The 115,343-nt window shown below is 66.8% G+C and carries 86 protein-coding genes, 3 other RNA genes and 4 pseudogenes (1 of these 93 only partly in view); 69 read left to right on the top strand and 24 right to left on the bottom strand.

The features are described 5' to 3' along the window. The 3 genes from FHY19_RS16310 to FHY19_RS16300 form a co-directional block, all read left to right on the top strand. A protein-coding gene (locus tag FHY19_RS16310) for a porin (protein ID WP_259157768.1) crosses the window boundary here: on the top strand, window positions 1-1,223 show its 3' portion. 169 nt of this gene lie to the left of the window's left edge; only the last 1,223 of its 1,392 coding nucleotides appear in the window; the start codon falls outside the window, past its left edge; its stop codon occupies window positions 1,221-1,223. 70 nt (window positions 1,224-1,293) lie between these two features. Beyond that, window positions 1,294-1,611 carry a DUF485 domain-containing protein gene (locus FHY19_RS16305; protein WP_101364961.1) on the top strand — a complete coding sequence of 106 codons (318 nt, stop codon included), beginning with the start codon at window positions 1,294-1,296 and terminating at the stop codon, window positions 1,609-1,611. After that, window positions 1,608-3,335 carry a cation acetate symporter gene (locus tag FHY19_RS16300; protein WP_259157763.1) on the top strand — a complete coding sequence of 576 codons (1,728 nt, stop codon included), beginning with the start codon at window positions 1,608-1,610 and terminating at the stop codon, window positions 3,333-3,335. Before FHY19_RS16305 ends, FHY19_RS16300 begins: the two co-directional genes overlap by 4 nt. A gap of 64 nt (window positions 3,336-3,399) precedes the next feature. Here FHY19_RS16300 and FHY19_RS16295 read toward each other — a convergent pair. Further along, a non-coding RNA gene (locus tag FHY19_RS16295) (sX9 sRNA) lies at window positions 3,400-3,473 on the bottom strand. Window positions 3,474-4,112: 639 nt separating this feature from the next. On the opposite strand from FHY19_RS16295, the gene FHY19_RS16290 reads away from it, so the two are divergent. The 4 genes from FHY19_RS16290 to FHY19_RS16275 all read left to right on the top strand — a co-directional run bounded on the left by FHY19_RS16290 (window position 4,113) and on the right by FHY19_RS16275 (window position 7,044). Beyond that, window positions 4,113-5,120 carry a glycerophosphodiester phosphodiesterase family protein gene (locus tag FHY19_RS16290; RefSeq protein WP_259158445.1) on the top strand — a complete coding sequence of 336 codons (1,008 nt, stop codon included), beginning with the start codon at window positions 4,113-4,115 and terminating at the stop codon, window positions 5,118-5,120. Window positions 5,121-5,181: 61 nt separating this feature from the next. Further along, a non-coding RNA gene (locus FHY19_RS16285) (sX9 sRNA) lies at window positions 5,182-5,257 on the top strand. Window positions 5,258-5,347: 90 nt separating this feature from the next. Continuing rightward, window positions 5,348-6,238 carry a peptidyl-prolyl cis-trans isomerase gene (locus FHY19_RS16280; protein WP_259167242.1) on the top strand — a complete coding sequence of 297 codons (891 nt, stop codon included), beginning with the start codon at window positions 5,348-5,350 and terminating at the stop codon, window positions 6,236-6,238. 92 nt (window positions 6,239-6,330) lie between these two features. Then, window positions 6,331-7,044, top strand: coding sequence for a hypothetical protein (locus FHY19_RS16275; RefSeq protein WP_326521145.1), 714 nt, complete (start codon window positions 6,331-6,333; stop codon window positions 7,042-7,044). Window positions 7,045-7,138: 94 nt separating this feature from the next. Here FHY19_RS16275 and FHY19_RS16270 read toward each other — a convergent pair whose 3' ends face one another. Beyond that, the gene (locus tag FHY19_RS16270) at window positions 7,139-8,284 is read right to left on the bottom strand and encodes an ROK family transcriptional regulator (RefSeq protein ID WP_259167239.1); all 1,146 of its coding nucleotides are present in this window, start codon (window positions 8,282-8,284) and stop codon (window positions 7,139-7,141) included. A gap of 106 nt (window positions 8,285-8,390) precedes the next feature. On the opposite strand from FHY19_RS16270, the gene FHY19_RS16265 reads away from it, so the two are divergent. From FHY19_RS16265 to FHY19_RS16250, 4 genes are read left to right on the top strand one after another with little or no spacing between them, the layout of a single operon-like run. Continuing rightward, a complete protein-coding gene (locus FHY19_RS16265; protein ID WP_259167236.1) occupies window positions 8,391-11,066 on the top strand; it encodes a TonB-dependent receptor in 2,676 nt (891 codons plus the stop codon). Beyond that, window positions 11,056-12,312: a phosphodiester glycosidase family protein gene (locus FHY19_RS16260; RefSeq protein ID WP_259167234.1), complete on the top strand. Its 1,257-nt coding sequence runs from the start codon at window positions 11,056-11,058 to the stop codon at window positions 12,310-12,312. The genes FHY19_RS16265 and FHY19_RS16260 overlap by 11 nt, the downstream gene beginning before the upstream one ends. A 52-nt stretch (window positions 12,313-12,364) precedes the next feature. Next, a complete protein-coding gene (gene xth, locus FHY19_RS16255; RefSeq protein ID WP_259167233.1) occupies window positions 12,365-13,144 on the top strand; it encodes an exodeoxyribonuclease III in 780 nt (259 codons plus the stop codon). Beyond that, a complete protein-coding gene (locus FHY19_RS16250) occupies window positions 13,141-13,578 on the top strand; it encodes a GFA family protein (protein WP_259167231.1) in 438 nt (145 codons plus the stop codon). The genes xth and FHY19_RS16250 overlap by 4 nt, the downstream gene beginning before the upstream one ends. Before the next feature lie 194 nt (window positions 13,579-13,772). Here FHY19_RS16250 and FHY19_RS16245 read toward each other — a convergent pair whose 3' ends face one another. Further along, on the bottom strand, window positions 13,773-14,024 hold the full coding sequence (locus FHY19_RS16245; protein ID WP_259167228.1) for a GlsB/YeaQ/YmgE family stress response membrane protein: 252 nt from the start codon (window positions 14,022-14,024) through the stop codon (window positions 13,773-13,775). 126 nt (window positions 14,025-14,150) lie between these two features. Here FHY19_RS16245 and FHY19_RS16240 point away from each other — a divergent pair, with 126 nt between their 5' ends. Further along, window positions 14,151-14,747, top strand: a complete 597-nt coding sequence (locus tag FHY19_RS16240) for a 4'-phosphopantetheinyl transferase superfamily protein (protein WP_259167226.1) — start codon at window positions 14,151-14,153, stop codon at window positions 14,745-14,747. Here FHY19_RS16240 and FHY19_RS16235 read toward each other — a convergent pair. Continuing rightward, window positions 14,726-16,318, bottom strand: a complete 1,593-nt coding sequence (locus FHY19_RS16235; RefSeq protein WP_259167225.1) for an alkaline phosphatase D family protein — start codon at window positions 16,316-16,318, stop codon at window positions 14,726-14,728. The genes FHY19_RS16240 and FHY19_RS16235 overlap by 22 nt on opposite strands. 391 nt (window positions 16,319-16,709) lie before the next feature. On the opposite strand from FHY19_RS16235, the gene rsmG reads away from it, so the two are divergent. The 5 genes from rsmG to FHY19_RS16210 all read left to right on the top strand — a co-directional run bounded on the left by rsmG (window position 16,710) and on the right by FHY19_RS16210 (window position 23,307). Next, a complete protein-coding gene (gene rsmG / locus FHY19_RS16230) occupies window positions 16,710-17,348 on the top strand; it encodes a 16S rRNA (guanine(527)-N(7))-methyltransferase RsmG (RefSeq protein WP_259167224.1) in 639 nt (212 codons plus the stop codon). Between the two features lie 369 nt (window positions 17,349-17,717). Continuing rightward, window positions 17,718-19,526, top strand: a complete 1,809-nt coding sequence (locus tag FHY19_RS16225) for a DUF885 family protein (protein WP_259167223.1) — start codon at window positions 17,718-17,720, stop codon at window positions 19,524-19,526. Window positions 19,527-20,144: 618 nt separating this feature from the next. Next, window positions 20,145-20,528 (top strand): hypothetical protein, encoded by a 384-nt coding sequence (locus FHY19_RS16220; protein ID WP_259157689.1) that lies wholly within the window; start codon window positions 20,145-20,147, stop codon window positions 20,526-20,528. Between the two features lie 56 nt (window positions 20,529-20,584). After that, window positions 20,585-21,850, top strand: coding sequence for a TolC family protein (locus FHY19_RS16215; protein WP_259167222.1), 1,266 nt, complete (start codon window positions 20,585-20,587; stop codon window positions 21,848-21,850). A 185-nt stretch (window positions 21,851-22,035) separates the two neighbouring features. Then, on the top strand, window positions 22,036-23,307 hold the full coding sequence (locus tag FHY19_RS16210; protein ID WP_259167221.1) for an efflux RND transporter periplasmic adaptor subunit: 1,272 nt from the start codon (window positions 22,036-22,038) through the stop codon (window positions 23,305-23,307). Between the two features lie 292 nt (window positions 23,308-23,599). Here FHY19_RS16210 and FHY19_RS16205 read toward each other — a convergent pair whose 3' ends face one another. Further along, window positions 23,600-23,821 (bottom strand): hypothetical protein, encoded by a 222-nt coding sequence (locus tag FHY19_RS16205; protein ID WP_259167374.1) that lies wholly within the window; start codon window positions 23,819-23,821, stop codon window positions 23,600-23,602. A gap of 137 nt (window positions 23,822-23,958) precedes the next feature. Between FHY19_RS16205 and FHY19_RS16200 the strand changes: the two genes are divergently transcribed. The 4 genes from FHY19_RS16200 to rpmG all read left to right on the top strand — a co-directional run bounded on the left by FHY19_RS16200 (window position 23,959) and on the right by rpmG (window position 28,493). Further along, window positions 23,959-27,174: a CusA/CzcA family heavy metal efflux RND transporter gene (locus FHY19_RS16200; protein WP_259167220.1), complete on the top strand. Its 3,216-nt coding sequence runs from the start codon at window positions 23,959-23,961 to the stop codon at window positions 27,172-27,174. Continuing rightward, a complete protein-coding gene (locus tag FHY19_RS16195; RefSeq protein ID WP_259167219.1) occupies window positions 27,171-27,818 on the top strand; it encodes a cation transporter in 648 nt (215 codons plus the stop codon). Before FHY19_RS16200 ends, FHY19_RS16195 begins: the two co-directional genes overlap by 4 nt. 257 nt (window positions 27,819-28,075) lie before the next feature. Continuing rightward, the gene (gene rpmB, locus FHY19_RS16190; RefSeq protein ID WP_002809459.1) at window positions 28,076-28,312 is read left to right on the top strand and encodes a 50S ribosomal protein L28; all 237 of its coding nucleotides are present in this window, start codon (window positions 28,076-28,078) and stop codon (window positions 28,310-28,312) included. Between the two features lie 13 nt (window positions 28,313-28,325). Next, the gene (gene rpmG / locus FHY19_RS16185; RefSeq protein WP_002809462.1) at window positions 28,326-28,493 is read left to right on the top strand and encodes a 50S ribosomal protein L33; all 168 of its coding nucleotides are present in this window, start codon (window positions 28,326-28,328) and stop codon (window positions 28,491-28,493) included. A 351-nt stretch (window positions 28,494-28,844) separates the two neighbouring features. Here rpmG and FHY19_RS16180 read toward each other — a convergent pair whose 3' ends face one another. From FHY19_RS16180 to FHY19_RS16170, 3 genes are all read right to left on the bottom strand, one after another. Continuing rightward, the gene (locus FHY19_RS16180) at window positions 28,845-29,867 is read right to left on the bottom strand and encodes an amidohydrolase family protein (protein ID WP_259167218.1); all 1,023 of its coding nucleotides are present in this window, start codon (window positions 29,865-29,867) and stop codon (window positions 28,845-28,847) included. 543 nt (window positions 29,868-30,410) lie between these two features. Then, a complete protein-coding gene (locus tag FHY19_RS16175) occupies window positions 30,411-31,466 on the bottom strand; it encodes a 4-oxalomesaconate tautomerase (protein ID WP_259167217.1) in 1,056 nt (351 codons plus the stop codon). Further along, window positions 31,459-32,130, bottom strand: a complete 672-nt coding sequence (locus FHY19_RS16170; RefSeq protein WP_259167216.1) for a 4-carboxy-4-hydroxy-2-oxoadipate aldolase/oxaloacetate decarboxylase — start codon at window positions 32,128-32,130, stop codon at window positions 31,459-31,461. The genes FHY19_RS16175 and FHY19_RS16170 overlap by 8 nt, the downstream gene beginning before the upstream one ends. 101 nt (window positions 32,131-32,231) lie before the next feature. Here FHY19_RS16170 and FHY19_RS16165 point away from each other — a divergent pair, with 101 nt between their 5' ends. Both FHY19_RS16165 and cls read left to right on the top strand, forming a co-directional pair. Next, window positions 32,232-33,542, top strand: coding sequence for a LysR family transcriptional regulator (locus FHY19_RS16165; RefSeq protein ID WP_259167214.1), 1,311 nt, complete (start codon window positions 32,232-32,234; stop codon window positions 33,540-33,542). A gap of 10 nt (window positions 33,543-33,552) precedes the next feature. Further along, the gene (gene cls / locus FHY19_RS16160; RefSeq protein WP_259167358.1) at window positions 33,553-34,971 is read left to right on the top strand and encodes a cardiolipin synthase; all 1,419 of its coding nucleotides are present in this window, start codon (window positions 33,553-33,555) and stop codon (window positions 34,969-34,971) included. Window positions 34,972-34,981: 10 nt separating this feature from the next. Here cls and FHY19_RS16155 read toward each other — a convergent pair whose 3' ends face one another. After that, a complete protein-coding gene (locus FHY19_RS16155; protein ID WP_259167213.1) occupies window positions 34,982-35,377 on the bottom strand; it encodes a VOC family protein in 396 nt (131 codons plus the stop codon). A 166-nt stretch (window positions 35,378-35,543) separates the two neighbouring features. Here FHY19_RS16155 and FHY19_RS16150 point away from each other — a divergent pair, with 166 nt between their 5' ends. After that, the gene (locus FHY19_RS16150; RefSeq protein WP_259167212.1) at window positions 35,544-36,938 is read left to right on the top strand and encodes an FAD-dependent oxidoreductase; all 1,395 of its coding nucleotides are present in this window, start codon (window positions 35,544-35,546) and stop codon (window positions 36,936-36,938) included. Between the two features lie 620 nt (window positions 36,939-37,558). Then, window positions 37,559-39,745, top strand: a complete 2,187-nt coding sequence (gene uvrD, locus FHY19_RS16145) for a DNA helicase II (protein WP_259157476.1) — start codon at window positions 37,559-37,561, stop codon at window positions 39,743-39,745. A gap of 177 nt (window positions 39,746-39,922) precedes the next feature. On the opposite strand, the gene FHY19_RS16140 is transcribed toward uvrD, so the two are convergent. Further along, complete coding sequence (locus FHY19_RS16140) at window positions 39,923-40,147, bottom strand: hypothetical protein (RefSeq protein WP_259167357.1); 225 nt, start codon at window positions 40,145-40,147, stop codon at window positions 39,923-39,925. A gap of 444 nt (window positions 40,148-40,591) precedes the next feature. Between FHY19_RS16140 and FHY19_RS16135 the strand changes: the two genes are divergently transcribed. Both FHY19_RS16135 and FHY19_RS16130 read left to right on the top strand, forming a co-directional pair. Beyond that, window positions 40,592-41,173 (top strand): sugar O-acetyltransferase, encoded by a 582-nt coding sequence (locus FHY19_RS16135; protein ID WP_259167355.1) that lies wholly within the window; start codon window positions 40,592-40,594, stop codon window positions 41,171-41,173. A 188-nt stretch (window positions 41,174-41,361) separates the two neighbouring features. Then, entirely contained in the window at window positions 41,362-41,808 is a 447-nt protein-coding gene (locus FHY19_RS16130; protein ID WP_259157464.1) for a universal stress protein, read from the top strand. 729 nt (window positions 41,809-42,537) lie between these two features. Here FHY19_RS16130 and tagK read toward each other — a convergent pair. Continuing rightward, window positions 42,538-43,196: pseudogene (gene tagK / locus FHY19_RS16125) on the bottom strand (transcriptional regulator TagK). Between the two features lie 290 nt (window positions 43,197-43,486). Here tagK and tssB point away from each other — a divergent pair. From tssB to FHY19_RS16080, 9 genes are all read left to right on the top strand, one after another. Beyond that, a complete protein-coding gene (tssB, locus tag FHY19_RS16120) occupies window positions 43,487-43,996 on the top strand; it encodes a type VI secretion system contractile sheath small subunit (RefSeq protein ID WP_008572540.1) in 510 nt (169 codons plus the stop codon). 4 nt (window positions 43,997-44,000) lie between these two features. Then, on the top strand, window positions 44,001-45,494 hold the full coding sequence (gene tssC / locus FHY19_RS16115; RefSeq protein WP_259167211.1) for a type VI secretion system contractile sheath large subunit: 1,494 nt from the start codon (window positions 44,001-44,003) through the stop codon (window positions 45,492-45,494). An 83-nt stretch (window positions 45,495-45,577) separates the two neighbouring features. Continuing rightward, entirely contained in the window at window positions 45,578-46,081 is a 504-nt protein-coding gene (locus FHY19_RS16110; RefSeq protein WP_259167210.1) for a type VI secretion system tube protein Hcp, read from the top strand. 208 nt (window positions 46,082-46,289) lie between these two features. Next, on the top strand, window positions 46,290-47,084 hold the full coding sequence (locus FHY19_RS16105; RefSeq protein WP_259167209.1) for a type VI secretion system accessory protein TagJ: 795 nt from the start codon (window positions 46,290-46,292) through the stop codon (window positions 47,082-47,084). Between the two features lie 5 nt (window positions 47,085-47,089). Beyond that, window positions 47,090-47,593: a type VI secretion system baseplate subunit TssE gene (gene tssE, locus FHY19_RS16100; protein ID WP_259157432.1), complete on the top strand. Its 504-nt coding sequence runs from the start codon at window positions 47,090-47,092 to the stop codon at window positions 47,591-47,593. Between the two features lie 4 nt (window positions 47,594-47,597). Next, window positions 47,598-49,481 carry a type VI secretion system baseplate subunit TssF gene (tssF, locus tag FHY19_RS16095; protein ID WP_259167207.1) on the top strand — a complete coding sequence of 628 codons (1,884 nt, stop codon included), beginning with the start codon at window positions 47,598-47,600 and terminating at the stop codon, window positions 49,479-49,481. Beyond that, entirely contained in the window at window positions 49,445-50,485 is a 1,041-nt protein-coding gene (tssG, locus tag FHY19_RS16090) for a type VI secretion system baseplate subunit TssG (protein ID WP_259167205.1), read from the top strand. The genes tssF and tssG overlap by 37 nt, the downstream gene beginning before the upstream one ends. Window positions 50,486-50,552: 67 nt before the next feature. Continuing rightward, window positions 50,553-53,339, top strand: coding sequence for a type VI secretion system ATPase TssH (gene tssH / locus FHY19_RS16085; protein WP_259167203.1), 2,787 nt, complete (start codon window positions 50,553-50,555; stop codon window positions 53,337-53,339). After that, window positions 53,326-54,342: a LirA/MavJ family T4SS effector gene (locus tag FHY19_RS16080; protein WP_259167202.1), complete on the top strand. Its 1,017-nt coding sequence runs from the start codon at window positions 53,326-53,328 to the stop codon at window positions 54,340-54,342. The genes tssH and FHY19_RS16080 overlap by 14 nt, the downstream gene beginning before the upstream one ends. Window positions 54,343-54,447: 105 nt before the next feature. Here FHY19_RS16080 and FHY19_RS16075 read toward each other — a convergent pair. The 3 genes and pseudogenes from FHY19_RS16075 to FHY19_RS16065 form a co-directional block, all read right to left on the bottom strand. After that, window positions 54,448-55,528 (bottom strand): annotated as a pseudogene (locus tag FHY19_RS16075) (IS4 family transposase); the annotation flags it as partial. Continuing rightward, window positions 55,524-56,000, bottom strand: a pseudogene (locus tag FHY19_RS16070) (IS5 family transposase); the annotation flags it as partial. The pseudogenes FHY19_RS16075 and FHY19_RS16070, both read right to left, overlap by 5 nt. Before the next feature lie 88 nt (window positions 56,001-56,088). After that, the gene (locus FHY19_RS16065; protein WP_259167200.1) at window positions 56,089-57,609 is read right to left on the bottom strand and encodes a serine hydrolase domain-containing protein; all 1,521 of its coding nucleotides are present in this window, start codon (window positions 57,607-57,609) and stop codon (window positions 56,089-56,091) included. A 617-nt stretch (window positions 57,610-58,226) separates the two neighbouring features. Between FHY19_RS16065 and FHY19_RS16060 the strand changes: the two genes are divergently transcribed. The 4 genes from FHY19_RS16060 to FHY19_RS16045 all read left to right on the top strand — a co-directional run bounded on the left by FHY19_RS16060 (window position 58,227) and on the right by FHY19_RS16045 (window position 61,284). Next, entirely contained in the window at window positions 58,227-58,625 is a 399-nt protein-coding gene (locus FHY19_RS16060; protein ID WP_259167198.1) for a DUF4124 domain-containing protein, read from the top strand. A gap of 52 nt (window positions 58,626-58,677) precedes the next feature. Then, a complete protein-coding gene (locus FHY19_RS16055) occupies window positions 58,678-59,337 on the top strand; it encodes a type II CAAX endopeptidase family protein (protein ID WP_259167197.1) in 660 nt (219 codons plus the stop codon). Window positions 59,338-59,397: 60 nt separating this feature from the next. Beyond that, complete coding sequence (locus tag FHY19_RS16050) at window positions 59,398-60,132, top strand: hypothetical protein (RefSeq protein ID WP_259167195.1); 735 nt, start codon at window positions 59,398-59,400, stop codon at window positions 60,130-60,132. Between the two features lie 429 nt (window positions 60,133-60,561). Further along, window positions 60,562-61,284 (top strand): ThuA domain-containing protein, encoded by a 723-nt coding sequence (locus FHY19_RS16045; RefSeq protein WP_259167193.1) that lies wholly within the window; start codon window positions 60,562-60,564, stop codon window positions 61,282-61,284. 121 nt (window positions 61,285-61,405) lie between these two features. On the opposite strand, the gene FHY19_RS16040 is transcribed toward FHY19_RS16045, so the two are convergent. Continuing rightward, window positions 61,406-61,481, bottom strand: a non-coding RNA gene (locus FHY19_RS16040) — sX9 sRNA. A gap of 134 nt (window positions 61,482-61,615) precedes the next feature. Here FHY19_RS16040 and ecfK point away from each other — a divergent pair. From ecfK to tagH, 7 genes are all read left to right on the top strand, one after another. Then, window positions 61,616-62,155 (top strand): ECF-type sigma factor EcfK, encoded by a 540-nt coding sequence (ecfK, locus tag FHY19_RS16035; RefSeq protein WP_064508453.1) that lies wholly within the window; start codon window positions 61,616-61,618, stop codon window positions 62,153-62,155. Next, a complete protein-coding gene (locus FHY19_RS16030) occupies window positions 62,134-64,644 on the top strand; it encodes a serine/threonine-protein kinase (protein WP_259167354.1) in 2,511 nt (836 codons plus the stop codon). Before ecfK ends, FHY19_RS16030 begins: the two co-directional genes overlap by 22 nt. A gap of 110 nt (window positions 64,645-64,754) precedes the next feature. Beyond that, window positions 64,755-65,000: a PAAR domain-containing protein gene (locus tag FHY19_RS16025; RefSeq protein ID WP_259158431.1), complete on the top strand. Its 246-nt coding sequence runs from the start codon at window positions 64,755-64,757 to the stop codon at window positions 64,998-65,000. A 382-nt stretch (window positions 65,001-65,382) separates the two neighbouring features. Beyond that, window positions 65,383-66,669, top strand: a complete 1,287-nt coding sequence (locus FHY19_RS16020) for a tetratricopeptide repeat protein (protein WP_259167352.1) — start codon at window positions 65,383-65,385, stop codon at window positions 66,667-66,669. Between the two features lie 139 nt (window positions 66,670-66,808). Continuing rightward, window positions 66,809-68,773 carry a type VI secretion system tip protein VgrG gene (gene tssI, locus FHY19_RS16015; protein WP_259167192.1) on the top strand — a complete coding sequence of 655 codons (1,965 nt, stop codon included), beginning with the start codon at window positions 66,809-66,811 and terminating at the stop codon, window positions 68,771-68,773. After that, window positions 68,770-69,318 carry a hypothetical protein gene (locus FHY19_RS16010; protein ID WP_259157411.1) on the top strand — a complete coding sequence of 183 codons (549 nt, stop codon included), beginning with the start codon at window positions 68,770-68,772 and terminating at the stop codon, window positions 69,316-69,318. Before tssI ends, FHY19_RS16010 begins: the two co-directional genes overlap by 4 nt. A gap of 322 nt (window positions 69,319-69,640) precedes the next feature. After that, window positions 69,641-70,945, top strand: coding sequence for a type VI secretion system-associated FHA domain protein TagH (gene tagH / locus FHY19_RS16005; protein WP_259167190.1), 1,305 nt, complete (start codon window positions 69,641-69,643; stop codon window positions 70,943-70,945). Window positions 70,946-71,013: 68 nt separating this feature from the next. Here the strand turns inward: tagH and FHY19_RS16000 are convergent, their stop codons facing one another. Further along, window positions 71,014-71,895 carry a LysR family transcriptional regulator gene (locus tag FHY19_RS16000; RefSeq protein WP_259167351.1) on the bottom strand — a complete coding sequence of 294 codons (882 nt, stop codon included), beginning with the start codon at window positions 71,893-71,895 and terminating at the stop codon, window positions 71,014-71,016. A 253-nt stretch (window positions 71,896-72,148) separates the two neighbouring features. On the opposite strand from FHY19_RS16000, the gene FHY19_RS15995 reads away from it, so the two are divergent. After that, complete coding sequence (locus FHY19_RS15995; protein WP_259167189.1) at window positions 72,149-73,039, top strand: aldo/keto reductase family oxidoreductase; 891 nt, start codon at window positions 72,149-72,151, stop codon at window positions 73,037-73,039. 252 nt (window positions 73,040-73,291) lie between these two features. Here the strand turns inward: FHY19_RS15995 and FHY19_RS15990 are convergent, their stop codons facing one another. After that, a complete protein-coding gene (locus tag FHY19_RS15990; RefSeq protein WP_259167187.1) occupies window positions 73,292-74,149 on the bottom strand; it encodes a hypothetical protein in 858 nt (285 codons plus the stop codon). Window positions 74,150-74,433: 284 nt separating this feature from the next. On the opposite strand from FHY19_RS15990, the gene tssK reads away from it, so the two are divergent. From tssK to tssA, 10 genes and pseudogenes are all read left to right on the top strand, one after another. Then, window positions 74,434-75,768, top strand: coding sequence for a type VI secretion system baseplate subunit TssK (gene tssK, locus FHY19_RS15985; RefSeq protein WP_259167350.1), 1,335 nt, complete (start codon window positions 74,434-74,436; stop codon window positions 75,766-75,768). Beyond that, window positions 75,750-77,023 (top strand): annotated as a pseudogene (gene icmH, locus FHY19_RS15980) (type IVB secretion system protein IcmH/DotU). Before tssK ends, icmH begins: the two are co-directional and overlap by 19 nt. Further along, a complete protein-coding gene (gene tssM, locus FHY19_RS15975) occupies window positions 77,020-80,550 on the top strand; it encodes a type VI secretion system membrane subunit TssM (RefSeq protein ID WP_259167183.1) in 3,531 nt (1,176 codons plus the stop codon). Before icmH ends, tssM begins: the two are co-directional and overlap by 4 nt. Further along, window positions 80,547-81,122, top strand: a complete 576-nt coding sequence (tagF, locus tag FHY19_RS15970) for a type VI secretion system-associated protein TagF (RefSeq protein WP_259167182.1) — start codon at window positions 80,547-80,549, stop codon at window positions 81,120-81,122. The genes tssM and tagF overlap by 4 nt, the downstream gene beginning before the upstream one ends. Next, the gene (locus FHY19_RS15965; RefSeq protein ID WP_259167179.1) at window positions 81,119-81,835 is read left to right on the top strand and encodes a PP2C family serine/threonine-protein phosphatase; all 717 of its coding nucleotides are present in this window, start codon (window positions 81,119-81,121) and stop codon (window positions 81,833-81,835) included. The genes tagF and FHY19_RS15965 overlap by 4 nt, the downstream gene beginning before the upstream one ends. Before the next feature lie 4 nt (window positions 81,836-81,839). Beyond that, the gene (locus FHY19_RS15960) at window positions 81,840-85,535 is read left to right on the top strand and encodes a bifunctional serine/threonine-protein kinase/formylglycine-generating enzyme family protein (protein ID WP_259167177.1); all 3,696 of its coding nucleotides are present in this window, start codon (window positions 81,840-81,842) and stop codon (window positions 85,533-85,535) included. After that, window positions 85,532-85,969 carry a hypothetical protein gene (locus tag FHY19_RS15955; protein WP_259167176.1) on the top strand — a complete coding sequence of 146 codons (438 nt, stop codon included), beginning with the start codon at window positions 85,532-85,534 and terminating at the stop codon, window positions 85,967-85,969. The genes FHY19_RS15960 and FHY19_RS15955 overlap by 4 nt, the downstream gene beginning before the upstream one ends. Next, window positions 85,966-87,645: a ShlB/FhaC/HecB family hemolysin secretion/activation protein gene (locus FHY19_RS15950; RefSeq protein WP_259167175.1), complete on the top strand. Its 1,680-nt coding sequence runs from the start codon at window positions 85,966-85,968 to the stop codon at window positions 87,643-87,645. The genes FHY19_RS15955 and FHY19_RS15950 overlap by 4 nt, the downstream gene beginning before the upstream one ends. 11 nt (window positions 87,646-87,656) lie before the next feature. Continuing rightward, window positions 87,657-95,252 carry a filamentous hemagglutinin N-terminal domain-containing protein gene (locus tag FHY19_RS15945; protein ID WP_259167174.1) on the top strand — a complete coding sequence of 2,532 codons (7,596 nt, stop codon included), beginning with the start codon at window positions 87,657-87,659 and terminating at the stop codon, window positions 95,250-95,252. Between the two features lie 47 nt (window positions 95,253-95,299). Beyond that, entirely contained in the window at window positions 95,300-96,343 is a 1,044-nt protein-coding gene (gene tssA, locus FHY19_RS15940; RefSeq protein ID WP_259167173.1) for a type VI secretion system protein TssA, read from the top strand. Window positions 96,344-96,635: 292 nt separating this feature from the next. Here tssA and FHY19_RS15935 read toward each other — a convergent pair whose 3' ends face one another. After that, complete coding sequence (locus tag FHY19_RS15935) at window positions 96,636-96,926, bottom strand: DUF2782 domain-containing protein (RefSeq protein ID WP_046962397.1); 291 nt, start codon at window positions 96,924-96,926, stop codon at window positions 96,636-96,638. A gap of 76 nt (window positions 96,927-97,002) precedes the next feature. Here FHY19_RS15935 and polA point away from each other — a divergent pair, with 76 nt between their 5' ends. Beyond that, window positions 97,003-99,783, top strand: a complete 2,781-nt coding sequence (gene polA, locus FHY19_RS15930) for a DNA polymerase I (RefSeq protein ID WP_259167172.1) — start codon at window positions 97,003-97,005, stop codon at window positions 99,781-99,783. A 552-nt stretch (window positions 99,784-100,335) separates the two neighbouring features. Here polA and hemF read toward each other — a convergent pair. Further along, a complete protein-coding gene (gene hemF, locus FHY19_RS15925; RefSeq protein WP_259157385.1) occupies window positions 100,336-101,235 on the bottom strand; it encodes an oxygen-dependent coproporphyrinogen oxidase in 900 nt (299 codons plus the stop codon). 317 nt (window positions 101,236-101,552) lie between these two features. On the opposite strand from hemF, the gene FHY19_RS15920 reads away from it, so the two are divergent. Next, window positions 101,553-101,714 carry a hypothetical protein gene (locus FHY19_RS15920; protein WP_259167171.1) on the top strand — a complete coding sequence of 54 codons (162 nt, stop codon included), beginning with the start codon at window positions 101,553-101,555 and terminating at the stop codon, window positions 101,712-101,714. A 164-nt stretch (window positions 101,715-101,878) separates the two neighbouring features. Here the strand turns inward: FHY19_RS15920 and FHY19_RS15915 are convergent, their stop codons facing one another. The 3 genes from FHY19_RS15915 to FHY19_RS15905 all read right to left on the bottom strand — a co-directional run bounded on the left by FHY19_RS15915 (window position 101,879) and on the right by FHY19_RS15905 (window position 105,924). Continuing rightward, window positions 101,879-102,454 (bottom strand): hypothetical protein, encoded by a 576-nt coding sequence (locus FHY19_RS15915; RefSeq protein WP_259167170.1) that lies wholly within the window; start codon window positions 102,452-102,454, stop codon window positions 101,879-101,881. Beyond that, window positions 102,451-103,167, bottom strand: coding sequence for a hypothetical protein (locus tag FHY19_RS15910; RefSeq protein WP_259167168.1), 717 nt, complete (start codon window positions 103,165-103,167; stop codon window positions 102,451-102,453). Before FHY19_RS15910 ends, FHY19_RS15915 begins: the two co-directional genes overlap by 4 nt. A 390-nt stretch (window positions 103,168-103,557) precedes the next feature. Then, window positions 103,558-105,924 (bottom strand): prolyl oligopeptidase family serine peptidase, encoded by a 2,367-nt coding sequence (locus tag FHY19_RS15905; protein WP_259167349.1) that lies wholly within the window; start codon window positions 105,922-105,924, stop codon window positions 103,558-103,560. A 366-nt stretch (window positions 105,925-106,290) separates the two neighbouring features. Between FHY19_RS15905 and FHY19_RS15900 the strand changes: the two genes are divergently transcribed. Then, window positions 106,291-107,634: an AMP-binding protein gene (locus FHY19_RS15900; RefSeq protein WP_259167167.1), complete on the top strand. Its 1,344-nt coding sequence runs from the start codon at window positions 106,291-106,293 to the stop codon at window positions 107,632-107,634. A gap of 33 nt (window positions 107,635-107,667) precedes the next feature. Further along, window positions 107,668-108,663: a hypothetical protein gene (locus FHY19_RS15895; RefSeq protein WP_259167166.1), complete on the top strand. Its 996-nt coding sequence runs from the start codon at window positions 107,668-107,670 to the stop codon at window positions 108,661-108,663. Window position 108,664: 1 nt separating this feature from the next. Here the strand turns inward: FHY19_RS15895 and FHY19_RS15890 are convergent, their stop codons facing one another. Together FHY19_RS15890 and FHY19_RS15885 are read right to left on the bottom strand one after the other, a co-directional pair. Then, window positions 108,665-109,672, bottom strand: coding sequence for a pteridine-dependent deoxygenase (locus FHY19_RS15890; protein WP_259167165.1), 1,008 nt, complete (start codon window positions 109,670-109,672; stop codon window positions 108,665-108,667). Then, window positions 109,669-111,051, bottom strand: coding sequence for an FAD-dependent oxidoreductase (locus FHY19_RS15885; RefSeq protein ID WP_259167164.1), 1,383 nt, complete (start codon window positions 111,049-111,051; stop codon window positions 109,669-109,671). The genes FHY19_RS15890 and FHY19_RS15885 overlap by 4 nt, the downstream gene beginning before the upstream one ends. A gap of 293 nt (window positions 111,052-111,344) precedes the next feature. Here FHY19_RS15885 and xanC point away from each other — a divergent pair, with 293 nt between their 5' ends. From xanC to FHY19_RS15850, 7 genes are all read left to right on the top strand, one after another. Then, on the top strand, window positions 111,345-111,614 hold the full coding sequence (gene xanC / locus FHY19_RS15880; RefSeq protein WP_011260626.1) for a xanthomonadin biosynthesis acyl carrier protein XanC: 270 nt from the start codon (window positions 111,345-111,347) through the stop codon (window positions 111,612-111,614). Window positions 111,615-111,651: 37 nt separating this feature from the next. Continuing rightward, window positions 111,652-112,335 carry a ketosynthase gene (locus tag FHY19_RS15875; RefSeq protein ID WP_259167348.1) on the top strand — a complete coding sequence of 228 codons (684 nt, stop codon included), beginning with the start codon at window positions 111,652-111,654 and terminating at the stop codon, window positions 112,333-112,335. Between the two features lie 52 nt (window positions 112,336-112,387). Then, window positions 112,388-113,137 carry a lysophospholipid acyltransferase family protein gene (locus FHY19_RS15870; protein ID WP_046962408.1) on the top strand — a complete coding sequence of 250 codons (750 nt, stop codon included), beginning with the start codon at window positions 112,388-112,390 and terminating at the stop codon, window positions 113,135-113,137. A 71-nt stretch (window positions 113,138-113,208) separates the two neighbouring features. Further along, window positions 113,209-113,436 carry a hypothetical protein gene (locus FHY19_RS15865; RefSeq protein WP_259167163.1) on the top strand — a complete coding sequence of 76 codons (228 nt, stop codon included), beginning with the start codon at window positions 113,209-113,211 and terminating at the stop codon, window positions 113,434-113,436. Next, window positions 113,433-114,407: an acyltransferase gene (locus tag FHY19_RS15860; RefSeq protein ID WP_046962410.1), complete on the top strand. Its 975-nt coding sequence runs from the start codon at window positions 113,433-113,435 to the stop codon at window positions 114,405-114,407. Before FHY19_RS15865 ends, FHY19_RS15860 begins: the two co-directional genes overlap by 4 nt. Continuing rightward, window positions 114,331-114,978 carry a LolA-related protein gene (locus FHY19_RS15855; RefSeq protein ID WP_326521144.1) on the top strand — a complete coding sequence of 216 codons (648 nt, stop codon included), beginning with the start codon at window positions 114,331-114,333 and terminating at the stop codon, window positions 114,976-114,978. Before FHY19_RS15860 ends, FHY19_RS15855 begins: the two co-directional genes overlap by 77 nt. Window positions 114,979-115,108: 130 nt before the next feature. After that, complete coding sequence (locus tag FHY19_RS15850; protein WP_259167162.1) at window positions 115,109-115,333, top strand: hypothetical protein; 225 nt, start codon at window positions 115,109-115,111, stop codon at window positions 115,331-115,333. Window positions 115,334-115,343: the final 10 nt, after the last annotated feature.

Raw genomic sequence — 115,343 nt, 5'->3', positions numbered from 1 at the left:
AACAGCAGGGCCAGATCGCCCAGACGCAGACCCAGGTCACCGAGGTGCGCACCTTGCAGGCGCAAACGCCAGCCGCCGCGCCCGCACCTGTGGTCCCGGCCGGCAAGCGGCCGATCCAGGTCACCAGCATCACACCGAACGCAGCGGCGGGGACAACGTTCCGTTACGGTGGTTTCATCAAGGCCGACTTCATGACCACCCGCACCAGCGACGGCGCATTGCCTGAAGGTGCGGTGGGGCGTTACCTGTACATTCCGACGCAGACGCCTGTCGGGGGGCAGGCGTCGAGCACCGACACCGACTTCCACGCCAAGTTCTCGCGCTTCAACCTGGGCGTGGACACGGTGACCGAAAACGGCGACAAGCTCACCGGCTTCATCGAACTGGATTTCTTCGGCAACGCGCTCGCCAACCAGGTCAACAATCTGTACGGCGGCACCTTGCGGCATGCCTACATGAGCTGGAACAACTGGCTGGCCGGCCAGACCTGGTCCAACTTCATCGATTCCACGATCCTGCCGGAGGCCGCCGACATCGTCGGGCCGACCGACGGCGCGCTGTTCAGCCGTCAGACCCAGATCCGCTACACCCGCGGTGCCTTCAGCGTGTCGGCAGAAAATCCCGAAACGCTGACCACGCCCTACCAGGGCGGCAACACCATCCTGGCCTCGGACCACGGCGCGATGCCGGATCTGACTGCGCGCTACAACTGGAAGGGCACCTGGGGCACGTTCGGTCTGTCGGCGATCGCACGTCAGTACCGTACCCGCAGCGCGCTGACCAACGACACCGACTTCGGCGGCGCCATCGCCGGCGGCGGCCGCTGGATCATCAACGCCAACAACGATCTGCGCTATCAGCTCAGCTACGGCGAAGGTCTTGGCCGTTATCTGGGCCTGGGCAACGGCTCGGACGTGGAGATCGACATCGACGGCAACATCCAGACCGTCAGCACGATCGCCGGCTGGGTGGCCTGGCGCCACGACTACAACGCCAAGCTGCGCAGCACCATCATGTATTCGCGCGTGAATTACGACCACGACATCGCCAATACCGGCGGGCTGGCGAGCAAGTCGCAGCAGAGCATCCGCGCCAACGTCTTTTATTCGCCGCTGCCCAAGGTCGATGTGGGTGCCGAGCTGATGTACGGCCGTCGCGAAGCGGAGAACGGCGATTCAGGCGACATCTCGCGCCTGCAATTCACCACCAAGTACAGCTTCTAAGCTTCACCCCCGCCGGCGGCCCGCCACGCAAGTGGGCGGGCCGTGCCGCCCGCACTCCAGGAGACAGACCATGACCGTCTCGAATGACGCATTGATCGCCAAGATCGATGCCAATCCGAAGTACCACGCGCTCAAACGCCAACGCAATACGCTGGGCTGGACGCTGACCGTGCTGATGTTGCTCGCCTATTACGGCTACATCGGCCTGATCGCCTTCGACAAGGAATTCCTCGCCAAACCGATCGGCGCCGGGGTGACCTCGATCGGCATTCCGATCGCGATCGGGGTGATGGTGTTCACCATCGTCATCACCGCCATCTACGTGCGTCGCGCCAACAGCGCCTACGACCAGCTGACCGCGCAGATCCTCGAGGAAGCCCGCAAATGAGCAAGACTTCGCGCCTTCTCCTGATTCTGGCCGGCCTGCTGCCGGCAGGCCTCGCACTGGCCGCTGGCGGCGACATGGGCCAGGTCGACAAGCAGCCCACCAACTGGGTGGCGATCGGCATGTTCGGCTTCTTCGTGCTGGGCACCTTGTGGATCACCAAGTGGGCGGCGGCCAAGACCAAGTCGGCCGCTGACTTCTACACCGCCGGTGGCGGTATCACCGGTTTCCAGAACGGCCTGGCGATCGCTGGCGACTTCATGTCGGCGGCCTCGTTCCTGGGCATCACCGCGGCGGTGATGGCCAACGGCTACGACGGCCTGATTTATGCGATCGGCTTTCTGGTCGGTTGGCCGATCCTGACCTTCCTGATGGCCGAACGGCTGCGCAACCTCGGCAAGTACACCTTTGCCGACGTGGCCGGCTACCGCTTCGCGCCGACCGCCATCCGCAGCTTCGCCGCTTCCGGCACATTGGTGGTGGTGCTGTTCTATCTGATCGCACAGATGGTCGGTGCCGGTGCGTTGATCAAGCTGCTGTTCGGCCTGGACTACTGGGTCGCGGTGACCCTGGTCGGCGTGCTGATGATGATCTACGTGCTGTTCGGCGGCATGACCGCCACCACCTGGGTGCAGATCATCAAGGCGGTGCTGCTGCTGACCGGCGTGACCTTCATGGCGGTGGCGATCATGTGGCACTTCAACTTCAGCTTCGAGGCGCTGTTTGCCGAGGGCGTGCGGGTGAAGACGGCGATTGCGGCCAACGGCGGTGCATCGCAGGAAGACGCGGCCAAGGCCGGCCTGTCGATCATGGGCCCTGGCGGCTTTGTGAAGGACCCGATCTCGGCGATCTCCTTCGGCATGGCGCTGATGTTCGGCACCGCCGGCCTGCCGCACATCCTGATGCGCTTCTTCACCGTTCCCGATGCCAAGCAGGCGCGCAAGTCGGTGCTGTGGGCCACCACCTGGATCGGCTACTTCTACATCCTGATCTTCATCATCGGCTTCGGTGCGATCGCACTGGTGCTGACCAACCCGCAGTTTGCGGACGTCACCACCGGCACCATCCACGGCGGCAAGGGCGCGGCCAACATGGCGGCGGTGCTGGTCGGCAATGCGGTCGGCGGCAACGTGTTCATGGGCTTCATCTCGGCGGTGGCCTTCGCCACCATCCTGGCAGTGGTCGCGGGCCTGACCCTGTCCGGCGCCTCGGCGGTGTCGCACGACCTGTACGCCACGGTGATCAAGAAGGGCAATCCGGCGCCGGGTTCGGAGCTGAAGGTCTCGCGCGCCACCACCCTGGTGCTGGGCGTGATCGCCGTGCTGCTGGGCATCGTGTTCGAGAAGCAGAACGTGGCCTTCATGGTCTCGCTGGCCTTCGCCATTGCGGCCTCGGCCAACTTCCCGGTGCTGATCCTGTCGTTGTTGTGGAAGAACTGCACCACCCGCGGTGCGGTGACCGGCGGCTTCCTGGGGCTGGTCTCCTCGCTGGTGCTCACCATCCTGTCGCCGTCGGTCTGGGTGGACACGCTGGGTAACGCGGCCGGGTCGGCGCCGTTCCCGTACACCTCGCCGGCGCTGTTCTCGATGACCATTGGCTTTGTGGGCATCTGGCTGTTCTCGATCCTGGATCACAGCCCGCAGGCGGCCAACGAACGCGCAGCGTTCAAGGCCCAGCAGATCCGCGCCGAAACCGGCCTGGGTGCCAGCGGTGCGTCGGGTCACTGACGTGCAGTCACCGAGCAGTCGCGGAACGCCGGCCTAGTGCCGGCGTTCCGCGTTTTGGGCAAGCGGCTTACAAAACGTAGCGAGCAGTGCTCAGGTGGGTGGTAACGGCGCGGCAACCGCAGTGTAGGAGTGGTACATGCTCGCACCTAGCACCGGCCGCGTCCTCCCGGCAGTGAGCGCGGTAGTTTTGTGCCTCGCTCCAAGGCTCAGAGCGGGCAGCGTCTGTGCCTGTGCTGCCACGTATCTACGCTCATCCGCCAACACGAGGGCCGGGACCTTTACCGGTCGACCGTGCGCGCAGCGCGGATACCGGCCGTGATCCAGCGTCGGAAGGACCCTGGCGCAAGGCGACATCAGAGTTTGGTGTGCAGGTGTCCGACGCGCTGCGCGCGCAGGAGCGCCAGCGCCGCGCACTTGCGCGCCAACAACACTATCCCCGGCGCCTGCTTCGTTTTTCACGCTACGCCTGCGCAACTACGAAGAACGGCAACATCAGCGAAGAAATTAAGTCATCGAGAGTGACTAAATTGGCCCGGAAGCCGAACGCTGATCACGCCCGGCTTGGCCTCTCCCCCGGTATCGACCGGCCGGCGAGTGCGCTGCAAGCGAGTTCGCCGATTGCGTCGACCCCTCGGCTCTCGTCCATCCCTTGCCCTTCCTGCAACTACGAACCGGGACACAGAGACCATGCCTACCCTCCTCGCTCCACATCCGCTGGCCCGCGCCTGCCGCCTGTTCGGCGCATTGGCCCTGCTGGCTGCACTACCGCAGCTGGCGATGGCCGCCTGCAACGACAGCTCCGACATCAAGATGCAACGCATCCTGTTCAATTCTTCCAACACCGTTGTGCTGGCGCACCGTGGCTTGTGGGGCAAATACGCCGGCATCGCCGACATGCCGGAAAACTCGCGCGGCTCGCTGCAGATTGCCAACGACCAATGCATGGACGGTGTGGAGCTGGACGTCAAGCTCACCAGCGATGGCGTGCCGGTCCTGCTGCACGACTACAACCTGGGCCGCACCACCACCGTGTGGCAGCAACATCCCGGCGTGAAGTACGACCCGATCACCAATCAGGGCGTCAACCCGTCGGTCCTGGTCACCCCGTGGTCGCAGGTCAGCCAGTTGTTCCTGCTGACGCCTGATCGGCGTACCACCACCGGCTATCACGTACCGCGTGTGGATGAACTGTTCGCCTACTACAAGCAACACAACCTGCGTACGCCGATGGTGTTCGACATCAAGGACGCGGCCACGGTACGCGCAGTGCGCAAGGCCGCCGAGAGCCAGTTCGGTGTGGCATCGGGCAGCTATGTCGCCGCCAAGGTCAATGCAACGCTGTACACCAGCCGGGATGCCTACCGTGCCGATGGCAGCGGCATGGTCGGCATTCCGGTGTTCACCACCAACATGCTGGGCAAGATCAATGTGCGCCAGACCATCTCGGCATGGATGAACGACGGTCATCAGACGATGGAGATCAACGTCAAGCAACTCGGCGGCCTGCTGCAGAGCGATGCCGATTTCATTCGCGAGCGTGGGTATCGCGTGGGCGTGTTCCAGGCGATTCCGGACGGCCCGTCTGCCGGCAAGTTCTATCAAAACAGCGGCGCCTGCTGCTACGCGCTGTCGGATCTGTATTTCTCCTACGGCGGTGGCCGCGACACGGCCGACAATCGCGGCAATCTGGATTTCATCGTGCGCGACGAGGCCTTTGGCCTGATCACCAGCGACGACCCGAAAGCGGCCATCGCCTACCTGCGTGCGCGCGGCAAGCACGACTAAGAGCAACTGACAAAACTACTGCGCAGCCGCCAGGCGGGCGCGGCCGGTGCTCGGAATCCTCATGTACCACTCGTACACTCCGGTTCCTCCGCGTCGCCCACGCCCACCTGACGGCTGCTCGCTACGTTTCGTTAGCCGCTCTCAGCAGCTGTTGCCGGCCCGTGCGGGCCGGCAGTCCCGGCGGCGGCACCTGCCGCCGCCGGTTCATGCCATGACGGAGATTGCCCATGTTTTCCACACCGCATTGTTTCAGGCTGCTTTGGTTGAGCCTTGCCTGCTGCACACCGCTGGCGCAGGCCGCCACGGCCGATGCACTGCTGCACACTGGCGCGGCTTCCGCAAAAGTGCTGCAGATTGGACACCAGACTTTCAGTGCGCCGGAGTATCGCGCGCTGGCCCTGGCCGACCTGCCGCAGAACGCCAATCCGGCCGTTGCGGCCGACCCGAATTTCGTTCGCGAATTCGCCGACCGGCTGCTGCTGATGGAGCAGGCGCGCCAGGCGCATCTGCAAGACGACCCGGTGGTGGCCGCGCACATCCGGCAGGCCACCGATGCCATTCTTGCCGAGGCAATGCGGCGGCGCGCACGCGATGCCGCGTCCATCGACGCGACGCAGGTGCAGGCCCAGTTCGATGCGCATCCGCACGATTACGACGAAGTCCGCCTCAGCCATCTGTTCGTGGCCTTGCAGCCCGAAGGCGATGCCCGACGTGGCACACCGTTGACCGATGCACAGGCGCTGGCACGCGCACAGCGGCTCAAGCGGCAGCTGGATGCCGGCACGCCCTTCGAAGAGCTGGCGATGCGCGAATCCGACGACGGCAGCACCGCGGCCGAGGGTGGCCAGTTGTCATCGATCTTCCTGCGCAACGTGGCCGATGTCTTTGTTGCGCCCGTGCAGGGGCTGGGCGTGGGGCAGGTTTCGGCCCCTGTCCGCGGGCTGGACGGATATCACCTGATCCGCGTGGATGCGCGCATACCCGCCACGCTGGAGACAGCGCGCGGGCAGATCGAAGTGCAATTGCGCGACCAGGCCGCCACCGCTGCGCTGGAACGTCTGCGCCAGGCCAATCCGTTGCAGTTCGATCGCGCCGCGCTGGAAGCGGCGCTGCGTTGATGCCGGCGCCGGCGCTGAACGTCGGTGCGCGGCCATGCCATCGGCCCCGGTCGCGCTGGCCGCTGGCGGGCGCGGTATGCGCGGCAGGGGCAATGGCGGTTGCCGGGGCGTGGAGCCTGCACACGCTTGCCGCGCCGCACCTGCAGAGCGGCGTCGCTGCGAGTCATGGGCTGCATGCGGGGGGGGCATCGTCGCAGCCGCCTGCGCGCATCGATCAGGGCCTGTTCGACAGCGCCATGCAACAGCTGGCCTGTCGCCAGCAGGGTGAGCAACGGGCAGCGCAGATCGCGCACGGCGGTGCGCGCCTGCCGCCGGTGGAGGGTCGTCGCTGCGTCGCCGGCACGCAGCTGCAGATCGAGGCACTGCTGCGCACGGCCGCAACGCACGGCGATGCCGACGCGCAACGCTATCTGCTTGCGCAGCGCGCGACCGAGCTGCTGCAACGTGCGGTGGCCGCCGCACCCGCCGGCGTGCCCGCGCAACTGTCGGCGAGCGACGAACAGGAGGTGGCAGCGCTTGTGGCCGAGTTGGAAACGCTGGCGCTGGCAGGCCATCGCGACGCCATCGAGACATTGGCGCAGGTAGTGGAATCGCCGCTGCTGCATGCACCCGACCCGGTGTATGCCGCTGCGTGGCGGCTGGCCGCGCGCCAACCGCCAGGCCGCGCGCTGGATGCTGCGGCACCGTTGCAGGCAGATGAAGAATTGCTGGAGTCGATGACCCAACAGCAGCAGCAACAGGCACGTGCGCTGGCGGTGGAATTGTTCGGCTATTGCTGCCGCACACGCGCTGCGGCAGCTCGGTGATGCAGGGCATCCAGGCCAATTGCCGCTATCGCGCGTGCGCCCGGCGACCAGGCAACGTACCCGCTGGCGCCCGCAGCCACGGCATGGCCGCCACTCAACGGAAGTAGCGCGCCTTCAACGGCAGCGTCGCCGCCCCGATCGCGCAGGCATCGGCCGGCGCTTCGGCCGGCAGCAGCGCCGGCAGCGGGCGGCCCTGGCCGCGACGCGGCTGGTTGTCGATCTGCACCGCGGCGATCAGGCGCTGCGCCAGATCGGCCGGCAGGCGACCGCCGAACACGATGGCCTCCGGGTCGCACACCGCGGTGATCGCCGAGACGATCAGCGATACGCCCGGCGCGCTGCGTGCGATCCAGCGCTCGATCGCCGGCCAGGTGGGGTCGTAGGCGGCCAGCAGCGCGCGTATATCCGGCAGCGCGATCCCGTCGTCGGCCAGCAGTTCGCGCAGCAGTTCCAGCGTTGCGCGTTCGAGGTTCTGCGCAGGCAGCATGCCGGCGAACTCGCCGGCATTGCCGCGCGCGCCGCGCAGCACCTGGCCGTCGACCACCAGCCCGCCGCCGAAGCCGTAGCTGAGGTAGAGGTAGGCGAAGTCGCGGTATCGCCGGCCCGCGCCGAGCATCGCCTCGCCGGCCGCAGCCACGCTGCCGTCATTGTCCATCCACACCGGCTGCGCAAAGGCCTCGGCCAGCCACGGACACAGCGCGATCTGGCCCAAGGCGCGCAGCGGCTCGGGCGGATTGATGAAGCTGTCCACGCCGGTAAAGAACCCGCTCACCGCCACACCGATCCCCAGGCGCGGGCCTGCCGTGTCGACACGCGCCAGCACCGCGGCATCGGCGGCCTGGAGCTGGGCCAGCACGCCGTACAAGGTGGTATCGGTCAGCGCCACGTCGGTGGCGGCCAGGACCGCACCGGAAAAATCCATCAGCGCCAGGCTCAGCGCGTCGGTGGCGATGGAGATGCCCAGGGTGTGGCCGTGGCCCGGGTTCAACGACACCGCTACGCCCGGCTTGCCGCGCCCGGCACGGGCGATGCTGCTGCCCATCTGCACCATGCCGCGCGTTTGCAGGCCTTCGATCAGGCGCACCGCCGTCTGCACGGTCAGCCCGGTGCCGCGGCTCAGGTCGGCGCGGGTCAGCACCCCGGCCAGCCGCAGGCGGTCGAGCATGTCGCGCTCGTTGAGGCTCAAGCCGGGCAGGGCTGGCGCGTGCGGAGGCAGCGCAAAAGCGACGGTGGAAGGCATGGCACGCGGTGTCACGGGGGAGCGGCTAGCTTACCTGCGCCTGCCTGAAATAATTAATTCACAGTAAGTTATTAAATTGTCGAGCTCATCCTCGACCGGCCGCCCCATGTCCCGCTTCAGCACCCACCCGTGCCCCCGTCTTTGTCTGCTGGCCCTGTGTATCGGCACCAGCCTCAATGCCCGTGCCGTCGAGCCGCTGCCGGCGGCGTCGGCTCCCGCCAGCGAGGCACCGGTACAGCTGGACACCGTGCAGGTTTCCGGCCAGCACCTGTCGATCCGCCAGGCCATCGGCGCCAAGCGCGAAGCGGCGGTGGTCTCCGATGGCGTGGCTGCCGACGATATCGGCTCGATCCCGGACTTCGGCCTGGGCGAAGCGCTGCAGCGGGTGCCGGGCGTGTCGATGGTTGTCAACAACGGCCGCGGCGAAGCGCAGTTCATGAGCCTGCGCGGCTTCAACCCCGACTACAACACGGTGCTGATCGACGGCGTGGCGCTGCCATCCACCGAAACCAGCCGCCGCGTGCAGTCGCTGGATGTGATCCCCGCATCGCTGGCGCAGCAGGTGGACATCTACAAGACCTTCAACGCCGACATGGACAGCAATGCCATCGGCGGCATCGCGTCGCTGCGTACGCGCAGCGCGTTCGATCACGACGGCCCGTTCGCCAGCGTGCGCGCGAACCTGGCCGACTGGGAAAACCACCGGCAACTGCAGGGCAGCGGCCCGTCCGGGCAGGTGCAGGGCAGTGTCAGCGACACCTTCGGGCCGGACGATCGCTTCGGCGTGGTGCTGTCGGCCGATTACTTCCGCCGCGATTCGGCGTCGTTGAACACCGCCATCGACAGCTACAGCTACTACGCCAACGGCGCACGGCAGACCCTGACTCCCACGCTCGACACCGACGGCATGGCGATCGCGCCGGACCGGTTCCGCCCGCTCAGCTACGACAAGGTGCGTCAGCGCCGCAGCGTGTTCGGCAAGCTGGAGTACGACGATGGCGATGCGCTGAAACTGGCGTTGAGCGCCGGCTCCTTCGAACACGACAACGACGAACAACGTCGCTCGCAGTGGATCAACCGGGTCGGCAATGCGGCGGTGGCCGATGCCGACGCCGGCCGCTACGCGCAGGGCAGCGCACAGACCGATGCCAACCGCTTCGACCAGACCCGCACGCTGCGCTACGCGCAGGCCAGCGGCAGCTTCCGCCTCCATCAGCAGGGCCACCTCGATGTGTTGTTCAACCGTGCCACCGGCAAGTATCGACAAGACACGCGCGAAGATGTCTTCACCGCGTCCGCGTCCGCACGGCTGGGATTCGGCTACGCGCTGGGCGACCACACGCGCCCGACCATCGCCCTGGTCGACCCCGGCTATTACGGCAATCCGGCCAATTACCTGCAGTCGTACTTCCTGACCCGGGTGGAAAAGAGCAGCACCGACACCACCACCGTCAAGGTCGACTACAGCCAGAACGCCGATGCCGATGCGCAGGGGTGGGGGCTGCGCGCCGGCCTGCAGTACCGCGATCTGCAACAGCGTTACAACCTGGATGAAGTACGCCGCAATCCGGTGGGGCGGGTGAGCCTGGCGACCGTGGGCAGCGACGATGCACGCATCTGCCCGTACGCCGATTTCAGCTGCCTGCTGCTGGTCGATCCGGCGCGGGTGGCCGCGTTTGCGGACGCCTCTCCAGGCGCTTACGTGCTGGCAGGCACCAACGCGCGCAACAGTGCGATCAGCGATTTCCGCATCGACGAACGCAATGGCGCGGCCTACCTGATGGGCACCTGGCATGGCGAGCGCACGCAGGCCACGTTCGGCCTGCGCAACGAGTATCTGCAACGCGAGGTGCTCAGCGCAGTGCCGCAGCCGCTGAGCAGCACCACCAATTATCTGCAGCAATCGGACGCCAGCGACCGCCGCTTCCTGTTGCCATCGGCCAACCTTGCCTGGGACATCACCCCGGCGCTGAAGCTGCGCATGGCCGGCAGCCGCAGCATCGGCCTACCCACCTACGGCGATATCGGCCAGAACAGCAGTCCGGTGGTGGACACCACCGGCTTGACCATCAACCGCAGCATCGCCAACCCGCAGCTGCGCCCACGCCGCGCCGACAATCTGGACCTGTCGCTGGAGTGGTATCCGGATCAGGATGCGCAGCTGTCGATGGCGCTGTTCCACAAGCGCATCGACGACGAGATCGTGCGCGTCACCAGCACCGATCTGCAGCGCGATCCAGGCGGGCTGGTCGGCACCTATCAGGTCACCACCACCCAGGCGATCAATACCGGTGCGGCCAGCGTGCGCGGCGTCGAGTTCACCGCCATCGATACGCGCTTCGATTTTCTGCCCGGCGCCTGGTCGCATCTTGGCGCGATGGCCAATCTGACCCTGCTCGATCCGCGCACCGCCGACGTGCAGATGAGCGATGGCAGCCTGCGCGCGCTGCCCGGCCTGATGGAATCGCCCAAACGCAGCGCCAATGCCTCGCTGCTGTATGACATCGGCCGCTTCAGTGCGCGCGTCAGCGCCAACTACACCGGCCTGCAGTTGCTGTCGGCGGCCACGGACAACCGCGTCAACGACCGCTATTACGACGCCATCACCAGCTACGACGCGCAGCTGGCGTGGCGCTTCACCAACAAGCTGCGCATGACCCTGCAGGGCCGCAATCTCAGCAATGCGCGGCTGACCCGCGTCATCGGCGCCGATCAGCAACTGATGCGCGAGCAACTGGATAACGGCCGCGCGTACTACCTGGGAGTGGACTATGCGTTCTGATCGACGTCTTGCGTCGGCGCTGCTTGCCTGCCTGATGGCAGCATCCATCGGCAATGCGTGCGGCCGGCAAGCCACCACGCCCGCAGCAACGCCGCCGTTCGTAGCGATGGAGACCATCGTCAGCGGCGATTGCTGGGGCCAGTGGCCCGACGATGTGCTGGCGGCAGTCAGCCGCTGCAAACCGGCCGAGCACAATCGCATTGCCCTGCAGGTCATCGACGATGCCGAGGGCCCGGCACGGGTCGGCAGCGACGCGCAGCCCTGCACCGGCGCGCGCTGCGCGGATCTGGCGCAGCTGCTGCAGTCGGCACCGGCGCAAGCCCTGCTGTTGCGCACGCCGCCGGCCCGCATCGCTGCGGTGCTGGCCGCGCTGGACCACGCGCAGGCGCGTGCCCGCGCGGCCATCGAGCCGCTGGTGCAGGCGGTGCCTGCGCCAGCCGCGCCGGTCACGCTGGCGCCCGGCGTGCGCTACTGGCGCCAGCGCGTGGATGGGCCGCAGCCGGTGATGCTGCACATCGCACGGATCGACCTGACCACGCCGGGCCTGCAGCTGGTCGGCACGCACGGCGACCGCAGCGGCGGTGGCGAATTTCTCGCCACCCCCACCACCGCCTTCGTGCGCGATGGCGGGCTGGCGCTGGCGATCAATGCCGACTACTTCCTGCCGTTCGATGGCGGGCATCTGTTCGACAAGGCCTTCGTGCCGGAAGTCGGGCAGGGCGTGACCGCCGAAGGCCTGGCGATCGACGACGGCCATCTCGATTCGGCCGCCGCCACCGGCGATGCGCGCGTGGATGCCGCTTTCTGCGTGAGTACGCGCAACGCGGTGCATATCGTGCGCGGCAGTTGCCCGGCCGGCACACGCGTCGGTGTGGGCGCCGGCCCGCTGCTGTTGCTCGATGGCAGGCGCCAACCGCGCGAAGCCAGCCGTGCCGACTACTACGACGGCCCCGAACCGCGTAGCGCGCTGGGCCTGGACCGTGCCGGCAAGACCTTGTGGATGGTGGTGGCCGACGGCCGCCAGCCCGGCTACAGCGACGGCATGACCCTGGACGCACTGACCGCCGTGCTGCAGCAACTCGGCGCCCACGCGGCCATCAACCTGGACGGCGGCGGCTCCAGCACCCTGGCCGCCCGTGTCGACGGCCGCGTGCGCACGCTCAACCGCCCCATCCACACCGGCATTCCGGGACGCGAACGCCCGGTGGCCAACCAGTTGGGGGTGCGGATCGCGGGACAGCCCTGAGGCGTCGGCAGATGGCGCGGTACCATTGGCGGTTTGGACCACGGCCTCCGCCATGAAGATCGCCTCCTGGAACGTCAACTCACTCAACGTGCGGCTGCCGCACCTGCAACAGTGGCTCGCCGACTTCGCGCCGGACGTGGTGGGCATCCAGGAAACTAAGCTGGAGGACCACAAGTTCCCGGATGCGGCGCTGGCCGCGCTCGGTTATCGCAGCGTGTTCTGCGGTCAGAAGACCTACAACGGCGTGGCGATCCTGTCGCGCGCGCCGGCGCTGGACGTGCAGATGGGCATCCCGGGGTTCGATGACGTGCAACAACGCGTCATCGCCGCCACCGTCGATGGCGTGCGCATCGTCAACCTGTACGTGGTGAACGGCCAGGACGTGGGCACCGACAAATACGCCTACAAATTGCGCTGGCTGGATGCGGTGCACGAGTGGATCGCGCAGGAGCTGCAGCGCTATCCGCAGCTGGTGGTCCTGGGCGACTTCAACATCGCCCCGGATGCGCGCGATGTGCACGACCCGGTGGTGTGGAACGAGACCCACATCCTCACCTCCGCCGCCGAGCGCGCCGCGCTGGAAAGACTGCTGGCGCTGGGCCTGCACGATGCGTTCCGACTGCATCACGATCAGGCCGAGCAGTTCAGCTGGTGGGATTACCGCCAGGCCGCGTACCGCCGCAACCTGGGGCTGCGCATCGACCTGACCCTGGTGTCGGACGCCTTGCGCGCACGCGCAATCAGGTCAGGCATCGACCGCGAACCCCGCACCTGGGAACGCCCCAGCGACCACGCCCCGGCCTGGGTGGAACTGGCGGAGGTTGGCGCATGAGCGAGCGTCATCTGCGTCGCAGCACCCACAAGATCGGCGATGTGACGCTGGGGCCGGTGCACCGCCTGAGTTGCCATTGCGGCGCCGTCCAGATCGACCTGGACCTGCCGCACGGCCTGCTCGATCCACGCCGCTGCGACTGTTCGATGTGCCGCCGCCGTGGCGCCATCGTCGCCTCGGTCACGCTCGATGGCCTGCACGTGCTGCAGGGCGAAGACGTGCTGCGCCTGTATCAGTTCAACACCCACGCCGCCGCGCATTATTTCTGCGGCGTCTGCGGTATCTACACCCATCACCGCCGCCGCTCCAATCCCAACGAGTACGGCTACAACGTCGGCTGCCTGGAAGGCGTCAACCCCTACGCACTGAACATCGCGGTGCCGGTGGAAGACGGCGTCAACCACCCGGCTGACCGTATGGCTGCCGGCAGCTGAAACGACAATGCCCGGGCAAGCCCGGGCATTGCAGCAACCGCGATGGTGCGATGTAGCGCAACCAGCAACATCAGTGAGCAACCGTCAGCTCAGAGTTGCCCGACCGGAATCGACGTGGAGGACGCGTCCGTTACGTTTCTTACGCGCCGTCCGTACGTCCCTGACGAGCGCGCGAACCGCATGGTCAGGTGCGCTCAGCGCACACGGCCTCGGGTAAACAGGTTGACGATGGCCAGCAGGATGACTGCACCAATCAACGACCACACGAACGTCATCACCGTGATCGCCTGGTTGATGCCGCCGCCCAGGAACCAGCCGGCAATCATGGCACCGACGATGCCGACCACCACATTGAGAATGATGCCCTGCTGTGCATCGCGACGCATGATGATGCTGGCCAGCCAACCCACGATGCCGCCGATGATCAACCAGATGATGATGCCCATGGTGCCAATCTCCTCGTTCGCTTGCACCGGGAGCGGTGCATGCGCGCCATTGGACGCAGCGGGCCGTGAAGCAGCTGTCGAGCGCGATATGCGCCCGGTCCAAGCGTTGGGGTTGGTGTGCACGGCGTGACAGTGCATGCCGATTGGCAGCACGGCCCGGTGCAGCTCTGGCTGCGTCCGCATCGGCCGGGTGAGCGTGGCGAACCGCAGGCGCGGCAGCTGCTTGGCCCGGCCCTGGCGATCGACCCGGCCGAGGTGCCGCTGCTGCGCGATGCGCGCGGTCGCCCCGGCCTGCAACCGGCGCTGCCCGACTGGGATACCGGCTGGAGCCACAGTGGCGAGTATCTGCTGGTCGGGCTGGGTCGTGGCGTGCGGCTGGGGGTGGATCTGGAACGCATCCGTGCACGACCGCGCCTGCTGGATATCGCGCAGCGCTTCTTTCATCCGGACGAGCTTGCATTGCTGGCGGCGCTGGAGGCCGACGCACAACAGGCGCTGTTTTTCCGCCTGTGGTGCGCCAAGGAGGCCTTGCTCAAGGCCTACGGGCATGGCCTGTCGTTCGGTCTGCATCGGCTGGCGTATGCGCTGGCGCCAGATGGCGCATTGCGCCTGCAGTGGTGCGACCCCGAGCTGGGCGATGCAGCGCACTGGCAGCTGCACGAATGGTGGGCCGCGCCGGACTGCCGTGCCGCGCTGGCGTTCTATCCCCGGCCCGCCGCGTGAGGCGCCGTGCCATACGGCAGGATCGGCTGACGGAACTGCGCCACGCCATCGAGATCGCGCAAGGTCACCGTCAACACGCCGCTGGCGCCGTCGATCTCCACCTCGCCGAAGAACTGATACCCGGCCAACGGTGAGGTGTTCGGCGCGGGCGGCGCCTTCTGGAACACCACCGTCGGCCCGAAGGTGGCATCCAGCGCATTCGGCCCGAAGCTGCCGGCATTGAGTGGCCCGCCGACGAATTCCCAGAACGGCTCGAACTGCTGAAACGCGGCGCGGTCCGGGTGGTAGTAATGCGCGGCGCAATAATGCACATCGGCGGTCAGCCACACCGTGTTGCGGATGCGCGCGCGGCTGATGAAACGCAGCAGCGCGGCGATCTCCTGCTCGCGTCCGCGCGGTGCGCCGTCATCGCCGTTGGCGATCGCTTCCCAGCGCGGGCGCCCGTTGCCCTCTTCGCCATCGGGCACCTGCAAGCCGATCGGCATGTCGGCGGCAATCACTTTCCACTGCGCGCGTGAGCCGGCCAGCGCGCGCTGCAACCAGGCCAGCTGCTCGGCGCCGAGAAATGCGGTCTCCGCGCTCGGCGTGGGTTGCAGATTGTCGCTGTTGGCGCCGCGATAACTGCGCATGTCCAGCACGAACACATCCAGCAGCGGGCCATAGCCGATCTTGCGATAGATGCGCCCATTGCCGTCGGCGCGCACTCCGCGCATCGGTGCGTATTCTAAAAACGCCTTGCGTGCGCGTGCGGCCAGCACCTGGATGTCGCGCACCTGATAGCGCGCATCCAATTGCTTGCCGGGCGACCAGTTGTTGGTGGTTTCGTGGTCGTCCCATTGCCACAGTTGCGGTACCTCGGCATTGAAGCGGCGCACATGCTCGTCGAGCAGGTTGTAGCGGTAGTTGCCGCGAAATTCGTCCAGCGTTTCGGCTACCTTGCTCTTGGCCGCAGTGGTGAGATTGCGCCAGCGTTTGCCGTCTTCCACGGTGAGCTCGGCCGGGATCGGGCTGTCGGCATAGATGGTGTCGCCGCTATGCAGGAAGAAATCCGGGTTGCGTGCGCGCATCGCGCTGTAGATGCGCATGCCGCCGATATCGGGATTGATGCCGAAGCCCTGGCCCACGGTGTCACCACTCCAGACAAAACGCACATCGCGTCGGGTCTGCGGTGCGCTGCGCAGATGGCCATGCACCGGCGCGCTCAGGACACCGCTGTCGGCGTCCTCCAGGCGCACCCGGTAGAAGATGTCCTGGTCGCGCGGCAATCCGTCCAGGTCCACGCGCGCGGTGAAATCATGGGCGGGCACGGCCATCGGGCCATCTACGCGACGCGCCTGGCGCAGGCTCGGCCGCGTATCCCATTCCACCCGCATCCGCGCCGGGCGGTCCGCGCGAGCCCACAGCAACGCGCCGCCGTCGCGCACATCGCCGCTCTGCACGCCATCGGTGATGATCGGCCGCCCGGAAGGCGCGGCCAGACTGCGTGCAGACCAGCCGCCGGCCGCCGGCAGCAATAGCCCGGCGCCCAAACCTTGCAGCACGCGGCGGCGCGCGGGATCGGAAGCGGTCATGAGGGGGCCTTCACGCAGTGGGGGAGCCTGCAGATGTAGCGCCGCTGTCTTACCGCTGCGTGTCCGACACCGGCACGGCTCCAGGGCGCGTGACCGGGATCACGCCGATGCCGGCCAGGGCTGCGCCGTATCGCCGGACACGCCGTGCGGCACGCCTGCGATGCGACGCCGTGTCGGGGCCGTCAATCGCAGGCCGGCTGCGTCGATGCACGCCCGGTTTGCTTCAGATCGTTCCTGCGAGCATCGACGCTTCCCGCTTCCCGCTTCCCGCTTCCCGCTTCCCGCTTCCCGCTTCCCGCTTCCCAATCCCGAATCCCCAATCCCCAATCCCCAATCCCCAATCCCCAATCCCCAATCCCGCCATGCCATCGCCAACTGCGATAATCGCGCCATGAACGATGCCGCACTTGCCCCCGATGTCTCCGCCGCGCTGGCGCATGGCCTGCAGGCCCAATCCCTGGAGGCGGATTTCGCCGCGCCGCTGCTGCGCTATCTCGCACTGCTGGTGCGCTGGAACAAGACCTACAACCTCACCGCCGTGCGCGACCCGCGCGAGATGGTCACCCGCCATCTGCTCGATTCGCTGGCCATGCAGCCCTACATCGCCAGCGGCACGCTGGCCGATCTGGGCACCGGCCCCGGCCTGCCCGGCATCCCGCTGGCGATCACCCGCCCGCAGCTGCAGGTGACCCTGGTGGAAAGCAACGGCAAGAAGGCCCGGTTCATGCGCGAGGCCTTGCGTCACCTGGCGCTGCGCAATGCGCGCGTGGCCGAGTCGCGCGCCGAGGCGCTGGACGAGCCGGCTGCCTACGACCACCTCACTGCCCGCGCACTGGATACGTTGGCCGGCATCATCGCCGTCGGTGGTCACCTGCTGCGCCCGGGCGGCAGCCTGCTGGCGATGAAGGGCGTCTACCCGCACGAGGAGATCGCCGCGCTCCCGGCCGGCTGGACGCTGCGCGAGGTGCACCCGTTGCAGGTGCCCGGCCTGGAGGGCGAGCGGCATCTGGTGGTGGTGCGCAAGGCCTGAGCCATTCGGCCTTCAGCTGCCCTCACCCCAACCCTCTCCCGCAGGCGGGAGAGGGAGCGAGCAGCGTCCCCGACAAGCTCAGCGCCTGCCTTCGCTGGATAAGCACACCAGCCCCTTTCCCCGCCCTTGACGAGCACACCAGCTCCCTTCCCCCGCCCTTGACTAGCACACCAGCTCCCTTCCCCCGCCCTTGACGAGCACACCAGCTCCCTTCCCCCGCTTGCGGGGGAAGGTGCCCGCAGGGCGGATGGGGGCAGCGCCGACACTAGCCATGCCCCTGCGCCAGCCCGCGCTGGGACTTCCGGCCCATGGCAGCTCACGTGCGGGCTGCCATGATCGGGCGTTCGCTCCAGATCAGGCTTTCCGCACGTGACCTCTCCGCTTGCCACCGCCCTCGCACTCGCCCTGTTGGGCACCTCGTTCGCCGCCACGACCCAGGCTGCCACGCCGCCGGCTCCGGCCACACTGACCGCCGAAGCACCCGCCGACGCGCGCTTCCGCGCGATCTACGAGAAAGAGTGGGCATGGCGCCAGGCCGAGACCGGCCAGGCCGATGAAGACACCGATACCACCGGCGACAACACCAAGCTGCCGGATGTCGGCGTGGCCGCGCAGCAGGCGCGCCTGGCGGTGTGGGAGGGGGTGCTCAAGCAGCTCGACGGCATCGATCCGAAGCAGCTCTCGCCCGCCAACCGGATCAACCTTGCGATCTATCGCCCGCAGGTGGAAAACCTTGCCGCCGAAGTGCGCCTGCGCCTGTACGAGATGCCGTTCAATTCCGACAGTTCGTTCTGGTCCAACCTGGGCTTCATGGCGCAGCGGCCGATGAAGACCGCCGCCGAGTACCGCGCCTACATCGCGCGCCTGAACGATGTGCCGCGCTATTTCGATCAGCAGATCGCCAACATGCGCACCGGGCTGGCACGCGGTTTCAGCGTGCCGCGCGCGGTGCTGGACGGGCGCGATGTTTCCATCGCCACCGTCGCCGAGGTGAAGGACCCCACCGAGTCGACGTTCTACGCGCCGTTCAAGCAACTGCCGGCGCAGATCCCGGCTGCCGAGCAGGCGCAGCTACGCGCGCAGGCCAAGGCTGCGGTAAGCGGCGCGGTGCTTCCGGCCTACGCCAAACTGCTCACCTTCTTCCGCACCGACTACATGCCCAAGGCGCGCACCACGCTGGCGGCCGAAGCGCTGCCCGACGGCAAGGCGTTCTATCGCCAGCAGATCCGCGAATACACCACGCTGGAATTGACGCCCGAGCAGATCCACCAGATCGGCCTGGACGAGGTGGCGCGGATCCAGACCCAGATGAACGCCATCATCCAGCAGGTGGGTTTCAAGGGCAGCTTCGCGCAGTTCCTCGCCTTCCTGCGCACCGACCCGCAGTTCTATGCCAAGACCCCGCAGGAACTGCTCGATCGCGCCGCGTGGATTTCCAAGCGGGTGGACGGGCAGGTCGGCAGGTTCATCGGCACGCTGCCGCGCGGGCGCTTCACCATCAAACCGGTGCCGGCCGATATCGCCCCGTTCTGGACCGCCGGGCGCGGTGGCGCCACGACCTATTGGGTCAATACCTACAACCTGCCGTCGCGGCCGTTGTACAACCTGCCGGCGCTGACCTTGCACGAGTCCTCGCCCGGTCATTCCTTGCAGGGCTCGCTGGCGCTTGAGCAGGGCGAGCAGCCGGCGTTCCGGCGCGAAAACTACATCTCCGCCTATGGCGAAGGCTGGGCGCTGTACACCGAAAAACTCGGCCAGGAAATGGGCATCTACGAGACCCCGTACGAGGAATTCGGCCGGCTCACCTACGAGATGTGGCGCGCCTGCCGGCTGGTGATCGACACCGGCGTGCACCACGACGGCTGGACCCGCGAACAGGCGCTGGCCTATCTGCGCGACCGCACCGCGCTCAGCGAGCACGAAGTCACTACCGAAGTGGACCGCTACATCTCCTGGCCCGGCCAGGCGCTGAGCTACAAGCTGGGCGAGATCACCATCGTCAAGCTGCGCACCGAGGCCGAACGCGAGCTGGGCGATCGTTTCGACATCAAGGCCTTCCATGACGTGGTGTTGAAGCAGGGCTCGGTCACCTTGCCGGTGCTGGAACAACAGGTGCGCGCCTTTATCGCCGAGAGCAAGGCGCGCCCGGTCAAGGCCAAGGCCGCCGCCGCGCTCTGACCGATGCGTGCGATACGGTCCCGGTGCAGCTAACGCCGCCGGGATCGATCGCCCCTGCGGCGGACCGGACGCACCGCTTCGGGGCGATCCCCATCCTCCTGGTGGCTGTGAATTGGTCGGTAAGGCGTCGCGGCCAAGGCCGCTCCTACCGGGCAGCAGGACCGGCGACCCCGCTGTTGTAGGAGCGGCCCTGGCCGCGATGCCGTCCCGATGTCCTCACCGCCGCAACGCATGATCGCCCGTTCGGCGGACCGGACGCGCCGCCTCGAGGGCCCATCCGCATCCTTCCGGTTACCGTGAACCGGTGCGAGCCGCGTCGCGGCCAAGGCCGCTCCTACGAGGCAGCAGGATCGGCGGCCACGCTGTCGTAGGAGCGGCCCTGGCCGCGATGCCGTCCCGACGTCCTCACCGCCGCAAGCCCTGATCGGCCATTGGGACACCAGATGCCCGGCGTCGGTGGTTCATCCGCATCCTTCCGGTTGCCGTGAACTGGTCGGGACCGTCTCGCGGCCAGGTCCGTCCCTGCCAGGGCCGCCGGTGAGCGCCTTGCGCCCCGGATCGGGCACGGCGCTCGGGATGCGATTGTGTAACTGCCCTGGCCCCGATACGCTGCCGGCCATGCTGCTGCGCCGCGCCCGCTTGTTGCACCCTCTGCTGCGCCTGATGGCGCTGGCAGTGCTTGCGTTGGGCGTGCTGGTCGCACCGGTGGCCTGTGCGCTGGGCGATGTGCATGCGCTGGCGCACGACCAGGCGCATCTGGACGACAGCGCGCCGCACGGCCACGACGGCGCCGACGAAGACGATGCCGGCGAGCGCGATGGTGCCGGCCTGCTGCACGCGCTGATGCACAGCGGGTATTGCCACGGGCATAGCCCGGCGATGCTGCCAGCAATGGCCTGGGGGCCCTTGCCGATGCGCACACACGCGCACCCGGTTGCGCTGACCACCGACTACCGCTCGCACCTGATCGAGACCTTGTTGCGTCCCCCGATCGCGGCCTGATGCCTTGCCGGCGGCTGCCGGCCTGTCCATCGATCCCGATTCGCGGAGACACCCTCATGTGGTTGCGACTGGCGGCATTTGCCGCCCTCGCGGTCGTGCCGTGCGCCATGGCGCAGGACGTACCGCCCCAAACTGTGCTGACCCTGGACGACGCCATTGCGCGCGTCGCCGCCCAGCATCCCGATCTGCGTCTGGCCGACGGCCAGCAGGCCGTGCTCGCTGCCGAGGCGCAGCGCGACGCGTTGCGCCCGCCGCTACGCGTTGGCGCGGAGATCGAAAACGTGTTCGGCAGCGGGCCGACCCGCGCGCTGGACCAGGCCGAACTCACCGTCACCCTGGCCAGCGTGCTGGAACGCGGCGGCAAGCTGGATGCGCGCCGCACGCTGGCGCAGGCACGCATCGATGCGCTGGCCCCGCAACGCGCCCTTGCGCGGCTGGATGTGCTGGCCGACGTGGCGCGGCGCTATCTGGCCATCAGCGCCGCCCGCCAGCGCCAGACCATCGCGCTGGAAACGCTGGCGCAGCGCCAACGCACCGTGTCCGCCGCCCGCCAGCGGTTGCAGGCCGGCGCATCGCCCGAGTCGGTCCTGCTCACTGCACGCGCCCTGCAGTCGCGTGCGGAACTGGATCGCGACCGTGCGCAGCTGGAAGTGGCGGCGGCACGTCGGCAACTGGCGCTGCTGTGGGGCGCGCGCAGCATCGAGGCCGACCAGATCAGCGGCGATGCCCTGCAACTGCCGGCCATCCCCGAGTTCGAGGTACTGGCGCAATTACTCGACAGCACGCCGGAGCTGGCGCGCCTGAACAACGAGCAGCGCCTGCGCGATGCGCGGTTGCAGCTGGCCCGCAGCCAGGCCAGCCCGGATCTGGACTGGCAGGTCGGTGTGCGCCGGCTCGAAGGCAACAACGCCAACGCCTTGGTCGGCAGTGTGTCGCTTGCGCTGGGCAGCGCCGGTCGTGCGCAGCCCGAGATCCGCGCCGCGCAGGCCGAGCTGTCGCTACTGGACATCGAACGCCAATCGCAGGCCTTGCAGCTGTACGCCACCTTGGCCGACGCGCATGGGCGTTACCGCGCCGGCCAGCTGGAGGTGGCGCGCATGCGCGATGAAGTGCTGCCTGCGCTGGCACGTGCCGATGCCGCCGCAGAACGCGCCTATCGCGCCGGTGCCACCAGTTATCTGGATTGGGCGCAGCTGCAGGCGCAGCGCAGCGATGCACGGCAGCAGCAACTCGCTGCCGCAGTGGAAGCGCAGACCGCATTGATCGAGATCCAGCGGCTGACCGGCCAACCGTTTGTGGTCACGGCGGAGACGACTCCATGACCACGACCATCCGGCTGTTCGCGCGGTTGCACGCCATCTTGTCCACCTCTGCGGATCCAACCTGCATCGCCGCTGCCGCCCGCTTGCGCACCGCTGCGTGCACGCGGCCGTATCGCACGCAGCGGCTCCCCTCATTTGCTGTATCGCTTGGCGCAGTGCGCCGGCATTCCAAAGGATTTCCTTCGATGAAGCCTTCTATCCTTGCGCTACTGCTGCTGGCGCTGCTACTCGGCGCTTGCGGCCGCGCCGATGACCACGATCAGGGCCATGCAGGCAGCGAGGCCGGCCATGCCGAAGAGGGCGGCGGCGCCGAACACGCCGACGAGGCCAAAGGCAAACACGGCGGCCGGCTGCTCAGCCAGGACGGCGACAGCGTGGAGCTTGCGATCGCCGAAGACGGCCGCCCGCCGACATTCCAGGCCTGGCTCTATCGCGACGGCAAACCGATACCGGCCAGCGCCGGCAGCGTGCAGGTCAGGACCACGCGGCTGGGTGGAAAGGTCGACACCTATCCGCTGCGCGCGCAGGCCGACGGCAGCCTGCTGGCCGCCAGCGAAGTGGGCGAGCCGCATTCGTTCGACGTGGAAGTGCGTGCCAGCGTGCAGGGCAAGACGCATCGCTGGACTTATTCCAGCTATGAAGGCCGCACCACGATTGCCGCCAGGATTGCGCAGGACGCCGGCATCCGCGTGGCGCCGGTGGGCGCCGGCAGCATCGCCGATCAGCATGAAGTGCAAGGTCTGCTGACGCCGGCAGAAGGGGCGCAGGCGCAGGCGACCGCGCGCTTTCCCGGGCCGGTGCGCAGCCTGCGCGCCAATGTCGGCGATCAGGTACGTGCCGGCCAGGTGCTGGCCACGGTGGAGAGCAATCTCAGCCTGACCACCTACTCGGTCACCGCACCGATCAGCGGCACCGTGCTGGCGCGTAACGCCAGCCTGGGCAGCAACGCGGGCGAGGGCCAATCGCTGTTCGAGATCGCGGATCTGTCGAGCCTGTGGGTGGACCTGCACATCTTTGGCGCCGACGCGGGGCATATCGCCGCCGGCGCGCCGGTGACGGTGACGCGCATCAGCGATGGCGTGGTGGCGCAAACCACGCTGGAGCGCGTTTTGCCGGGCACGGCCACGGCCAGTCAGAGCACCGTGGCACGTGCGGTGTTGCGCAATACCGACGGGTCGTGGCGGCCAGGGTCGGCAGTGAAGGCGCGGGTGACGGTGGCCCAGCAGCCGGCAACGATGGTGGTGCCGGTGGGGGCGTTGCAGCAGTTTCGCGATTGGGAGGTGGTGTTCGTGCGCGTGGGCGATGTGTACGAAGCGCGGCCGGTGACCCTGGGCGCGCGCGATGCGCAACAGGTGCAGGTGGTGTCGGGTTTGGCGGTGGGCGATACGGTGGTGGTGGAGCAGAGCTATCTGGTCAAGGCCGACATCGAAAAGTCGGGGGCATCGCATGATCATTGAGCGCGCTGGTGTGGGCGGCATCGCGTCGTCGAGTGGGGGCGTTTGGTGGGCGAAGGGTGACGCGCCACGTCCAAGGCATTCGCGCCCTTCCATGCTCGAGCAAAGACCTTTGCGCGCTGTCGGACTAGGGCAAAGGCTTTCACGCCCTGGCGGGCGCGAGTCACTTTTTCTTTGCTTGTGCAAAGAAAAAGTAACCAAAAAGAAAGCACACCCCGTCCTCGCGCCCTCCGCGCCTGCGGCGCTGCGGGTTCGCAAGTCCGGCAGAAATTTTTGTAAGGGACATCCATGTCCCTTACAAAAACGTCGCGCATCCATGCGCGCCTCCCTGCGGGTTGTATCTGCCGGCCTTGCCGCTGCGGTATGGGGCCCCGAAAGCAGACAACAGCAACAGCAACAGCAACAACAGCAACAGCAACAGCAACAACAGCAACAACAGCAACAACAGCAACAGCAACAACAACAGCAACAACAACAGCAACAACAACAGCAACAACAACAGCAACAGCAACAGCAACAGCGCTGGTGTGCGGGTGGGTGTTTGGTTGGAGTGTTGCGGCGTGTCGCGATAGGGCGGCGGCGCTGTCTGTCCGTGTCACGACGAGGGGGGCGGCCGGCGCACTGTATTGCCATGTCTGCAGGGAGGGGCCTGTCATGCTGACCAACATCATCCGGTTTGCGATCGCGCAGCGCTGGTTGATGCTGGCGTTGACGGGGGTGTTGATTGCGATCGGGGCATGGAGTTTTTCGCGCTTGCCGATCGATGCGACGCCGGACATCACCAATGTGCAGGTGCAGGTCAATACGGCTGCGCCGGGGTATTCGCCGTTGGAATCGGAGCAGCGGGTGACGTTCCCGCTGGAGACCGTGCTGGCGGGATTGCCGGGGCTGGAGTCCACGCGCTCGTTGTCGCGCTACGGCTTGTCGCAGGTGACCGCCGTGTTTGCCGATGGCACCGATCTGTACTTTGCGCGGCAGCAGGTGGCCGAGCGTTTGCAGCAGGTCAAATCACAGCTGCCGGCCGAGCTGGAGCCGCAGCTGGGGCCGATCGCCACTGGCCTGGGCGAGATCTTCATGTACACCGTAGAGGCCAAGCCCAACGCGCGCAAACCCGATGGCACCGCGTGGACGGCCACCGACCTGCGCACCCTGCAGGATTGGGTGGTGCGGCCGCAGTTGCGCAATGTGCCCGGCGTGACCGAGGTCAATACCATCGGCGGCTACGCGCGGCAGATCCATATCACGCCCGATCCGGCGCGCCTGGTCGCACTGGGTTTCACGCTGGACGATGTCGCGCGCGCAGTGGAGGCGAACAATCGCAACATCGGTGCCGGCTATATCGAACGCAATGGACAGCAGTTCCTGGTGCGGGTGCCGGGGCAGGTGGATGACATCGCGCAGATCGGCGCGATCGTGCTGGATCGGCGCGAAGGTGTGCCGATCCGGGTGCGCGATGTGGCGCAGGTGGGCGAGGGCCGCGAGTTGCGCACCGGTGCTGCCACCCAGGACGGCAGCGAAGTGGTGCTGGGCACGGTGTTCATGCTGGTCGGCGCCAATAGCCGCACCGTGTCGCAGGCGGCTGCCGAGCGTTTGAAAGTGGCCAATGCCAGCTTGCCCGCCGGCGTGCAGGCGGTGCCGGTGTACGACCGCACCGCGCTGGTGGACCGCACCATCGTCACCGTTGCCAAGAACCTGATCGAAGGCGCCTTGCTGGTGATCGTGGTGTTGTTCCTGCTGCTGGGCAATGTGCGTGCGGCCCTGATCACCGCGGCGGTGATTCCGTTGGCAATGTTGTTCACGCTCACCGGCATGGTGCGCGGTGGCGTGTCCGGCAACCTGATGAGCCTGGGCGCGCTGGATTTCGGCCTGATCGTCGATGGCGCGGTGATCATCGTGGAGAACTGCCTGCGCCGCTTCGGGCAAGCACAACTGCGCCTGGGGCGCGTGCTCGAGCGCGATGAGCGTTTCGAACTGACTGCCGACGCCACTGCAGAGGTGATCCGCCCCAGCCTGTTCGGCCTGGGCATCATCACCGCGGTGTATCTGCCGGTATTCGCGCTCACCGGCATCGAAGGCAAGATGTTCCATCCGATGGCCATCACCGTGGTGCTGGCGCTGAGCGGTGCGATGTTGCTGTCGCTCACTTTTGTCCCGGCAGCGATCGCCTTGCTGCTCGGCGGCAAGGTGGCCGAGCACGAGAACCGCGCCATGCGCTGGGCGCGCGGCGTGTATGCGCCGTTGCTCGATCGCGCGCTGCGGCACGGCCGCTGGGTCGGTATTGCGGCGCTGGTCACGGTGGCGCTGTGTGCGCTGCTGTCCACGCGGCTGGGCAGCGAGTTCATTCCGAACCTGGATGAAGGCGATATTGCGCTGCATGCCTTGCGCATTCCCGGCACCAGCCTGGAACAGGCCATCACCATGCAATCCACCCTGGAAAAACGCATCAAGCAGTTTCCGGAAGTGGCGCATGTGTTCGGCAAGCTCGGCACCGCCGAAGTGGCCACCGACCCGATGCCGCCATCGGTGGCCGATACGTTCCTGATCATGCATCCGCGCGCGCAATGGCCGGATCCGCGCAAGCCCAAGGCGCAGTTGGTAGCCGAGATCGAAGCGGCGGTGAAGCAGTTGCCTGGCAACAACTACGAGTTCACCCAGCCGATCCAGATGCGCATGAACGAGCTGATTTCCGGCGTGCGCGCGGACGTGGCGATCAAGGTCTACGGCGACGATCTGCAGACCCTGGTGAAGCTGGGGCAGCGCGTGCAGGAGATCGCCAGCAGCGTGCCCGGGGCGGCCGATGTCAGCCTGGAACAGGCCACCGGCCTGCCGATGCTGGCCGTGGTGCCCGACCGCGCTGCACTGGCTGGCTACGGGCTCAATCCCGGCGTGGTACAGGACACCGTGGCCGCCGCGGTGGGTGGGCAGGCCGCCGGGCAATTGTTCGAAGGCGACCGCCGGTTCGACATCGTGGTACGGCTACCGGAGGGCCTGCGTCAGGACCCGGCCGCATTGGCGGATTTGCCGATCCCGTTGCGCGGCGATGGCGAGCGTGGCGATGCCGACGAATCCAGCCGCGCGGCTGGCTGGCGTAGCGGCGAGCCGACCACCGTGCCGTTGCGTGAGGTTGCCAGGATTGAAACCGTCCTCGGCCCGAACCAGATCAACCGCGAAGACGGCAAGCGCCGCATCGTGATCACCGCCAATGTGCGCGATCGCGACCTGGGCAGTTTCGTGGCCGAGGTGCAGCAACGTGTGCAGGCCGAGGTGGCGCTGCCTACCGGCTACTGGATCGGGTATGGCGGCACCTTCGAGCAACTGATCTCCGCCGGCCAGCGCCTGGCCTGGGTGGTGCCGGGCACCTTGTTGCTGATCTTCGCGCTGTTGTACTGGTCGTTCGGTTCGTTGCGCGATGCGGTGGTGGTGTTCAGCGGCGTGCCGTTGGCGTTGACCGGCGGGGTCGTGGCGTTGGCCATGCGCGGGTTGGCGTTATCGATCTCGGCCGGTGTCGGCTTCATCGCGTTGTCGGGCGTGGCGGTGCTCAACGGCCTGGTGATGATCGCCTTCGTGCGCAGTTTGCGTGCGCAGGGCATGCCGCTGGAGCAGGCCTTGCGTGAGGGCGCATTGAGTCGCCTGCGGCCGGTCTTGATGACCGCACTGGTGGCTGCGCTCGGCTTCGTGCCGATGGCCTTCAACGTCGGCGCCGGTGCGGAAGTGCAGCGCCCGCTGGCGACGGTGGTGATCGGCGGCATCGTCTCGTCCACCTTGCTGACCTTGCTGGTGCTGCCGGTGCTGTACCGCTGGTTGCACCGTGCGCGGTCGCAGCCCGCCACATCGGTTGAGGCGGCACGGCCGCAGGCAGGCACGCCATGAGCGGGTCCTGCTGCGGCTGCGGCAAGACGCTGGAGGTGGCGGCGATGCAGGCCCGTCAACGGCGCGTGCTGTGGTGGGTGCTGGCGATCAATGCCGGCAGCTTCGCGCTGATGCTGGCCGGCGCGCTGCACAGTGGCGCCGCGGCGCTGCTGTCCGGCAGCCTGGATAACCTGGGCGATGCGTTGACCTATGCGTTGAGCCTGGCGGTGGTGGGCGCCAGCCTGGCGGCCAAGGCGCGGGTGGCCTTGCTCAAGGCCGGGCTGATACTGCTGGCCGCGCTCGCGGTGGCGGCCGAGATCGGCTGGAAGCTGGCCCACCCGCAGCTGCCGCTGTTCCAGAGCATGGGGCTGGTGGCGGCGCTGAACTTCGCCGCCAACCTGCTGTGCCTGCGCCTGCTGTGGCCGTACCGCAGCGGCGACATCAACCTGGCCTCGGCCTGGGCCTGCTCGCGCAACGATGTCTACGAGGGCGTCGCGGTGCTGGCTGCCAGTGCGGGGGTCTGGGCGTTCGGTCGCGGCTGGCCCGATCTGGTGATCGCGGTGGCATTGCTGCTGCTGTTCCTGCGCTCGGCGTGGCAGGTGGCGCGCGGCGCATTGGCGGAGCTGCGTCGGGTCGCGGTGATGGCGCAGGCCGGCGACGGCTGACCCATTGCTACGGTCGGGCGAGGCACAATGGCGGCGCCAGCGGCGGCGCGCTGTAAGTGCTTGCGGCACATGGGAAAGCCGTGCATAATGCGCGGCTCGCTGTGCCCGGATCGCTCCGGATGGCGGCACCCAGCGCGATGGGGTTGCCGGCCGGTTCCAGCGTAAGTTCTTGATTCCCAACGTTGCGTGGCAGCTTGACGCTGTCGGGGCCGCCGCTCCCCAGGCTATGGGTGGCAATTCATTTATCGAGGTGCGTAATGTCCCGCGTATGCCAAGTGTCCGGCAAGCGTGTGCAGACGGGTAACAACGTCTCCCACGCAAACAACAGAACCCGTCGTCGCTTCCTGCCCAACCTGCATGAGCGCCGCTTCTGGGTCGCCAGCGAAAACCGCTGGGTGAAGCTCCGTGTCTCCGCGCATGCATTGCGCACCATCGACAAGAACGGGATCGATGCCGTTCTGAAAGAGCTGCGTGCGCGCGGCGAAAAGGTCTGAGGAGTAAGCAGTCATGGCAAAAGGCAAGCGTGACAAGATTCGTATGATTTCCTCGGCCGCTACCGGCCACTTCTACACCACGGACAAGAACAAGAAAAACACTCCGGGGAAGATGGAAATGATGAAGTACGACCCGGTCGTGCGTAAGCACGTGATGTACAAGGAAGGCAAGATCAAGTAATCCATCGATTACGCGATCTGCTTCTAAGCAAACACCCGCCGAAAGGCGGGTGTTTGCGTTTGTGGAGTGTTGCGGGGTTTGATCGCAACAATGGTTTGAATACGCACACTTCCTGGGCCACTCCACCTCCGCCCCTGCGGGGCACCTTCTCCCGATGGGAGAAGGGAGCGAGACGTCGTTTTTCCGATTGCGCACACCGTTAGTAGTTTGCAGTTCGAGGTGAAGCAGTCGGTGTTTTACTTCTGAAGGCGCGTGGCGACGCGTTAAACGTCGCAGGCGGTGACCGCTCTCCGAGGCGCCCCTCATCCGCCCCTGCGGGGCACCTTCTCCCGATGGGAGAAGGGAGCACCGCTACAGTCCACGCGCACGCAGCTGTGCGTCCAGGCGCGGGTACACCCGCCGCGCGTTGCCTTCGAACACCTTGCGTTTGTCGGCATCGGAGATCGCCAATGCGTCGATGTAACGCTTGGTGTCGTCGAAGTAGTGACCTGTCTGCGGGTCGATACCGCGCACCGCGCCGACCATTTCCGAGCCGAACAGGATGTTGTCGATGTCGATGACTTCGAACAGCAGGTCGATGCCGGGCTGGTGGTACACGCAGGTGTCGAAAAAGACATTGCGCATCACGTGCGTGGATAACGGCGGTTTGCCCAACATGTCGGCCAGGCCGCGGAAGCGGCCCCAGTGATACGGAACGGCGCCACCACCGTGCGGGATGATGAAGCGCAGCTGCGGAAAATCAGCGAACAGGTCGCCTTCCAGAAACTGCATGAACGCGGTGGTGTCGGCATTGAGGTAGTGCGCGCCGGTGGCGTGGAAATTGGCATTGCAACTGCCCGAGACGTGCACCATTGCCGGCACATCCAGCTCGACCATTTTTTCGAAGAACGGGTACCAGGCGCGATCGGTCAAAGGCAGGCCGGTCCAGTGGCCGCCGGACGGATCGGGATTGAGGTTGCAGCCGACAAACCCGAGCTCGGTGACGCACCGTTCCAGCTCCTTGATCGACTGTGCGATCGACACGCCCGGCGACTGCGGTAGCTGACACACGCCGATAAAGGTGTGCGGATACAGCTGCACCACCCGCCCGATCAGGTCATTGCAATGCCGCGTCCACACCTGGCTCACCGCTTCATCGCCGATGTGGTGCGCCATGGTGCTGGCACGTGGCGAGAAGATCGTCATGTCCGCACCGCGCTCGCGCAGCAGGCGCAATTGATGCTGTTCGACGCTTTCGCGAAGTTGATCGTCGGAAATGTGCGGATAGGCCGGCACCGGCAGGCTTGCGTCGTTGTAATGGGCAATCTGCGCCTTGCGAAACGCATCGTGTGCAGCCGGTGCGGTGGTGTAGTGGCCGTGGCAGTCGATGATCATGGCAATGCTCGTTGAAGTGCGAATCGGAACCGGCGCACGCAGCCTGGCGAACGCATGCAGCGCGCGGTGGCGGTCGACGCTGTGCATGCGCAGCCGCCAGTCGAGTGTGGTCGCTGAGCCTGTGCGTCATCGTCATCGTCATCCACATCGACGAGCGCAGCTCCGGAACGTATTTCGGGCGGTGTGCGACGGTCTGACGACGACGCGTCAGGCTGCGCGTGCCGCGGGTGCAGCCTGACCTGTCTCACCCTGCACCCCATGCAGCGCGGCGCGCCCACCACGCAGGAGCGCACCCGGGCGCGACCGGCACCCGATCCGCGCTGCCTATGCAGCAAAACCACCCGACATGAGCCGGACAGGCAAGACGTTGCCGCGATGCGGGGGGGCATTGCGCCGAGACACGATCCGCAGCGCGCGCGTGCATCGCGGTGCGGGCGACGCCGGCAGCGCACCGACGATCGCGCGCTTGCAGGGCGCGCACCACAACGCGCCTGCTCAGGCGGGGTTGAAGTCGCTAAGCTCGCCCGATGCTGGCAACGATGCTCACCCAAACACCACCCCATCGAACAACTTGCGTGCAGTCCTGACGACTGCGGCGCGTACCACCGCGCCGTGTGCATCGCGTTCGATGACGCAGCCAGTCGTCCCGCTGGGGTGCTCGACCTCCAGCTGCTGGATGCTGCCGCCCGGCAGCAGCGCCAGTGCATGCGCGGGCGACTCAGGCAGCAGGCAGGCCGTGGCGACGGTGACGGCGCCGAGCACGCCGATCGAGGCATGGCAGCGGTGCGGGATGAACGAGCGCACGCTGATCGCGCCACCGTTGCGCGGCGCGGCCACCAGCATCATCTTCGGCACGGTCGCGGCGCTGACATCGCCCAGCTGCATCAGGGGGCCGGCCTGCAGGCGAATGGACTCCAGCCGCGCCTTGAGAACCTCGTGTGCATCCAGCGTGGCGCGATCTTCATACCCGCTGATCCCGAGATCGCCGGCGCGCATCACCACGCATGGCATGCCGTTGTCGATCAGCGTTACCGCCACGCCATCGAGCGTGTCCACGGCGTGCCCGCTCGGCAACAGCGTGCCGCAGGAAGCGCCTGCAATCCCGGCGAATGCCAAGGCAATGGGCGCGGCCGTGCCCGGCACGCCGTCGATGCGCGCGTCGCCCGCATAAGTGACCCGGCCACCGGGCGTGCGTACGGTGGCCGTTGCCAGGGTGCCGGTGTTGCGCATGAAGATGCGCACGTCGGTCTGCCCGTCGCGAGTAGGCAGCAGGCCGCGTTCCAGCGCGAACGGGGCCACCCCGGCCAGCATGTTGCCGCAGTTCTGCGCATCGCTGACCTGCGCCTGCTCGACCGCCACTTGCAAGAACAGGTAGTCCACATCGGCATCGGCGCGTGTGGAGCGCGACACCACCGCCACCTTGGAGGTGAGCGGGTCGGCGCCGCCCATGCCGTCGATCTGACGCAGGTCCGGCGAGCCGTAGGCGCGCAGCAGGAATGCATCGCGTGCGGCGGTGTCGACGGGCAAGTCGTCGGCCAGGAAAAAGCCGCCCTTGGAGGTGCCGCCGCGCATCCACATCGCGCGCACCTGCTCAGACATAGCGCAGGCCCTTGGCGGCCAGACGCTCGCGCATGGCGTAGATATCCAGGCCCAGTTCGCCGCGCGCCAGGCGCTCGCGCTTGATCAGTTCGCGCGCTTCGCGGGCCTGCGCTTCGGCCAGTACTTCGGCCGCCGTGGCACGCGGCACCACGCACACGCCATCGTCGTCGGCCACCACGACATCGCCTGGCTGGACAAGCTGTCCGGCGCAGACCAGCGGTACGTTGACCGAGCCCAGCGTCTCCTTGATGGTGCCCTGCGCGCAGACGGCGCGGCTCCAGGCCGGGAATTGCATGGCGGTGAGGTCGCGCACGTCGCGTACGCCGGCATCGATGATCAGCCCGCGGCAGCCGCGCGCCTGCGCCGAGGTGGCCAGCAGATCGCCGAAGTAGCCGTCGCAGCAGTCGCTGGTAGGCGCCACCACCAGCACGTCGCCGGGCTGCAGTTGCTCGATGGCGACGTGCATCATCCAGTTGTCGCCCGGGGGAACCGAGACGGTGACGGCGGTGCCGGCGACGCGGCAGCCGGCGTAGATCGGGCGCAACCGGTGATGCAACAGGCCGCTGCGGCCCTGCGCCTCGTGCACCGTGGCCACGCCGGCCTGGGCCAGGCCTTCCACGAGGGCGATCGGGGTGCGCGCAACCTGGGTGACGACCTGGCTCATCCATCCATCCTCGTTAGTGCTGCGCGGAGTCTGAGCGGCAAGAGTCAACCAGCTCAACATTCATTTGAGGTATGCGTATTGGTTTTGCTTATAGTTAGAGCATGCCGCCGATGCCCGAACCGAACCTGCGCCATCTGTATGCCCTGGTCGTGGTGCACCGGCTTGGCAGCATCAGTGCGGCCGCGCCGCAGGTGAATCTGTCGCAGCCGGCCCTGACCCAGGCGGTGGCCCGCCTGGAACAGCAACTGGGCGTGCGGCTGTTCGAGCGGCAGCCTGGCGGCATGGCCGCCACCGAGGCCACCCAGTTGGTGGTGCCGCGGATCGCGCGCGCGCTGGCGCATCTGGACCGTGGCATCCGGGTGGCGCGACGTGCGCTGCGGTTGCCGGCGCGGCCCGGTCTGGAGCGGCGGGTGTCGCTGGGACAGCTGCAGGCGCTGGTGGCGGTGGACGTGGCAGGCAGCTATTCGCTGGCGGGGGTGCAACTGGGCGTGTCGCAGCCGGCGGTCTACCGCGCAGTGCAGGCACTGGCCGATGTGATCGAGGTGCCGCTGACCATGCGCCGCGGCAAGGCGATGCAGCCCACGCCGGTGGCGGAGCGGCTGCTGCGGCAGGTGCGGCTGGCGCTGGCGGAGGTGCGCGCCGCGCTCGACGAAGTGGCCGCCCTGCGCTCGCACGATGCCGGGCGGGTGGTGGTGGGAGTGATGCCGCTGGCGCGGGCGATCCTGCTGCCCCAGGCGCTGGCGCGGTTTGCGCGTGCGCACCCGGCCGCCAGCATCAGCGTGGTCGAAGCCCCGTATGCGCAGTTGCTGGCGCATCTGCGCGAGGGCGGGCTGGACCTGCTGATCGGTGCGCTACGCGACCCGTTGCCGGTGCGCGACGTGCTGCAGGAGCCGCTGTTCGACGACGAGCCGGTGATCGTGGCGCGCAGCGGGCACCCGTTGGCCGGCAAGGCGTACGCCTTTGCGCAGCTGCTCGACTACCCATGGGTGATGGCCGCAGCGGGCACGCCGGTGCGTGAGCGCTGGGAGCGCATGTTCCGCGATCGGCAGCTGCAGCCGCCGCCGCTACGCATCGAATGCGGTGCGGAGCTCACCGTGCGCGGGCTGCTGCTGGAAGACGACTGGCTGACCCTGATGTCGCGCGACCAGTTCCTGTTCGAGCGCCGCGCCGGCCTGTTGCGCGAGATCGGCAGCGCCGGGCCGCGCTTGCGTCGGCAGATCGGCATGACCACGCGCAGCGACTGGCACCCCACGCGTGCGCAGACCGCCTTCGTGCAGACGCTGCGGCAGGTGTGCGCCGAGCGCACGCATCCTGGGTCGGCAGATGCCGGCCCGTTTCGCCATTGCATCCAGCCGGCGGGCACTGCGCCGTTGCGTTTACCCGCAGCCGGGTCAGAATCGGCTTCCTCATGAACATGGAGCGCTGATGCCCGACTGGTCGCAAGGTACCTGGCTGCTGGCACTGGACTGGGCGATCCGCCTGGCCGCGCTGCTATGGATTCCCAGCCGCACCACGCCAGGCGCGGCGCGCAGCTGGTTGTTGCTGATCGGGTTTGTGCCGGTGGCCGGCCTGCCGCTGTATCTGCTGCTCGGCCAACCGTGGGTGTCGCGGCTGCGCGTGGAGCGACAGGCCACCGCTTCGCAGGTGATCCGCGAACAGCAGCTTCCCTTGCATGCGTTGCGCTGGACGCCGCAGGCCGATACCAGCAGCGCCGAGGTGGTGCCGCTGATCGAACGGCAGGGCGATTTCATGCCGACCCTGGGCAATGCGGTGGAATTGCTCGACGACTACGCGCAGTCGCTGCAGGCCCTGATCACTGCGATCGATGCAGCCGAACAGCGCGTGCATCTGCTGTATTACCTGATGTTCGACGATGCGGTGGGCGATGCGGTGGTGGCAGCGTTGCAACGGGCAAGCGCGCGCGGCGTGCGCTGCCGCGTGCTGCTCGATGCAGTGGGCGCCAAGCGCGGCCTGCGGCGTTATCGCAAGCGCCTGCAGGCCGAGGGCATCGAGGTGTTGGCGGTGCTGCCCGGTGGCCTGCGCTGGCGCCGCAGCGGGCGCATGGATCTGCGCAATCACCGCAAGATCGCGGTGATCGACAACCAGGTGGGCTTTGTCGGCTCGCAGAATCTGGCCGACGCCGGCTTCATCGACGGTGTGCCCAATCGCGAGCTGGTGGCGCGTGTGCGCGGGCCGGTGGTCAATCATCTGGAAGCGGTGTTCGCCAGCGACTGGTTCACCGAAACCGGCCAGCGGCTGGATGTCTGGCCGGATGCGCCGGTATGTGAGGCCAACATCGCCACCCAGCTGTTGCCCAGCGGGCCGGCATATCCGTTCGAAAACGCGCGTGATGCTATCAATGCGGTGATCCATCTGGCGCGGCGCAAGGTGGTGCTGGTGACGCCGTACTTCGTTCCCGACGAAGCCTTGCTGAGTGCGCTACGCATCGCCGCGGTCTCGGGCGTGGATGTGCAGCTGATCCTGTCGGAGAGCAACAACCAGGTCCTGGCGGCATGGGCGCAGGAAGCGTATTTCGAGGAGTTGCTGCGCTGTGGGGTGAAGATTGCGCTATACCGTCCTCACTTCCTGCATGCCAAACATCTGAGCATGGACCAGGACATCGCCCTGGTCGGCTCGATCAATCTGGACATCCGCTCGTTCGCGCTCAATGCCGAGATCGGCATGCTCTGCTACGACCGGGGCGTGGTGCAGCGGCTACGCGAGATCGAACAGGATTATCTGGCCAATGCGCGTGCGCTGGACCTGGAACAGTGGCGCCGCCGTCCGGCCTGGCGCCGCAGCCGCGAAGGCATCGCACGCCTGGCCGATGCATTGATGTAGCGGCCTTACGTCAGTCCAGGCGCATCACCTGGAAGACGTTGCCCTCCGGGTCGCGGCCGTCGTACATCTGGTAAGCAAAGCCGGCGTAGCGTTTGAGCTCGCCCACCGGGACGCCTGCGCTGCGGCGTTGCTCGCGATGGGCCGCCAGGTCCGAGGTGATGGCAAACACCAGCTTCGTGGTGGAGCCTGCCGCCGGCCGTGGCGGGTCGGATCCCGGCGATGCCGGCAACTGGCGGTAGCTGTCGCCGGCCAGGTGCAGCGCCAGCTCGATCTGCCCTGCGGCCAGGACGACCCACTGATCGGCGATCTCTTCGAGGACGGGGAGTGAGAAATGGGCCTGGTAGAAGGCCTTGATTGCCGCGACATCGTGGACGTAGACGATGAGCCTGACCAATGCAACAGACATGCTGTGGGCCTCCCAGGGCCTTTGCCGAGCGTGCGCAGCCAATCGTAAGCGCTGGTGATGCTGGGCGCGTGGAAACCTGGCAAGCCCAGGGCCGGCCGGCGAGGCGTCTGCGCAGCCGGGACGCGGCGATCGGGGGTCCGGCGCAGCCATCGCCTACAATGCCGCAATGAATCCAGTGCGTGATCCCGGCGATGCAACGATCGCCATCGTCGGCGGTGGCGCATCCGGTGTGCTGGTGGCGCTGCAACTGTTGCGTCAGGCCGCAGAGCCGCGACGGATCGTGTTGATCGAGCCGCACCCGTTGCTGGGCGAGGGCGTGGCGTACTCCACCACGCGTCCCGAACATCTGCTCAATGTGCCGGCCGCGCGCATGAGTGCGCTGGTGGATGCGCCGCAGGATTTTGTCGACTATCTGCGTGCGCACGCATCTTGCCCGGAGCTGGACGATACGCAGCTGCCGCAACAGTTCGTCGGGCGCAGGCATTACGCGCCTTATCTGCGCGATCGTCTGCAGGCCGCGCGTGCGACCAGCCCTGCTGCCCTGGTCGTGCGTACCGCACGCGTGCAGACCTTGCAGCCAAACGCAGACGGTGCGCTGTTGCACCTGGACGACGGGCACACGCTGCAGGCCGCCGCAGTGGTGCTTGCGGTTGGCAACGCGCTGCGCCCGTTGCCGCTGCGTGGCGCCACCGGCCTGTCGGCTGCGCAGCGGGTGGAGGCCTGGGACACCGAGGCGGTGGCCGCGTTGCCGCAGGACGCCGCAGTGTGCATCGTCGGCTCCGGCCTGAGCATGGCCGACACGGTGGTGACGCTGGCTGCGCAGGCCCATCGCGGCGCGGTGCATGTGGTGTCGCGGCACGGGCTGTTGCCCTTGCCGCATGCACATGCGCATGGCGCGGTGGCCGCGTTCGACCCGCAAGCGCTGCTGGCGCTGCCGTTGCGTGCGCGCATGCGCGCGTTGCGCCGGCACGCCCGCCTGGCGCTGGCGCAGGGGCTGCCGTGGCAGGGGGTGATGGAACGCATCCGGCCCTTGAGCCAGGCCTTGTGGCAAACCTTGTCCGTAGCCGATCAGCGCCGTTTCCTGCGGCATGTGGTGCGTTACTGGGATGTGCATCGCCATCGCATTGCCGCACCGGTGCATGCGCAGTTGCAGGCGATGCAGGCGCGCGGGCAACTGCAGCTGCATCGCGCGCGGCTGGATGTGGCATTTGAGGTCGGTGCATGCGTGCGCGTGAGTGCGGGCGCTGCCCGTGCCGGGCATGCATTGCAGCTGGACGTGCAGACGCTGGTCAATGCCACCGGCGTGGAAATGCGCGTGCAGGCGATGCGAAACCCGTTGCTGCAGCAGTTGCTGGGGCAGGGCATCGCGATGGCCGGCCCGCACGGCATCGGCGTTGACACCGCTGCCGATGGCAGCCTGATCGATGCCGACGGTCAGACGAACCCGCGCCTGCGGGTGATCGGCAGCCTGCGCATCGGCGCGCTGTGGGAGAGCCTGGCGGTGCCGGAGTTGCGTGAGCAGGCAGCGGCGATCGCGCGCGATGTGCTGCTGGAGCGCTGATAGGCGTGTGGGGACAGGAAAAGCAGCTTGGCTGGCGTCTCCGGCCGCGACATTGGCCTCTTCGATGGGCGAAGGCGACCCTTAGCGCCCGATGAGGGTGCGAGCAAAGCCTCGGGTGACCCGCACGCACTGCGTCGTGGCTGCGCCTCGTGTCCTCACCCCAACCCCTCTCCCGCAGGCGGGAGAGGGGCTCTGCCACGGCGAGCATCTGCTTGCGCTCTCTTGCAGGCGGGAAAACAACCAACGTGCTGGCTTCTCCTGCAAGCGGCAGAGTAATCAACGTCCTGGCTTCTCTCGCAAGCGGCAGATCAACCAATGTCCTGCCTTCTCTTGCAGGTGACAGAGCAACCAGCGGCCTGCCTTATCTTGTAAGTGACAGAGCAACCAGCGGCCTGCCTTCTCTTGCAGGTGACAGAGCAACCAGCGGCCTGCCTTCTCTTGCAGGTGACAGAGCAACCAGCGGCCTGCCTTCTCTTGTAGGTGACAGAGCAACCAGCGGCCTGCCTTCTCCCTTCTCCCGCCTGCGGGGGAAGGTGCCCGAAGGGCGGATGGGGGCAGCAATCCCAACCGCTTCATCGCAATCTCAGCCGCAGCGACGCCACAACCGGTAAAATGCGCCGGTGGATGTCTCTCATTTGCTCGATCATTTAAACCCCGCCCAGCGCGAGGCCGTTTCCGCGCCGCCGGGGCATTACCTGGTGCTGGCCGGCGCCGGCTCCGGCAAGACGCGCGTGCTGATCCATCGCATCGCCTGGCTCAACGAAGTCCAGGGCGTGCCCAACCACGGCATCTTTGCGGTGACCTTCACCAACAAGGCCGCCGGCGAAATGCGCCACCGCACCGACCTGCAGTTGCGTAACGGCAGCCGCGGCATGTGGATCGGCACCTTCCACGGGCTGGCGCATCGGCTGCTGCGTTTGCATTGGCAGGACGCGCGGCTGCCCGAAGGCTTCCAGGTCATGGACAGCGACGACCAGCTGCGGCTGGTCAAGCGCGTGGTGCAGGCGCTGGAACTGGACGAGAGCAAGTATCCGCCCAAGCAGATGAGCTGGTGGATCAACGAGCAGAAGGACGAGGGCCGCCGTCCGCAGCATATCCAGCCCGAGCCCAACGACGACTGGACCGAGGTACGCCGGCAGGTGTACGCGGCCTACCAGGAACGCTGCGACCGCTCCGGCCTGCTGGATTTCGCAGAGCTGCTGCTGCGCGCGCACGAACTGCTGCGCGACACTCCGGCCTTGCTGGCGCATTACCGTGCGCGCTTCCGCGAGATCCTGGTCGACGAGTTCCAGGACACCAACGCCATCCAGTACGCCTTCGTGCGCGTGCTCGCCGGCGAGACCGGGCACGTGTTCGTGGTCGGCGACGACGACCAGGCCATCTATGGCTGGCGCGGTGCCAAGGTCGAGAACGTGCAGAAGTTCCTCAAGGATTTCCCCGGCGCCCAGACCGTGCGGCTGGAGCAGAACTACCGCTCCAGCGCCAACATCCTGGGCGCGGCCAATGCGGTGATCGCGCACAATCCGGACCGCATCGGCAAGCAGCTGTGGACCGATTCCGGCGATGGCGACCCGATCGATCTGTACGCGGCCTACAACGAGGTCGACGAGGCGCGCTACGCGGTGGAGCGCGCGCGCCAGTGGGTGCGCGACGGCGGCAGCTACGGCGAAGTGGCGGTGCTGTATCGCAGTAACGCGCAGTCGCGCGCGCTGGAAGAGGCACTGATTTCCGAGCAATTGCCGTACCGCGTGTACGGCGGCATGCGCTTTTTCGAGCGTGCCGAAATCAAGGATGCGCTGGCGTACCTTCGCCTGCTCACCAATCGCAGCGACGACGCCGCGTTCGAGCGCGCGGTCAATACGCCCACGCGCGGCATCGGCGACCGTACGCTGGACGAAGTGCGCCGCCTGGCACGCGCCAACGCGCTGTCGTTGTGGGAAGCGGCGATGCTGGCCACGCAGGAAAACGGTCTGGCCGCACGTGCGCGCAATGCCTTGGCCACCTTCCTGAGCCTGGTCGGCCAGCTGCACGCCGAAACCGGCGAAATGGAATTGGCCGAACGCATCGACCATGTGCTGATGCGCTCGGGCCTGCGCGAGCATTGGGCCAAGGAAAGCCGCGGCGGGCTGGATTCGGAATCGCGCACCGAGAACCTGGACGAACTGGTGTCGGTGGCCTCGCGCTTCACTCGGCCCGATGACGAAGACAGCCAGGGCATGACCGAGCTGGTCGCGTTTCTGGCCTACGCCTCGCTGGAAGCCGGCGAAGGCCAGGCACAGGCCGGCGAAGAAGGCGTGCAGCTGATGACGCTGCATTCGGCCAAGGGTCTGGAATTCCCCATCGTGTTTCTGGTCGGCCTGGAAGATGGCCTGTTCCCGAGCGCGCGTTCGCTGGAAGAAAGCGGCCGGCTGGAAGAAGAGCGGCGCCTGGCGTATGTGGGCATTACCCGCGCGCGCCAGAAGCTGGTGCTGTGCTACGCCGAATCGCGACGCATCCACGGCCAGGACAACTACAACGTCCCGTCGCGGTTCCTGCGCGAGATTCCACGCGAGTTGTTGAACGAAGTGCGCCCCAAGGTGCAGGTCTCGCGCACCGCCTCGCTGGGCGCAGCGCGTGGCGGCCCGGTGCACGGAATCGTGGAGACCGCGCCGATCAAACTCGGTGCCAACGTCGAGCACCCTACCTTCGGTGGCGGCGTGGTCGTCGACTACGAAGGCGCCGGTGCGCATGCCCGCGTGCAGGTGCAGTTCGACGAAGTCGGTGCCAAGTGGCTGGTGATGGCGTACGCGAATTTGACGGTGGTGTAGGTCTTCCCTGCATCACCGGCAATCCTGGACCTGGGGGAGCGACGATGGCACGTCGGTGAGCTATCGGTAGGGAGGCAGAGCAGGTTGATGTCGGAGTTGATCAAACGCGCCGAGATTTCCTCACTGCTTGCCGCTGGAGTGGAGTGAAGGCATTGCAGCGACTTCGTCGTCGTACGCCTACATCTCCCAGCTGAAGGTGGAGTTGATGCGCTTGCCATGTATGGTGAGCGTCGACTTGTTCGCCAGCACGACCAGCGTAAATGGTGGCGCATCCTGGTCGCCGCCCGGGTAAATCAGCCGCAATACCCTGCGCTTGGTATCGAACGTCTTGACCTGGAAGTCGTTCCGCAATGGAACGCCTTTGCTATCGCCCGGCGCATAGAAATGGATACTGGCGATCACGGGACGACCATCGTTGCCGATTTCAAACGTCATTGCGTAACCGCCGCCTTCGAAGGACAGGCTTGAGGTGGCATGGGCGGGTGCACTGCAGCAGATCGCGAGCAGTGTGGCCAGGCAGACGTAAAGAAGCTTCTTCATGGAGTCATCCTTGAGCGAGCATGGCTTAGAACCGCAATTTTCCAGAAAGTATCAACTATCCCGCTGCCAACGCCATCGTTGCGGCTCCTGCGCGCGGTCCATACCCTCCCGACAACGACTCTCTACCTTCTTTGGCGCTACGAGGGGCGTACCGGCGAATTGCCGTTCTGGCACGGAGATGGGGCGGGCCACGAATCAGGTCGACAGCCCCAGACTGCTCCGCGCTGTTGTGCGCTGCCCGATGCATTCACGGCAGCTTTCGTGACACGCTGCGGTCGAACCGACTGCATGAAGACACACCGCCCGATGCGCACCGAAAAACACAAAATGCTGGCAGGCGAGCTGTACAACGCTGCCGACGACGAGCTGCAGGCCGATCAGGCGGCCGCTGCCGATTGGATGGTGCGTTACAACGCAGCGGCCTTGCAGACTGCCGCGCAGCGACATGCGCTGTTGCGTGAGCGGTTGGCCGAGGTCGGGGCGGGCGCGGTCATCCGCCCGCCGTTTCATTGCGACTACGGCTACAACATCCGCCTGGGTGCGGGCGTGTTCCTCAACTTCAACTGCGTGATCCTGGATATCTGCGAGGTGAGCATTGGCGACGGCACGCAGATCGGCCCCGGCGTGCAGATCTACGCTGCCGATCACCCGCGTGATGCCGTGGGGCGTGCCAGCGGCCTGGAATTCGGGAAGCCGATCCGTATCGGGCGCAACGTGTGGATCGGTGGCGGGGCCATCATCCTGCCGGGCGTGAGCATCGGCGACGATGCATTGATCGGCGCCGGTGCGGTGGTCACCCGCGACGTGCCGGCGGGTGCGACGGCAGTGGGCAACCCCGCGCGTGTGCGAGGGATGCGGCCCGATCCGGATGCCGCGGCGACGGATTGAGCGGATTGAACGACGCGCCGCATGCGCTGTGATCGGCCTTGCATGCAGTGCACGTCGTAGCAGAACAACATTAAGTGCCACGCCAGCCTTTGCAGCATTGATCCACATCAAGGCAACCAGCACCAGTGCCTGTCACCGTGAGTCCGGCACCACAAACGGCAGCAATGCCATCTCTGCAGGAGGTCACCATGTACAAACGTATTCTCATCGCCATCGATGCATCGGAGTTGTCGCATCGCGGCTTGTTTCAAGGGCTGGAACTGGCCAAGGCCACCGGTGCCAAGGTCGACATCGTCACCGTGTCCGAGCCGTGGGCGATGGGCATGTATGACGCGATGGGTTGGAGCGTGGGGTACGAGGCGAGCCCGGAATACCGCACCGAGCGCGAAGCCGCTGCCGAGAAGATCCTGCGTCCTGCGCTGGAACTGGCGGCAGCCGCCAATATCAAGGCCACGTCACGGCATGTGCTGGACCGCTTCGCGGCCGAAGGCATCGTGCAGACCGCCGAAGAATGCAAAAGCGATCTGATCATCATGACCTCGCACGGGCGACGTGGCGTGCGCCGCATGCTGCTCGGTAGCCAGACGGTGGAAGTGCTCACGCACAGCACGATTCCGGTCCTGGTAATTCGCTGAGGCCGACGTGGTACGAACGCGTTGATGAGCAGATACGCAGGCGACCCATCGCGTCGTTTCATGCAGGAGCGTACCCGTGGCGCTACCGGGAATGCCGCATCGCGCCCAGGTGCGCTCCTACGTAGCGTCCAGGGTTTGCGGTGTACACGAAGTAGGCAGGACCGTGATCAGCAGGTGCGCGGTCTGATCGATACGCGTGGTTGTAGGAGCGCACCCGGGCGCGATATGGCGTTATCGGGAATGCCGTATCGCGCCCAGGTGCGCTCCTACGCAGCGGCCAGGGTTTGCGGTGTGCACGAAGTAGGCAGGACCGCGATCAGCAGGTGCGCGGTCTGATCCATACGCGTGGTTGTAGGAGCGCACCCGGGCGCGACGTGGCGTTACCGGGAATGCCGCATCGCGCCCAGGTGCGCTCCTACGCAGCGTCCAGGGTTTGCGGTGTACACGAAGGAGGCAGGACCGTGATCAGCAGATGCGCGGTCTGATCCAGACGCGTGGTTGTAGGAGCGCACCCGGGCGCGATGTGGCGTTACCGGGAATGCCGTATCGCGCCCAGGTGCGCTCCTACGTAGCGTCCGGGTTTGCGGTGTACACGAAGTAGGCAGGACCGTGATCAGCAGATGCGCGGTCTGATCCATACGCGTGGTTGTAGGAGCGTACCCGGGCGCGACGTGGCGCTACCGGGAATGCCGTATCGCGCCCAGGTGCGCTCCTACGCAAACACTGCGCTCAGCCCTCCATGGGTTCCAGCTGCGCGGCAAAGCGTGGCGCCGGCCGGGCGAGCCGGCGCAGCGCTTCGGCATGCACCAGCGGCGAGCCTGCGGTGGGCGTGAGCACACCATGGCGCAGCGATGCGCGCTCGGGCAGCACCTCGTGGTTCAGTTCGCGCATGAAGCGCCACATCGGCATGTAGTGGCCGCGGCGCGGTGCCGGTGCGTGCGGCGTGGCACGGCATTGGCGGCGCCACTGCATCGGCGGCATGCCGAAGCGTTGCTGGAAGGCGCGCTGGAACTGCCGCTCCGAGGCAAACCCCATTTCGTACAGCAGCCAGGTCAGGCTGCACTCCGGATACGCCTGCAGATAACGGTGCGCCGTGCACAGGCGCTGCTCGCGGATATAGCTGGCCACGCCGCCACGCGACTGGAACAGCCGATACAACGACGCGCGCGACAGCGCGAACGCCTGTTGCAACGACTCGGTGCCGAGCTCGGCCTCGCCGATGTGCTGCTCGATATAGGCCAGCAGATCGATCATCAGCGGCGCATGCGCCTCCATGGTCGAGGACGCTTGCGGAACGATGGCGCTGTAGTAGCTGATGCTCATGCGGTACTGCCTGCGGCCCACTCCCCGGGGCCTGTCCTTTGATCAACCGAAAAAAGCATCGCCAACCCATCACGTTTCTTTCACGAAGTCGGCCGCGCATCACGCATCGGCACGATTGAGACGATTTGTCGGGTGAGCGCGCAGGGGCATTCCTAGACTTGCCGCAACGCTGAAGAGGCGTCATCGCACGGCCTGTCGCTTGGGTCCGCGTGGTGCGGCAGTTGCGGGCAGGCCCGCAGCACCGGCGTCGCACGCAGGCTCCAGGCGATCGGCCGGGCCGGCGATATCCAGGCCACAAGACAGCGCACGTGCCCCGCACGTTGGCGCAACGGGCAAGCTCAATCGGAGATCAGGCATGGCCAGCAGTCAGAAGTTCATCGCCCGCAACCGGGCGCCACGCGTGCAGATCGAATACGACGTGGAGGTCTACGGCGCGCAGAAGAAGGTGCAGATTCCGTTCGTGATGGGCGTGATGTCGGACCTGTCGGGCGCCAACGCCGGCGAGCTGCCGTCGCTGGACGAGCGCAAGGCATTGGAGATCGATGTCGACAATTTCGACAGCCGCCTGCAGTCGATGCGCCCGCGCGCGCAGTTCAAGGTGCCCAATACGCTCACCGGCGAAGGCGAGCTGGCGGTGGATATCACCTTCGAAAGCATGGACGACTTTTCGCCGGCCGCCATTGCGCGCAAGGTCGCGCCGCTGGCCAAGTTGCTCGAGGCACGCACGCAGCTGGCCAACCTGGACACCTATATGGACGGCAAGGCCGGCGCAGAGCAGTTGATTGCCAATGCCATCCGCGACCCGGCATTGCTGCAGTCGCTGGTATCGGCGGCCAAGCCGGCCTCCGAGCCGGAAGGAGCCTGACGCCATGTCCGCCACCGAAGCCGCACTGGCCAGCAGCAGTACCGAAACCAGCGAGCATGGCGATTTTGCCGCGCTGCTCAATCGCGAGTTCCGCCCCAAGAGCGAACGCGCCAAGGAAGAAGTGGAAGCGGCGGTACGCACGCTCGCCGAGCAGGTGCTCAACCGCAGCGATGTGGTCAGCGAAGACGTCTCGCAAACCATCAAGGCCTATATCGCGGAGATCGACCGCACGCTCACCCAGCAGCTCAACCAGATCCTGCATCACGCCGATCTGCAGCAGCTGGAAGGCGCCTGGCGCGGCCTGCATTACCTGGTCAACAACACCGAGACCGACCAGCAGCTCAAGATCCGCGTGCTGAACATCAGCAAGAAGGAACTGGGCAAGGTGCTCAAGCGCTACAAGGGCACCGCCTGGGACCAGAGCCCGATCTTCAAGAAGGTCTACGAGCAGGAATACGGCCAGCTCGGCGGCGAGCCGTATGGCTGTCTGGTCGGCGATTACTACTTCGACCAGAGCCCCCCGGATGTGGAGCTGCTCAACGGCATCGCACAGGTTGCCGCGGCCGCGCATGCCCCGTTCATTGCCGCAGCCGCGCCCAAACTGATGGGCATGGACAACTGGAACGAGCTGTCCAACCCGCGCGATCTGGCCAAGATCTTTTCCACGCCCGATTACGCCGCATGGCGCTCGCTGCGCGAGTCCGAAGACTCCAAGTACATCGGTCTGGCGATGCCGCGCACGCTCTCGCGCCTGCCCTACGGCGCGGCCACCAGCCCGGTGGACGAGTTCGATTTCGAAGAAGACACCACCGGCGCCGATTCCGGCAAATACACCTGGCAAAACGCGGCCTATGCGATGGCGGTGAACATCAACCGCTCGTTCAAGCAGTACGGCTGGTGCTCGCGCATTCGCGGCATCGAATCCGGCGGTGCGGTGGAAGGCTTGCCCACGCATACCTTCCCCACCGACGACGGTGGTGTGGACATGAAGTGCCCGACCGAAGTGGCGATCACCGACCGCCGTTCGGCCGAGCTGGACAAGATGGGCCTGATGCCGCTGGTGCATCGCAAGAACTCGGACATGGCCGCCTTCATCAGCGCGCAGTCCTTGAACAAGCCCGACGAATACGACGACCCGGATGCCACCGCCAATGCCGCACTGGGGGCGCGTCTGCCGTACATGTTTGCGTGCTGCCGGTTTGCGCATTACCTCAAGTGCATCGTGCGCGACAAGATCGGCTCGTTCTCCGACCGCGAGCAGATGCAGAGCTGGCTGACGCGTTGGGTGACCCAGTACATCGATGGCGACCCGTCCAACTCCAGCGAAGAAACCAAGGCGCGCAAGCCGCTGGCCGCTGCCGAAGTGGTGGTGGAGGAAGTGGAAGGCGCGCCGGGCTATTACAGCTCCAAGTTCTTCCTCAAGCCGCACTACCAGCTGGAAGGCCTGACCGTATCGCTGCGGTTGGTCTCGCGCCTGCCCTCGGCCGCCAAGGCCTGATCCGACGCATTCGCGTCACGGGCACGACGCCACTGCGCGTTGCGCCACCCCTGTGTTGTCACTTTCATTGAAGGAGCAGTTCCATGGCGTTCGACATGCACATCAAGTTCGGCAGCGGCAAGGTCAAGATCGAAGGCGCGTCCAACCACAAGAAACACAAGGGCGAGATCCCGATCCTGGCGTGGTCGTGGGGCGCGAGCAATTCCGGCGACCTGCATACCGGCGGCGGTTCGGCCAGCGGCGGCAAGGCGCACGTGCAGGACATTTCCATCACCAAGTACGTGGACGGCTGCTCCAACGCGCTGCTGGATGCAGTGTGCACCGGTGCACGCGTGGAAAACGCCTGGCTGTACGTCACCAACGCCACCGGCGAGCAGAGCGACTTTCTCACGATCGAGCTGAGCGAAGGCGTGCTGATCACCTCGCTGTCCACCGGCGGCTCCGGTGGCGAAGATCGGCTGACCGAAAACGTGACGCTGCACTTCGGCAAGTTCAAGTACGGCTTCCAGCCGCAGGACGACAAGGGCACGGCGCAGGGCGGGGCGAAGGAGTTCACCTACGACATCCAGGGCGTCGCCAAGGCATAACGCGCCACGCAGACCGCGTGCGAGATCGCCGGATAGCGAAGCGGATGGGAGATCGGCATGCGCCACGCGTTCATGCCGGCTGCATCGCGTCGCCCTCGGTTCTCCGGCAACCGCGCGCGAGGGTGTGCTGCTGTACCCGATGCCTGCAATGCAATCACCGGCGGTGTCGACGATGACACCGCCACCTTCTTCGACAAGGACACGCGCGATGGATGCCACCGCACAGACCCTGCTTGCCCGTGGCGAGCCGGCGCAGGCATTGCAACAGCTGGTGCAGCAGGTACGTCGGCAACCGGCCGATGCTGCGCAGCGCGTGTTCCTGTTTCAGCTGCTGTCCGTGCTGGGCCAGTGGTCGCGTGCGGCCGACCAGTTGCGTGCCTGCGGCGAGCTGGATGGCACCACCCAGCCGTTGGTGCAGACCTATCTCACCGTGCTGCAGGGCGAACAGACACGGGCGCAGGTGTTTGCCGGCACCCACTTGCCACACGTGATCGGCGAGCCGGCCGAGTGGCTGGCGCTGCATCTGCAGGCGCTGCGGCTATCGGCGCAAGGCCATGGCGCGCAGGCGAACGCGTTGCGTGCGCAAGCCTTCGAACTGGCACCGGCAAGCGCGGGCGTGCTCGATGGCGAGCGCTTCGAATGGCTGTCCGATGCCGATGCACGCTTCGGGCCATGTATCGAACTGATGCTCGACAGCGGCTATGCCTGGGCACCGTTGCAGCACATCCATCAGCTGCGCTTCGAAGCGCCGGTGGACCTGCGCGACACCGTGTGGGCGCCGGTGAGCGTGCTGTGGCGCAATGGCGGCCAGGTATTTGGGTATATGCCGGTGCGATATCCCGGTAGCGAACATCTGGATGCGGGCGAGCTGCAACTGGCGCGCCGCACCGAATGGACCGAAGGTGCGCAAGGCGAAATCGGCCTGGGCCAACGTATGCTCGGCACCGAGTCGCGCGAGGTTGCGCTGCTCGAGGTGCGCGAGCTGCAGTTCGACGCGTATTGATCGTCATGGCCGAGCTCACCACCACCGAACGCCTGCAGCCCTCGTTGCTGGACCGGCTCACCGATGCCGCACCCAGCCAGCGCGAAGAGAGCCGCGAGCAACGCGTGATCTCGGCCACACGTCTGCGCGAGTGCGTGATCCGCGATCTGTCGTGGCTGTTGAACGCGGTCAATCTGGAAACCAGCCGGCCGCTGGACGCGCATCCGCAGATCCGTCGCTCGGTGCTCAACTTCGGCATCCCGGATCTGGCCGGCGCAGCCGTGTCCGGGATCGATGCGGCCGCGCTGCAGCAGCGCATTCGCGACGCCATCCTGGCCTTCGAGCCACGCCTGATCGCCGACACCTTGCGCGTAAGCGTGCATGCCGACACCGCGCGCATGGACAAGCGCTCGCTGCTGTTCACCATTCAATCGGAGATGTGGGCGCAGCCGCTGCCGTTGAACCTGTATCTGAAGACCGCACTGGACCTGGAAACCGGCCGGCTTGAAGTGATGGAGGGCCACGGCTGATCCCATGGACCCGCGCCTGCTCCCGTACTACACCCGCGAATTGCAGCACGTGCGCGACATGGGCGCCGAGTTTGCGCGCGAGTATCCCAAGATCGCCGGGCGGCTGGGGCTGGATGCGTTCGAATGCGCCGACCCGTATGTGGAGCGCCTGCTCGAAGGGTTTGCGTTTTTGGCTGCGCGCGTGCAACTCAAGCTGGACGCGCAGTACCCGGTCTTCACCCAGCACCTGCTGGAAATGGTCTACCCGCACTACCTGGCGCCGCTGCCATCGATGGCGGTGGTGCAGTTGCAGCCGGACCTGAAAGACAGCGGCCTGAGCGCCGGTGTCAGCGTGCCGCGCCATAGCGCACTGCGCAGCCTGATCGGCGCCGGTGAGCGCACCGCCTGCGAATTTCGCACCGCTCATGCGGTGACGCTGTGGCCGCTGCAGCTGGCCGAAGCCAAGTACCTGGAATCGCCGGCCGCGTTGGCGGCGGCAGGCGTCGCGTTACCGCCCGGGCGCAACGTGCGCGCCGGCATCCGCTTGCGCTTCGAGCTGGTGGGCGGTGCCCAGACCCAAGGCCTGGCGCTGGACCGGTTGCCGCTGTTCCTGGCCGGTGCCGATGGCCTGCCCAAGCGGCTGTACGAACAACTGCATGCCGACACCAGCGCCGTGCTGGTGCGCGGCAGCGATGCGCAGGGAGCGCCATTGCAAACGCTGCAGGGCGACGACGCGTTACAGATGCGCGGCTATGCCGATGAAGACAGCCTGATTCCGTACGACGGACGCTCCTTCAGTGGCTACCGCTTGCTGCAGGAATACTTCGCGTGCCCGGAGCGCTTCCTGTTTGCCGAACTCACCGGTTTGCGCGCTGCGTTGCGTCGCCTGCACGGCGCCAGTTTCGAGGTGGTGATTCTGCTGTCGCGCAGCGTGCCCAGCCTGGCCGCCGCAGTGAGCGCCGAACACTTCACCCTGTTCTGCACTCCGGCCATCAACCTGTTCGAACGCCGCGCCGATCGCATCCATCTGCAGGCCGGCCAGCACGAATATCATGTGCTGGCCGATCGCACCCGGCCGATGGATTTCGAGATCCATCATCTGGGCGAGGTGGAAGGCTTCGGCGATCGCCAGGAGCCGGAACAACGCTTCACCGCGTTCTATGGCGGCGATGCACGCACGTGGCATGCGCGGCATGGCGCGTTCTACAGCATGCGTCGCGAGCCACGCCTGCTGTCGGCGCGGCAACGCCGCGATGGCGCGCGCTCCAGCTACGTAGGCAGCGAGGTGTTCGTCAGCCTGGTCGATGCCAACGACCAGGCCCGCGCCAGCAACCTGCGTCAGCTCGGGCTGCAGCTGTGGTGCAGCAACCGCGACCTGCCGTTGCACATGCCGGTGGGCAAGGGCACTACCGACTTCAGCATGGACAGCGGTGTGCCGGTGCGCAGCGTGCGCTGCGTGGCCGGGCCGACCAAGCCGCGCCCGGCGGTGTCCGACGGGCAGACTGCGTGGCGCCTGCTCAGCCAGTTGCAGCTCAATTACCTGTCGCTGTTCGAAGATGGACCCAACGGTGCGGCGGCGCTGCGCGAGATCCTCACCCTGTACTGCGACCCGTTCGATGCCTCCGCGCAGCGGCAGATCGAAGGGGTCAAGCAGGTTACCGGCACGCCGATCGTGCGGCGCATTCCGGTGCCCGGCCCGATCACCTTCGGCCGCGGCCTGGAGATCACGCTCACCTGCGAAGACGCAGCCTTCGAAGGCACCGGTGCGTTTCTGCTGGCTTCGGTACTGCGGCACTTCTTTGCGCGCTACGTTTCGGTGAATTCCTTTACCGAAACCGTGTTGCGCACCACCGAACGCAACGAGGTGGCACGATGGCCAGCCCAGCCCGGCTCCCGACCGCGCCTGTGAGCACCGGTGCTGCCGCGCTGGCACAGGCGCTGCAGACCCGGATCCAGGACTTCACCCCGTTCGCGGCCTTGCGCGCGATCGAGCGTTGCCATCCGCAGCAGCCGCGCCTGGGTGAATCGGCGCGCGCCAGTGACGATGTGCTGCGTTTGCGGCATACGCCATCGCTGGCATTCGCACCGCGCGCGCTTGAGCGTTACGTGCCGGCAACCAACGATCGACCGGCCGCGTTATACGGCGTGTTTCTGGGGCTATTCGGCCCCAACGCGCCGCTGCCGCTGCACCTGACCGAATACGCCATCGAGCGTGCACAGCAATCCAAGGACGGCACCTTTGCGGCGTTTGCCGATGTGTTCCATCACCGCATGCTCAGCCTGTTCTATCGTGCCTGGGCGCAGGCGCAGCCCAGCGTGCAGGCCGAGCGAGAAGCCAGCGATCAGTTTCGCGCATGGCTGGATGCACTGGTCGGCATCGCCAGCCCACACCTGCGCGAACGCGATGCGCTGCCGGACGAAGCGCGCCGCTATCACGCCGGCCGGTTTGGCGCGGCCACGCGCACACCGGAAGGCTTGCGTGCCGTGCTGCAGCAACTGTTCGACTGGCCGGTGCAGGTGCAGGAATTCATTGCCGAATGGATGCGGCTTCCCGCCGGTGCGCAGTTGCAACTAGGCCTGGGCCCACGAAATGCGCGGCTGGGTGTGGATAGCGTGGTCGGTGCACAGGTGCGCGGTGCGCAACAGCGCGTGCGCATCCGGCTGGGGCCATTGCCGCGAATCGCATTTCAACGCTTCCTGCCCGGTGGCCAGGCGCTGCGCCAGCTTACCGCCGCGGTGCGCAGCTATCTGGGCGACGAGTTCGACTGGGAGCTGCAGCTATTGCTCAAGGCCGACGAGGTGCCCACCCCGCAGCTGGCGCGCAATAGCCGGCTGGGCCTGGATACCTGGATCGGCCGCCGCGCCTGGAGCATCGCCGACGCCGACGAGGTGGTGCTTCACCCCTCCGGTTGACCGCATCGCTGCCACTGCCACTCACACGCACGCTCACACGCAACGTACCGACTTCGAAGGACGCACCATGGCCGAGATCTCCCGCAGTGCCCTGTTCGGCAAGCTCAATCCACTCGCCTATCGTGGCATCGAAAGTGCCACCGTGTTTTGCAAGCTGCGCGGCAACCCGTATGTGGAGCTGGTGCACTGGCTGCATCAGCTGCTGCAGCTGCAGGACTCGGACCTGCACCGCATCGTCAAACACTTCCAGCTCAACCCGTCCACGCTGGCGCGCGATGTCACCGCCGCACTCGACAGCTTGCCGCGCGGCTCCACCGCCGTCACCGACCTGTCTGCCAATGTGGAAGAAGCGGTGGAGCGCGGCTGGGTGTATGCCTCGCTCAGCTTTGGCGAGGCGCAGGTGCGCACCGGCTACCTGGTGGTCGGCATCCTCAGCGTGCGTGGCTTGCGCAATGCATTGCTGGCGACCTCCAAGGAGTTCGACAAGCTCAAGCCTGCTGTGTTGGACGAGCACTTCGCCGAGATCGTCGCCGGCTCGCCGGAAGACGGCTTGCTGCCCAGCGATGGCTTCTCGCTGGGCCAGGCGGCGGCACCGGGCGAGGCCAGCGGCGCCATCGCCCCGGCCGCGATGGGCAAGCAGGAGGCGCTGAAGAAATTCACCACCGACCTCACCGCGCAGGCGCGCGAGGGCAAGCTCGATCCGATCATCGGCCGCGACGACGAGATCCGCCAGGTGGTCGATATCCTGATGCGCCGCCGCCAGAACAACCCGATCCTGGTCGGCGAGGCAGGCGTGGGTAAGACCGCAGTGGTGGAAGGCTTCGCGCAGCGCATCGCCCGTGGCGATGTGCCACCGGCATTGAAGGACGTGCAACTGCGCACGCTGGATGTCGGCCTGTTGCAGGCAGGCGCCAGCATGAAGGGCGAGTTCGAACAGCGCCTGCGCGCGGTCATCGACGAAGTGCAGGCCAGTCCAAAGCCCATCATCCTGTTCGTCGACGAAACCCACACCCTGGTCGGCGCCGGTGGCACGGCCGGCACCGGCGATGCCGCCAACCTGCTCAAACCTGCACTGGCACGCGGCACGCTGCGCACCGTGGGCGCGACCACGTTCGCCGAGTACAAGAAGTACATCGAGAAAGATCCCGCACTGACCCGCCGGTTCCAGGCCGTGCAGGTGGATGAGCCGGACGAAGCCAAGGCGGTGCGCATGATGCGCGGTGTCGCTTCGATGATGGAACAGCACCACAGTGTGCAGATCCTGGACGAAGCGCTGGAAGCGGCAGTCAAGCTCAGCCACCGCTATATCCCCGCGCGCCAGCTACCGGACAAATCGGTGAGCCTGCTCGACACCGCCTGCGCACGCGTCGCGGTCAGCTTGCACGCGACCCCGGCCGAGGTGGACGACAGCCGCCGCCGCATCGAAGCGTTGGACACCGAGCACGCCATCATCGAACGCGAGCGTGCGATCGGCATCGTGGTGGAGGAGCGTGCTGCTGCGTGTGCCGGTTTGCTGGAAAGCGAGCATGGCCGCCTGCGTGATCTGGAACAGCGTTGGATTGGCGAGAAAGCATTGGTCGATGAGCTGCTGTCGCTGCGTGCACAACTGCGTAGTGGTAACGCGCCGATGGAAGGCACTGGCAGTGCATTGGAAGCGGAGGCCGATGCCGATGCCGCACAGGCGGCGTCTGGCGACACTGCCGTGCTCGAAGCACCGGTGCAGGTTGATCGCGACACGCTATTCGCGCGCCTGCAACTGGTACAGGCGGAACTGGGCGCACTCCAAGGCGAATCGCCGCTGATCCTGCCTACGGTCGACTACCAGGCGGTTGCCGCCGTGGTCGCCGACTGGACCGGCATCCCGGTCGGACGCATGGCGCGCAACGAGATCGACACCGTGCTGCGCCTGCCCGAACTACTGGCCAAGCGCGTGATCGGCCAGGACCACGCCATGGAGATGATCGCCAAGCGCATCCAGACCAGCCGCGCCGGCCTGGACAACCCGGACAAACCGATCGGCGTGTTCCTGCTCGCCGGCACCTCCGGCGTCGGCAAGACCGAAACCGCGCTCGCCCTGGCCGAAACGCTGTACGGCGGCGAACAGAACCTGATCACCATCAACATGAGCGAGTACCAGGAAGCACACACCGTCTCCTCGCTCAAGGGCGCACCGCCGGGCTACGTCGGCTACGGCGAAGGCGGCGTGCTGACCGAAGCGGTGCGACGCAAACCGTACTCGGTGGTGCTACTGGACGAAGTGGAGAAAGCCCACCCGGATGTCCACGAACTGTTCTTCCAGGTCTTCGACAAAGGCTGGATGGAAGACGGCGAAGGCCGCCGCATCGACTTCCGCAACACCCTGATCATCCTCACCAGCAACGCCGGCACCGACCTCATCGCCAGCCTGTGCAAGGATCCGGAGCTGATGCCGGATCCGGAAGGCATGGCCAAGGCCATCCGCGAGCCGTTGTTGAAGGTATTTCCCCCGGCATTGCTCGGGCGGCTGGTAGCGATTCCGTATTACCCGCTGAGCAACGCCATGCTCGGCCAGATCGTCAAGCTCCAGTTGAATCGCATCAAGAAGCGGATCGAAGAGCGCTACAGGATTCCGTTCGAGTACGACGATTCGGTGGTGGAGCTGGTGGTGAGCCGGTGTACCGAGAGCGAGTCGGGTGGGCGGATGATTGATGCGATTTTGACCAACACGATGTTGCCGGAGGTCTCGCGGAAATTTCTGAAGCAATCGAATATTAGTGATCGTTTTTTGCAGATCGAAATAAGTGCTTGCAACAGGAACTTCGTTTACGAATTCCTAAAAAATAGGCATCAGGAGAATAATGATGGCAACGTATGAAGCGATGTTGAAAGAATTTGAAAGCTTGGTCTATAAGGATGGTTGGGGGGTTAAGCGGGGTGAATTCCCTGCACCAAGGGATGCAAAATATATTCGCGATCTGGCAAGGATTGGAGCTTTTCTTAATCCAGAAAATGAGCTTTTCTGCGAGGCGTTGGAATTACTCGATAATGCCATGATTGATTTATTTAATATTAGGACAGGGGCTGCGTTCAGAAAAAGCAAAATAAAGCTCAATAGCTTTTCGAGTTTTGAGCATGGCCGAAAATTGGAATTCGCATGCAAAGAAACTGGCTTGGACGCAACTAAGCACTTGTTGGCAACTGTGCTGGCCGAAACGGAGATTAAGGAAGGGTTTCAGGGAATAAGTGAGGCTGGAAAATGTGTGTCATTTTACAATAATTTAGGTGATGATGAATTTGGTGGGGCAATAAAATCGATGCATCTGGCAAAAGACTATGTGGGAAGCGATCACGGAGCTTTCACGCATCGAATTCAGTGGTATTGCGCTTCTGTTGTTAAGAATAAACTTGGGTTGGAGAACGCTAAAACTAGTTCCACGTTCAAGTCATCAGGACTTGTCTGGGGTCTCGTATTTGATCGAAATGCACGTGAAGGAGTTACCATAGAGACCAGTGATTTTAGGCGCCCCGAGTTGATGAACCCTTGGATTGCTAATAACCCCCGCTATGGTAATCACTCATGGCCGGTCCTTAGTTCCTTTCTAAAATCTAGACTTGAAAGAATGTCCCGGCGCGGCTGGTCATCGGATGTACTGAAGATTAATATTGCTTCGAAGATTTATCCGGATAAGGCAAAACCTTCACTTGGCTATCGCAAGGCATCTGCAGTTGAAAATGAAAAAGAACTTCTTGGATTTAATCTTAGTGGCGAGGAGATGTCCGTGGTTGAAAAGGCAGCTGCGGGTTCGTCATTTGATGCTGCGATGACACCGAAGCCTGGATTGGTAAGTTTCAGAGGCGGCATTAAGATTTCTATATAGTTAGAATATTAGACCACTACAGATTTTTCGAAGTGTGAGTAAATTTACCGGTGAGGGGGGTAGGTGCGGGGTAACGGGGTCAGGTTCTTAGGTATCCCCACATTTTTACGGCACCAGCGTCATCTGTTCGCGCACTGCGTCGGGCAATGTGCGCAAGCTTTCTAGCCAGCGTGAGACAGGTTCCATCGGCCAACGCCTGACCAACGCCTCGCGGCCGACACGCAGCGTCGAATAGAGCTTGCGTGTGCTGGTACGGGGCGATAGCCAGTGCGCGATTCCGATGGCTTCGCAGCCCAGTCCTGCCAGCCAACTGGTGAAGGTGGTCAGCGTGTTGAGCAACAACAGGATCTGCAGCCGCTCGCCGCGTCGGGTCAGGCTGTCTTCCATCACTTGGCCGTAGCGATGCGACTTCAGATCACGGAGTGCCAGCTCGATCTGCATCCGTCGTGCATACAGGTTGACCAATTGCTTCGCGCTGGGTGCTTGTAACAGCGGGGAGACAACGATCAGCCATGGCTCGTGCTCACGTTCTGCTGCTTTCAGACTTGATGATGCTCGCGAAACCTTGGCGGGTGAGCGTCGATTGCGTTGCTGCCGTCCTTGCGGTGTCTTGGCGTAGAGCACCAGGCGGCAATCGAGCGGATCGCTGCGATTGGCCTGCATCGGTGGCAATTCGTGTGCACGGTTGGACGCCAGCGCATGCAGGCGTCGGCTATCGATCCATTGCGATGCATCATCGGGCACGTCTTGCGGTTTGACCTGCGTGCGTCCGCGCAGACGCCCGACCCAATCCCAGCCCATCGCCGACACCGCGCGAAACCATGCCGTGCGGGACCCGGCGTCAGTGACCAGGATTGGACGTACATCGTCTGGAATCAGTGCGCGCAGTTACTGCAGAAAACGCTTCTCTGCCCCAGGCGAGCCCTGTTGTTTCCCGTGGACCACCATGTCCAGCAAGGTGCGCGTGCGCCCACCGATCGGCACGGCGACGCGCAACAGGCACCAAGACTTGTCCGGCTTCAGATCGCTCCAATCGAATCACGATCACCGGCTGCGTGCCGCGCAACAGCCAATTCGCCATGTCCCGCTCGATCACGGACCGCTCGGCGTACAACGCACGATTGCACAGCAGGCGGTCGCATGCCTTGAGGGGTGCACGCACACGCGTCGCCCCGGGCCACGCGCGCGTGATCGGCGTTCTTGGTCGAACTGGGCGCAGCGATCAGCGTCGCATCGACGATCGTGCCAGACCGCAGGCTCTGGCCCTTGCGCGCCAGATGTGCATTGACGGCGTCCAGCATCCGTGCCGCAAGGCCATGGGTCTCCAGCAGGCGCCGAAAGTTGAGAATCGTGGTCTCGTCGGGAATGTCGTCCAACCCACCGAGCTGGGCAAAGCGCCGCAAGGTCGGAATCTCGTGCAACGCTTCTTCCATCGCCGGATCGCTCAACGCACACCACTGCTGCAGCAGATGAATCCGCAACATCGTCGCCAGGGCGTAGGGCTGACGACCTAGCCGCCCCGACACCGGATAGTGCGGCGCGATCAGCCCGAGCAGTTGCTGTCACGGAACCACCTGCTCCATCTCGGCCAGGAAGATCTCGCGCCGGGTCTGCTTGCGCTTGCCCTGGCCCTCAGCATCACCGAACGTCAGTTGCATGCATCACTCCTCAACGTGAGTGGATAGTGTCGCGTATCTGCGATGCGTTGTTCAGAGGTTCCCTAAGCCGTAAGGTGATCGATCACCCCTACCCACTAGTTCCGTCACGCTCGAATACCATCACTCCATCCCCAGCCATCACTCTCAGCGTCACCACACGACGATCGCTGCCTCGATCAAACTGAAACTGTAGTGTCCCTGCAGGAATCGATGCATCGGCAACAAAGCGGTGGCTGCTGAGCGGCTTCAGCGCGCGAGGCCTGCTCTTTCCCTCCAACACCAGACCCTCGCTGCCTTGCGAGATCACAACCTGTTCGCCGAGAAAGCTCATGTCCAGCACGCCGGTGAGCAACGGTTCCTGATTGGGCCGCCGCACGTAGCGGCCGGTGTAGTCTTTCAGGAGGGCGGTGAAATCGATGGTGCTGACTTGCACAGACCAATCGCCCGGCCAGTGCTGTGTATCGGAGACCGCATTGCGAATCTCGTTATGGAGCAGATCGCCGTTTTCACCGTTGGTGAGCACGATCAGGCCGTCTCCACTTTCGAGATTTCCCTCGAGATAGGCTTTGTAGCTGTCGTTGGCTCCGGCGTGATGAAAGATTCGCGATTGGCCTTGCCCGGCAAGGCGCGGCCCAAGTCCGTGAATGCCGGGGGACACCTCGGCCATCATGTCAACTGCCAGTGCTTGCGGCAGGAATCCGCCACTGCTGCGGTAGGAGCTACCCAGCGCGATGACCAAGTGGCTCAACTCCTTGGCCGAGGCCCAGAAGCCGGACGCCGCCAGCTCCGGAAAACTCTGCCATCCGCGCGGCAGTGCGACGGGAGCACCTGAGTCGTCGTGGGCGTGCGCCACATCGCGTGTATTTGCGGCAAGGCTTGCGTCGAACCGGCTTCTGCGCATGCCCAGGGGGCCGAGAAGATGCTCGGTGGCAATCGCATTCAACGGTTTGCCCACGGCGTCTTCGATCACCGCCTGCGCGATCATGTAGCCGCCGCCGGAATAACGCGCGTGGATGCCGGCACTGTCGATCCGCTGCAATGGCTTATTGACTGCAGGCGATGTTCCGGTAAGCGTCTGTAACAGGGTGGGCAGCGCTGCGCCTGGGTCGAAGTCCTTGAAACCATGTACGTTGAAACCTGCTGTATGCGACAGCAGCATGCGCAGTGAGATCTTGCCGGTATCGCCGTCCGGCCCTTGCGGTATGTGCCAACGGCGCAGCCAGGTGCCGACATCCTTGTCCAGATCCACGATGCCAAGTGCGGAAAGCTTGACGCACAGCGCGGCCGTCACCACCTTGCTGACCGATCCAACCGAGAACAAGGTGTCTTCGCCGATTGGCGAGCGACCGCCGGCCGTTGTCGATCCGAAGCCCTGGATGCTGTGAATCTGCCCTTCGCGCAGGACTGCAACTGCCACACCTGGTACGTGGTGATGGTCCATGCGCGCTTGCAAGAACCACTGTTCGTGACCGGTGTGCACGGTTGGGCGCAGTAACGTCTCGAACGATGTATAAGCGCTTGGTCTCTTCGCGTGAGCCGCAATTGGCAGTGACAACAGTGGCAACGTCAATCCGCCAACTAATAGCTCACGACGATGGATGACAGGCATGACGATCCTTGTGCTCTAGGGCGGGAATGGGAGAAGTGTAAAACAAAGAGGTCAAAACAAAGGAGCAAAACTAAAGGAGCAAAACAAAGGAAGAACAAAATGGTCTTAGAATTCACCGATCTCACTTGGACGAAGCGCTCGGTCGTCTGCGGCCGAATCGCTACGTAGCGGCCTAGCATCGCTTCGATCTGTATCTGGAATCGCGGTGTGTCAAGTGCACGTTGTTGATCGAGGTGGCTGCGGAACATAGGGATCAGAGTGATTTACCAACATCACTTGGATGAACTGCTCGGCTGTCCACGCGGCCGAGTCGTCGGACAACGGGGTAAGGTTAACTTGTCGATCGACAACAGCGACTTGCGGTGCCGAGGAGCCGCTCAATGCGAGAGAAAAGATGCGTCGGGGGGCGCTGTGCTTGCGCGTCGCCGGTGACTACTGTGCGTCCGCTTGGCGCTGCCATCGGCAATGTGCCGGTTTTTCGACGATCCAAGCCGGTCGGTAACAAGACGCCAGGCGCGCTTTACCCATCTTCGCCGCCGAAGAACAGGACGCGTGCTCCAAGAGACAACGCTTCGCTCCCTGCTATCGGTAAGCTATGCCGTTTGGGGGAGGCACAAATGAAAAGAAGTCTTGCGATAGCGATGTACATGCTGACATTGCCGGCAGCGGCGCAGTCGGCCTACAAGTGCAGCGATGCAAAGCTGGGGACCGTTTACCAGTCCACGCCGTGCGCCGACGGCGCCGAGCAGAAGCGTTGGACCAAGCAAGCCGCGCCGGCCGCGCCGGCCCCGACGGCAACGGCCACAGCTGCGCAGGCGGGTACGCAAGCGGCGCCCGGCAATAACCAGGAATCAAACCTGGGCTTACGCCTGATCAGCTACGAGCGCCAGCCGAGCCCGGAGGCGTGTACGCGCGCTACCCATGTGCGCGACAGCGCACGCGCCGATACTACGATGCGTCGCGATCCGGACTTCATGCAGGCTGTCGAGCGAGCGGTCGTGCAGGCCTGTCGCTAAACAGCGCGTTTCAAGTCGAGTATCTGCAAACAAGGCATGCCAAGGAAGATCGATGCAAGAACGTGAAGGAGGGTCTGCCAGATGGGGCGAGTTGTTGCTCGTGGTGACGATTGCGTTCGGGCTTTCGATCTGGTCCAGCGTTTCGGCAGTCGCGCGCGATGCTGTAGAGCCGGTCTTCTCCGACGCGAGCCTGTGGGGCATGGTGTTCTACGAACTGCTCGTTCTGGCGATCTTGTTGCCAGTGCTGTGGTTCCGCGGATGGAGGCCGCAGTCGCTGGGGCTGCAGTGGCAGCGGCGCGACTTGGCGGCGGGGCTCGGCTTGCTGGCGGTGTGCCTGTTGGTCACCTATCCACTGACGCTGTTGAACTGGAGCTTGGGGAGCAACACGAATCCATTCGATGCGATGGTCGTCGGGCGGCTATCGATCACGGCTGTGCTGGCGATCTCGCTGATCAATCCTATCTTCGAGGAAGTATTCGTGTGCGGTTACGTGATCCGCGCCCTGGAGCCGCGGCATGGCCGGGCCTTCGCGGTGAATGTAAGCGTGGCGATCCGCACCTCGTATCACCTGTATCAGGGTCCGATTGGCGCCATCAGCATCTTGATGCTCGGGCTGATCCTGGGTTGGTGGGTGGCCGGGCGAGGGCGACTGTGGCCGGCGATCCTGGCACATGGCGCGCTGGATCTGCTGGGGTTGATGGTCTACACCTGACTGGCCTGGCGTCGCCGCCATGCCGCACACTTGCCGCTTGGTCGAATACAGGACGAGGCGATGGCAAGGCGATATGGATGGTGCGGAATACTGGTGGGGTTGGTGGCCTTTGGCGCGGTGGCGGCTGGTCCGGCGCCCGGCCAATACAGTACCAAGCACGGCTGGGGCAGCCTGCAGGTCAGCGACAAGGGTGGTGCGCGCCACTTCGAGATTCTCGCCGTGGGCGCCAACGGCCACAGCTGTTCGCTGGAGGGCACGCTGCAGGGCGACAAGGCCGAAGTGAGCGATGTTGGCGATGCGCCCTGCAAGCTCTCGTTCAAGCCAGTGGCGGGTGGCTTCAGCATTGCCGCACTCACCCAGGATAGCTGCCGCAATTACTGCGGCATGCGCGCTCGTTTCGAAGGTGACTATCTGCAGTTGCCGGCCGGCTGCACCTTCGCGAGCAGTAACCGACGACGTGAGGCGTATCTGCGGGACTACCGCGGCAAGCGCTATGCCGAAGCACTTGCCGGCATGCAGGCGTTTACAGGCGAGTGCGGCGAGTTCCTCAACTGGCTCGATCGCGACCGTTTGGCCAACGACCGCGCGCTCACCTTGCTGCGTCTGAACCGTCCACAGGAGTGCCTGAAGGCGCTGGATCAGACCATGGCCGGTCGCAGCCGCGACGAGGCCTCGTTCCAAGCGGAGCTGGACAAGAACAGCACGATGCTTCCGCCCAGCGACTGGGATGCGTACCTGCCCATTGCCAAATCCACCTGGTTCAATCGCAAGCTATGCGAGGCGGCCAAGCGCTGAGCGTGAGTGGCCTGCGTCGCTGTACGCCGGCAAGCTCCGCCGTATCGGCATGCTGCATGCCACGCGATACCTATCCAGTTGCGCGTCTATGTCTAACTCAGTGTGTGTAGAGTGATCAACGCCTCCTGGATGCTTGAGCAAAGTATCGATGGACCGACCTGCACTATGTGCCTGGGCGGCAATCAAACAGGGCTCGCTCCGGCTTGAGCTGGATGTCTCACGACACGCCAGGACACACCATTTGGCGTCGACAAAGACAAGCGTTGCAGGAGGTGTAATACGGCGCGCCCGCTACGCCTGCACCGAGTGCAGATCGGTGTCACGACGTCGGCTTCAGTTCGCTGCGTATGCGTCGGGATCACTGGCGCTACAGCGACGTAGTGGGCCAGCGCTATTTGAATAAGGCGCAGATCGCGCAACAATGCACGCATGCACAGACTCCTGTTCGTCCTGATCTGCATGCTCGCCTCCCACACCGCCACTGCCGCGTCCGCTCCGGAGCGGATGTTGATCTTCAGCAAGACCGCCGGATTCCGTCACGAGTCGATTCCGACGGCGGTGGCGGCATTGCGCCAGCTGGCGGCAGAGCAGGGCATGGCGGCCGATCACAGCGAGGACGCGGATGTCTTCACCGCCGACAACCTGGCGCGCTACCGCGTGGTGGCGTTCGCCAGCACCACCGGGGAGATTCTGGCGCCGGCGCAGCAGCAGGCGTTCGAAGGATTCGTTCGTCAGGGTGGTGGCTTCCTGGGCGTGCATTCGGCCGCGGATACCGGCTACAAGTGGCCCTGGTACGGACAGCTGGTCGGGGCCTGGTTCAAGGGGCATCCGCCGGGGCTGCAGTCCACGCGTGTGCAGCCTGAGCGAGAGGGGCAGGCGGTCGGCACGAGCTGGCCGATCACCGATGAGATCTACAACTACCGGCATAACCCGCGCGGGCAGGTGCAGGTGATCGCGACAGTGGATGAGCGGCTGTATGTCGGCGGCACGATGGGTGCCGACCACCCGATCGCCTGGTGCCATGCCTTCGACGGCGGACGGGCCTGGTACACCGGGCTGGGCCACGACGCGGCGGTGTATGCGAATGCACAGTTCCTGGCCCAGCTGCGGCAGGGCCTGCGCTATGCGGCCGGACGTGAGCCTGGCTGCTAGGTGCGTGAGCCGGATGGGGCGGGTGCGCTATCAAGGGGACCGGTAACGCTTTGACCATGACGGTTTAGCTGGCCACAAACGCCGCCGCCGGCCTGCCGCCACGTCCCAGCCAGCCAAGAGCGGCTGCCAAACCGTAGCGCGCGGTCGTCAGGTGGGTGCCGGCGGCGCGCAGCAACCGGAGTGTACGAGGGGTACATGCCGCACCGAGCACCGGCCGCGCCCGCCTGGCGGTGAGCGCAGGCGGGCGCGGCCCTAAACCGTTACGTTTTGGCTGTTCCGCTTGCTCGCCAATGCGGGATACTGCGCGTCCACGCAGGCGAGATGGACCTCGATGTCCGAGCTGCCGATCACCGAGTTGTTGCAGGCCTGGCAGCGCGACGAGCCTGGGGCAGGCGATGCATTGGCGCGGCAGGTCTATGAGGTGCTGCGGGCCACGGCCCTGCGTGAGTTGCGGCGCGATGCGCGTGCCGGCTTGCAGGCCACCGAGCTGGTGCATGAAGCCTGGATGCGACTGGAGCACGGCCAGCAGGCGTTCCGGTCGCGCACCCACTTCTACGCAGTGGCCGCCTTGCAGATGCGGCATCTGCTGGTGGATCTGGCGCGCCAGCAGGCCAGTGCCAAGCGGCTGGGGCAGGCGGTGACGCTGACCATCAGCCTGTCCGATGGCGCAGCGCGACCGGAGGCGCTGATGCTGGTGGCCGATGCCTTCGACAAGCTGGCACAGGTGGACGAGCGCAAGGCCCGCGCGTTCGCGCTGACCGAACTGGTGGGTTTCAGCGTGGCCGAAGCGGCCGAGCAGCTGGAGGTGTCGGTGCCCACGCTGGAGCGCGACCTGCGCTTTGCACGGGTCTGGCTGGCGGCGCAGCTGTGAGCGTGGCCACCACCTGGCAACGGCTGGAGGCCTTGTTTCACCAGGCCTGCGGGTTGCCCCCCGCAGAGCGCGACGCGTTCGCGCGCGCGCAGGCCGGCGACGATGCCGTGTTGCGCGATGAATTGCTGGCGATGCTGGAGGTGGAAGCGCAGGCCACCTTGCGGATACGCGCGCCGTTGAAACAGGCCGTGGCCGCGTTGCACGCACCGCTGCCGGAACTGCCGGCAGGTACGCGCTTCGGCGCGTGGGCGATCGACCGCCTGCTCGGTGCCGGCGGCATGGGCCAGGTGTACCTGGGCCACCGCGCCGATGGTGCCTACGAGCGTGAAGTGGCGATCAAGCTGGTGGCCGCCGACGCGCTGGATGCGCAGGGCCGGGCCTTGTTCGAATTCGAATGCCGGCTGCTGGCGCAGATGGTGCACCCGGCCATCGCGCAGATCCACGATGTGGGCACCGACGCCCAGGGCCGGCCATACCTGGTGATGGAGTACCTACGCGGCGAGCCCATCACCTGGTGGTGCGACGAGCACCGGCTGTCGTTGCATGCACGCGTGCTGCTGATGCTGCGGGTGAGCGAGGCGGTGCAGCATGCACACCAGAAGGGCGTGATCCATCGCGATCTCAAGCCCAGCAATGTGCTGGTCAGTGATATCGACGGGCGGCCGATGCCGGGGGTGATCGATTTCGGCATCGCCATCGATGCGGCCAACCCGGGGCTGACCTCGGCGCATGGCCGCGGCACGCCCGGCTACATGAGCCCGGAGCAGGCGCGCGGCGCGCAGGAGGTGGACGCACGCAGCGACATCTATGCGCTGGGCGCGATGTTCTACGAATTGAGTTGCGGGCTGGCGCCGGTGGCCGGCAGCGATGGCGTGCCGCAGCCACCTTCGCAACGGGTGGCAGCGGTGCCGGCCGATGCGCGCGCACGCATCTGCGCGGCGCGCGCCACCACCCCCGTGCAATTGCTGCAGCAGCTGCGCGATGGCCTGGATGCGATCGTACTGCGTGCCCTGGCACCGGAACCGGGTGCACGCTATGCGTCGGTGTCGGCACTGCTGGACGATCTGCACCGCTGGCTCGACGGCTACCCGCCGCGCGCCCTGCAGGCCGGCCGCTGGCTGCGGCTGCGCAAGTTCACCCAGCGCCATCGCAGCGGTGTGCTGGCCGGCGCGCTGGTGGCCGTGGCCTCGATCGGCGGCCTGGGCGCCACGCTGTGGTCGCTGCAGCAGGCCGCGCGCGATGCGCAACGCGCGCGGGTCACCGGCGATTTCATGAGTTCGGTGCTGTCCAGTGTGGACCCGGGCGTGGCGCAGGATCTGGACAAGACGCTGATGCTGCGCGTGCTGGAGCAGGCCTCGCAGCGTGCGGCACGCGAGCTGGGCGGCCAGCCCGATGCACGCACCGATGTCGAACTGACACTGGGCCGTACCCTGATTGCGCTGGCCAAGTATCCGCAGGCGGTGGAGCACCTGCGCACCGCGCAGCGGCTGGCGCGGGAGAGCGCGGGCGAGGGCAGCCTGCCGGCGCTGAAGGCCACCTCCATGCTGGGCCAGGCGCTGCGCGGTGCCGGCAAGCGCGAGGAAGCGGCGCAGCTGCTGCGCCAGGGCATCGCGCAAGCGCAGCGTGGCGATGCGCAGCAGCAGACCATGGCCAACGACATGCGCGGATGGCTGGCCTGGACGCTGCGCGACCGGGGCCGCATTGCCGAGGCCATGACCGAAAGCCGGCATGCCTACGTGGCGGCGCTGGCCAACCCCGCCACGCGTGCGGGCCAGCGCATCAACGCCGGCAACGTCTACGCCGCCATGCTGGCCGAGGTCGGGCAACTGGCGCCGGCGATCATCCTGCAGCGCGCCCTGCTGCGCGACCGCATCGCCCTGGACGGGCCCGAGCATCCGTTTGTGCTGTCGATGCGCAACAGCCTGTCGGTGTATCTGCTGATGCAGCGCGACTTCGCCGGCGCAGAGGCCGAGCTGACGCCGCTGCTGCAGATCCACCGCAAGCTCTATGGCGACAACGCCATCGATACGCTGATGGTGGAAGCGAACCTGGCTGGCGCGCTGCGGCAACAGGGCAAGGTGGCCGAGGCCGGGCCGCATTACCGGGCGGCGTTGCAACGTGGGCGCGTGGTGTTTGGCGAAAACGCACCTGAGACGATCGGCCTGCGCAGCAACCACGCGTTCTGGTTGCTGGATGCAGGGCAGGCAGCGCAGTCGCTGGCCGAACAGCGCGCCGCGCTGACGGCCTCGCTGCGGGTGCTGGGCCGTGCGCATCCGCAGACCGCCGAGATCCTGCGCGGCATGTCCGAGGCCGAGCGCACGCTCGGCCAGACCGCCGCCGCGCGCGCGCATGCGCAGCAGGCGGTGCAGGTGCTCACCGGCATCTTTGGCGATGCCCAAGAGCCGTTGCGCGCGGCACGGCAGACCCTGGCGCTGGCGGAGCCAGCCGCATCCAGCGTGGAGACGGCAACGTCGGTGGCGCGGCGCTGAGACGAATTGCCGGGTCGGCGGCGTCACGCGGCGGGATAGTGCCCGTACTGCCAGCGCCGGAGCCCCCCGTGCAACCTGCCGCACGCCTGACCGATCTGCATGTCTGCCCGATGGTCACCGGGGTGGTGCCGCATGTGGGCGGGCCGATCATCGGGCCTGGCGCACCGACGGTGTTGATCGGTGGCCTGCCGGCCGCGCGCATTGGCGATTCGGCGGTGTGCGTGGGCCCGCCGGACAGCATCGTGGTGGGCGCGCCGACCGTGATCATCAGCGGCCAACCGGCGGCCCGTCTGGGCGACAGCACCGCGCATGGCGGGGTGATCAGCCTGGGCTGCTTTACGGTGTTGATCGGCTGATGGCCTGGCCGGGGTGCGCACTGCGCTGGGCTTGCATGGTTGACACATGGCGCCGCGGCGCGCGAGACGTCGGCGATCGTCGCTGCATCCGCAGCGGCGCCATCGCAGCGACCGGTTGCGTGCGCATGCAACCGAGCGGTCGTCATGGTCGGCCTCTGCGCGTCTTCAGAAGAGTTAAAAACGCTGCGAAAAACAGCTGAGCGTCGCGACCGCAGTGTCCACGCGCAGATGCATCGCCAGCAACGGCACGCCAGCGTTGCCCGATCCGCCGTCATTCGACGCATCGCCTGCGTCCTAGCCACCAAGGAGATGCCGCATGCAGCCTGCCCGCCACGCGATCGCCCACACACACACCGACCTGGACGCCGTGCTGCACAGCGCGATGCAGGCCCATCGCGCCGGCAGGCTCGACCAGGCCGCGCAGGCGTATGCCCAACTGCTGAACGTGCAGCCCGGCCATGCGCAGGCGTTGCATTACCAGGGCGTGTTGCTGCATCAGCAAGGCAAGAGCGCAGCGGCGGTGGAGGTCATCAGCCAGGCCTTGCGGCTGGCGCCTGCGCAGCCGGATGCCTGCAACAACCTGGGCAACGTGCATCGCGAATGCGGCCGGCTGGGCGATGCCGAACAGTGCTATCGCCGTGCGCTTGCGCTGGAACCGGCGCATGCCGATGCGCTGGCCAATCTGGCCGCCGTGCTCGAAGCGCAGCGCCGCCCGGAGGAAGCCTTCCTGACCCACGCTGCGTTGCTGCACACCTATCCCCAATCGGCGCACGGGCACTACCTGCTCGGCTTGTTCCTGCGCAACAACGCGCAAGCCGCCGAGCACCTGCAGCAATCGGTGGAATGCCTGCAGCAGGCCTGCAGCCTGGCGCCGGAGCACCTGCATGCGCGCGAGGCCCTGGGCACCGGTCTGTACTTGCTGGGCGAACACATCCAGGCGCAGGCGGTCTACCGTGCATGGCTGGCGCGCGACCCGGGCAATGCCGTGGCCACGCACATGCTGGCAGCCTGCGGTGGCGCCGCACCGCCGCCGCGTGCAGGCGACACCTATGTGCGCGAGCTGTTCGACGGCTTCGCCGACAGCTTCGACGAGCAATTGCTGCACAACCTGGACTACCGCGCGCCGCAGCGGCTGGGCGAGGCGCTGGCCGCGTGTCTGCCCGCGCCGCAGGCTGCGCTCGGCATCCTGGATGCAGGCTGCGGTACCGGGCTGTGCGCAGCGTTGCTGCGCCCGTATGCGCAGCAGTTGGTCGGGGTGGACCTGTCGCCGGGCATGGTGGCCAAGGCACGGCAGCGCGGCGGCTACGACATGCTGGAAGTCGCCGAACTCACCGCCTACCTGCAAGGCCGGCCGACGCACTGGGACGTCATCGCATCGGCAGACACGCTGGTGTACTTCGGTGCGCTGCACCCGGTGCTTGCCGCCGCAGCCGCAGCGCTGCGGCCGGGCGGCGTGCTGGGCTTTACCGTCGAAGCCCTGGAGACCGCCGCCGATGCGGTGGAACTGGATGCCAGCGGCCGCTACCGGCATAGCCATGCGCATGTGCTGGCCGCGCTGCACAGCGCCGGCCTGCAGCCGATTGCCATCGCGCTGGATGTGCTGCGCAGCGAGCGCGGACAGCCGGTGCATGGCTGGGTCGTGACCGCACGCACAGCTGTACAGCCCTGAGACGAAATGTCGGCTTTGCCGGCCGCACGCGTGTGAGCATGACCCCGGCAGCAATGGCATGCAGTGGTCCTTGCAGGCCGTCACTCCGGGGCTGCCGGTCAGCGCGTCGTGCGTTGCTCACTCACCTGTGGATGCTTCGATGCCGCGCACCATCACGCTGCACTCCGACCTTGGCGAGCGCCTGCTGCTGCACCGCATGCAGGCCAGCGAAGCGCTGGGGCAGCTGTTCGAGTTCCGCATCGACGCCTTGTGCACGGACGCACAGCCCAACCTGCGCGCGCTTCTGGCCACACCGGTCGCCGTGGAGCTGGCCGACGACAACGGCACGCAGCGCTGGTACCACGGCATCGTGGCCACCTGCGCACAGGCCGGCTTCACCGTGATCGACGCGCTTTCCTACACCGTGCTCGAGCTGCATGTGGTCCCGCGGCCATGGTTGCTGACCCAGCGCCGCGATTGCCGCATCTATCAGGACCTGAGCGTTCCGGAGATCGTCACCAGCGTGCTGGGCGAGAGCGGCTACAGCGACATCCAGCAGCAGCTGAGCGCGCAATACCCCAAGCGGGTGTATTGCGTGCAATACCGCGAAGACGACTTCAGCTTCATCAGCCGGCTGCTGGAGCAGGAAGGCATCTATTACTACTTCACGCATGCGCGCAACGCGCACACGCTGGTGCTCTGCGACGCGCTTGGCGCGCATGCGGTACGCAACGGAGTGGACACCCTGCCGTACGTGCCGCCTGAAATGCAACACCGGCGCATCCTGTGCTCGGTGGTGAGCCAGTGGCGCAGCACCCGCGCGCTGCATCCCACCCGTCACGCGCTCGCCGACTACGACCCGCAGCAGCCGCGTGCCTCACTGGCAGCAGAGGCCGACGCCAGCGGGGACGAGCTGCATCAGGTGGACGCGCTGAACGCATTCGATTATCCGGGTCCGCATGCACTGCAAGCCGACGGCAACCGCTACGCGCAGGTGCGTACCGAGGCGCTCAACGTGCAGCGTGCCAGCCACCACGCAACCACCAATGCCTGCGGCCTGATGGTCGGTGCGCTGTTCACCCTGCGCGGGCATCCATGCGCTCCGATCAACCAGCAATATCTGGTGTTGTCGGCACAGACCACGCTGGCCGCGCCGGAGCATGGCGACGAAGCGCCGTTTTCCAGCACCGTGCAGGTGATGGAAAGCCGGCTGCCCTTCCGTAGCCTGCGGCGCACGCCAACCCCCAGCATTGCCGGCCTGCAGACGGCGGTGGTGACCGGCGATACCGACGAAGACATCGTGGTGGATGCGCATGGCCGTGTGCAGGTGACCTTTCACTGGGCCACGTCCGCGCGCCCACACGGTGCGCCGTCCTGCTGGGTGCGCGTGGCCTCGATGTGGGCGGGCAAGGGCTGGGGCGCGATGAGCCTGCCGCGGGTCGGGCAGGAAGTGGTGGTGAGCTTCCTGGAAGGCGATCCGGACCGCCCGTTGATCGTAGGCAGCGTCTACAACGCCGATCATGCAGTGCCGTTCGCCTTGCCGGACAACAAGACCCAGAGCGGTATGCGTAGCCGCAGCCTGCTCGGCGGCAGCGCGGACTTCAACGAGCTGCGCTTCGACGACAAGGCCGGCCACGAAGAAGTCTATCTGCGCGCGCAACGCGATCTGCGCGAAGAGGTGCTGAACGACCACACCGCCACCGTGACCAACGACCAGGTCCTCACGGTCAGGCACGATCGCAGTGCCCGCATCGAGAACAACGACAGCGTGGATGTGGGCAAGAAGCTGTTGCTCAAGGCCGGCGAAGAGATCGAGCTGGTCACCGGCAGTTCGCGTCTGCTGATGAAGCGCAACGGCGACATCGTGCTCAGCGGCATCAAGATCCTGGTCGATGCGACCTCCGAAGCCAAGACCACCTCGCTGGCGATCAAGTTGATTGCCGATGCGCAGCTGCAGGCCACCTCGCCGGCGACCGAAGTGGTGGGCGACGGTACGCTCAAGCTGTCTTCGGGCGGCATGCTCAGCGCCGAAGCCGGCGCGTCTGCCACGGTCAAGGGCCCGCTGGTGAACATCAAGGCCGATGCGCTGGTGCAGGTTGGCGGCGGCCTGATCATGATCGGATGAGCGCGCCCGATCTCTCGCTGGCGCAGGCGTGTGCGGACATGCAGGTATCCGCGGCTGCACGTGCGCAGCTGGGCGCGACGATGGCGCCGCAGGCAGCGGTGCGTGCGTTGCTGGCGCATGGGCATGGCGAGGATGCGATCAAGCTGCTCGCGCGCCTGCTGCCCAAGCGCTATGCGGTGGCCTGGCTGTGCCAATGCGTGCGCGGCGAAACGCTGGACGAGGAAGACCGCGTCGGCGCCGCGCTGGCCGAAAAGTGGGTGCGCGATCCCAGCGAAGCGCACCGCCGTGCCGCGCAGGCGTTTGCGCATGCAGGCGGTTACGTCTCGTTGGGCGCCTGGTTGGCGGCGGCAGTGGCCTGGTCCGGCGGCAGCCTGGCGCCACCGCAGCAGGCCACGCCGGTGCCACCGCCCGAGCACCTGACCGCACGCGCGGTGGCCGCCGCAATCACCTTGCTTGCCGCGCGTGAGCCGGCGCAGCTGCAGACGCGCCGCACGGGGTATGCCGCACACGCGCTGGAGTTGCTGGCCAATGCGCAGGTGCAGTGATGACCAGGCATGGGAAGCAGGCTCAAACCCACCTGGCGGACAGGTTGGCATGCCTGGCGTGCAGTCGGGATGTGCCGCTCGCATCCAGGGCCTGGCCCCGTGCGCCGTGCGTCGGCCTGACATCAACGGTCTGCAGGGTACCTTGCCGTGTTCGCCATCGAAGCGGCGCTGCAGTCGCCGCGGCGCAGCCGTCCTCTGCCAGCCGTCGGGTTGTCGCCGGGCCGTGCTGGGTGCGCGGTGCGGTGTGTGGCGTCCAGCAAGGGATTTTGAATTGCAGCGCATCGCTGTCTGACGCCCACCATCGTTTGCAGGAGTCCGTGTCGTGTCCAGTTCGCAGTTGATTCTCACCGTCGGCGGCGTGCACGCCGCGCAATTCGGGGCCAGCGCGCAAAAGCGCTTTGCCGGCAGCGGTGGAAGCATTGGCCGTTCCGATGAAAGCGATTGGGTGCTGGCGGCGCCAGGCGTCTCGCGCACGCATGCGGTGGTGCGCTTCCTCAATGGCATGTACTTCATCGAAGACCGCAGCACCAATGGCATGTCGCTCAACGGCGTGGCGCTCACGCGTGCCGATCCTTGCGCGTTGAGCGATGGCGATCGCCTGCAACTGGACAGTTTTGAAATCCAGGTGCAGGTGCACTCCCCGGGCGCCGCGCCGGACCTCGCAGCTGCGTTGGATCCGCTGCCGGACGCCATGGACGACCGCACCCAGGTCGCGCCACCGCCATCGCCGATGCGCACTGCCACGCCTGCGCACGCGTTCGACCTGCTGGACTTCGGTGCGCCGCTTGCTGCGCATCCTGTCACCGACGACCCGCTGGAAGGCCTGCTGCTCGACAGCACGCCACGCGAGCTCGATCCATTGCGGCTGCTCGACCCGTTACCGGCTCCAGCACCGAGCGTGGGGTCCAGCGCATGGAATCACAGCAACGCCAGTCACGATCACTTCCGTCCGCCTGGCAACGGTGAGGCGCGCGCCACGCTACCGGAGAACTGGGACCTGACGATGGGCGACTTTGCGCCGCCCGCGTCGACGGTCCCTGCGCCACCCGTGGCAGCGTTGGCCTTGCAGAGATCAGGCAGCGCGCCGGCATCGACGCTGGCCGTGCCACCGGAGCTGGAGCGCATCTTCACCATCGTGGTGGATGGCGTCATGGACGTGCTGCGCGCACGCGCCGAGATCAAGAACACCTTTCGCTTGCCGGTGACGGTGATACAGCGCTCGGAGAACAACCCGCTCAAGTTCGCCGCCACCGCCGAAGACGCGCTGCAGAAACTGCTGGCCCCGCCAAGCGCTTCGTTTCTGTCCGGTGTGCCTGCCTTCGAGGACGCCTTCGACGACATCCGCTGCCACCAGATGGCGATGCTGGCGGGCATGCGCGCCGCCTTCGACGCGATGCTGTTCCACTTCAGCCCCGACCGTCTGGAACAGGAGGCCGACGCCGGCGGCAAGCGCCTGAGCTTCGGCGGCAAGGGCCGCTACTGGGAGCGCTACCGCGACAACTTCGAACAACTGCGCGGCGATCCGGACGACTGCTTCCGTCGCCTGTTCGGCGACGAGTTCGCCCGCGCCTACGAAGCCCAGCTGGCGCGCCTGAAGTCGGCACGGCGGCAGCCCGCCGCGCGCTGACTCCAGCGCATGCAGTGGGCGATGCAGCCAAGGGTGCGACACGCCGGGCAGCCGTGCATCGCGCACGCTCAGTCCGGCAACTGCTTGACGAATTCGATGAAGGCCCGCAGCGCCGGTGGCGTGAGGTTGCGGTTGGGGTAGTACAGGTACGGCCCCTGGAACGGCTGCCACCAGGGACGCAGCACCGGTTCGAGCGCGCCCGCATCCAGGTGCGGCTGAAGCCATTGCTCGAACAGGTGGACGATCCCGCTTCCGGCCACCGCCGATTGAATGGCGAGCTCGATTCCCCCGCCGATCTCCACCAGCAGTTGCCCGCGCGGAACGATGGTGACCACTTCGCCGTTGCGCTCGAATTCCCATTCGGCGATCACGCCGCTTGGAAAGCGGCCACGGATGCAGTCGTGGCCGACCAGCTCCCGGGGATGCGTCGGCCGGCCGCGCCGATCCAGGTAGCCGGGCGCGGCCGCCGTTGCGCTGCGCTGCACACGTGGGCCGATCGGGATGGCCACCATGTCCTGCTGCAGCCGCTCGCCGTAGCGGATGCCGGCGTCGCAGCCTGCGGCGATGACGTCGACGAAACTCTCTTCGGTCAGGATCTCCACGGTGATATCCGGATAGGCCGCCAGGAACGGCGGCAGGATCCGTGGCAGCACCAGACAAGCCGCGCTGACCGGCACGTTCAGCCGCAGTGTTCCTGTCGGCGTGTCGCGGAACGCGCTCATGACTTCCTTGGCGCCATCGAGTTCGATCAATGCGGGCTCGATGCGGGCCAGCAGTGCCTTGCCTGCATCGGTCAGCACGACGCTGCGCGTGGTGCGGTTGAACAGCCGCACGCCGAGCCAGGACTCCATGCGCTTGATCGCATCGCTGAAGTTGGACGCACTCTGGCCCGCGCTTTTGGCCGCTTCCCGGAAACCGCCTGCCCGCGCCACGCGCACGAATGCATCCATGTCTGCCAGGCGATTGGGCATTGTTCGGATTTCCGTACGACTTGTTCGATTTATATCAGATTGTCGTACAGCGGCGGCGCCCGTAGATTGCCAATCCAGCGCGATACCGCAGCCTGCCATCGCCGCAATGCCTGCACCCATTGCTGTCCCGGAGTGCGGCCGCCCATGCAACCCGGCCGCACACCATCGGCATCGCACGCGTGCCGGCAGCGATTCAGCAGCAAGCCCGTCCACTCACTGCAAGGAACTTCGAATGAACAGCACTGCGCGTCTTGGTGGAAGCTTCACCCTGCCCGGCACCACCCTCAGCCTGCAACGGATGGGATACGGCACCATGCAGTTGCCTGGGCCCCATGTCTGGGGTCCGCCGCGCGACAAGGCTGCGGCGTTGTCGGTGCTGCGCGAGGCCGTCGCACTGGGCGCCAATCACATCGATACCGCCGAGTTTTACGGTCCGCATGTGTCCAATGCGCTGATCCGCGAAGCGCTGCATCCCTATGACGACGACCTGGTGATCGTCACCAAGATCGGCGTCAGCCGCGGAGGCGACGGCTCCTGGAATGGCGACGCCTCGCCCGAGAGTCTGAGGCGACAAGTGCATGAAAACCTCGCGAGTCTGGGGCTGGAGGCGCTCGATGTCGTCAACCTGCGGCTGGGTGCACCGATGCAGACCGACGAGCGCTCGATCGCCGAGCCGGTGGCGTGCCTGGCAGCGTTGCAACGTGAAGGTCTTGTCCGCCATATCGGCCTGAGCAATGTCACTCCACGGCAGGTCGCGCAGGCGCAGGCGCTGACCAACATCGTCTGTGTGCAGAACCACTACAACCTGGTCAGACGCGACGACGACGCCTTGATCGATTCACTCGCGCAACAGGGCATCGCCTATGTCCCGTTTTTCCCGCTGGGCGGCTTTTCGCCGCTGCAATCGGACCGACTGTCGGGCGTTGCCAAGGAGGTCGGCGCAACCTCGAAACAGGTGGCGCTTGCCTGGTTGCTGCAGCGCTCGCCCAACATCCTGGCGATCGCCGGAACCTCCTCGGTACCGCATCTATGGGAGAACTTCGCCGCGTCCGCGCTGACCCTGTCCGCAGAGCAGGTGGCAACGCTGGACGGTATTGCCACCGAAGTCGGTTCCTCGCACTGAGGTATACCGCGTACGCGGTGTCTGCAGCCACCCGCCGAGACTGCGCGATGAACTTGCCACGCGTGCCTTGCTGGCGCGCGTGGCAGGAGAATGAGCCCAAGGCCGCGCGCGATGCTTCAGTGCGTGGCGGCGGCCGCTGGTTGAACCGCAGCGCCGTCAGCGTCGGGCGTGAGGCATCCGGCAATCGGCCAAGTTCCAGCCGCGTGTCGGCCAACCGCATCCGTTGCGGTCAGGACCGGCAACGACGCGCCATCAGGCCGGCCGCCGCCAGCGCGCATCATCGTCGGCCGCAGCCCCCGGAACCCGCGAAGGCCACCTGGCCGGTGCAGGCAGCCGGGCAACCGTGTCCAACCAGGCCGGCGCGAGGCGACGCCAATGCCGCAGCGGGCCGCTGCGATTGTCTGCCAGCGCGAGCGTCAATTCTTCGCGGCTTGGGGAAAGCCCGGCAACGGCAAGTGCGAACGCCGGAAGAATCTCGCGCTCGAAAAACAGTTTGCGTTGCCGTCGGAACACCCATATCGCCAGCCCCACATAGCCGGTGAATGCGGCAAACGAGATCCACGGCCCCGTCTGTGCGATCGGGACGCCGATGCGCTCGAGCAGGAACCCGATAGGTAGCAGGAGCAGCAGCGCGCATGGCAGGCCAACGACCAATACCGCCAGTTGGCGCCAATCGAGTCGAGTGCTTGCAAAGCGCTGATGCAGTTGCGGATACAGCAGCAAAAAGGGCGCGCGCAACAAGTCGGCTCGCTGCGCCGGGTCCAGCGAGCCGACCGACTCGCGAATCCGGTCCTCGATCTCTAGCCGGCTCGCCAGGCGTGTCACAAGCGCCGGCTGGGTGATGTCGATCAATCTATCGATGGTCTCTGGCGACGACGCGCGTTGCCTGAACCACGATGGATCGTGCGGGAGCGCCTGCCTGCAGCTCTGGCACACCTGCTGTTCATGCGTATACCTCGCCGCGCCAAGACGCAGGCCAAACATCGACCATGCCAGGCCGACGCGCTGGACCTCGAATGCCCGGGCGCTGCGACAGATCAGGCAAAAGTCGGCGACAAAGCCGCAGCCTTGAGTGACTCGACGCTTCTCGACAACAAAAATCAGGATCAAGGCGCTCCCCCGGCGACTCGTCCGCAGCGCATGGAACATCTGAGGATGTCCATCGTGCGGGTACGACGAATGGTACCGATGTCGCCGATGGCGGTCGATTGCCTGAGACATTTTGACGGGTGCGCCTGGCAGCTGCGCCGCAGAATCACCCCGTCGACGCGCCCCATCGGGGCCTGGCGACTGCAGCCATCGCGATCGCCAGCGGGATGCAACCGACCCACAACATGACGCTTGCGCATGGCACGCCGTGCGGTGGCGCGCGGCGTTTCCATAGCGAGTGGATCATGCACAACAACAAGGTCGTGTGGAGCGAAGGGCTGTTTCTGCGCCCGCAGCATCTGCAGCAGCAGGAACGCTACCTGGAGCGCTATGTGGATCTGCGTGCGGCGCGGCTGCGGCCGTACGCCTGGGGCCTGAGCGAGCTGGAATGGGAGACCGATCTGCTGGCGGTGGGCAAGCTGGGGTTGCGGCGTGCGCGTGGCGTGTTTGCCGACGGCACGCCGTTCGCGATGCCGGGTGACGATCCGCTACCGGTGGCGCTGGAGGTGGACCCCAACTGCCGCGATCAGATCGTGTATCTCACGCTGCCCTTGCGGGTACCGGCGCAGCCGGAACTGGGGCGTCCGGAATCGCCGGTCGATCAGTTGTTCCGCTACCGCGTGCGTGAGACCGAAAGCGGCGATGCGTCGGGCAGCACCAGCGAGGCGGTGCTGATGGAAGTCGGTGGGCTGAGCACGCGGCTGCTGCCGCAATCGCAGCCACTGGACGGCTTGGACCGTATCGCGGTGGCGCGCATCATCGAATCGCGCTCGGACCGTCAGGTGATCCTCGACCCGCACTTCATTCCCAGTGCGATGGTCTGCCAGGCCGCCTCACGGTTGACCACGTTCCTGACCGAACTGCTTGGCTTGTTGCATCAGCGCGGCGAGGCGCTGGCGGCGCGGGTGACGCTGACCGACCGCGGCGGCGCTGCCGACATCGCCGATTTCCTGCTGTTGCAGGTGATCAACCGCTGGCAACCGCAGATTGCGCACTGGTCCGCCGCACCGTTGGCGCATCCTGAAGAGCTGTTCCGTGCCCTGGTGGGGCTGGCGGGCGAGCTCAGCACCTTTACCGCGCCAGGCAAGCGCCCGCCGGCATGGCCGGCCTATCGGCACGAGGCGCAGCAGGACAGCTTCGAACCGGTGATCGGCGCCTTGCGCTCCAGCCTGAGCGCGGTGCTCGAACAGACCGCCACCCCGTTGCCGATGCAGGCACGCAAGTTCGGCGTGTGGGTGGCGATGGTGCCCGACCCGAGCTTGCTGGACAGCGCCGCGTTCGTCCTCGCCGCAAAGGCCGACATGCCCAGCGAGGAATTGCGCCGGCAGCTGCCCGCGCACGCCAAGATCGGGCCGGTGGAGCAGATCCGCGATCTGGTCAATCTGCAGTTGCCCGGCATCGTGGCAACGCCGATGGCGGTGGCGCCGCGGCAGATTCCGTACCACGCCGGTTACCTGTACTTCGAGTTCGACAAGAGCGCCGCATTGTGGCGAACCTTGAAGACCTCCGGCGGCATCGCATTCCACTTCGGCAGCGAATTCGCCGGGCTGGACCTGCAACTGTGGGCGATCCGGAGTTGAGCGCATGAGCCGTTCCATGACCGACATCGATGCCGGCCTGGTTGCGCCGCTTGCGGCCAGCGTGGTGGCTGCCGAAGACACCGACATCAGCGAGTTGCTGGGCCGCAGCGTCAACCCGTTGGTGCAGGCGGCCACGCCGTTGTTGCTGCTGGCGGTACAATTGCGTCACAGCGCGCAGCTTCCCGACGTGGTCCGTCTGCGCGAGCAGGTGATGGCGCAGATCCGCCGCTTCGAGCAACGCGCCCGCGATGGCGGCGCGCCGGTGGAAGCGGTCACCGCCGCGCGTTACGTGTTGTGCGCCTTGCTCGACGAGGCGGTGCTCAATGCGCCGTGGGGCGAGCGCAGTGGCTGGTCGCAAAAGACCTTGCTGGTGGTCTTTCATGGCGAATCGTACGGCGGCGCCAAGTTCTTCCAGATCCTGGAGCGTCTGTGCGCGGATGTGTCGCGGCATCTGGAATTGATCGAGCTGATGTATCTGTGCCTGGCGCTGGGATTCGTGGGCCGGTATCAGATCGAAGCGGGCGGGCTGGCCAAGCTCGGCGAGATTCAGGACGACCTGTTCCGCCGTATCCGTGCGGCGCGCGGCGCCGCACCCGACAGCCTGGCGCCGCATTGGCGCGGGGTGGAAGACCGCCGCCGGCTGGGCCGCTTCCTGCCGCTGTGGGCCGCTGCGCTGTTGGGGCTGAGCGTGTTGGTGGTGGCCTTCGCGTGGATGCAGACGCGCCTGAACGCATTGTCGGCGCCGATCAGCGCGCAGGTTGCGCAGTGGGGGCTGGCGCCGGCCACACCACCGCAGGCAACGCCGTTGCCGCCGCCGCAGGTGCGTCTGAAACAGTTGCTTGCCACGCAGGAGCGCGCCGGCCTGTTGAGCGTGGATGAGCAGTCCGATGGACAGACGCGCGCGCGCCTGAGCAGCGCGGCGATGTTCGCCTCCGGCGGCGTCGAGGTGGAGCCGGAGCAACGTGGCCTGATCGCACAGATCGCGGCGGCAATCGATCAATTGCCGGGACGGGTGATCGTGGTCGGGCATACCGACGACGTGCCGGTGCGCTCGCTGCGTTTTCAGGACAACTACGCCTTGTCGGGGGCGCGTGCCGAGGCGGTTGCGCAGCTGTTGCGCACGCACCTGGCCACGTCGGGGCGGGTGGAAGCGCTGGGCGCCGGCGACTCGCAACCGGTGGCGCAGCCGGCGCAGCTGCCTGCCAATCGCGCGCGCAATCGCCGCGTCGAGATTCTGTTCCAGCCTGGGGAATGACGATGAAGACGCTGTTGTCCAAGCTGAGTGCCACGCTGGTGGTGAGCGTATTGGCGCTGTGCCTGCTGTCGCTGCTGCTGTGGGTGGGCGGGCCGTATGTCGCCATCGATGGCTGGAGCCCGCTGACCGGCATGGCGGCGCGGCTGTTGGCAATCGTGCTGTTGATCGGGGTGTGGCTGGGCGTGCTGGGATGGCGACGTTGGCGGGCGCAGCGGCGCGCGGCCGGGCTATCCAGCGCATTGGCCGCACCCGGTCGCGACGATGACCGCGAACTGCGCAGCGGGCAGGAGCGCGCGCAATTGCAGGCGCGCTTCCAGCAGGCCATTCAACTGCTGCGCAAGCGCCGCGGTGGCGGCGATCTGTACACGCTGCCGTGGTACGCCTTGATCGGTCCGCCCGGCTCGGGCAAGAGCACCTTGCTGCAGCATTCGGGCCTGCAGTTTCCGCTGGCAGCGCGCATGGGCGATGCGGCGTTGCGCGGGGTGGGCGGCACCCGCGATTGCGAATGGTGGTTCACCGACGAAGCGGTGTTTCTGGATACCGCCGGGCGCTACACCACACAGGACTCCGACCAGGCCGTCGATGCCGGCGCCTGGCGCGACTTCCTGCGCCTGCTGCGGCGCCATCGCCCGCGCCGGCCGCTCAATGGGGTGCTGGTGACCATGAGCATGTCCGACCTGTTGCTGCTCGACGATGGCGAACGCGACACGCACATGCAGGCGATCCGTCGCCGCCTGGACGAGCTGGCCGAGCAGTTGCAGGCCAGCGTGCCGGTGTACCTCATCTTTACCAAGTGCGATCTGATCGGTGGCTTTGGCGAATTCTTCGACGATCTCACGCCCGGCCAGCGCAGCCAGGTCTGGGGCATGACATTTGCGCTCGCGCACACGCTCGACGGCCGCGCCGCGCGCGGTTTTGCAGAGGAATTCAATCTGCTGCAGCAGCAGTTGAGCGCACGCCTGTTCGAGCGGCTGAATCTGGAGCGCGACCGTTTGCGGCGTGCGACGATCCTGTCGTTTCCGCAGCAGGTGGCCGCGCTTGGCGAACGTGCGCGGCAGTTTGTCGAAGGCACCTTTGCCGGCACCGCCTACGGGCCGGCGCCGCTGCTGCGCGGGGTGTACTTCACTTCCGGCACCCAGGAAGGCACGCCGATCGACCGCATGATGGGCGCGGTGGCACGCACCTTCGGTGTGGACGATGCGCGGGTGCACGCCCCCGGCGCGCAACGCCGCACGTTCTTTGTCGAGCGCTTGCTGCGCGAGGTGGTGCTGCGCGAATCCGGGCTGGCCAACACGCCGCCCACGCAGCAACGCCGCATGGCATGGCTGCAGGCGGCCGCCTATGCCGGCGTTGCGTTGCTGAGCGGCGCGCTGCTGGCCGGGTTGAGCGTCAGTTACCTGGGCAATCGCGCCTATCTCCAACACGTGCGTCAGGCACTGCAGGCACGCCCGGCAGTGCCCGATCCCAACGCCGCCACCAGCATGCCCGAGTACATGGCACGCACGCTGCAGCAGGCTGCGGCAACGCAGGCCGTGGTGCAGGTGGCACGCCATTATCGCCAGCGCACGCCGTGGTCGCTGCGGATGGGGTTGTTCCAGGGAACCACGCTGGGCGACGAACTGCAGGCCGGGTATCTGCGCCAGCTCAACGCCACGTTGCTGCCGGCGCTGGCGGTGCGCTTTCGCGATGGTCTGGTCGACAACGCGCAGGCACCGCAAGCCCTTTACTACACGCTCAAGGGGTACCTGATGCTCGGCCAGCCGCAGCATCTGGATCCTGCGCAACTCAGGGCGCTGGCGGCCATCGAGGCCGGCAAACTGTTTCCGCGCGATGTGGTGCAGCAGCAGGCAGTGAACGCGCACCTGCAGGCCTTGCTGGAGGCTCCCGGGCGCGTGCGTGCGCTGTCGCTGGATGGCGAGCGCATCGCACAGGCGCGTGCGAGCCTGCGTGCGGCCGATCTGTCCACGTTGATCTACGGCAACCTGCTGCTGACACCGCCGGCCGGCACGCCGCTGCGCTTGGACAAGGCGCTGGGCTTGCTGGCCGATACCTTCGTGCGGCGCAGCGGCACTGCGCTGTCCACACCGGTGGCGGCGCTGTACACCCAGCCGGTCTTCGCCGGCCTGCAGCGCGATGGCATCGGCCAGGCGGTGGAACGCTTCGGACGCGACGATTGGGTGTTCGGCGGTGCGCCGCTGGACGCGGCCGCCAAGGCCGCGTTGGTGCGCGAGGTCGGCCAGCGTTACGAGGCCGACTACATCCGCTACTGGGACGCGCTGCTGGCCGATCTGCAATTGCGCCCGGCGGCCGATCTGGCCGGCGCCAGCGCCAGCGCCGCCAGACTGGCCGGCCCCGGCTCGCCGCTACGGTTGTTGCTGGGCGTGGTGGCCGAGCACACCCAGGCGATGGACCGCGCACCGCCGGCAGACCCGGCGCAGCGCGCCGTGGCTGCGGCGGCCGGCAAGGCGGCGGCCAAGGCCAATGCGGCAGCGGCAACGCTGCCTGGCGGCGCTGCGATGAGCGCCGCGCTGGCCACCGCTGCCGATCCTGCCGCCGGCAACGCAGCGCTGCCGGGCGCGGCGATCAGCGAGCACTTCCTGGCGCTCAATGCATTGACTGCCGGTGCACCCGGCAGCACACCGCTGGATCATCTGCTGGGCGTGCTCGATCAACTCGGCAAGCAGTTGCTGGTGGTCTCGCAAGGCGGTGGCGATGCGGCAGCCGCCAACGCGCAACTGGCCCTGGCCCGGCAGGAAATGGCGCAGCTGCCGCCGCCGCTGACCGACTGGCTGCAGACCCTGGCCGGCAGCAGCGCGACCTTGATGACCCAGGGCGCACGCGCCGCGCTGGATGCGCAGGTGCGCCAATCGGTGGGCGAGGTGTGCAGCGATTTCGTACGCGGGCGCTACCCGTTCGATCCGGATGCGCAGGTAGACCTTCCGCTGCAGAATTTTGGCGAATTGTTCGGCACCGGCGGGCGCCTGGATACGCTCTACACCGGCACCGTGCAGCCGCTGCTGGACACGCAGGCGCCGCAATGGCGCTGGAAACAAGGCCCGGATGCGGTGATTGGCGCGCCCGGACTGCCTGCACAGCTGCAACTGGCGCAGCGCATCCGGCAGAAATACTTTCGCGGCGGCCCGGTGCCGCAGGTGGGCTTTACCGTGCTGGCGCCCACGCTGGGCGAGGGCGTCACCCGGCTGACCCTGGACATCGAAGGCCAGCGGTACGACTACCAGCCCGGTGCGGCGCAAAGCATGCCGATGATCTGGCCCGGCCCGGTGCCGGGGCATGTGTCGATTGCCGCCTTCGGTGCCGATGGCGTGGCGCTGGGCACGCTCGACTATCAAGGCGACTGGGCGCTGTTTCGCGCGTTGCAGGCCGGGCATCTGCAGAACCCGTCCGATCTGCGCTTCGTCGCCAGCTTCGCGCTCGGTGGCCACGACGTGCAGGTGCCGCTGCGCGCGGGCAACCTGCGTCACCCGTTTCTGGACAGCGACGTCCAGCAGTTTGCGTGCGGCGGATGACCATGCCGGCGAGCGATCAGATCGGCTTCCACGGCAAGTTGCCGGGCGTGGGCGACTTCGTGCAGCGGCGCTTGCCGGCCAGCTTCGTACAACCGTGGGACGCGCACTTTGCCAGCTGCCTGGACAGCGTGCGGCAGCAGCTCGGCGAGCGCTGGCCGGGCGCCTATCGCAGCAGCGGTATGCGCGCCTTCGCCTTGGGGCCGGGCGTGTGCGGTCCGCAGGCCTGGGCCGGTGTGCTGGGCCCGGGCGAAGACCGTGTGGGGCGCTGCTTCCCGTTGATCGTGGCGATGCCGGTGCCGCCTGCCTGCCTGCCCGCAGTGGCCTGGTTTGACGCATCGGCGGCGTGCCTGGGCCGTGCGCTGCGCGCGCGCACCGATGCGGTGAGCTTCGACACCGCCGTGCGCGCGCTCGCAGTGCCGGCCACGCCGTCCACCGCGCATGCACCAGCGCATGGCCAGTCGCTGTGGTGGCCGCCGGGCGGCGCTGCGCAGGCGCTCGCAGGCCTGCCCACGGCAGAGCGCTATCTGGACTGGCTGCTCGCCGACGAGGACATCACCGAGGTCACCCGATGAGCGCGCTGTATCAATCTGCGGGGCATACCGAAACCGGCAAGGTGCGCCGGCTCAACGAAGACGCACTGCTGCTGCGCGACGATGCCGGGCTGTGGGTGGTGGCCGACGGCCTGGGCGGCCACAGCGCCGGCGATTACGCCAGCCAGTTGCTGGTGCAGCGGCTGGGCGCATTGGTGCGCCCGCCGGACCTGTGCGACTTCATCGATGCCATCGACGACACCCTGGCGCAGATCAACGCCGAGCTGCTGCAGGTTGCGCGGCAACGCCGCGTGGACATGATCGCCACCACCGTGGTGGTGCTGGTGCACGACCCGGATTTCATGCTGTGCGGCTGGGTCGGCGACAGCCGTATCTATGCGCAACACGGCGGCCCGCTGCGCCAGCTCACCCGCGATCACGTGCACGGCGTGCGCGAGGACATCACCCAGTTCGGTACGGCCCAGGCCGCCGCTGCGGCGGCCGGCGTGCTTACCCGCGCGGTGGGCGCGCAGGAGCCGTTGTTCGTCGACTGGGTGCTGCTGCCGAGTCTGCCGGGTACGCAATTCTTGCTGTGCAGCGATGGCATCAACAAGGAAATCCCCGACCCGGAGCTGGACGCCGAATGCCATCGCTTCGGCGATCCACGCGCGCTGCTGGCGCGGTTGTTCGAACTGGCGATGGGCAGGGCGGCGCGCGACAACGTCACCGCCGTCGTCGTCCGCCTGCAGGAGTGAGCGCATGCACCAAGACACCGCCACCGTGACCGAACTGGTCACCGCCATGCGCACCGGCGCATTGAACCTGGACGCCGTGCTGGCCGCGCTGGGCAAGCGCGCGGCCGTGCCGGATGCCGAATACCGCGACGGCGTGGAAACGCTATCGCAGTTGCAACGCCAGCAATTGCTGGACGATGTCACCGTCACCACCTTGATGCACCGGCTGGATGCATTGCGCGAGGGCGCAGCGGCAGCGCCGCCAGTAACCTCGCCAGCCGCTGCGCCGTCCGCGCCACCGGTCGACGACGATGCCACCGTGGTGATGCCGCGCCGCGCCGCTGCCGCGCCGGTCGAAGACGACATCACCCGCGTGCAACCGGCGCAGCCGCTGCCCGGCGATCTGCCCAGCCTCACCAGCCTGGGCCTGGGCACCCAGACCGGCGTGGGCACGCAAACCGGCACCGGTACCGGCACTGCAGGTACCGCCAGCCGGTCCAGTTGGCAGCATCTGGCCGAAGCGGCCGGCGGCGACCATGCCAGCGTCGGCAGCCTGCTCAAGGGGCGCTTCCTGCTGGAGCGCGAACTCGGGCGCGGCGGCATGGGCGTGGTGTATCTGGCGCGCGACGAACGCAAGGTGGAAGCGCGCGATCGCGACCCGTGGCTGGCCGTCAAGGTGCTCAGCGACGAGTTCCGCCGTCATCCCGATTCGCTGGTCGCGTTGCAACGCGAAGCACGCCGCTCGCAGAAGCTGGCGCACGACAACATCGTGCGGGTGTACGACTTCGACAAGGATCGCACCCTGGTCTTCATGACCATGGAGTACATCGACGGCAGCGACCTGAAAACGCTGATCCGCGAACAGGCCTACAACGGCATGCCGCTGAAACAGGCCTGGCCATTGATCGACGGCATGGGCCGTGCGCTGATCCGCGCACATGCCGCCGGCGTGGTGCACTCGGACTTCAAGCCCGGCAACGTCATGGTCACCCGCGAAGGCGTGGCCAAGGTGTTCGACTTCGGCATCGCGCGCGCCGGCAAACACGCCGCCGACGTGTCCGGCGAACAGACCGTGTTCGATGCCGCCACGCTCGGCGCGTTGACGCCGGCCTACGCCAGCCTGGAAATGATCCGCGGGCAGGCGCCCACACCGGCCGACGATCTGTACGCGCTGGGCTGCGTGTGTTTCGAACTGCTCACCGGCAGGCACCCGTTCGACAAACTCAGCGCCGAAGTGGCGCTGCGCGATGGCCGTCGCCCGCCGCCGGTGCCCGGCCTGACCCGGCGCCAGTACGCCACGCTGTGCGCCGCGGTGGCGTTCCCGGCGGCGCAACGGTTGAAGCGCGTGGACCAGCTGCTCGACGGCCTGCGCCAGGTGCCGCTGCGCGAACGCGCGCTGCCTTTGCTCGGCTACGGCGCCGCCGCGCTGGCGGTGCTGGGCACGGGCGGGTGGGGCGTGCAGCGCTACCTGCATCAGCAGCATCTGGCCGAGGTCATCGCACGCTTCGGCGTGCAGGACCCGCAGCACTATCGCGACGAAACCCAGGCCATGCAGGCGCTGTCCAGCCTGGAGCCGGACGACCGTCGCCGCCTGCTTACCGACCGCAGCGATCTGATCGAAGATTTCCTGCTGCGTCGTCTGGACACGTTGTGGAATCCGGCCAACGGCCGCGACGATTACCGCGGCGCGCTGCAGGTCTTTGCCCTGCGTGATCGCTTGCGGCTGTATTCGCCGGCGCTGGATGCGCGCCGGCAGACCATCGAGCGCGAAAAGAACCAGCGCCTCAATGCGCTGGACACCACGCTCAATCGTCAACTCGACGCCGGACTGTTGTTCCGCAACCAGGCCGACAACGCCCTGGCCACGCTCGACCAGGTGCGCCGCATCGACCCGGGCAGCAGCTTGTTGCATCACGCCGCGCTGGAAGTGCGGCTGGATGACGCCGTTGCGCAGGCGGTTGCGGCGGGGCAGCTCACCAGCGCGCGGGCCGAGATCGATCAGGCGCGCGCCGCCTTCCCCGAGTCGTTGCGCCTGCAATTGCGCAGCGCCGAGGTCGCGGTGGCCGAGCAGCAAGCCAAACGCAGCGCGGTGGCTGCATTGCCGCGCGATGCCAGCAGCGCACGTCAGACGCTGGCAGCGGATCTGGCACGCCCGGGCACCGATCCGGCCTGGCGCGATCGCATCGCGGCTGCACTGGCCGCCTTGCCGGCCACCGAGCGCAGCACACAGGCCAGCGCAGTGGCCGCGGCCATCAGCGGCGTGGTCGCCCCGCAAAGCGACCCGGCGCAGCTGGCCGGCGCGCAGGCCCTGGTCGACTTCGGGCTGGAGCTGGCTCCGCAATCCAGCACCTTGCTCGCCCAGCGCACACGTTTGCAGACACTGGATCAACAGCTGCAACAGGCACTGGCACGCGAAAGCGCCGAGGCCGAAGTGGAAGGGCGGGTGGAATCGCTGCGCCGCGCTGCCGCCGCCAACGATCTGGGCAAAACCCGCGATGCCTTGGCGCGTATCCGCACGCTGCAACCGAGCCATCCATTGCTGGGCAGCGAAGGCCCGCAACTGCTCTCGCAGGTGTATCGCAACAACGCCGGCGATGCCTTCGCGCAGGGCGGTTATGCACAGGCCGCCGACCTGCTTGCGCAAGCCGTGCAGATGCTCGGCCAACGTGCCGAACTGCGTAGTGCGCAGGCACGCTACGCGGCGATCGCGGCGGTGATGAGCGCCGCCAACCTGCCGGCCAACCAACGCCAGCAACTGGGGCAGCGCCTGCAGGCCCTGTATCGCAGCGATGCCACTGCGATGGCGCAACTGGAAGCGCAGATGAAAGCCGCCGGGCAACTGCCCGAAGGCACGCTGTCCGCACGCCTGCAACGTGCGCCTGCCGTCGATGCGCCCGCATCCGACAGTGTGCCCGCCGGCAGCGCCACCGATACAACGGCGCCCAGCTCGACAACAAAACCAGCGCGCGGCAAATCCACGGCCAAGCCCACCAATGCCACCACCGGCGCAGCGCGCGGCACCACGGCTACTGCCGCCTCGCCCGTAAGCGTGGACGACGACGCCAGCCTGCCGCCGGTGCCCACCGGCCCTGACCCCTGCGGCGGTGCCGGCCTGCCCGGCCGTGGCGCGGCCTGTTTCGACACGCTGGGCGACACCCGCGGCCCGATGCTGGTGGTGGTGCCCGGCATCGGCGGCGGCAAGCCGTATGCGCTGTCGCGCGGCGAGGTGGCGGTGGCCGATTTCAACCTGTTCTGCCAGGCCACCGGCCGCTGCACCGCGCAGGTCGCCAGCACCCCCGAACTGGCGCGTGCACCGGTGCGCAACATCAGCCTGACCCAGGCCCGTGCCTATCTGCGCTGGTTGACCATCGGCAGCGGCGGCTGGCGCTATCGCCTGCCCAGCGATGCCGAATGGCTGCATGCCGCGCAGGCCGCGGTCAACTGGCGCCAGGCCGAGGACAGCAACTGCGTGCCGCCCACCGCCAGCGCCGCCGATACGGTACGCGCGCCGGTGTCGGCGCGTGGCCGCGATGCCAATCCCTGGGGGCTGATCAACCTCACCGGCAATGTCTGGGAGTGGGTCTCCAGCGGCGCGGGCGTGCAGGCGCGCGGCGGCAGCTTCGCCAGTTACTGGTCCGATTGCACCGTGCAGGCCAGCCGCGCCGACAACGGCTCGGCGCAACCGGACGTGGGCTTTCGCGTGCTGCGGGAGCTGCCATGAGCGGCAGCACGCAGCACCCGGCCAACGCCCAGCTGCATGCACTGGCCCAGGCGCACCAGCTGGGCCAGATCGATCGCGCGCAGTACCGCGCCCGTCGGCGCAGCGTGCTGGACGCCGCGCGCCAGGCGCAGGGGACGACCTTGCGCAACCCGCAGCCGCGGCTGCTTGACGACCGCTCCAGCCCGCCGCGGCAGCGTGATCGCGTCAGCCAATTGCGCAGACGTGCCACGACAATTGTCGTAACAGTGACCGTCGTCGCACTAATGTTGCTAACATTCCATAAATGTACGCCAGGGTTCGACCTGCGTTCAGTCAGGGGCGAGCGCAACCACGCCGATCTCCATGCAGGCATGGCGACCGCCGCATGCGCAGCACGGGACGTGGGGTCTGCGCGACAACGGATGTTTTCAGGGGTAAGTGACGTATGCGTATGACGTGTCTGTCCGCGGCGCTGTCCGCGTGCCTGTTGCTGGCCGCACCTGCGCGGGCGCAGGACCACAGCGCCTCCGATGTCGCGCCCGCAGGCGCCGCCACGCTGCCGGCGGTGAAGGATCGCGGCGATGCCGCTGCCACCTTGCCCGTGCGCGGCTTTCGCGTGCGCGATGTGGGCAACTACCCCGAGGCGGGCATCGATCCGGCGCGCGTGCAGGCGGTGGCCGATGCCGCGTTCGCCGCGCTGGCGCAGGGCCAGCCGATGGTGGCGCTGCGCTTCGACCAGCTGCAGGCGGTGGCCGACACCGTCACCCAGGCCTATCGCAGCGCCGGCTTCATCGTCAGCACCGCCTACCTGCCGGCGCAGACCCCCGGCCCGGACCAGGTGATCGAGATCCGCGTGCTCGAAGGCCGGATCGGCCAGGTCACCGTGCAAGGTGCTGCGCGCTATCGCGGCAACACCTTGTCGGCGCCGCTGCGCCAGCTGCAGGGCCGCCCGCTGCGCAAGCAGGACGTGGACACCGCGCTGCTGTACGCACGCGATCTGCCCGGGGTGTCGCTATCGTCGGTGCTGCAACCGGGCCAGAACGCCGGCGAGACCGACGTGGTCCTGGTCGCCAGCGAAGCCGCGCGCCCGTACGTGATCAGCCTGGGCGGCAACAACTACGGCACCGAACTCACCGGCCGCTATCGCGCCCAGGCCGGCATCACCTGGAACAGCCCGCTCGGGCTGGGCGATGTGTTCGCCGCCAACTACGCCTATTCGTTGGCGCCGCGGCAGAGCCAGATCGGTGCGTTGTCGTATGCGCTGCCGGTAGGGCAGGTGTCGGGCCTGAGCGCGGTGGTCGGCGCCAGCCGCAGCGAGCTGGAAGTGCGCAACGGCGTGTTCGCCCGGCTCGGCCTCAAGGGCCCCACGTCGGTGGTGTATGCCGGCGCCGACTGGAAATTCATCAACCACGATCTGCTGCAGCTGCAAGGCTCGGCGCGCTACCTGCGCGAGAAATCGCGGCTGGATGCGGCCGGCGTCACGCTGTCGGACCAATCCTTCGACGTGGCCGAACTCGGCGCCTCGCTGCGCCGCACCGATCTGCGCTGGCGCGGCGTGGACCTGCTGCAGCTCAGCGTGCGCCAGGCCTTGCGCGATGGCTCGGCCGATCCGGACCTGGTCAGCCCCGACCGCGACAGCCACTTCACCCTGACGCGGTTGTCCTACACGCGCCTGCAATACCTCAGCCGCACCCAGCGCCTGTATTTCAAGTTCAGCGGCCAATACAGCGACGACACGCTGGCGCCGCTGGAGCAGTTCGCCGTGGGCGGGCCGGACAGCGTGCGCGCCTATCCGGTGTCCGATGCATTGGGCGATCGCGGCTATTACGCCGCGCTGGAATATCACGTCGATGCACCCGGCTTTGCCGATGCCGCCTCGCCGTTCAACGGCCGCCCGTGGCGCGAACTGCTGGAGCTGGACGTGTTCGCCGACCACGCGCGCGTCTACGCGGCCAACGGTGCGGTCGCGCCATCCACGTTCGATGCCGCCGGCGTCGGTTTCACCTTCCGCCTGCCGCAGTACGCCAATTTCGAATGGCGCCTCACCGCCGCACTGCCGACCGGAAGCCGCGATGCGTCCGATGGACGCGACGACGCCCGCATCTACACGCGTTTCGGCTTCACCTTCTGAGGGATCTGCGCATGCACGCCAACCACATCGCTTCCATCGTTGCAGCCCGCAGCTCCGAACGCCTGCTGCGTCGATCGCCACTGGCGCTGGCGCTGGCCGCCGCGTTCACGCTCAGCGCGCCTGCCGTCGCGCAGGTGGCCAGCACGCAACTACCCACCGGCGGCAGCATCGCCGGCGGCACCGGCACCATCAACGCGCCCAGCGGGGCCAGCCAGGTCATCACCCAGACCTCCAACCGCATGGCGCTGAACTGGTCCACGTTCGACATCGGCTCGGCGGCCACGGTGACCTTCAACCAGCCATCCTCCAGCGCGGCCGTGCTCAACCTGGTCCAGGGCGGCAATCCCACGCAGATCTTCGGCAATCTCAATGCCAACGGTCAGGTGTTCTTGATCAACACCAACGGCATGATTTTCGGCAGCACCGCGCAGATCAATGTCGGCGGGCTGGTGGCCAGCACCCTGGGAGCCACCGCTTCGGACTTCATGAGCGGCAACGATGTGCTCGATGCCGGCGGCAACACGGTCGCGCTGATGTCCAATGCCGGCACCATCAACGCCGCCGCCGGCGCCGTCGACCTGATCGGCGGCAAGGTGGCCAACAGCGGCACCATCACCGCCAGCGCCGGCAACATCAACCTGGTCGGCGCCGACAAGGTCACCCTCAGTTTCGAGAGCGGCGGGTTTGCGGTGGTCATCGACAAAGCGCTGCAATTGCAGTTGGACCAGTTCGCGGTGGACAACTCCGGCAGCCTGATCGCGCCGGGCGGCACCATCTCGCTGAGCGCGCGCGCGGCACGGGGCGTGTTCGACTCGCTGGTCAACAACAGCGGCGTTGTCCGCGCTGCGGCGCTGTCCGGCGGTAGCGACGGCAGCGTCTCGCTGGTGGCCAATGGCGGCGGCAGCAACGGCATCGTCGGCAATGGCACCATCGATGCCGGCAGCGGTGCCATCAGCTATGTCAGCGACGTTGGCGTGCAGCAGGGCGGCGTGCTGACCGCTGGCACCTTCTTCGGCAGCATCGGCGGCAATGCCAGCTTCAGCGGCGCCAACCGGATCGCCAACCTGGGATTCCTGGATGTGTCCGGCAATCTCGGTCTGACCAATAGCATCGATCTGGCCCAACAGGGCGCGTTGACGGTGGGCGGTACCAGCAACTTCTCGCTGGGCAGCCAGACGCTCACGCTGACCGATGGCGGCAACGATTTCGCTGGCGCCGTCAGCCTGACCAGTGGCGCCACCCGGATCACCGACAGCGGCGCACTGAGCCTGGGCACGCTGGCCACCGGCAACCTCACCGCCACCAGTACCGGTACGCTCAATCTCGGCAGCGGCAGGGTCACCGGCGCCCTCAGCGCGACCAGCAACAATGGCGCGATCCAGCAGGCTGGCAATGCCGGCCTCACCGTCACCGGTAGCAGCGATCTGCGGGCCGGCACGGGAGCCATCACGCTGACCATTGCAGGTAACGATTTCCAGCAGGCGGTCAGCCTGCGTGGCGGCGCCACCCAGATTACCGACAGCGGCGCACTGACCCTGGGCACGCTGGCCACCGGCAACCTCACCGCCACCAGTAGCGGTGCGCTGAATCTTGGCAGTGGCGCGGTGACCGGCGCGCTCGTTGCCACCAGCAATGGTGGGCAGATCAGCCAGGCCGGCGCATTGACGGTGGGCGGCACCAGCACGCTCGATTCCGGCAGCGCGAGCACCGCGCTGACCGCGGTCGGCAACGACTTCGTGGGCGCGCTCACGCTGACCGGTACCGGCATTGCAGTACGCGATGCCAACGATCTCACCATCGCCGGGCTCACCAACGGCAGCAACGGCGCCGTCGCGCTCACCGCCGGCGGCGCGCTCAGCCTGCCCGCGCAGGCCATTGCCACCGGCACCGGCGCCCTGTCGCTGAGTGCGCTCGGCGGCGGGCTCAGCACCGCGGGCGCACTGTCCGGCAATCAGGTCAACCTGCGTGCGCGCGATGCGCTGAACCTTGGCCACAGCATCCAGGCCAGCGGCAACCTGCTGCTGACCAGCGACACCGGGGCGATCACCCAGACCGCCGGCCTGCTCGCTGTCACCGGCACCACCGACGCCACAGCGGCAGCGGGCACCGGCGCCATCAGCCTGAACGGTGCCGGCAACGATTTCGGCGGCGCGGTCTCGCTCACCGGCCGCACGGCGCTGGTCAACGACAGCAACGCGCTCACCCTGGGCGCCATCACCACCACCGCGCTCACCGCCATCAGCCACGGCAACTTGAACCTGGGCCAGGGCAGCATCGGCGGCAGCGTCACTGCCAACAGCAATGGCGGCGCCATCATCCAGGGCGGCGCACTCACCCTCACCGGACCTGCAACGCTCAATGCAGGCAGCGGCGCGATCGCACTGGACAACGGCGGCAACGATTTTCAGGGCGGGCTGACCCTGGTCGGCACCGGCATCGCGGTCAGCGACCGCGACACGCTCACCGTGACCTCGCTCACCGCCGGTAGCGGCGGGGACGTCACCCTCACCGCCGGCGCCGACCTGGTGCTGCCAGCGCAGGCCATCGATCTCGGCGCAGGCAATCTGCGGCTGAGCGCGCAGGGCGGCGCGCTGGCGACCAAGGGCGCGCTCAGTGCCAACCAGATCAGCCTGAACGCACGCGACGGGCTGACCCTGGACCACGACACCGATGCCGACAGCACCCTGGCGCTGACCGCCACCAATGCGGCCATCACCCAGGGCGGTGGTGCGATCAGCGCTGGCGCGCTCGGCACCGTCAACGCCGGCACCGGTGCGATCTCGCTGCTCGGTCCGGGCAACGATTTCAAGGCCGGACTGGACCTGACCGGTGGCGCCATCGGTATCTACGACCGCAACGACCTGTCCATCGTCTCGCTGACCAGCGCCGCCAACAGCGCGGTCGCGCTCACCGCCGGCGGCACCCTGAGCCTGCCGGCGCAATCGATCGACACCGGCAACGCCACGCTGCAGCTGCGTTCGGACAACGGCAGCGTATCCACCGCCGGTGCGCTGCGCGGTGGCAATGTCAGCCTCAACGGGCGCAACGGCATCACGCTGTCGCATGACATCACCACCAGCGGCAACCTGCAGCTGGGCACCACCGGCGCTGCGCTTACCCAGCTCTCCGGCACGCTCGCCATCGGTGGCACCACCTCGGTCGATGCCGGCAGCGGCGCGGTGGTGTTGAACGGCGCATCCAACGCGTTCACCGGTGCGCTGTCGGTGACCGGTGGCGCGGTACAGATCAACGCGCTCGGCGCCTTGACCCTGGGCAGCTTCAACGCCAACGCGCTGACGCTGCGCAGCGGCGGTGCGCTGAGCTTTGGCCAGGGCAGCGCAACCACCACGCTGACCGCCACCAGCGCCAGCGGCGGCATCACCCAGACCGGCGGGCTTGCAGTGGGCGGTGCAGCGCAGTTCAACGCCGGCACCGACAACATCACCCTGAATGCGAGCGACAACGACTTCGGCGGTGCGGTGGGTCTGAGCGGCAACGCCGTGCAGGTGGTCGATCGCGATCGGCTTACCCTGGGCAACAGCAGCGTCGGCAGCCTGCTGGTCAACAGCAACAACACCGCCATCGACCAGCAAGGCGCGCTGACCGTCAGCGGCAGCAGCCGCTTCGACGCCGGCAGCGGCAGCATCACGCTGACCGATGGCGCCAACAATTTCACCGGCACGGTGAATCTGAGCGGCGGCGCCGTGCAGGTGGTCGATGCCAACACACTCAGGCTTGGCAACCTCAACACCGGCGCGCTCACCGTCAGCAGCACCGGCGCGTTGAACCTGGGCACCGGCAGCACCGGCGCCTTGACCGCCACCAGCAACAATGGGGCCATCACCCAGGCCGGCGCGCTCACCGTCAATGGGCTTGGCAGCATCGACGCCGGCAGCGCCACGGTTGCACTGACCGACATCGGCAATCATTTCGCCGGCACGCTCAATCTCACCGGCGGCGCAACGCAGATCGTCGATACCAGCACGCTTACCCTGGGCAGCCTCAACACCGGCGCGCTCACCGTCAGCAGCAACGGTGCGTTGAATCTGGGCACCGGCAGCATCGGCAGCCTGACCGCGAGCAGCAACAACGGCGCCATCACCCAGACCGGTGCGCTCACCGTTACCGGTACTGGAAGCATCAACGCCGGCAGCGGCACGATTGCGTTGACCGATGCCAACAACGAGTTTCAGGGCGCACTCGGCCTGACCGGCAACGGCATCGTCGTGACCGACCGCAGCCTGCTGCAGGTCTCCTCGATCAATGGCAACACCAGCGGCGACATTGCGCTCACTGCGCAGACACTCGACCTGCCTGCATCGGCGATCTCCGCCGGCACCGGCAGCCTGACGCTCACCTCCACCGGCAGCGCGTTCAGTACCGGCGGCGCTCTGAGCGGTGCCAACGTCGTGCTCACTGCGCGCGACGGCCTGACCCTGGCGCACACCGTCAATGCCGGCAACGCGCTGACCCTGCGCACCACCAATGCCGCAATCAACCAGACCGGCGGCCAGTTGCTGGTCGGCGGCGCCACCACCGTCAACGCAGGTTCCGGCGCCATCGCACTGGCCAATGCCAACGACTTCACCGGCGCCGTGGCGCTCACCGGCGGCGCAACGCAGATCGTCGATACCAACACGCTCACCCTGGGCACGCTCAACACCGGCGCGCTCACCATCAGCAGCAACGGCGCGTTGAACCTGGGCACTGGCAGCACCGGCGCCTTGACCGCCACCAGCAACAACGGCGCCATCACCCAGACCGGTGCGCTTACCGTCACCGGTACTGGAAGCATCAACGCCGGCAGCGGCACGATTGCGCTGACCGATGCCAACAACGAGTTTCAGGGCGCGCTCGGCCTGACCGGCAACGGCATCGCCGTGACCGACCGCAGTCTGCTGCAGGTCTCTTCGATCAATGGCAACACCAGCGGCGACATTGCGCTCACTGCGCAGACACTCGACCTGCCTGCATCGGCGATCTCCGCCGGCACCGGCAGCCTGACGCTCACCTCCACCGGCAGCGCGTTCAGCACCGGCGGCGCTCTGAGCGGCGCCAACGTCGTGCTTACTGCGCGCGACGGCCTGACCCTGGCGCACACCGTCAATGCCGGCAACGCGCTGACCCTGCGCACCACCAATGCCGCAATCAACCAGACCGGCGGCCAATTGCTGGTCGGCGGCGCCACCACCGTCAACGCAGGTTCCGGCGCCATCGCACTGGCCAATGCCAACGACTTCACCGGCGCCGTGGCGCTCACCGGCGGCGCAACGCAGATCGTCGATACCAACACGCTCACCCTGGGCACGCTCAACACCGGCGCACTCAGCGTCACCAGCAACGCTGCGTTGAACCTCGGCCAGGGCACCGTCAACGGCGCACTCGCCGCCACCAGCAACGGCGGTGTCATCAATCAAACCGACGCGCTCACCATCAACGGCGCAAGCAACCTCAACGCCGGCAGCGGGTCGATCGCGTTGCGCAACGCCAGCAACGATTTCGTCGGTGCCGTCGCCGCCACCGGCGACGGCATTGCCTTGGTCGACCGTAACGACCTGCAACTCGCCGCCGTGCAAGGCACCGGCGATGGCGCGGTATCGCTGGATGCCGGCGGTGCGCTGCTGTTGACCTCCACAGTCGACACCGGCAGCGGTGCGCTCGATGCGATCGCGCGCGGCGGCACGCTCACCACCACCGGTGCGCTGCGTGGTGGCGACGTGCAGCTCAGCGGTGCAAACGGCATCGTGCTTGGCAATCGCATCGCTGCGTCCGGCAGCCTGGCGTTGCGCAGCAACAACGCGGCGATCACCCAGAGCGCGGGCACGCTGCAGGTGGCAGGCAACAGCAGCGTCGATGCCGGCAGCGGCGCGATCGTGCTGGATGCCGCCGGCAACGACTTCCAGGGCCTGCTTGCGCTCAGCGGCGGTGCCACGCGGGTGCGCGATGCCAATGCGCTGACGCTGGGTGCGCTGACCACCGGTGCGCTCGATGTCGCCAGCAACGGTGCGCTCAACCTGGGCTTTGGCCTGGTCAATGGCGATCTGGCTGCCGCCAGCAACGGCGGTGCGGTGTCGCAGACCGCTGCGCTGACCGTGACCGGCGCTGCCCGTATCAACAGTGCCGGCGCTTCCATTGCGCTTGCCGATGCCGGCAACGATTTCCAGTCGGCAGTGAACCTCAGCGGTGGCGACACCCGCGTGCGCGATCGCAACGGGCTGACGCTGGGCACTCTGGACGTGGGTGCGCTGGATGTTGCCAGCGGCGCCGGTCTTGACCTGGGCCAGGGCCGTATCGGCGGCACCCTGGTGGCGCGTAGCGGCAGCAATGGAGCCGGCGGAACCGGCAGGCCGACCGCGCAAGCGGTGTCGCGTCCGGCGGCAACCGCCACCGGCATCACCCAGCAAGGCGCGTTGACGGTCGTGGGCACCAGCGTGCTCGACGCCGGCACCGGTGCCATCGTGCTCACCGACGCCGGCAACGATTTCCAGGGCAGCGTGCAGGCCAGTGGCGGCAGCATCGCCTTGGTCGATCGCAACGACCTGGCCGTGGCGGCGCAGGCGAGCGGTGCGGTCGCGCTGCAGGCTGGCGGCCAGCTCTCCACCAGCGGTGCGATCGCCGGCAACGCGGTTGCGTTGAGCAGCGGCGGCGCCCTGCAGCTGGGTCACGACATCACTAGTGCCGGCAACCTCGGCATGCGCAGCGGCGGTGCCATCACCCAGAGCGGCGGCAGCCTGCGCGCAGCGCACCTCAGCGGCAGCGCCACCGGTGCGGCCACGCTGACCGGCGCCGGCAATGCCATCGGCACGCTGGGCGATTTCAGTGCGCAGGGCCTGGACGTGTTCAGCGCCACCACGCTGCAGGTCAGCGGACGCGTGGATGGCGCCACCCTGTTGCGACTGGGCAGCGGCGGCGCGTTATTGCTGGACGGGCAGCTCAACGGCGCCACCACCTGGTTGCAGGCAGTGGCCGGTATCCGCCAGCGCACTGGCAGCACGCTCACCGCCAACCTGCTCAGCGGCACGGCCGGTGGGCCGGTGCTGCTGGGCGATGCCACCACCTTCATCGACAACCGCGTGGTGCGGCTGGGCGATTTCACCGCCAGCAATGGCTTCAGCCTGACCAATGCCGGCGACCTCACCCTGGTGCTGTCCGACGGCAGCATCTACAGCGTGGATGCCGGCAACAGCGCTCTGTTCCTGTCGGTGCGCGGTGATCTGTTGCAGGACGGCCGCGCCACGCTGCGCGATGGCACCGGCAACTTCTCCGCCACCGGCCGCATCGGCACCCAGCAGGACCCGATCTACCTGATCGGCACCGGCGCCCAGGTGATCGGCGCGGTGGGCGCGCCACCGGCGTACTTCAACGCCACCACCGCCGAGGGCGGGCTGCTCGACCTGAGCGGCGGCTCCAGCTTCAACGTGCCGGCCTCGGCGTTTGCCGGTCGCGCGCAGAGCTCGGCCAGCCGCACCATCGCCTTCGTCGACCTGTCCGCCAGCGGGACGCCGTATCGCGCCTTCGGCCTGGTCCGTCCCGGCCTGCGTCTGCCCGACGACCAGCAGCCGGCCTGCGACGCCGGCGACCCGGACGCGGTCTGCACCCCGCAATAAGCCCAGCGCCGCCGCCCACCGCGGCGGCTCCCCCGACGGAGCCTGCCATGCACGACGACACTTCCCTGCAGACCCTGCTGGCGCCGATCAGCGACGACGCCCCGGCCGGCCCGGACCTGGAATACGACCCGGACTTTCTGCGTCTTGAGCGCGACGCGGCCGTCCGCCCCGAGCGCACCCTGGGCGAGAGCGTCATCGCCGCCGAAGAACCCGACTGGGACAAGGTGCAGGCGCTCGCACTGGAACTGAGCCGGCGCAGCCGCGACCTGCGCATCGCCGGCAAGCTGGGCGCGGCCTGGCTGCGCCTGCGCGGCCTGCCCGGCTGGGCCGATACCCTGGCGCTGATCCGCGGCCTGCTGGAACAGCACTGGGACAGCGTGCACCCGCAGCTGGATGCCGACGACGACAACGACCCGACCTCGCGCATCAACGCCCTGGTCGGGCTGGGCGACCCGATGGGCCTGCTCGGCGCGCTGCGCACCACGCCGTTCGTGCAATCGCCGCGGTTGGGCCGCTTCAGCCTGCGCGACCTGCGCGTGGCCAACGGCACCCTCAAGCTGCCCGAGGGCCAGACCGGCCCCAGCCTGGCCGAGATCGAAGCCTGCTGCCTGGACTGCACGCTGGAAACGCTGGCCGCCTCTGCCCAGGCCATCGGCGACGCGTCGGCACACGCGCGCGCCATCGATGCCTTGCTCACCGAACACGTCGGCACCGCCGCACCGGATCTACGCCCGTTGCTGACCGACCTGCGCGAGCTGGAACGTTTCGTGCTGCCGCACTGGCAGGCGCGCGATGGCGGCGCCACCCCCGCATCGGCAGACATCGACGCTGCGCCGGCAGGCGAGGGCGATGACGGCGCACGCAGCAGCGCCCGCCCGCCCGGTGCCATTGCCGGCCCGGACGATGTGCTGCGGCGTCTGGACGAGATCTGTGCCTATTACGCGCGCTGCGAACCGTCCAGCCCGGTCCCGATGCTGCTGCGGCGTGCGCAGCGCCTGGTGGGCTGCGACTTCCTGGCGCTGATGAAAGAACTGGCCCCGGCCGGTATCGACGACCTGCAACGCGTCACCGGCCCGCTGGAAAACGGCTGAGGGCGACGACGACACCGGGCAAACCAGCGTCAGGCGGGTACGGATGAAACGCGCTGAACTGGAGCATACGCGTGATGCATGCTGGCTCAGAGCAGCGGCCGCTTGCTTACCGCCGGCGCGGTCGTTACATCAGCGACCCATCCAACCGCCCAGTCAAACAGGCAGCCGCACAAGGCGCGTCCGCACCACCATCGACTGCCCTACGGCGGCGGCCCAACCAGCCCACCGCCAACCTCCGAACAAAAACGCAGTCACACCGCGCTTTTGCGAATCCCCAATCCCCAATCCCGAATCACCAACGATACAGCTGCCAATACACCTTGTTGACCTTGTCCTTCTCCGCGTCGGTATGCCCGTCGTGGTCGCGGTCGTACAGGAAGTAGGGCGCACCGCGTGCGGGCGTGACGCGCACCATTTCCAGCTGACCGTTGACGCGGTATTCGTCGACCTTGTCGCCGTTGCCCATGGTCTTGCTGGTGACATCTGCACCGGCAGGGATACCGTCGCCGGCAGTGCCGCCGGAGGTGGTGGCACAGCCGCCGAGCAGCAGCAATGGCAGCAGCAAAAGACATGCTCTCTTCATCGTTGTCATCCGTTCTAGGTCGTCGGTGAGTATGCGCTGGGCGGTGTGGCGCGGGTGTGCAGCGTAGAATTGAAGCATGAGCAGATTAGTCCTGATCGACGGGTCCAGTTACCTGTACCGCGCGTTCCACGCGCTTCCGCCGCTGACCAATGCCCAGGGCGAGCCCACCGGCGCCTTGTTCGGCGTGGTCAACATGCTGCGCGCCACCTTGAAGGAGCGCCCGGCTTATGTCGCGTTCGTGGTGGATGCGCCCGGCAAGACCTTCCGCGATGACCTGTATGCCGACTACAAGGCCAACCGCCCGTCGATGCCCGACGACCTGCGCGCGCAGGTGCAGCCGATGTGCGACATCGTGCATGCGCTGGGGATCGACATCCTGCGCATCGATGGCGTGGAAGCGGACGATGTGATCGGCACGCTGGCATTGCAAGGCGCCAGTGATGGGTTGAACGTCACCATCTCCACCGGCGACAAGGATTTCGCCCAGCTGGTGCGCCCGGGTATCGAACTGGTCAACACCATGAGCGGCAGCCGCATGGACTCGGACGAGGCGGTGATCGCCAAGTTCGGCGTGCGCCCCGACCAGATCGTCGACCTGCTCGCGCTGATGGGTGATGCCATCGACAACGTGCCCGGCGTGGAGAAGTGCGGGCCCAAGACCGCCGCCAAATGGCTGGCCGAATACGACTCGCTCGACGGCGTGATCGCCAACGCCGACAAGATCAAGGGCAAGATCGGCGACAACCTGCGCGCCGCATTGCCGCGGCTGCCGCTCAACCGCGAACTGGTCACCATCAAGACCGACGTCGCGCTGGCCAGCGGCCCGCGCGCGCTGGACCTGCGTGAGCCCAACGCCGAAACGCTGGCCGTGCTGTACGCCCGCTACGGCTTCAGCCAGGCCTTGCGCGAGCTGGGCGGCGCAGCGGCCGCCGGCGCGCAGACCGAAGCCATGGCCGTGGCCCGCACCGAACCCGGCCGCGCGCGGGGCACCGGCTTCGTGTCCGGCCCGGTCAGCGCCCCGGTGGAGGTGGACCCCGCGCTGTCGGCACCGGGCCAGTACGAGACCATCCTGACCCAGCAACAGCTCGACAGCTGGATCGCGCGCCTGCGCGCCGCCGGCCAGTTCGCCTTCGATACCGAAACCGACAGCCTGGACCCGCTGCAGGCCGACCTGATCGGCTTGAGCGTGGCCGCCGAGCCCGGTCAGGCGGCGTATCTGCCGTTCGGCCACACCTTCCCGGGCGCCCCGGCCCAGCTCGACCGCAGCCAGGCGCTGGCGCAACTGGCACCGCTGCTCACCGACCCTGCGGTGCGCAAGCTCGGCCAGCACGGCAAGTACGACCTGCACGTGATGCGCCGCCATGGCGTGGAGCTGGCCGGTTATGCCGATGACACCCTGCTGGAAAGCTTCGTGCTCAACTCCGGCAGCGCCCGCCACGACATGGACAGCCTGGCCAAGCGCTACCTGGGCTACGACACGGTCAAGTACGAGGACGTCTGCGGAAAGGGCGCCAAGCAGATCCCGTTCGCCCAGATCAGCCTGGACGACGCCACCCGCTACGCCGCCGAAGACGCCGACATCACCCTGCGCCTGCACCAGGTGCTCGGCCCCAAGCTGGCCGCAGAGCCCGGCCTGGAGCGGGTCTACCGCGACATCGAGATGCCGCTGGTGGAAGTGCTCGCCCGCATCGAGGCCAACGGCGTGTGCGTGGACGCGGCCGAACTGCGCCGCCAGAGCGCGGACCTGTCCAAGCGCATGCTCGCCGCCCAGCAGAAAGCCACCGAGCTGGCCGGGCGCACGTTCAACCTGGATTCGCCCAAGCAGCTGCAGGCGCTGCTGTTCGACGAGCTCAAGCTGCCCGCGGTGGTCAAGACGCCCAAGGGCCAGCCCTCGACCAACGAAGAGGCGCTGGAAGCCATCGCCGACCAGCACGAGCTGCCGCGGGTGATCCTGGAGTACCGCGGACTGACCAAGCTGCGCAGCACCTACACCGACAAGCTGCCGGAGATGATCCACCCGCAGTCCGGGCGCGTGCACACCAGCTACCACCAGGCCGGCGCGGCCACCGGGCGGCTGTCCTCGTCCGATCCCAACCTGCAGAACATCCCGATCCGCACCGACGACGGCCGCCGCATCCGCCGCGCCTTCGTCGCCCCGGCCGGGCGCAAGCTGATCGCCTGCGACTACTCGCAGATCGAGCTGCGCATCATGGCCCACCTGTCCGGCGACCCCGGCCTGGTGGGCGCGTTCGAGTCCGGTGCCGACGTGCACCGCGCCACCGCAGCGGAAGTCTTCGGCCGCACCATCGACACCGTCAGCGGTGACGAGCGCCGCGCCGCCAAGGCGATCAACTTCGGCCTGATGTACGGCATGAGCGCGTTCGGCCTGGCCCGCCAGCTCGGCATCGGCCGTGGCGAGGCGCAGGACTACATCGCGCTGTACTTCAGCCGTTACCCGGGCGTACGCGACTTCATGGAAACCACCCGCCAGCAGGCGCGCGACAAGGGCTACGTGGAGACGGTATTCGGCCGCCGGCTGTATCTGGACTTCATCAACGCCGGCAGCCAGGGCCAGCGCGCCGGCGCCGAGCGTGCCGCCATCAACGCGCCGATGCAGGGCACCGCGGCGGACATCATCAAGCGCGCGATGGTCAGCGTGGACGGCTGGATCGCCGACCACGCGCAGCGCGCGCTGATGATCCTGCAGGTGCACGACGAACTGGTGTTCGAAGCCGACACCGATTTCGTCGACACGCTGCTGAGCGAAGTCACCGCGCGCATGGCCTCGGCGGCGCAACTACGCGTGCCGCTGGTAGTGGATTCGGGCGTGGGCGATAACTGGGACGAGGCGCACTGACGCAGGAATTTACGCTGATATGCTGAATGCGCAGACCAGACATAATTGCTTAAAACATAATGCGACTGCCGCAGATTTGGAGGAATGAATAACCGTTAAATTCTACATTTTTTTAACAGTTATCTTCACGATCCATCAATGTGGAAAATGGTGTTATATCCCTCGACAGGCGCAACGCCTGTCGGCAGATCTCTCCCATCCCCTGGAGCAGATCTCGGAGCGGAAACTCCTCCCCAAGTTTCCGTTCCCTGGCCCCGCCGACCTCCCCCTGGTCTGCGGGGCTTTTTTATTTCCGGAACTCAGACGAACGCTATCGGAATTACGCTGCAGCACAGCATCGGCAGATTGCCCGTGATTTTGTGGAAAATCACAAATCTAAATGGCAACGATTAATTCGTTCAATCAACACAGCGTTTCATCTCCCCAATTCAGTTTTAATCGTCGGGAAATCTGAACGCGTGAATATGGGCGAATGAGCCCACCGATCGAGGCGCTGAGCCCAGTCCCCGCACTGGAGAAAGCGTTCAGCGCCTTCGGGCGTAAGGGAGGCGGTCAGCCCAGCCAGTCGCGCGGCACCAGGTAGTCCAGCAACCGCGCCTCGGCGCTGCCGGGCTCGGCGGTGTAGCCATATTCCCAACGCACCCGCGGCGGCAGGCTCATCAGGATGCTCTCGGCGCGCCCGCCGCTCTGCAGTCCGAAAAGGGTGCCACGGTCGTAGACCAGGTTGAACTCCACGTAGCGCCCGCGGCGGTACAGCTGGAACTCGCGCTCGCGTTCGCCAAAGGGTTCGTCCTTGCGGCGTTGTACGAGCGGCATGTAGGCATCCAGGAAGCCGTTGCCCACCGCCTGCTGGTAGGCAAAATCGCGCTCGAAGTCCTGGCCCAGGTCATCGAAGAACAGCCCGCCGACGCCGCGGGTTTCGTTGCGGTGGCGCAGGAAGAAGTAGTCGTCGCACCAGCGCTTGTGCGCGGCATAGCGCTCTTCGCCGAAGGGCGCGCACAGCGCCTGTGCGGTGCGGTGCCAGTGCTGCACGTCTTCGTCCACCGGGTAGAACGGGGTCAGATCGAAGCCGCCGCCGAACCACGCGGCAACCACCTCGCCATCGCGTTCGGCGCGGAAGTAACGCACGTTCATATGCGTGGTCGGCACGTGCGGATTGTTCGGATGAAACACCAGCGAGACCCCGCAGGCGCGCCAGGTGGCGCCCGCCAGCTCGGGCCGGTGGGCGCTGGCCGAGGGCGGCAGGCGCGTACCGGACACATCCGAAAAGCCGATGCCGGCCTGCTCGAACACCGCGCCATCGCGCAGGATGCGGGTGCGCCCACCGCCGCCTTCCTCGCGCTGCCAGAGATCCTCGGAGAACCGCGCTCGCCCATCGGCGGCTTCCACAGCCGCGCAGATGCGGTCCTGCAGGTCGGTCAGATAATCGCGTACACGCTCGAATTCGTTCATGGCCCAATTCTAAGCCGTGCATCGCAGCCGGTGCGCCTGCCCGACCGTGCCCGTTTGTCGCAGGGCGATGCGATGCGCGCCGGTCGGTTGCCGCGTTGTGCTGCATCGATGCGTCCGGGTGTGTTGGAGCGCCGTTGCAGGCCAGCGACTCCATCGCTAGATCGCAAGGCCCTGCCGCCCTCCATCGCGGGTACGCCACAAGAACATTGGCAAACGGGTCTTGCGAGATCGGCGCGACATGGCGACGACCGTTCTTCCAATCCGGCCAAGCAACGTAACGGTGCGGTGTCCTTCTCGCTTGCGGATCTTGTGGCGGCATGGATGCCGCCACCGCGCGTCCAAGGATGGATGTACAGCGCAAGCCGCAAGCCGCAAGCCGCAAGCGCATCGCGCTCGTGACGCAAGCGTGCTTCGGCCCCCCCAACACGCCAAGCCTCTTGATCACCGGACGCAAGGAATGTTCGGCAAATGCGATGTGACTCGTGGTGGCATCCATGCCGCAGAAGGTCTTGCGGCGCCGGGCAGAAAGAGCCTGCCGGCCAGCTCGGCTGCAGACGCTGGATGCCGCACGCCGCTTGCTTGCAGCGGCGTTGCGATCAGCTCTGCGTTCGCTGTGATGGGACGCGCTCGCCTGGTCTGTCGCTCACCGCGTGCGCGGTGGTTCGAATTCGCTACGGACGGCAGGCGTACACAGTCGCCAGGCCAGTGCGGCATGCACGCAGCCGATGGCCAGTGCGCCCAGGCCGGTGAGTACCAGCGCCATCTGTTGCGTGGCCTGCAGGCGTGCCTGCAGTTGCGGCCACTCCGGGCTGTGCAGCACATCTGCCGGCAGCATCGCCTGCACGCCGTCGAACAGCGGCCCGATCAGCGCCAGTCCGGCAAAATTGAGCAGCCCGGTCGCGATCAGCACCACTACAAACCCGACACGTGCCCACGCGCGTCGTTGCAGCAGCGCCCAGCTCAGCCATGCGAACGCCACCGACAGCACCACGCCGATCACCGACAAGGCCATGCCGTGGTCGATCACCCGCTGCCATGACGGCGGCAAGCTCATGCCCGCTGGCAAGGCGAACGTAGTGGCATCGGGCATCGCCAGCAGCACAACGATCTGAAACAGGTTGGCCAGTGCGCTGACCACGCCCAGCAACAACGAGACCCATGCCAGCGGCGAGACGAAGCCGCCGCGAGACGGGTGCGATGTGCGCAGCGCCGCGTTCATTGCAGCGACGCGATATGCGCGGCGACTGCCGCCTGCCCCGGTGGGTCCAGCGCGGGCTGCAGCTGCGCATACCAGTCTGCCAGGGCCTCGGCCGGCAGGCACTCGCGCAGCAATGGTGTGCTGCGCTCCAGGAATGCGTCCAGGAACGGCAGGCCGCGGACGTACAAGAAATGGCTGTCGGTGATCGACATGCCGGCATAGGCTTCGCGCAGCCACTCCAGATGCGGCAGCGCATGCGCGCCGTGACCGGCGCGGGTCAGTGCGGTCAGGAAGCTGGTACGCGCCGTGGCTGGCGAGGTAGAGCGTTCCTGGGCGTTGAGATCGTCGAAGGTCAGCAGCCACTGCTCGCCGCGCTCGATGTCGTTGCACATCACCGAGGTGGTGGCCAGCTGCAGCGCGTTGTGTGCGGTGGGCTCCAGCGCGTACAGCGCCAGCCAATACGGATAGGCCTCGTGGTAGCGGTCCAGCGCGCTCAACGCCAGCGCGCACAGTCGCTGCGCATCCGCACCGGCCTGCAGCTGCGCTTGCGCTGCGTTGTAGGCGCCCACGTGGTCGCCGCGCTGAAACGCCGTCAGTGCCGGCTGCAGTGCGGGGTCGATCTCGGCAGCTGCCTGGTCGGCATCATCGGCAGGCGCCGGCGCGACGGTGGGTTCTGCACGCGGCGGCTTCGCCACCTCGGTCTTGCGTCCAAACAAACGGTCCCACAGGCCCATCGCGTCTACCTTGTGTGCGCCAGCAATGAGTGGAAGGTCGCCGCGACGCCGGCGGCGCACCGGTCCTGCGGCAGACCGATGCAGAGGCCAAACGCACCAACCTTCTGCCGATCCTGGGCCAAGCTTAGAGCCCCTTGCGTAGGGAGAGGTGAGCGCAACGCAACCAGCCCGGCTGCGCGACGCATTGCCGTGTGTCCAATCTGCGTCGGTGGCTGGACCGTGCGGCGATCGCTTGCGGGCGAGGCGGCGGAATACTCCATCCCGATGACCGTCAAACGCGCGCCTGTCGCCTCATCGGCAAAAGGGCGCGTGGGACGCTGCGCCGACACTGCGATCATGCGTGGGTGCCGGTGTCGGCAACGCCGGCTTGCAACGGGCGCAGTGCGTCGATCAGCGCTGCGGCTTCACCTGCGCATTGAACAGCTTGAGGATGCGCTTGTACTCGTCCAGCCACGCATCGGCCCGGGTAAAACCGTGGCGCTCCAGCGGATACGGCGCCACCTGCCAGTTGTCCTTGTGCAACTCGATCAGCTTCTGCGTCATGTCCACCGAGTCCTTGAAGAACACGTTGTCGTCGATCATGCCGTGCGCGATCAGCAGATGGTCCTGCAGCCCGTCGGCGTAGTTGATCGGCGAGGAGGTCTTGTAGGCCTGCGGGTCGAGCTCGGGCGTGTTGAGGATGTTGGAGGTGTACTCGTGGTTGTACTGCATCCAGTCGCCCACCGGCCGCAGCGCCGCGCCGGCCTTGAAGGTGCCGGGGCTGCGGAACAGCGCCATGTAGGTCATGAAGCCGCCGTACGATCCGCCGTAGATGCCGGCGCGTGCACGGTCGCCCTGCTTGGTGGCGACCAGCCAGTCCAGGCCGTCGAGATAATCCTCCAGCTCCGGATGCCCCATGTTGCGGTAGATCGCGGTGCGCCAGTCGCGGCCATAGCCTTCGGATGCGCGGTAGTCCAGATCCAGCACGATGTAGCCCTGCTGTACCAGCAGGTTATGGAACATCTGCTCGCGGAAATACGGCGTGTAGCGCTGCGACACGTTCTGCAGGTAGCCGGCCCCATGCACGAACATCACGATCGGATACTGCTTGCCCGGCTCGGGAGTCTGTGGGCCGTAATACTTGCCCCAGACCTTGCCGGCGCCGTGTTTGGACGGCACCTGCACGTACTGCGGTGCGATCCACGTCTGCGCCTTGAAGGCCGGTGTGCGCGTGTCGGTGAGCACCGTGGCCTGGCCGCCCGCCGCCGGTACGACCGCCAGCTGCGGCGGCAGATAGGCGCCGGAGTAACGCACCAGCAACTGCTGCCCGTTCGGCGACAGGCTGAAGCCTTCCACGCCGTTCAAGGCGGTCACTTCGGTGAGCTGGTCGGTGCGCAGGTCCAGCTTGCAGACCTCGTAATCGCCAGGCCACTGCTGGTTGCAGAGGAAATACATGCCGCTGCCGTCGGCGCTGGGCACCGGCATCGACACTTCCCACTTGCCGCGGGTGCGTTGGCGCGGCTTGCCGTTGCCTTCCACCGTGTACAGCTGCGAATAGCCGGATTCTTCCGAGAGCAGCCACAGCGTGCGGTTGTCGGGCAACCAGCCGAAATCATTGAAGTCCCAGTTGATCCAGGCGCCATCGCTCAGCCGATGACGCGGCTGCAGCTTGGCGTTTTCCAGATCCACGCTGGCGATCCAGCGATCCTTGTTGTCCACCGCACGGATTTCCACCGCCACGTTGCGGCCATCGTCGCTCCAGTGCACCGCCGGGCCGCTGCCGTCGCCATCGCTTTCCACGCGCACGGCGCGGTTGCCCTTGAGCGCATCGCGTTTGGCGGCCTTGCGCAATGCGGCCAGCGGGTCGGTGGCGATGCCGGGCAGCGCGTCGAAGGCCAGCTGGCGCGCGCTGCCTGCGGCCACATCGACCAGCCACAGCGTATGCGCGACCGGCATGTTGCGGCCGACGCGGGTGCGGGTTTCCTGGAACTCCTCGTAACCGGATTCGGTCACGTATTTGGGCATCTTGCCGGCCTGGCCTTCGTCGGCAGCCTTGGCCTGGGTCACCACCAGCAGGTGGCGGCCGTCCGGCGACAACGCGCTGTCGACGATCTCCACCTCATCGCCCAGATACACCGGTGCTGTCGCGCGCGTGACGTCGGCGCGGCGCCAGGCATCTTCCTGCGTGCGCAGCGCATCGCGCTGTTCGCGATCGCGGCGTAGCGTGGCCAATGTGGCCAGTTGCTGCTCGCGCAACACATCGGCCTTGGGCGCGGCGTTGGGATCGCGCTCGGCCTTGACCACGGCCACCTGCGCGGTACCGCCATCGGCCCGCCAGTGGTACCAGTTGTTGCCTGCGCGCCAGATCGCACCGCCATCGCTGGCGAATTGCGGACGCGACTCGACCTCGTTGCTGCGGGTCAGCTGGGTCAGCGCGCCCGAGCGCAGATCGCGCAGGAAGATGTCGCCATTGCGTGCGAACAGCATGCGCTGGCGCGTGGCGTCGTAGCTGGGATTGGCCGCATCCAGGCCGGCGCGTGCCGTGTCGGCCACGCGCTCTGCCGCCGCGCCGTCGATGCCCTGGCGATAGGTGTCGCGCACCGGGCTGCCATCGCGCTTGAGCAGGTATTGCACCTGTTTGCCATCCCATTGCCACCATGCCTGATCGACCGACGGCCCGATCCAGTCCGGATCGGCCATCACCTGTTCGATGGTGAGCGGTGTGGCGGATTGCGCATGCGCGGTGACAGCCAGCAACAACAAGGACAGCGGCAACAATCTGGGCATCGGTAACAACTGGACGCAACGAGGAGCGGACAAGCCTAGCAGCTCGCTTCCGTCGGAGGCTTGGGCCACAGGTCATGCGCGCGGTGGGGGAGTGCCTCGTCGAACAGGCAAGGCTTGGGCGACTGGCGGGCGCGACCATAAGCGGTTGTGCGCTCGTTGCTCTGCGGGGTACGCATGCGCTTTACGATCGATGCAATCCAGCTGCGATGCGCTACTGCAATGCAGTGGAATGTGCTTCGCGCACGGGCCTCGCCGAGGTTCCCGACCGCCGTTCCCCTGGCGCGGCAGGAAACCTCCCGACTTGCAAGCGGGGCAGGTGGCGGCCAAGCTAGCGCGCTTTTGCGATTGTCGATGCACATGTCCAGCCTGCCTGCCTCCGTTGTGTCCCATCCCATGGCTGTCGGCGCGCCTGGCCGGCCGTTGGCGTGGCGCGCGGGGCGGTCGGTCGATCTGGCGACCTTCATCGCGCATGTGCATGGCCTGGCGCAGCAGCTGCCGGAGGGCCACCATGCGGTCAATCTGTGCGAAGACCGCTATCGGTTCATGGTGGCGTTCTATGCCTGCGCGCTGCGCGGGCAGGTGTCGCTGCTGCCGTCCTCGCGCGCGCCGGCGGTGGTGGGCGAGGTGCAGGCCCGTCACGCCGATGCGTATTGCCTGGGCGATCTGGCGCTGGAGCTGGCGCCGCCGCGCTACTGGCAACTGCCGGACGAGCTGCCGCAAGCGGACGGCCCGATTCCGCAGCTGGCCGACGATGCGCTGGTGGCGATCGGTTTCACCTCCGGCAGTACCGGCAGCCCGCAACCCAATCCCAAGACCTGGGGCAGTTTTCTGACCAGCACGCGGCAGGATCTGGTTGCGCTGCAAAGCCTGTGGGCGCACACCGACGCGGTGCCGCACGTGGTGGCCACGGTGCCGCCGCAGCACATGTACGGCATGGAATTGTCGGTGCTGCTGCCGATGGTGACCGAGCTGGCGGTGCATGCGGGCCGCCCGTTCTTCCCGGACGATGTGGCGCGCGCGCTGGCCGATCTTCCTGCCCCGCGCGTGCTGGTGACCACGCCGGTGCATCTGCGTGCGCTGGTCGAATCCGGGGTGGTGTTGCCGCCGTTGGCCGGTATCGTCTCGGCCACTGCGCCGTTGGCGCAGGAGATTGCCGCCGCAGCCGAAGCGCGTTTTGGCGGCGAAGTCCGCGAGATGTTCGGCTCCACCGAAACCTGCGTGTTCGCCGTGCGCCGCACCGCGCTGGACGCCGCGTGGACCCCGCTACCCGGCGTGCGTCTGCAGACCCAGGCCACAGGCACCCTGGTGCATGCGCCGCATCTGGCCACGCCGGTGTTGTTGGCCGACATGATGGACGTGGCCGACGATGGCAGCTTCCAGGTACGCGGGCGCCAGGCCGATTCGCTGGAAATCGCCGGCAAACGCGCATCGCTGGCCGACCTCACCCGCCGTCTGCTCGCCATCCCCGGCGTGATCGACGGCATCATCGTGCAGCTGGCACCGGATGCCGGTCAGTCGGTGGGCCGCATTGCCGCGCTGGTGGTCGCCCCGAGCCTGGACGAAGCGCAGATCCTGGCCGCATTGCGCGTCGGCGTCGACCCGGTGTTTCTGCCGCGCCGCCTGCGCAAGCTCGCCGTCCTGCCACGCAACGAGACCGGCAAACTGCCACGCGACGTGGTGCTGGGGTTGCTCAAGGGCTGAGTGATACTGCGCAAGGTGCACAGGAGAGGTCGTATGAAAAAAGGACGTTTGGCCGCGGTGCTCACAGTCGTAGTCTGCTTGGGGGGCTTGTTTTTATTGCTGTCCGGTGGAACTGACCGCAAAGGCGTCGCTGAGGTCACGCCTGTATCGACAACTTCGCCTGTGCAGCGGTCGACATCGCCAACGCGCGATTGGAACGCAACGCCATTGCCGCCGCTTGGGACGCCATTGCGTAGCGTTTTTGCGGATCTACGCCGCCGCGCCGAGATGGGTGATCCTCGCGCGGCGTGCCGATTGGCGGCTGAGTCACAGCGGTGTGACAATCTTCATGAACAGGTCGCCTCGTACGATGAGCAACTTTGGAAGCTCGAGCAGGGTAGGCGTACGACGAGTGCCGCCGAACGCGCTGGCTTACCAGCTAGGGAGGCATCGCTGGAAGCGATTGGCGATAGTCTGCTGACTGTAGTGAAAGACTGCGAGGGCGCTCCGCAACTTTCGTCCGCGGAGCGGGTATCACTGTGGCGGCAAGGGGCTTTGGCCGGGCAGCCTGCGGCCTTGGCGAACTACGCAGTGGGCAATGCATTCAAATTCCGTGATCTGCTCGAAGTCGTTCCGGAGTTGGAGCGTTATCGCCGCGAGGCGGAAGGAATGGCATTGCAGGCTGCCGCGAAAGGAGATCTGCGGACATCGCTCGTCCTGGCAGCGGCGTACTCGCCTCGTCGCGACAGTGGAGGCCGCATTTTTCTGGCGCAAGTCGTAAAGCCGGACATGGCACGTTCACTGGCGCTATATCGGCGTGGAGCGCAGCTGTTACCCGCCAAGTCTCCCGCACAGACACGCAGCGCCATCGACGACAACGTAGCTTGGCTTCAGCAGCGGGCCAGTGCTGCAGATCTGGTACGCGCCGACGCTCTGGCGGCGCAGTGGTCGCGTGAGTGGTCGTCCTTGGTGGCAAACAGGCCCAACGAAATTATCGTGGAAGCGGACGGGGGCGTTGCCAGCATGGGACCGACTAGTTGCAGCCGCTGACTCAGCCATGCACCCCATCGATCTCCACCGCCAGCTCGTCGCGGCAGATCACCGCGTGCAGCAGCAGACGCGGCACTGCATCGCCGAAGCGGGCGTCCAGCGCCTGCGCGACCTTGGGCAGGTCGTCCTGCTCGCGGACATAAACCTTCAGGCGGGTGCCGGCGCCGAACTGCGCTGGCAGCGCCGGTGTGTGCGTGCGTGCGGCACCGAGCAGGGCATCGAAGTTGGCGAAGGTCTCTTCCAGCTGCGCCAGCAACTGGCCGGTGTGCATCGAGGCATGCCCGACCACGGCGGCCGTGCCTGATAGCAGCAGTGGCATGTCGCTGCCGGCCGGCGGCAACATGGCGCGCGCAAAACTCGGCGGCTGCGGGCCGTATTGGCGCGGGTAGTTGTAGGCGCTGACCTGGCGGGGGTTTTCCAGCGGAGTGCCGGCATCGGCGGCGGCCAGCCAGTAGATCTGGATGATGCGCTCGGCATCGCAGCGGCCCACCGCAGTGGCGGCCGGCAATTGCGCGACGTCGAAGGCGCCCAGGCCGCGCGCACGGCCCACGCAGAACTGCCGGTAGCGCTCACGGTCGCCGCTGCCCAGGGTGATGGCGTCCAGATAGTTCCAGATACGCAACAGGCGCGGCGTCTGGCTGCGGGTGACGAAGGCGGTGATTTCCGCATAGGCCTTGGCGGCGGCGGCCTCGATATCGACATCCTGCTCGTCGATTTCGATCACGCCGAACTGCAGGCGGCCGTCGCTGGACCAGGCGATGTTGCCGTCGCGGCCGCTGCGCACCGGCGCATCGGTCCGCCACACTTCCAGCACCTTGGCCTGATACGGCTGCAGCGGCACGCGCAGGTAGCGCGGGTCGTCCAGGCGCGGCGCCGCAGTGCCGAAGCCGAATACGGCCAGCACCTGCGGGTCGGCCAGCAGTGCGGACGGTTCGGTCTGGTCGACATAGTCGACCTGCAGGCGGGGATGGCGCACGCTGTGCGTGGTCTGGGCCTGGGAAGCGGTCATTGCGTATCTCGTTGTTGCGTATCGCGTTGCAGGGTGTCGCCGTCGAAGCCGAGCGTGGCCTGACGTCGGCGTTGGCGCCAGGACTGCCAGGCGCGCGGCATCATCGACAATGTGGTCAGTGCATAGATGGCGCGGAATGCGCGCAAGCGCAGGCGCACCCTGGGGCTGTCGAACACATCGCCGGCCAGCATCGCCACCACGGCCTCTTCGATCTGCCAGGTGTTCTGCGGCTGCGCGAACAAGGTACGCATGGTCGGCGAGGTGAAGCGGTAGATGAACCACTTGAACTCGTCCACGCCGCGCTTGAGTTCGCGCTGCAAGGCGCGCTGCAGTTTCGCCTCGTGCTGCGGCATGCGCAGGGCCTGGTCCACCATTGCCGCGCCGCGCTCGGCGCTGTGCATGGCCAGGAACACGCCCGAGGAAAACATCGGGTCGACGAAGGTGTAGGCATCGCCCAGCATCAACCAGCGCGGGCCGGACATGCGCGTGCATTCGTAGGCGTAATTGCCGGTGGCATGCACCGGTGCCACGCGTTCGGCGCCTAGCATGCGTGCGCTGAGCTCGGTGTTGAGCGCAAGCGTGCGCATGAAGAAGCCCTCGCTGTCGCCTTTGCGGGTCTTCATGTATTCCGGGTAGCAGACCGCGCCCACGCTCATGATGTCGTCCGGCAACGGAATCAGCCACATCCAGCCATGCGCGTGGCGGTAGATGCTGATGTTGCCGGCATCCTCGCCCGGTCGCCGCGTCACGCCGCGGAAGTGGCTGAACAGCGCGGCCGATTGATGTTTGGCATTGGCGCGCTTGAGCTTGAAGCGGTTGCCCAGAAAGGTGTCGCGGCCGCTGGCATCGAGCAGATAGCGCGGGCGGAACTGCTGCACCCCCGCCACGCCACGCGCCTGCAGCACCGGCTGCTGCCCGTCGAACTCCACGGTTTCGACCTTGACCTGATCGCGCGCATCCACGCCCACCGCGCGCGCGCGCTCGAACAGCACCTGGTCGAACTGCGCACGCGGCACCTGGAAGGCGAAATCGGCCTTGGCATCCAGCGCATGCGAGAAGCGGAAGGTGTTGTAGCCGCCGCTGTCGTTGGGGAAGTCCGCGCCGCGCTTGAGTACGCCGATGCCGCGCACCTCTTCCAGCACGCCCAGGCGTTCGAGAATCGGCATGTTCATCGGCAGCAGCGACTCGCCGATATGGAAGCGCGGATGCTGCGCCTTCTCCAGCAAGGTCACCTGCCAGCCCTGCTGGGCCAGGACGATGGCCGCCGCGCAGCCGGCCGGCCCGCCACCGATGATCAGCACATCCGGGCACTCGGGCCCGGGAGCCGGCCCGGCTGCCGGCTTGGCGGTCGGGGTAGGGCCAACAGCGGTGGAAGTCATCCTGGAACGAACCTGCAGCGGGCGAGCGTCATGCAGTCATGATAGCCTGACCGGCGGCCCGGACAGGTATGCCGGCCGCCGAATTGCTGTTGCAGAACGATCGCCACTCTCGACAATGCGGCCGCAAGGCCGGCGTGGCGGGTGTTCGGAATCGGCCGGCACGGCAACGTACACTGTCCGTGCCCCGCAGCATCGCCCAAGCCGACCTGACGGTTGTCTGCGCCGCTGTGGTGGTTGTCCTGAAATCCCTCGCTCTGACTCTGTCGCCCGACCCTCACCTGGAAGCTCTCTGGATGTCCTCGCAAACCGCTGCCGAACGTGAACTGGCCGAACTCCTGGTCGAAAGTCTGAACCTGGAAGACGTCCAGCCCGCCGACATCGACCCGGAGGCGCCCCTGTTCAATACCGGGTTGGGACTGGATTCGATCGACGCGCTGGAACTGGCGCTGGCGATCAGCAAGCGCTATGGCTTCCAGCTGCGCTCGGACAACGACGAGAACCGTCGCATCTTCGCGTCGCTGCGCGCATTGTCGGCGCATGTCGAAGCCAACAAGACCGTCTGAGGTTCCGACCGCCGCGCCAGGCGATGCGCCCCCGTGGGTGCTGGGGCTGGCCGTTTTGCTGGCGGTGGCGTATTCGCCGCTGGCGCATTGGGCCAACGCCAGCCATCGCCCGGAGCTTGCCGTCATCGCCGGTGCCTTGCTGGTGCTGACGGTGCTGATCGAGCCGATGGCCGCGCGCCGGGCCTGGGCCTGGGTGCTTGCTGCGCTGACCCTGCTGGGCCTGGGCGCGTTGTGGCACTCGCCGTACGCGATGCTGGTACTGGCCGCGCCGCCGGTGGTGTTTACCGGCTGGGTCGCCTGGTTCTTCGGCCGCAGCCTGCGCCGTGGGCGCACGCCGCTGATCACGCGCATTGTCGAGGGGCTGTATCGCCAGGCCGGCATGCCGATCACGACCGAGCAATACCGCTACACGCGCCGCCTCACCCTGGCCTGGGCGCTGCTGTTGTGCGCGCTGACCCTGCTCAACCTGGTGCTTGGCCTGTGCGCCGAGCCCAGCGGGGTGCTGGCGCAACTGGGCTACGCCTCGCCGCTGCCGATCAGCGATGAACGCGCCTCGCTGTTCGCCAATTTGCTGGTGTACGGCGTGGTTGGCGGGTTCTTTGTTGGGGAATACCTATTGCGCGGGCGCTGGTTTCCGCAGCGTCCCTATCGTAATCTGCCAGACTTCTTGCGCCAGATGGCGCGGCTCGGGCCGGACTTCTGGCGCGATCTGCTGCGCTGAGTGCGTGGCCAGGGCAGCGACGTACGTGCACAGTTTCGGGGACAAGACAAAAATGCCGTTGGCAAGGATGCCGTCGCGCCTGGCGTGGGGTGTGTTCAATCTGCTGCAACTGGCGTTCACGCTGACGTTCACCGCCGGCGGGATCGTGTATGCCTTGGCGTTGCTGGCGATCACCCGCGATGCCGATCGCCTGTTGCGCATGGGCAGCTGGATGTGGGCGCCGGTGCTGTTTCGCGGTGCGGGCGCCAGGGTGATCGTGGAAGGGCGTGAGCGTGTCGACTGGTCCAGGAACTATCTGTTCGTCAGCAACCACCAGTCCATCATCGATATCTGCGCCCTGTTCCACGCCCTGCCGGTGCCGCTGCGCTTCCTGCTCAAGGAAGAAATGCTCAAGGTGCCGTTCGTGAACTGGTATGCGCGCGCCACCGGCATGCTGTTCCTGGACCGCGACAGCCGTCGCGCCGGTGCACTGGTGCGCCGCCAGGCGGCCGCGCTGTTGCGTGAGGGCAAACAGTTGTGTCTGTTTCCCGAAGGCACCCGTAGCCGCAGCGGCGCATTATTGCCATTCAAGGCCGGGCTACTGCAGGCCGCTATCGATGCTGGCGTCCAGGTTGTCCCGGTGGCGCTGGACGGCTGCGGCAAGGTGCTGCCCGTGGATGGCGTGTTCAGGGTGCGTCCCGGCATCATCCGCGTACGCATCGGCGAGCCGATCGCGGTCACCGGGCCGGATGCGCCGGATCGCCAACAATTGACCGAGCAGGCACACAAGGCCGTGGCTGCAATGCTTCAACCCAGGATCTGAGTTCCGCGCTTATGGATTTCGTCGTGCCGCATGATCATCCCTGCCTGCCCGGGCACTTTCCGGGTAGCCCCGTGGTGCCTGGCGTGGTCGTGCTCGACCATGTGCTGCAGGCTGTGGAAGCGCTGCATGGCCCGCGCGCTGCGGCACGGCTGCCGCAGGTGAAGTTCGTGCAGCCGTTGCTGCCCGGCCAGACCGCGTCGGTCGTGCTGGAAGGCGAGGGCCCGCGCTGGCGCTTTCGCGTGCAGCGTGCCGGCCAGATGCTGGTCAGCGGCGAACTGGTGGCGGAGGCGGTGCAATGAGCAGTCAGTGGAAGCAACGCCCGGAAGGCGGCGGACGTTTCGCGCTGTGGCTGATCCGTGGCATCGCCCAGCACGCCGGGCGCGCGGTGGGACGCGCGCTGCTGTATCCGATCACGCTGTATTTCCTGCTGGTACGTGCGCCCGAACGTAGCGCCTCGCGTGCCTATCTGACCCGCGTGCTGGATCGCCCGGCCACGCTGCGCGATGTGGCGCGGCATATCCATACGTTTGCGTCGACCATCCTGGACCGCGTGTACATGCTGTGTGGGCAGATGCAGCGCTTCCGCGTCGACATCACCGGGCTGGATCAGCTGCACACGCAGATGGACCGCGGCCGCGGCGTGCTGATTTTCGGCTCGCACCTGGGCAGCTTCGATGCGCTGCGCGTGCTGGCCACCGAGCGGCCGGACGTGCAGGTCAAGGTGGTGCTGGACAAGGCCCACAATCGCGCAATGACCGACCTGCTGGGCGCACTGAACCCGCAGCTGGCCGCCAACATCATCGATGCCGGCATGGATGCGACCTCGATCGTCATGGCGATCAAGGACGCCACCGATGCCGGCGCGCTGGTGGCGCTGCTGATCGATCGCCCGCGCGAAGGCGACCCGGCGTTGCCGGCGATGTTCCTCGGCCGCAACGCGATGTTCCCGACCTCGCCGTGGCTGATCGCCGCCGCGCTCAAGGTGCCGGTGGTGCTGGCGTTCGGCCTGTATCGCGGCGGCAACCATTACGAGCTGGCGTTCGAGACCTTCAGCGAAGGCCTGGACGTGCCGCGCAGGCAACGTGCGCCGGTGCTTGCCGTGCTCATGCGCGATTACGCCGCCAGGCTGGAACATTACACACGCTACGCGCCGTACAACTGGTTCAACTTCTACGATTTCTGGAACACTCACCATGCCGATGCGCCGCACCCTGCCGTGGATGCTGATACTGCTGTTCAGCGCCGCACCGCTATGCGCCGCACCGCCTGAGACGCTGGACGTCGGCCAGGTGCTGCAGCGCCTGGCCCGCCCGGCCCCGGTCAGTACCGAGTTCGTCGAGCTGCGCGGTTCTGCGCTACTGAAGACGCCGTTGCGCGTGCAGGGCCATTACCGCCGCCCGGATGCGCAGACGCTGGTGCGCGAGGTCAGTGCGCCGTATCGCGAAACCACCACCTTGCGGGGCGACGAAGGCGTGCTCGAACGCGAGGGCAAACCGCCGCGCAAGTTCGCGTTGAGCCGCGTGCCCGAACTGGCCGGTTTGAAGTCCGGCTTCGGTGCGCTGTTGTCGGGAGATCGCGCGTTGCTGGAGCAGCAGTATCGCCTCGGTGGGCAAGGCACGGCGCAGGTCTGGCAGCTGACCCTGCAGCCCAAGGACGCCGCAGTGGCCAAGCAGGTGCGCGAACTGCGTCTCTACGGCAGCACCGATGAGCTGCGCTGCATCGAAAGCGTGCCAGCCAAGGGCGACGTGCAACGCACGCTGCTGGCCAGCGCGGCACGTGCGGCGGCCGGCGTCAGCGATACCGCAGCGCTGACCGCGCTCTGTCACGGTTCGGGCGCGTGACCACGCGCGGGCAGGTCTCGCTAGCCGTCGTCAAAATCGCCAGATCGTGTGCTTGCTGCCAAGGTGTCGCAGTACTGCTGGCCGGTACGGTTCGCAGCGCCGACGTCGCCCATTGCAGCGAGGCGGGTGCATGCCGTTTGAATTGAACGCAAACCGCCGCATTGGCCTGGCCTTGCTGTGGCTGGCGGTGCTGGTGGTGGCCGGGTTCTGGCTGAGCGAGACGCTCAAGGTCACCGGCGATCTGCGAAAATTCATGCCCGCCCTCCGCAGAAAGAAAACGCCGAAGTGGCCCGATGCCGCGCGCGCGGCCGGTGGACGTCCAGCCATTGCAGTGAGGCGGTCGCATGCCGTTTGAATTGAACGCA

Origin of the sequence: Xanthomonas sp. 4461 (assembly GCF_024806475.1) — a bacterium.
Classification (GTDB): Bacteria; Pseudomonadota; Gammaproteobacteria; order Xanthomonadales; family Xanthomonadaceae; genus Xanthomonas; species Xanthomonas arboricola_F.
Note: the sequence above shows the minus strand (reverse complement) of the source record. Positions and strands in the feature narration are given on the sequence as shown.

Excerpts from the sequence above, each read along its gene's own strand:
- FHY19_RS16135 (WP_259167355.1), top strand. The coding sequence starts at position 40,592 with ATGCGCACCGAAAAACACAAAATGCTGGCAGGCGAGCTGTACAACGCT.
- FHY19_RS16150 (WP_259167212.1), top strand. The coding sequence starts at position 35,544 with ATGAATCCAGTGCGTGATCCCGGCGATGCAACGATCGCCATCGTCGGC.
- tssH (WP_259167203.1), top strand. The coding sequence starts at position 50,553 with ATGGCCGAGATCTCCCGCAGTGCCCTGTTCGGCAAGCTCAATCCACTC.
- tssA (WP_259167173.1), top strand. The coding sequence starts at position 95,300 with ATGCACGACGACACTTCCCTGCAGACCCTGCTGGCGCCGATCAGCGAC.
- xanC (WP_011260626.1), top strand. The coding sequence starts at position 111,345 with ATGTCCTCGCAAACCGCTGCCGAACGTGAACTGGCCGAACTCCTGGTC.
- FHY19_RS16105 (WP_259167209.1), top strand. The coding sequence starts at position 46,290 with ATGGATGCCACCGCACAGACCCTGCTTGCCCGTGGCGAGCCGGCGCAG.
- FHY19_RS16000 (WP_259167351.1), bottom strand. The coding sequence starts at position 71,895 with ATGGATGCATTCGTGCGCGTGGCGCGGGCAGGCGGTTTCCGGGAAGCG.
- rsmG (WP_259167224.1), top strand. The coding sequence starts at position 16,710 with ATGAACGATGCCGCACTTGCCCCCGATGTCTCCGCCGCGCTGGCGCAT.
- FHY19_RS15935 (WP_046962397.1), bottom strand. The coding sequence starts at position 96,926 with ATGAAGAGAGCATGTCTTTTGCTGCTGCCATTGCTGCTGCTCGGCGGC.
- FHY19_RS16275 (WP_326521145.1), top strand. The coding sequence starts at position 6,331 with ATGGCGGTTGCCGGGGCGTGGAGCCTGCACACGCTTGCCGCGCCGCAC.
- FHY19_RS15965 (WP_259167179.1), top strand. The coding sequence starts at position 81,119 with ATGAGCGCGCTGTATCAATCTGCGGGGCATACCGAAACCGGCAAGGTG.
- tssI (WP_259167192.1), top strand. The coding sequence starts at position 66,809 with ATGCCGCGCACCATCACGCTGCACTCCGACCTTGGCGAGCGCCTGCTG.
- FHY19_RS16270 (WP_259167239.1), bottom strand. The coding sequence starts at position 8,284 with ATGCCTTCCACCGTCGCTTTTGCGCTGCCTCCGCACGCGCCAGCCCTG.
- FHY19_RS16130 (WP_259157464.1), top strand. The coding sequence starts at position 41,362 with ATGTACAAACGTATTCTCATCGCCATCGATGCATCGGAGTTGTCGCAT.
- FHY19_RS15915 (WP_259167170.1), bottom strand. The coding sequence starts at position 102,454 with ATGAACGCGGCGCTGCGCACATCGCACCCGTCTCGCGGCGGCTTCGTC.
- FHY19_RS16050 (WP_259167195.1), top strand. The coding sequence starts at position 59,398 with ATGGCAAGGCGATATGGATGGTGCGGAATACTGGTGGGGTTGGTGGCC.
- FHY19_RS16235 (WP_259167225.1), bottom strand. The coding sequence starts at position 16,318 with ATGACCGCTTCCGATCCCGCGCGCCGCCGCGTGCTGCAAGGTTTGGGC.
- FHY19_RS16010 (WP_259157411.1), top strand. The coding sequence starts at position 68,770 with ATGAGCGCGCCCGATCTCTCGCTGGCGCAGGCGTGTGCGGACATGCAG.
- FHY19_RS16055 (WP_259167197.1), top strand. The coding sequence starts at position 58,678 with ATGCAAGAACGTGAAGGAGGGTCTGCCAGATGGGGCGAGTTGTTGCTC.
- FHY19_RS15995 (WP_259167189.1), top strand. The coding sequence starts at position 72,149 with ATGAACAGCACTGCGCGTCTTGGTGGAAGCTTCACCCTGCCCGGCACC.
- FHY19_RS16025 (WP_259158431.1), top strand. The coding sequence starts at position 64,755 with ATGGTCACCGGGGTGGTGCCGCATGTGGGCGGGCCGATCATCGGGCCT.
- tagF (WP_259167182.1), top strand. The coding sequence starts at position 80,547 with ATGACCATGCCGGCGAGCGATCAGATCGGCTTCCACGGCAAGTTGCCG.
- FHY19_RS15960 (WP_259167177.1), top strand. The coding sequence starts at position 81,840 with ATGCACCAAGACACCGCCACCGTGACCGAACTGGTCACCGCCATGCGC.
- FHY19_RS16300 (WP_259157763.1), top strand. The coding sequence starts at position 1,608 with ATGAGCAAGACTTCGCGCCTTCTCCTGATTCTGGCCGGCCTGCTGCCG.
- tssE (WP_259157432.1), top strand. The coding sequence starts at position 47,090 with ATGGCCGAGCTCACCACCACCGAACGCCTGCAGCCCTCGTTGCTGGAC.
- FHY19_RS16110 (WP_259167210.1), top strand. The coding sequence starts at position 45,578 with ATGGCGTTCGACATGCACATCAAGTTCGGCAGCGGCAAGGTCAAGATC.
- FHY19_RS15885 (WP_259167164.1), bottom strand. The coding sequence starts at position 111,051 with ATGACTTCCACCGCTGTTGGCCCTACCCCGACCGCCAAGCCGGCAGCC.
- FHY19_RS16265 (WP_259167236.1), top strand. The coding sequence starts at position 8,391 with ATGTCCCGCTTCAGCACCCACCCGTGCCCCCGTCTTTGTCTGCTGGCC.
- tssC (WP_259167211.1), top strand. The coding sequence starts at position 44,001 with ATGTCCGCCACCGAAGCCGCACTGGCCAGCAGCAGTACCGAAACCAGC.
- FHY19_RS16245 (WP_259167228.1), bottom strand. The coding sequence starts at position 14,024 with ATGGGCATCATCATCTGGTTGATCATCGGCGGCATCGTGGGTTGGCTG.
- FHY19_RS15955 (WP_259167176.1), top strand. The coding sequence starts at position 85,532 with ATGAGCGGCAGCACGCAGCACCCGGCCAACGCCCAGCTGCATGCACTG.
- FHY19_RS16165 (WP_259167214.1), top strand. The coding sequence starts at position 32,232 with ATGCCGCCGATGCCCGAACCGAACCTGCGCCATCTGTATGCCCTGGTC.
- FHY19_RS15855 (WP_326521144.1), top strand. The coding sequence starts at position 114,331 with ATGCCGATGCGCCGCACCCTGCCGTGGATGCTGATACTGCTGTTCAGC.
- FHY19_RS16080 (WP_259167202.1), top strand. The coding sequence starts at position 53,326 with ATGGCAACGTATGAAGCGATGTTGAAAGAATTTGAAAGCTTGGTCTAT.
- xth (WP_259167233.1), top strand. The coding sequence starts at position 12,365 with ATGAAGATCGCCTCCTGGAACGTCAACTCACTCAACGTGCGGCTGCCG.
- FHY19_RS16020 (WP_259167352.1), top strand. The coding sequence starts at position 65,383 with ATGCAGGCCCATCGCGCCGGCAGGCTCGACCAGGCCGCGCAGGCGTAT.
- FHY19_RS16195 (WP_259167219.1), top strand. The coding sequence starts at position 27,171 with ATGAGCGGGTCCTGCTGCGGCTGCGGCAAGACGCTGGAGGTGGCGGCG.
- FHY19_RS16215 (WP_259167222.1), top strand. The coding sequence starts at position 20,585 with ATGTGGTTGCGACTGGCGGCATTTGCCGCCCTCGCGGTCGTGCCGTGC.
- FHY19_RS16200 (WP_259167220.1), top strand. The coding sequence starts at position 23,959 with ATGCTGACCAACATCATCCGGTTTGCGATCGCGCAGCGCTGGTTGATG.
- tssK (WP_259167350.1), top strand. The coding sequence starts at position 74,434 with ATGCACAACAACAAGGTCGTGTGGAGCGAAGGGCTGTTTCTGCGCCCG.
- FHY19_RS15890 (WP_259167165.1), bottom strand. The coding sequence starts at position 109,672 with ATGACCGCTTCCCAGGCCCAGACCACGCACAGCGTGCGCCATCCCCGC.
- FHY19_RS16065 (WP_259167200.1), bottom strand. The coding sequence starts at position 57,609 with ATGCCTGTCATCCATCGTCGTGAGCTATTAGTTGGCGGATTGACGTTG.
- rpmG (WP_002809462.1), top strand. The coding sequence starts at position 28,326 with ATGGCAAAAGGCAAGCGTGACAAGATTCGTATGATTTCCTCGGCCGCT.
- ecfK (WP_064508453.1), top strand. The coding sequence starts at position 61,616 with ATGTCCGAGCTGCCGATCACCGAGTTGTTGCAGGCCTGGCAGCGCGAC.
- FHY19_RS15850 (WP_259167162.1), top strand. The coding sequence starts at position 115,109 with ATGCCGTTTGAATTGAACGCAAACCGCCGCATTGGCCTGGCCTTGCTG.
- FHY19_RS16175 (WP_259167217.1), bottom strand. The coding sequence starts at position 31,466 with ATGTCTGAGCAGGTGCGCGCGATGTGGATGCGCGGCGGCACCTCCAAG.
- tssB (WP_008572540.1), top strand. The coding sequence starts at position 43,487 with ATGGCCAGCAGTCAGAAGTTCATCGCCCGCAACCGGGCGCCACGCGTG.
- FHY19_RS16155 (WP_259167213.1), bottom strand. The coding sequence starts at position 35,377 with ATGTCTGTTGCATTGGTCAGGCTCATCGTCTACGTCCACGATGTCGCG.
- FHY19_RS15920 (WP_259167171.1), top strand. The coding sequence starts at position 101,553 with ATGGATGCCGCCACCGCGCGTCCAAGGATGGATGTACAGCGCAAGCCG.
- FHY19_RS16280 (WP_259167242.1), top strand. The coding sequence starts at position 5,348 with ATGTTTTCCACACCGCATTGTTTCAGGCTGCTTTGGTTGAGCCTTGCC.
- FHY19_RS16250 (WP_259167231.1), top strand. The coding sequence starts at position 13,141 with ATGAGCGAGCGTCATCTGCGTCGCAGCACCCACAAGATCGGCGATGTG.
- FHY19_RS15900 (WP_259167167.1), top strand. The coding sequence starts at position 106,291 with ATGTCCAGCCTGCCTGCCTCCGTTGTGTCCCATCCCATGGCTGTCGGC.
- hemF (WP_259157385.1), bottom strand. The coding sequence starts at position 101,235 with ATGAACGAATTCGAGCGTGTACGCGATTATCTGACCGACCTGCAGGAC.
- FHY19_RS15895 (WP_259167166.1), top strand. The coding sequence starts at position 107,668 with ATGAAAAAAGGACGTTTGGCCGCGGTGCTCACAGTCGTAGTCTGCTTG.
- FHY19_RS16220 (WP_259157689.1), top strand. The coding sequence starts at position 20,145 with ATGCTGCTGCGCCGCGCCCGCTTGTTGCACCCTCTGCTGCGCCTGATG.
- FHY19_RS16045 (WP_259167193.1), top strand. The coding sequence starts at position 60,562 with ATGCACAGACTCCTGTTCGTCCTGATCTGCATGCTCGCCTCCCACACC.
- FHY19_RS16305 (WP_101364961.1), top strand. The coding sequence starts at position 1,294 with ATGACCGTCTCGAATGACGCATTGATCGCCAAGATCGATGCCAATCCG.
- tssG (WP_259167205.1), top strand. The coding sequence starts at position 49,445 with ATGGCCAGCCCAGCCCGGCTCCCGACCGCGCCTGTGAGCACCGGTGCT.
- tssM (WP_259167183.1), top strand. The coding sequence starts at position 77,020 with ATGACGATGAAGACGCTGTTGTCCAAGCTGAGTGCCACGCTGGTGGTG.
- FHY19_RS15860 (WP_046962410.1), top strand. The coding sequence starts at position 113,433 with ATGAGCAGTCAGTGGAAGCAACGCCCGGAAGGCGGCGGACGTTTCGCG.
- FHY19_RS16180 (WP_259167218.1), bottom strand. The coding sequence starts at position 29,867 with ATGATCATCGACTGCCACGGCCACTACACCACCGCACCGGCTGCACAC.
- FHY19_RS15950 (WP_259167175.1), top strand. The coding sequence starts at position 85,966 with ATGACGTGTCTGTCCGCGGCGCTGTCCGCGTGCCTGTTGCTGGCCGCA.
- tssF (WP_259167207.1), top strand. The coding sequence starts at position 47,598 with ATGGACCCGCGCCTGCTCCCGTACTACACCCGCGAATTGCAGCACGTG.
- rpmB (WP_002809459.1), top strand. The coding sequence starts at position 28,076 with ATGTCCCGCGTATGCCAAGTGTCCGGCAAGCGTGTGCAGACGGGTAAC.
- FHY19_RS15945 (WP_259167174.1), top strand. The coding sequence starts at position 87,657 with ATGCACGCCAACCACATCGCTTCCATCGTTGCAGCCCGCAGCTCCGAA.
- FHY19_RS16060 (WP_259167198.1), top strand. The coding sequence starts at position 58,227 with ATGAAAAGAAGTCTTGCGATAGCGATGTACATGCTGACATTGCCGGCA.
- FHY19_RS15870 (WP_046962408.1), top strand. The coding sequence starts at position 112,388 with ATGCCGTTGGCAAGGATGCCGTCGCGCCTGGCGTGGGGTGTGTTCAAT.
- FHY19_RS16210 (WP_259167221.1), top strand. The coding sequence starts at position 22,036 with ATGAAGCCTTCTATCCTTGCGCTACTGCTGCTGGCGCTGCTACTCGGC.
- FHY19_RS15910 (WP_259167168.1), bottom strand. The coding sequence starts at position 103,167 with ATGGGCCTGTGGGACCGTTTGTTTGGACGCAAGACCGAGGTGGCGAAG.
- polA (WP_259167172.1), top strand. The coding sequence starts at position 97,003 with ATGAGCAGATTAGTCCTGATCGACGGGTCCAGTTACCTGTACCGCGCG.
- FHY19_RS16170 (WP_259167216.1), bottom strand. The coding sequence starts at position 32,130 with ATGAGCCAGGTCGTCACCCAGGTTGCGCGCACCCCGATCGCCCTCGTG.
- FHY19_RS16260 (WP_259167234.1), top strand. The coding sequence starts at position 11,056 with ATGCGTTCTGATCGACGTCTTGCGTCGGCGCTGCTTGCCTGCCTGATG.
- FHY19_RS16290 (WP_259158445.1), top strand. The coding sequence starts at position 4,113 with ATGGCCGCCTGCAACGACAGCTCCGACATCAAGATGCAACGCATCCTG.